Annotated in this window: 105 protein-coding genes, 25 tRNA genes, 1 rRNA gene and 2 other annotated features (2 of these 133 running past the window's edge); of the genes, 27 read left to right on the top strand and 104 right to left on the bottom strand. The window is 38.3% G+C overall.

The annotated features are described in order from the left end of the window. The 4 genes in view from rhaM to rhaB are tightly spaced (at most 27 nt apart) and all read right to left on the bottom strand, a layout consistent with a single transcriptional unit that may run on beyond the window. On the bottom strand, nt 1–150 hold the start of the coding sequence (gene rhaM / locus IGI80_RS05340) for an L-rhamnose mutarotase (protein ID WP_002375840.1). The gene continues 162 nt to the left of window position 1, outside the view; 150 of the gene's 312 nt are visible here — the first part of the coding sequence; it begins with the start codon at nt 148–150; its stop codon lies off the left edge, out of view. Continuing rightward, nucleotides 147–995, bottom strand: a complete 849-nt coding sequence (gene rhaD / locus IGI80_RS05335; RefSeq protein WP_002363003.1) for a rhamnulose-1-phosphate aldolase — start codon at nt 993–995, stop codon at nt 147–149. Before rhaD ends, rhaM begins: the two co-directional genes overlap by 4 nt. Before the next feature lie 27 nt (nt 996–1022). Continuing rightward, nucleotides 1023–2309 carry an L-rhamnose isomerase gene (gene rhaA, locus IGI80_RS05330; RefSeq protein ID WP_438722763.1) on the bottom strand — a complete coding sequence of 429 codons (1287 nt, stop codon included), beginning with the start codon at nt 2307–2309 and terminating at the stop codon, nt 1023–1025. After that, nucleotides 2306–3817: a rhamnulokinase gene (rhaB, locus tag IGI80_RS05325; protein ID WP_002363001.1), complete on the bottom strand. Its 1512-nt coding sequence runs from the start codon at nt 3815–3817 to the stop codon at nt 2306–2308. The genes rhaA and rhaB overlap by 4 nt, the downstream gene beginning before the upstream one ends. Before the next feature lie 119 nt (nt 3818–3936). Between rhaB and IGI80_RS05320 the strand changes: the two genes are divergently transcribed. After that, the gene (locus IGI80_RS05320) at nt 3937–4809 is read left to right on the top strand and encodes a helix-turn-helix domain-containing protein (protein ID WP_002355307.1); all 873 of its coding nucleotides are present in this window, start codon (nt 3937–3939) and stop codon (nt 4807–4809) included. Nucleotides 4810–4956: 147 nt separating this feature from the next. On the opposite strand, the gene IGI80_RS05315 is transcribed toward IGI80_RS05320, so the two are convergent. The 10 genes from IGI80_RS05315 to IGI80_RS05270 form a co-directional block, all read right to left on the bottom strand. Then, nucleotides 4957–6252: a TRAP transporter large permease gene (locus IGI80_RS05315; RefSeq protein ID WP_002355306.1), complete on the bottom strand. Its 1296-nt coding sequence runs from the start codon at nt 6250–6252 to the stop codon at nt 4957–4959. A gap of 35 nt (nt 6253–6287) precedes the next feature. Beyond that, complete coding sequence (locus IGI80_RS05310; RefSeq protein ID WP_002355305.1) at nt 6288–6764, bottom strand: TRAP transporter small permease; 477 nt, start codon at nt 6762–6764, stop codon at nt 6288–6290. Nucleotides 6765–6778: 14 nt separating this feature from the next. Further along, the gene (locus tag IGI80_RS05305; RefSeq protein ID WP_438722762.1) at nt 6779–7786 is read right to left on the bottom strand and encodes a TRAP transporter substrate-binding protein; all 1008 of its coding nucleotides are present in this window, start codon (nt 7784–7786) and stop codon (nt 6779–6781) included. Nucleotides 7787–7806: 20 nt separating this feature from the next. Next, nucleotides 7807–8913, bottom strand: coding sequence for a beta-galactosidase BglB (gene bglB / locus IGI80_RS05300; RefSeq protein WP_002385348.1), 1107 nt, complete (start codon nt 8911–8913; stop codon nt 7807–7809). Between the two features lie 229 nt (nt 8914–9142). Then, nucleotides 9143–9931 carry a gluconate 5-dehydrogenase gene (locus tag IGI80_RS05295; protein ID WP_002362994.1) on the bottom strand — a complete coding sequence of 263 codons (789 nt, stop codon included), beginning with the start codon at nt 9929–9931 and terminating at the stop codon, nt 9143–9145. 21 nt (nt 9932–9952) lie between these two features. Then, complete coding sequence (gene kduI, locus IGI80_RS05290) at nt 9953–10792, bottom strand: 5-dehydro-4-deoxy-D-glucuronate isomerase (RefSeq protein ID WP_002355301.1); 840 nt, start codon at nt 10790–10792, stop codon at nt 9953–9955. Between the two features lie 12 nt (nt 10793–10804). Continuing rightward, a complete protein-coding gene (locus tag IGI80_RS05285) occupies nt 10805–11812 on the bottom strand; it encodes a sugar kinase (protein ID WP_002403812.1) in 1008 nt (335 codons plus the stop codon). 4 nt (nt 11813–11816) lie between these two features. Continuing rightward, the gene (locus IGI80_RS05280) at nt 11817–12464 is read right to left on the bottom strand and encodes a bifunctional 4-hydroxy-2-oxoglutarate aldolase/2-dehydro-3-deoxy-phosphogluconate aldolase (RefSeq protein WP_002367887.1); all 648 of its coding nucleotides are present in this window, start codon (nt 12462–12464) and stop codon (nt 11817–11819) included. 160 nt (nt 12465–12624) lie between these two features. Then, nucleotides 12625–13377 carry an IclR family transcriptional regulator gene (locus tag IGI80_RS05275; RefSeq protein WP_002355294.1) on the bottom strand — a complete coding sequence of 251 codons (753 nt, stop codon included), beginning with the start codon at nt 13375–13377 and terminating at the stop codon, nt 12625–12627. 130 nt (nt 13378–13507) lie between these two features. Then, nucleotides 13508–13975 (bottom strand): MerR family transcriptional regulator, encoded by a 468-nt coding sequence (locus tag IGI80_RS05270; protein ID WP_002383688.1) that lies wholly within the window; start codon nt 13973–13975, stop codon nt 13508–13510. Between the two features lie 100 nt (nt 13976–14075). Between IGI80_RS05270 and IGI80_RS05265 the strand changes: the two genes are divergently transcribed. Together IGI80_RS05265 and IGI80_RS05260 are read left to right on the top strand one after the other, a co-directional pair. Then, on the top strand, nt 14076–15593 hold the full coding sequence (locus IGI80_RS05265) for an MDR family MFS transporter (protein WP_002385351.1): 1518 nt from the start codon (nt 14076–14078) through the stop codon (nt 15591–15593). Next, nucleotides 15593–16297 carry a DUF4811 domain-containing protein gene (locus IGI80_RS05260; RefSeq protein ID WP_002385352.1) on the top strand — a complete coding sequence of 235 codons (705 nt, stop codon included), beginning with the start codon at nt 15593–15595 and terminating at the stop codon, nt 16295–16297. Before IGI80_RS05265 ends, IGI80_RS05260 begins: the two co-directional genes overlap by 1 nt. 54 nt (nt 16298–16351) lie before the next feature. Here IGI80_RS05260 and IGI80_RS05255 read toward each other — a convergent pair whose 3' ends face one another. The 3 genes from IGI80_RS05255 to IGI80_RS05245 are packed head-to-tail and all read right to left on the bottom strand — an operon-like array spanning nt 16352 to nt 19476. Beyond that, nucleotides 16352–17581 (bottom strand): ABC transporter permease, encoded by a 1230-nt coding sequence (locus tag IGI80_RS05255; RefSeq protein ID WP_002355288.1) that lies wholly within the window; start codon nt 17579–17581, stop codon nt 16352–16354. Next, entirely contained in the window at nt 17578–18288 is a 711-nt protein-coding gene (locus IGI80_RS05250) for an ABC transporter ATP-binding protein (protein ID WP_002383683.1), read from the bottom strand. The genes IGI80_RS05255 and IGI80_RS05250 overlap by 4 nt, the downstream gene beginning before the upstream one ends. Before the next feature lie 9 nt (nt 18289–18297). After that, entirely contained in the window at nt 18298–19476 is a 1179-nt protein-coding gene (locus tag IGI80_RS05245) for an efflux RND transporter periplasmic adaptor subunit (RefSeq protein ID WP_438722760.1), read from the bottom strand. Nucleotides 19477–19796: 320 nt separating this feature from the next. Here IGI80_RS05245 and IGI80_RS05240 point away from each other — a divergent pair, with 320 nt between their 5' ends. Together IGI80_RS05240 and IGI80_RS05235 are read left to right on the top strand one after the other, a co-directional pair. Then, nucleotides 19797–20435 (top strand): NAD(P)H-binding protein, encoded by a 639-nt coding sequence (locus IGI80_RS05240; protein WP_002366098.1) that lies wholly within the window; start codon nt 19797–19799, stop codon nt 20433–20435. 78 nt (nt 20436–20513) lie between these two features. Then, entirely contained in the window at nt 20514–21629 is a 1116-nt protein-coding gene (locus IGI80_RS05235) for an NAD(P)/FAD-dependent oxidoreductase (protein WP_002355281.1), read from the top strand. 68 nt (nt 21630–21697) lie between these two features. Here the strand turns inward: IGI80_RS05235 and IGI80_RS05230 are convergent, their stop codons facing one another. From IGI80_RS05230 to IGI80_RS05220, 3 genes are read right to left on the bottom strand one after another with little or no spacing between them, the layout of a single operon-like run. Continuing rightward, nucleotides 21698–22852, bottom strand: coding sequence for a mannitol-1-phosphate 5-dehydrogenase (locus IGI80_RS05230; protein ID WP_002355280.1), 1155 nt, complete (start codon nt 22850–22852; stop codon nt 21698–21700). A gap of 14 nt (nt 22853–22866) precedes the next feature. Continuing rightward, nucleotides 22867–23304, bottom strand: coding sequence for a PTS sugar transporter subunit IIA (locus IGI80_RS05225; protein WP_002355279.1), 438 nt, complete (start codon nt 23302–23304; stop codon nt 22867–22869). A 14-nt stretch (nt 23305–23318) separates the two neighbouring features. Then, complete coding sequence (locus IGI80_RS05220; protein ID WP_002380023.1) at nt 23319–25091, bottom strand: PTS mannitol-specific transporter subunit IIBC; 1773 nt, start codon at nt 25089–25091, stop codon at nt 23319–23321. 245 nt (nt 25092–25336) lie between these two features. On the opposite strand from IGI80_RS05220, the gene IGI80_RS05215 reads away from it, so the two are divergent. Beyond that, a complete protein-coding gene (locus tag IGI80_RS05215) occupies nt 25337–25432 on the top strand; it encodes a type I toxin-antitoxin system Fst family toxin (RefSeq protein ID WP_015543884.1) in 96 nt (31 codons plus the stop codon). Between the two features lie 255 nt (nt 25433–25687). Here the strand turns inward: IGI80_RS05215 and IGI80_RS05210 are convergent, their stop codons facing one another. Genes IGI80_RS05210 through IGI80_RS05200 form a run of 3 tightly spaced genes read right to left on the bottom strand, consistent with a single transcriptional unit; the run spans nt 25688 to nt 29905 of the window. After that, entirely contained in the window at nt 25688–26122 is a 435-nt protein-coding gene (locus IGI80_RS05210; RefSeq protein ID WP_033598702.1) for a PTS sugar transporter subunit IIA, read from the bottom strand. Between the two features lie 10 nt (nt 26123–26132). After that, the gene (locus IGI80_RS05205; RefSeq protein ID WP_438722757.1) at nt 26133–28166 is read right to left on the bottom strand and encodes a BglG family transcription antiterminator; all 2034 of its coding nucleotides are present in this window, start codon (nt 28164–28166) and stop codon (nt 26133–26135) included. Then, nucleotides 28157–29905 (bottom strand): PTS transporter subunit EIIC, encoded by a 1749-nt coding sequence (locus IGI80_RS05200; protein WP_438722755.1) that lies wholly within the window; start codon nt 29903–29905, stop codon nt 28157–28159. Before IGI80_RS05200 ends, IGI80_RS05205 begins: the two co-directional genes overlap by 10 nt. Nucleotides 29906–30088: 183 nt before the next feature. Here IGI80_RS05200 and IGI80_RS05195 point away from each other — a divergent pair, with 183 nt between their 5' ends. After that, the gene (locus IGI80_RS05195) at nt 30089–30922 is read left to right on the top strand and encodes a Cof-type HAD-IIB family hydrolase (RefSeq protein WP_033592724.1); all 834 of its coding nucleotides are present in this window, start codon (nt 30089–30091) and stop codon (nt 30920–30922) included. Nucleotides 30923–30964: 42 nt separating this feature from the next. Here the strand turns inward: IGI80_RS05195 and IGI80_RS05190 are convergent, their stop codons facing one another. The 6 genes from IGI80_RS05190 to IGI80_RS05165 form a co-directional block, all read right to left on the bottom strand. Further along, nucleotides 30965–31600: a nitroreductase family protein gene (locus tag IGI80_RS05190; RefSeq protein ID WP_002358386.1), complete on the bottom strand. Its 636-nt coding sequence runs from the start codon at nt 31598–31600 to the stop codon at nt 30965–30967. A 4-nt stretch (nt 31601–31604) separates the two neighbouring features. Beyond that, nucleotides 31605–32039, bottom strand: coding sequence for a MarR family winged helix-turn-helix transcriptional regulator (locus IGI80_RS05185; RefSeq protein WP_002362972.1), 435 nt, complete (start codon nt 32037–32039; stop codon nt 31605–31607). 151 nt (nt 32040–32190) lie between these two features. Further along, nucleotides 32191–33636, bottom strand: coding sequence for a Na+/H+ antiporter NhaC (nhaC, locus tag IGI80_RS05180; protein WP_002383673.1), 1446 nt, complete (start codon nt 33634–33636; stop codon nt 32191–32193). 89 nt (nt 33637–33725) lie between these two features. Continuing rightward, nucleotides 33726–33901: a binding site (T-box leader), on the bottom strand. A gap of 136 nt (nt 33902–34037) precedes the next feature. Further along, nucleotides 34038–34679 (bottom strand): pyroglutamyl-peptidase I, encoded by a 642-nt coding sequence (gene pcp, locus IGI80_RS05175; protein WP_002355269.1) that lies wholly within the window; start codon nt 34677–34679, stop codon nt 34038–34040. A 15-nt stretch (nt 34680–34694) separates the two neighbouring features. Beyond that, on the bottom strand, nt 34695–35639 hold the full coding sequence (locus IGI80_RS05170; RefSeq protein ID WP_002355267.1) for a DUF979 domain-containing protein: 945 nt from the start codon (nt 35637–35639) through the stop codon (nt 34695–34697). Further along, the gene (locus IGI80_RS05165; protein ID WP_002355265.1) at nt 35636–36322 is read right to left on the bottom strand and encodes a DUF969 domain-containing protein; all 687 of its coding nucleotides are present in this window, start codon (nt 36320–36322) and stop codon (nt 35636–35638) included. Before IGI80_RS05165 ends, IGI80_RS05170 begins: the two co-directional genes overlap by 4 nt. Before the next feature lie 192 nt (nt 36323–36514). Here IGI80_RS05165 and IGI80_RS05160 point away from each other — a divergent pair, with 192 nt between their 5' ends. Next, the gene (locus tag IGI80_RS05160) at nt 36515–37030 is read left to right on the top strand and encodes an HdeD family acid-resistance protein (RefSeq protein ID WP_002381189.1); all 516 of its coding nucleotides are present in this window, start codon (nt 36515–36517) and stop codon (nt 37028–37030) included. 15 nt (nt 37031–37045) lie between these two features. Beyond that, a complete protein-coding gene (locus tag IGI80_RS05155; RefSeq protein ID WP_002355262.1) occupies nt 37046–38230 on the top strand; it encodes an AI-2E family transporter in 1185 nt (394 codons plus the stop codon). A gap of 50 nt (nt 38231–38280) precedes the next feature. Here IGI80_RS05155 and IGI80_RS05150 read toward each other — a convergent pair whose 3' ends face one another. After that, a complete protein-coding gene (locus tag IGI80_RS05150) occupies nt 38281–39408 on the bottom strand; it encodes a 5-methyltetrahydropteroyltriglutamate--homocysteine S-methyltransferase (RefSeq protein ID WP_086317607.1) in 1128 nt (375 codons plus the stop codon). Between the two features lie 60 nt (nt 39409–39468). Beyond that, nucleotides 39469–39698, bottom strand: a binding site (T-box leader). A gap of 117 nt (nt 39699–39815) precedes the next feature. Continuing rightward, nucleotides 39816–41171 carry a PcsB-like coiled-coil domain-containing protein gene (locus IGI80_RS05145; RefSeq protein ID WP_033593733.1) on the bottom strand — a complete coding sequence of 452 codons (1356 nt, stop codon included), beginning with the start codon at nt 41169–41171 and terminating at the stop codon, nt 39816–39818. A gap of 185 nt (nt 41172–41356) precedes the next feature. Here IGI80_RS05145 and IGI80_RS05140 point away from each other — a divergent pair, with 185 nt between their 5' ends. Then, the gene (locus tag IGI80_RS05140; protein ID WP_002386074.1) at nt 41357–41536 is read left to right on the top strand and encodes a hypothetical protein; all 180 of its coding nucleotides are present in this window, start codon (nt 41357–41359) and stop codon (nt 41534–41536) included. 91 nt (nt 41537–41627) lie between these two features. Here the strand turns inward: IGI80_RS05140 and IGI80_RS05135 are convergent, their stop codons facing one another. From IGI80_RS05135 to fdrA, 9 genes are all read right to left on the bottom strand, one after another. After that, complete coding sequence (locus tag IGI80_RS05135) at nt 41628–43922, bottom strand: WxL domain-containing protein (protein ID WP_438722753.1); 2295 nt, start codon at nt 43920–43922, stop codon at nt 41628–41630. A 447-nt stretch (nt 43923–44369) separates the two neighbouring features. Beyond that, complete coding sequence (locus tag IGI80_RS05130) at nt 44370–45593, bottom strand: amidohydrolase family protein (protein ID WP_002389547.1); 1224 nt, start codon at nt 45591–45593, stop codon at nt 44370–44372. A 24-nt stretch (nt 45594–45617) separates the two neighbouring features. Continuing rightward, entirely contained in the window at nt 45618–47039 is a 1422-nt protein-coding gene (locus IGI80_RS05125; RefSeq protein WP_438722752.1) for a citrate transporter, read from the bottom strand. Next, the gene (gene allD, locus IGI80_RS05120) at nt 47039–48100 is read right to left on the bottom strand and encodes an ureidoglycolate dehydrogenase (protein WP_438722750.1); all 1062 of its coding nucleotides are present in this window, start codon (nt 48098–48100) and stop codon (nt 47039–47041) included. The genes IGI80_RS05125 and allD overlap by 1 nt, the downstream gene beginning before the upstream one ends. A gap of 89 nt (nt 48101–48189) precedes the next feature. Continuing rightward, nucleotides 48190–49410, bottom strand: a complete 1221-nt coding sequence (locus IGI80_RS05115) for a dicarboxylate/amino acid:cation symporter (RefSeq protein ID WP_002355253.1) — start codon at nt 49408–49410, stop codon at nt 48190–48192. Nucleotides 49411–49416: 6 nt separating this feature from the next. After that, a complete protein-coding gene (arcC, locus tag IGI80_RS05110) occupies nt 49417–50355 on the bottom strand; it encodes a carbamate kinase (protein WP_002355252.1) in 939 nt (312 codons plus the stop codon). Between the two features lie 134 nt (nt 50356–50489). Continuing rightward, nucleotides 50490–51743 (bottom strand): MFS transporter, encoded by a 1254-nt coding sequence (locus IGI80_RS05105; protein WP_002355251.1) that lies wholly within the window; start codon nt 51741–51743, stop codon nt 50490–50492. Between the two features lie 9 nt (nt 51744–51752). Next, the gene (locus tag IGI80_RS05100; protein WP_002355250.1) at nt 51753–52586 is read right to left on the bottom strand and encodes a DUF2877 domain-containing protein; all 834 of its coding nucleotides are present in this window, start codon (nt 52584–52586) and stop codon (nt 51753–51755) included. Further along, the gene (fdrA, locus tag IGI80_RS05095) at nt 52579–55590 is read right to left on the bottom strand and encodes a DUF1116 domain-containing protein (RefSeq protein WP_002355249.1); all 3012 of its coding nucleotides are present in this window, start codon (nt 55588–55590) and stop codon (nt 52579–52581) included. Before fdrA ends, IGI80_RS05100 begins: the two co-directional genes overlap by 8 nt. Before the next feature lie 122 nt (nt 55591–55712). Here fdrA and IGI80_RS05090 point away from each other — a divergent pair, with 122 nt between their 5' ends. Both IGI80_RS05090 and IGI80_RS05085 read left to right on the top strand, forming a co-directional pair. Further along, nucleotides 55713–57305 carry a PucR family transcriptional regulator gene (locus tag IGI80_RS05090; RefSeq protein ID WP_002355248.1) on the top strand — a complete coding sequence of 531 codons (1593 nt, stop codon included), beginning with the start codon at nt 55713–55715 and terminating at the stop codon, nt 57303–57305. Beyond that, nucleotides 57280–58092, top strand: coding sequence for an alpha/beta hydrolase (locus IGI80_RS05085; protein ID WP_002389610.1), 813 nt, complete (start codon nt 57280–57282; stop codon nt 58090–58092). The genes IGI80_RS05090 and IGI80_RS05085 overlap by 26 nt, the downstream gene beginning before the upstream one ends. A 39-nt stretch (nt 58093–58131) precedes the next feature. Here the strand turns inward: IGI80_RS05085 and IGI80_RS05080 are convergent, their stop codons facing one another. The 5 genes from IGI80_RS05080 to IGI80_RS05060 all read right to left on the bottom strand — a co-directional run bounded on the left by IGI80_RS05080 (nt 58132) and on the right by IGI80_RS05060 (nt 63761). Continuing rightward, nucleotides 58132–59343, bottom strand: a complete 1212-nt coding sequence (locus IGI80_RS05080) for an amidohydrolase family protein (RefSeq protein ID WP_438722749.1) — start codon at nt 59341–59343, stop codon at nt 58132–58134. A 51-nt stretch (nt 59344–59394) separates the two neighbouring features. Then, entirely contained in the window at nt 59395–60198 is an 804-nt protein-coding gene (locus IGI80_RS05075; protein WP_002379049.1) for an ankyrin repeat domain-containing protein, read from the bottom strand. Between the two features lie 173 nt (nt 60199–60371). Further along, nucleotides 60372–61415 (bottom strand): DUF4822 domain-containing protein, encoded by a 1044-nt coding sequence (locus IGI80_RS05070; protein ID WP_002387660.1) that lies wholly within the window; start codon nt 61413–61415, stop codon nt 60372–60374. A 218-nt stretch (nt 61416–61633) separates the two neighbouring features. Continuing rightward, entirely contained in the window at nt 61634–62599 is a 966-nt protein-coding gene (locus IGI80_RS05065) for a DUF4822 domain-containing protein (RefSeq protein WP_438722748.1), read from the bottom strand. Nucleotides 62600–62783: 184 nt separating this feature from the next. Then, entirely contained in the window at nt 62784–63761 is a 978-nt protein-coding gene (locus IGI80_RS05060; RefSeq protein WP_002358366.1) for a DUF4822 domain-containing protein, read from the bottom strand. Nucleotides 63762–64084: 323 nt separating this feature from the next. Between IGI80_RS05060 and IGI80_RS05055 the strand changes: the two genes are divergently transcribed. Both IGI80_RS05055 and IGI80_RS05050 read left to right on the top strand, forming a co-directional pair. Then, nucleotides 64085–65428: a sensor histidine kinase gene (locus IGI80_RS05055; protein ID WP_002385380.1), complete on the top strand. Its 1344-nt coding sequence runs from the start codon at nt 64085–64087 to the stop codon at nt 65426–65428. Then, nucleotides 65425–66117 carry a response regulator transcription factor gene (locus tag IGI80_RS05050; RefSeq protein ID WP_002358364.1) on the top strand — a complete coding sequence of 231 codons (693 nt, stop codon included), beginning with the start codon at nt 65425–65427 and terminating at the stop codon, nt 66115–66117. Before IGI80_RS05055 ends, IGI80_RS05050 begins: the two co-directional genes overlap by 4 nt. A 52-nt stretch (nt 66118–66169) precedes the next feature. On the opposite strand, the gene IGI80_RS05045 is transcribed toward IGI80_RS05050, so the two are convergent. The 3 genes from IGI80_RS05045 to IGI80_RS05035 all read right to left on the bottom strand — a co-directional run bounded on the left by IGI80_RS05045 (nt 66170) and on the right by IGI80_RS05035 (nt 70049). After that, nucleotides 66170–67315, bottom strand: a complete 1146-nt coding sequence (locus IGI80_RS05045; protein ID WP_002358363.1) for a cysteine desulfurase family protein — start codon at nt 67313–67315, stop codon at nt 66170–66172. A 125-nt stretch (nt 67316–67440) separates the two neighbouring features. After that, entirely contained in the window at nt 67441–69177 is a 1737-nt protein-coding gene (ezrA, locus tag IGI80_RS05040) for a septation ring formation regulator EzrA (protein WP_438722746.1), read from the bottom strand. Between the two features lie 185 nt (nt 69178–69362). Beyond that, nucleotides 69363–70049, bottom strand: coding sequence for an HAD family hydrolase (locus tag IGI80_RS05035; RefSeq protein ID WP_002407443.1), 687 nt, complete (start codon nt 70047–70049; stop codon nt 69363–69365). Between the two features lie 186 nt (nt 70050–70235). Here IGI80_RS05035 and IGI80_RS05030 point away from each other — a divergent pair, with 186 nt between their 5' ends. Then, a complete protein-coding gene (locus tag IGI80_RS05030) occupies nt 70236–71588 on the top strand; it encodes an aspartate kinase (RefSeq protein WP_010713599.1) in 1353 nt (450 codons plus the stop codon). 22 nt (nt 71589–71610) lie between these two features. Here the strand turns inward: IGI80_RS05030 and IGI80_RS05025 are convergent, their stop codons facing one another. The 3 genes from IGI80_RS05025 to IGI80_RS05015 are packed head-to-tail and all read right to left on the bottom strand — an operon-like array spanning nt 71611 to nt 73782. Continuing rightward, complete coding sequence (locus tag IGI80_RS05025; protein WP_002355230.1) at nt 71611–72147, bottom strand: haloacid dehalogenase; 537 nt, start codon at nt 72145–72147, stop codon at nt 71611–71613. Between the two features lie 16 nt (nt 72148–72163). Further along, nucleotides 72164–72997, bottom strand: coding sequence for a DUF72 domain-containing protein (locus tag IGI80_RS05020; RefSeq protein WP_002358361.1), 834 nt, complete (start codon nt 72995–72997; stop codon nt 72164–72166). Between the two features lie 50 nt (nt 72998–73047). Further along, entirely contained in the window at nt 73048–73782 is a 735-nt protein-coding gene (locus IGI80_RS05015; protein WP_002355227.1) for an acyl-ACP thioesterase domain-containing protein, read from the bottom strand. Between the two features lie 274 nt (nt 73783–74056). Between IGI80_RS05015 and IGI80_RS05010 the strand changes: the two genes are divergently transcribed. Beyond that, a complete protein-coding gene (locus tag IGI80_RS05010; protein WP_002355225.1) occupies nt 74057–74641 on the top strand; it encodes a lytic polysaccharide monooxygenase in 585 nt (194 codons plus the stop codon). A gap of 42 nt (nt 74642–74683) precedes the next feature. Then, the gene (locus IGI80_RS05005) at nt 74684–75730 is read left to right on the top strand and encodes a chitinase (RefSeq protein WP_002364979.1); all 1047 of its coding nucleotides are present in this window, start codon (nt 74684–74686) and stop codon (nt 75728–75730) included. Between the two features lie 95 nt (nt 75731–75825). Here the strand turns inward: IGI80_RS05005 and IGI80_RS05000 are convergent, their stop codons facing one another. Together IGI80_RS05000 and IGI80_RS04995 are read right to left on the bottom strand one after the other, a co-directional pair. Continuing rightward, nucleotides 75826–76137, bottom strand: a complete 312-nt coding sequence (locus tag IGI80_RS05000; protein WP_002355223.1) for a DMT family transporter — start codon at nt 76135–76137, stop codon at nt 75826–75828. After that, on the bottom strand, nt 76134–76490 hold the full coding sequence (locus IGI80_RS04995; protein ID WP_002386054.1) for a DMT family transporter: 357 nt from the start codon (nt 76488–76490) through the stop codon (nt 76134–76136). The genes IGI80_RS05000 and IGI80_RS04995 overlap by 4 nt, the downstream gene beginning before the upstream one ends. Nucleotides 76491–76755: 265 nt before the next feature. Between IGI80_RS04995 and IGI80_RS04990 the strand changes: the two genes are divergently transcribed. Next, entirely contained in the window at nt 76756–77730 is a 975-nt protein-coding gene (locus tag IGI80_RS04990; protein WP_016615908.1) for a ring-cleaving dioxygenase, read from the top strand. Between the two features lie 20 nt (nt 77731–77750). Beyond that, a complete protein-coding gene (locus tag IGI80_RS04985) occupies nt 77751–78371 on the top strand; it encodes a flavin reductase family protein (protein ID WP_033598101.1) in 621 nt (206 codons plus the stop codon). 43 nt (nt 78372–78414) lie between these two features. Here IGI80_RS04985 and IGI80_RS04980 read toward each other — a convergent pair whose 3' ends face one another. After that, complete coding sequence (locus IGI80_RS04980) at nt 78415–79743, bottom strand: aminopeptidase C (protein WP_002358357.1); 1329 nt, start codon at nt 79741–79743, stop codon at nt 78415–78417. 149 nt (nt 79744–79892) lie between these two features. Here IGI80_RS04980 and IGI80_RS04975 point away from each other — a divergent pair, with 149 nt between their 5' ends. Together IGI80_RS04975 and IGI80_RS04970 are read left to right on the top strand one after the other, a co-directional pair. Further along, nucleotides 79893–80282 (top strand): GntR family transcriptional regulator, encoded by a 390-nt coding sequence (locus tag IGI80_RS04975; protein WP_002358356.1) that lies wholly within the window; start codon nt 79893–79895, stop codon nt 80280–80282. Then, a complete protein-coding gene (locus tag IGI80_RS04970) occupies nt 80282–81652 on the top strand; it encodes a DUF5808 domain-containing protein (protein WP_002358355.1) in 1371 nt (456 codons plus the stop codon). The genes IGI80_RS04975 and IGI80_RS04970 overlap by 1 nt, the downstream gene beginning before the upstream one ends. Before the next feature lie 44 nt (nt 81653–81696). On the opposite strand, the gene IGI80_RS04965 is transcribed toward IGI80_RS04970, so the two are convergent. The 6 genes from IGI80_RS04965 to IGI80_RS04940 form a co-directional block, all read right to left on the bottom strand. After that, the gene (locus IGI80_RS04965) at nt 81697–81903 is read right to left on the bottom strand and encodes a heavy-metal-associated domain-containing protein (protein WP_002355215.1); all 207 of its coding nucleotides are present in this window, start codon (nt 81901–81903) and stop codon (nt 81697–81699) included. 21 nt (nt 81904–81924) lie between these two features. Next, nucleotides 81925–84411, bottom strand: coding sequence for a heavy metal translocating P-type ATPase (locus tag IGI80_RS04960; protein ID WP_438722743.1), 2487 nt, complete (start codon nt 84409–84411; stop codon nt 81925–81927). A gap of 15 nt (nt 84412–84426) precedes the next feature. Next, the gene (locus tag IGI80_RS04955; protein WP_002358353.1) at nt 84427–84867 is read right to left on the bottom strand and encodes a CopY/TcrY family copper transport repressor; all 441 of its coding nucleotides are present in this window, start codon (nt 84865–84867) and stop codon (nt 84427–84429) included. Nucleotides 84868–84994: 127 nt separating this feature from the next. Next, on the bottom strand, nt 84995–86158 hold the full coding sequence (locus IGI80_RS04950) for a cation:proton antiporter (protein ID WP_002355211.1): 1164 nt from the start codon (nt 86156–86158) through the stop codon (nt 84995–84997). Nucleotides 86159–86178: 20 nt separating this feature from the next. After that, nucleotides 86179–87546 carry a TrkH family potassium uptake protein gene (locus tag IGI80_RS04945; protein WP_002379039.1) on the bottom strand — a complete coding sequence of 456 codons (1368 nt, stop codon included), beginning with the start codon at nt 87544–87546 and terminating at the stop codon, nt 86179–86181. A gap of 131 nt (nt 87547–87677) precedes the next feature. After that, the gene (locus tag IGI80_RS04940; protein ID WP_002386047.1) at nt 87678–88268 is read right to left on the bottom strand and encodes a dihydrofolate reductase family protein; all 591 of its coding nucleotides are present in this window, start codon (nt 88266–88268) and stop codon (nt 87678–87680) included. Between the two features lie 198 nt (nt 88269–88466). Between IGI80_RS04940 and genR the strand changes: the two genes are divergently transcribed. From genR to genA, 3 genes are all read left to right on the top strand, one after another. After that, complete coding sequence (gene genR / locus IGI80_RS04935; RefSeq protein ID WP_002355208.1) at nt 88467–89228, top strand: MurR/RpiR family transcriptional regulator; 762 nt, start codon at nt 88467–88469, stop codon at nt 89226–89228. 173 nt (nt 89229–89401) lie between these two features. Continuing rightward, a complete protein-coding gene (gene genB, locus IGI80_RS04930; RefSeq protein WP_002355207.1) occupies nt 89402–90736 on the top strand; it encodes a PTS sugar transporter subunit IIC in 1335 nt (444 codons plus the stop codon). A 26-nt stretch (nt 90737–90762) separates the two neighbouring features. Then, nucleotides 90763–92193, top strand: coding sequence for a 6-phospho-beta-glucosidase GenA (genA, locus tag IGI80_RS04925; RefSeq protein ID WP_202569430.1), 1431 nt, complete (start codon nt 90763–90765; stop codon nt 92191–92193). 36 nt (nt 92194–92229) lie between these two features. Here genA and IGI80_RS04920 read toward each other — a convergent pair whose 3' ends face one another. The 4 genes from IGI80_RS04920 to efp form a co-directional block, all read right to left on the bottom strand. Then, nucleotides 92230–93366, bottom strand: a complete 1137-nt coding sequence (locus IGI80_RS04920; protein ID WP_002358342.1) for a cystathionine gamma-synthase — start codon at nt 93364–93366, stop codon at nt 92230–92232. A gap of 13 nt (nt 93367–93379) precedes the next feature. Then, nucleotides 93380–94297 (bottom strand): PLP-dependent cysteine synthase family protein, encoded by a 918-nt coding sequence (locus tag IGI80_RS04915; protein ID WP_002361143.1) that lies wholly within the window; start codon nt 94295–94297, stop codon nt 93380–93382. A gap of 89 nt (nt 94298–94386) precedes the next feature. Beyond that, the gene (locus IGI80_RS04910) at nt 94387–94524 is read right to left on the bottom strand and encodes a hypothetical protein (RefSeq protein WP_002355203.1); all 138 of its coding nucleotides are present in this window, start codon (nt 94522–94524) and stop codon (nt 94387–94389) included. 168 nt (nt 94525–94692) lie between these two features. After that, entirely contained in the window at nt 94693–95253 is a 561-nt protein-coding gene (gene efp, locus IGI80_RS04905; RefSeq protein ID WP_002355202.1) for an elongation factor P, read from the bottom strand. Nucleotides 95254–95607: 354 nt separating this feature from the next. Here efp and IGI80_RS04900 point away from each other — a divergent pair, with 354 nt between their 5' ends. Then, a complete protein-coding gene (locus IGI80_RS04900; protein WP_438722741.1) occupies nt 95608–96255 on the top strand; it encodes a FusB/FusC family EF-G-binding protein in 648 nt (215 codons plus the stop codon). A 38-nt stretch (nt 96256–96293) separates the two neighbouring features. On the opposite strand, the gene IGI80_RS04895 is transcribed toward IGI80_RS04900, so the two are convergent. The 3 genes from IGI80_RS04895 to fabF all read right to left on the bottom strand — a co-directional run bounded on the left by IGI80_RS04895 (nt 96294) and on the right by fabF (nt 99081). Next, a complete protein-coding gene (locus IGI80_RS04895; RefSeq protein ID WP_002386045.1) occupies nt 96294–97262 on the bottom strand; it encodes a dihydroorotate oxidase in 969 nt (322 codons plus the stop codon). Between the two features lie 144 nt (nt 97263–97406). Next, nucleotides 97407–97841 (bottom strand): 3-hydroxyacyl-ACP dehydratase FabZ, encoded by a 435-nt coding sequence (gene fabZ / locus IGI80_RS04890; RefSeq protein ID WP_002355197.1) that lies wholly within the window; start codon nt 97839–97841, stop codon nt 97407–97409. Between the two features lies 1 nt (nt 97842). Further along, entirely contained in the window at nt 97843–99081 is a 1239-nt protein-coding gene (gene fabF / locus IGI80_RS04885) for a beta-ketoacyl-ACP synthase II (RefSeq protein ID WP_002358339.1), read from the bottom strand. A gap of 297 nt (nt 99082–99378) precedes the next feature. Between fabF and fabI the strand changes: the two genes are divergently transcribed. Continuing rightward, nucleotides 99379–100131, top strand: a complete 753-nt coding sequence (gene fabI, locus IGI80_RS04880) for an enoyl-ACP reductase FabI (RefSeq protein ID WP_002358338.1) — start codon at nt 99379–99381, stop codon at nt 100129–100131. 98 nt (nt 100132–100229) lie between these two features. Here fabI and IGI80_RS04875 read toward each other — a convergent pair whose 3' ends face one another. The 5 genes from IGI80_RS04875 to IGI80_RS04855 form a co-directional block, all read right to left on the bottom strand. Continuing rightward, nucleotides 100230–100643, bottom strand: a complete 414-nt coding sequence (locus IGI80_RS04875) for a DUF4809 family protein (RefSeq protein ID WP_002355192.1) — start codon at nt 100641–100643, stop codon at nt 100230–100232. 29 nt (nt 100644–100672) lie between these two features. Beyond that, nucleotides 100673–101608 (bottom strand): cation diffusion facilitator family transporter, encoded by a 936-nt coding sequence (locus IGI80_RS04870; RefSeq protein WP_438722739.1) that lies wholly within the window; start codon nt 101606–101608, stop codon nt 100673–100675. A gap of 142 nt (nt 101609–101750) precedes the next feature. Next, nucleotides 101751–102425, bottom strand: coding sequence for an HD domain-containing protein (locus IGI80_RS04865; RefSeq protein ID WP_002355190.1), 675 nt, complete (start codon nt 102423–102425; stop codon nt 101751–101753). Nucleotides 102426–102437: 12 nt separating this feature from the next. Beyond that, nucleotides 102438–102950, bottom strand: a complete 513-nt coding sequence (locus IGI80_RS04860; protein WP_002355189.1) for a DNA-3-methyladenine glycosylase I — start codon at nt 102948–102950, stop codon at nt 102438–102440. Between the two features lie 12 nt (nt 102951–102962). Beyond that, the gene (locus tag IGI80_RS04855) at nt 102963–103454 is read right to left on the bottom strand and encodes a methylated-DNA--[protein]-cysteine S-methyltransferase (protein ID WP_002362939.1); all 492 of its coding nucleotides are present in this window, start codon (nt 103452–103454) and stop codon (nt 102963–102965) included. Between the two features lie 111 nt (nt 103455–103565). Here IGI80_RS04855 and IGI80_RS04850 point away from each other — a divergent pair, with 111 nt between their 5' ends. Beyond that, nucleotides 103566–104159 carry a bifunctional transcriptional activator/DNA repair enzyme AdaA gene (locus tag IGI80_RS04850; protein WP_002379037.1) on the top strand — a complete coding sequence of 198 codons (594 nt, stop codon included), beginning with the start codon at nt 103566–103568 and terminating at the stop codon, nt 104157–104159. Between the two features lie 17 nt (nt 104160–104176). Here IGI80_RS04850 and IGI80_RS04845 read toward each other — a convergent pair whose 3' ends face one another. The 32 genes from IGI80_RS04845 to rrf all read right to left on the bottom strand — a co-directional run. Further along, nucleotides 104177–104920 (bottom strand): alpha/beta hydrolase, encoded by a 744-nt coding sequence (locus tag IGI80_RS04845; RefSeq protein ID WP_002385408.1) that lies wholly within the window; start codon nt 104918–104920, stop codon nt 104177–104179. Nucleotides 104921–106001: 1081 nt separating this feature from the next. Then, entirely contained in the window at nt 106002–106820 is an 819-nt protein-coding gene (locus tag IGI80_RS04840) for a histidine phosphatase family protein (RefSeq protein ID WP_002358330.1), read from the bottom strand. Nucleotides 106821–106840: 20 nt separating this feature from the next. Continuing rightward, on the bottom strand, nt 106841–108307 hold the full coding sequence (locus IGI80_RS04835; protein ID WP_002361133.1) for a glycoside hydrolase family 1 protein: 1467 nt from the start codon (nt 108305–108307) through the stop codon (nt 106841–106843). Nucleotides 108308–108429: 122 nt separating this feature from the next. Next, nucleotides 108430–109860, bottom strand: a complete 1431-nt coding sequence (locus tag IGI80_RS04830; RefSeq protein WP_002375743.1) for a 6-phospho-beta-glucosidase — start codon at nt 109858–109860, stop codon at nt 108430–108432. Between the two features lie 23 nt (nt 109861–109883). Next, nucleotides 109884–111782 carry a beta-glucoside-specific PTS transporter subunit IIABC gene (locus IGI80_RS04825; protein ID WP_002387875.1) on the bottom strand — a complete coding sequence of 633 codons (1899 nt, stop codon included), beginning with the start codon at nt 111780–111782 and terminating at the stop codon, nt 109884–109886. A gap of 73 nt (nt 111783–111855) precedes the next feature. Next, nucleotides 111856–112698, bottom strand: coding sequence for a BglG family transcription antiterminator LicT (gene licT, locus IGI80_RS04820; protein WP_002355181.1), 843 nt, complete (start codon nt 112696–112698; stop codon nt 111856–111858). Nucleotides 112699–112940: 242 nt separating this feature from the next. Further along, nucleotides 112941–113012: transfer RNA gene (locus IGI80_RS04815), tRNA-Glu, on the bottom strand. Nucleotides 113013–113027: 15 nt separating this feature from the next. After that, a tRNA-Ser gene (locus IGI80_RS04810) sits at nt 113028–113115 on the bottom strand. A 10-nt stretch (nt 113116–113125) separates the two neighbouring features. Then, nucleotides 113126–113199: transfer RNA gene (locus IGI80_RS04805), tRNA-Ile, on the bottom strand. A gap of 13 nt (nt 113200–113212) precedes the next feature. Further along, nucleotides 113213–113283, bottom strand: a tRNA-Gly gene (locus IGI80_RS04800). Between the two features lie 14 nt (nt 113284–113297). Continuing rightward, nucleotides 113298–113370: transfer RNA gene (locus IGI80_RS04795), tRNA-Phe, on the bottom strand. A gap of 5 nt (nt 113371–113375) precedes the next feature. Then, nucleotides 113376–113449, bottom strand: a tRNA-Asp gene (locus IGI80_RS04790). Nucleotides 113450–113497: 48 nt separating this feature from the next. Beyond that, nucleotides 113498–113571 (bottom strand) — tRNA-Met (locus IGI80_RS04785). 33 nt (nt 113572–113604) lie between these two features. Then, nucleotides 113605–113694: transfer RNA gene (locus IGI80_RS04780), tRNA-Ser, on the bottom strand. A 12-nt stretch (nt 113695–113706) separates the two neighbouring features. Continuing rightward, nucleotides 113707–113778 (bottom strand) — tRNA-Glu (locus IGI80_RS04775). A 14-nt stretch (nt 113779–113792) separates the two neighbouring features. Further along, nucleotides 113793–113866 (bottom strand) — tRNA-Ile (locus IGI80_RS04770). Nucleotides 113867–113875: 9 nt separating this feature from the next. Beyond that, a tRNA-Gly gene (locus tag IGI80_RS04765) sits at nt 113876–113946 on the bottom strand. Nucleotide 113947: 1 nt separating this feature from the next. Then, nucleotides 113948–114024: transfer RNA gene (locus IGI80_RS04760), tRNA-Asp, on the bottom strand. Nucleotides 114025–114062: 38 nt separating this feature from the next. After that, nucleotides 114063–114136 (bottom strand) — tRNA-Met (locus tag IGI80_RS04755). Between the two features lie 33 nt (nt 114137–114169). Then, nucleotides 114170–114259 (bottom strand) — tRNA-Ser (locus IGI80_RS04750). Between the two features lie 33 nt (nt 114260–114292). Then, a tRNA-Ile gene (locus tag IGI80_RS04745) sits at nt 114293–114366 on the bottom strand. 20 nt (nt 114367–114386) lie between these two features. After that, nucleotides 114387–114460 (bottom strand) — tRNA-Met (locus IGI80_RS04740). Between the two features lie 23 nt (nt 114461–114483). After that, nucleotides 114484–114556: transfer RNA gene (locus tag IGI80_RS04735), tRNA-Ala, on the bottom strand. 13 nt (nt 114557–114569) lie between these two features. Further along, nucleotides 114570–114643: transfer RNA gene (locus IGI80_RS04730), tRNA-Pro, on the bottom strand. Between the two features lie 11 nt (nt 114644–114654). Beyond that, nucleotides 114655–114728, bottom strand: a tRNA-Arg gene (locus IGI80_RS04725). A gap of 14 nt (nt 114729–114742) precedes the next feature. Further along, nucleotides 114743–114828, bottom strand: a tRNA-Leu gene (locus tag IGI80_RS04720). A 15-nt stretch (nt 114829–114843) separates the two neighbouring features. Then, a tRNA-Gly gene (locus IGI80_RS04715) sits at nt 114844–114915 on the bottom strand. A 4-nt stretch (nt 114916–114919) separates the two neighbouring features. Continuing rightward, nucleotides 114920–114995, bottom strand: a tRNA-Thr gene (locus IGI80_RS04710). Nucleotides 114996–115001: 6 nt separating this feature from the next. Next, a tRNA-Leu gene (locus IGI80_RS04705) sits at nt 115002–115083 on the bottom strand. A 16-nt stretch (nt 115084–115099) separates the two neighbouring features. Beyond that, nucleotides 115100–115172: transfer RNA gene (locus tag IGI80_RS04700), tRNA-Lys, on the bottom strand. Between the two features lie 6 nt (nt 115173–115178). Further along, nucleotides 115179–115251, bottom strand: a tRNA-Val gene (locus IGI80_RS04695). A gap of 14 nt (nt 115252–115265) precedes the next feature. Further along, nucleotides 115266–115343: ribosomal RNA gene (rrf, locus tag IGI80_RS04690) — 5S ribosomal RNA — on the bottom strand; it runs 38 nt beyond the window's last position.

The raw sequence follows: 115343 nt of genomic DNA, 5'->3' as shown, positions 1-115343 counted from the left end.
ACTGGTTTCAGTATTTAAAAAAATTTGATACTTAATTACCCCATGTTCTTTCAGCATTTGACGCATTTCTGGCCATAACTTCTCATGACGTCGTTGATATTCGGCATGTTGATCAGGATATACTTGCATACAAAAGGCTTTTTTTATCATAGCTTTCTCCGTTTTGATACTTTCTCTTCCAAATAGCCAACTTTCGGTGTCACACCAAACGCTTCTGCTAAGCGCCATAAATCTGCATCTGAAATTGTTTGGCGAACGCCTCCTTGCGCACAAACATAAGTGTACACTTCAGCAGCTTTTTCGGCAGTTTCAATTAAACCAAATACTTCATCCATATCACGGCCAGTACCATAAATACCATGTTGCGGCCATAAAACTAAACGAGATTCTTTCATTTTTTCAGCCGTTGCTACACCAATTTCATTCGTTCCAGGAACCAACCACGGAATAATACCAACACCGTCTGGAAATACTACTAAACATTCGGTACACATTTGCCATAATGTTCTAGTAAAGACTTTTTCATCTAATTCGTGAGTAAAACTCATTGCTAATAAATGACTCGCATGATTATGCATGACAATGCGATTTTCTGGATCAACAGCTAAACGAGCAATATGGCTCATAAAATGGCTAGGTAATTCACTCGTTGGCACAGCTTCATCTTCTAAGCCCCACAATAGTTCTAATTCCTGGCCATTTTCACTAACTCGTAAAATCCCTAAGTTTTCGCTTGGTGCATCACAGACATTTTTAAAATATTTTCCTGAGCCTGTCACGATAAAATATTTTCCTGCTAATTTCGTTGCATCAAATTTCATTGGAATCTTTCGGAGCACTTGTGTTGGATTTAGAAAAGGTAAAATCTCCTCCTCTTTTAATAAATACGAAATATTTCCGCCATTTCGTTCATCCCAACCTAAACGATATAAATTTTTGGTCGTTTTGACCATTTCTTCCACAAATGGTGCTTGTAACACGTTCATTTTTTTCATTTTAGAAGTTCCTCTCGTTTGTTAATTTTATGAAAAACGACAACTATCTTTACCTGTTGGCAATTGACGAGTTGGTAAAATCACTTTTTCGTATTCTTGAACATCCGTTAACCAATCTAAGCCGATAGGTACGTGATTTTCTTGACAGTAGTAGTTCCAGATATCGGCAAATGGAAAGTCTTTTAACTCTTCCGTTAAGGCTAAACGTGTGGTAAAATCTCCCATCAATTCAGTTTCTTTTAAGACGTTTGTTGGCTCAAGCATCGCTTTCATTAACGCTTTTTGTGTATTGCGGGTGCCAATCACCCAAGCGGCAACACGATTGATTGTGGCATCAAAGAAATCTAAGCCCACGTGTGTTTTTCCTAATAAATCATTGCGAACTAACTCCTTGGCAATCTCTTGCAATTCATCATCCATAATGACAACGTGGTCACTATCCCAGCGAACTGGACGACTGACATGTAATAGCATTCCTTCGCCAAATAAGGATAATGAAGATAACTTATTAGAAATCACTTCTGTTGGATGAAAATGACCAGCATCTAAACAAATTAATTTATTCCGCGTTAAACCGTAGCCCATATAAAATTCATGAGACCCAACTGTATAGGCTTCTGACCCAATCCCAAAGAGCTTGCTTTCCACTGCATCGACTGTATAAGCTGGATCAAATTCCTCTGAAAAAATTTCATCTAGCGAAGCCATTAGCCGCTTTCTCGGCGTTAAACGATCAACCGGGTTATCTTTAAAGCCATCTGGCACCCAAAAGTTATTGACAGCTACTTGTCCTAATTCTCTTCCAAAATATTCAGCAATTCTTCGTGAACGTTTCCCATGCTCAATCCAAAAGTTTCGAACTTGCGGATTCGGATGAGCTAAAGTAAAGCCATCGCGGTACATTGGATGCGAGAAAAAGGTTGGATTAAAGTCCAATCCTAAGCCATTTTCTTTTGCCCAAGTCACCCATGGTTCAAAATGCTTTGGTTCCAGTTCGTTTAAATCCACCCTTTCCTCTGTGTCTAAATAAATAGCATGCAAATTCAATTTGTGTTTTCCTGGAATTAAAGAAAACGCTTTTTCTAAATCTTGACGTAGTTGCTGGGGACTTCGAGCAACGCCTGGATAATTCCCTGTAACTGAAATACCGCCAGAAAGTTCATCCTCACTTAAGAAGCCTCTCACATCATCTCCTTGCCACACATGCATTGAAATTTTGACATCAGCCATTTTTTCCAATACAGCTTCGGTATCTACGTCAATACTGGCATATTTTTCTTTCGCTTCTTCATATTTTTGTGTAATGGTTGTCATAATGAGCTCCTTTTCATAAATGCTTGATAGCGATTTTTTATTGTTGAATCAATTGGATTTGCTTGATAGATTTCCGTGGGAAAAGATGTTTGGATACAAGTACGAGCTGCTGGAATATCTTTAAGTTCACCTGTTGCAATCATCTGCATCAAAAGATTACCTAAAGCAGTTGCTTCCCCAGGTCCCGCTTTCACTGTAACATTAGCAACATCAGCAGTTAGCTGGTTCAATAAACGATTATTGGAACCACCACCGACAACATGTAAAGTTGTAATTTTCCGTTCGATTCCTGTTAATTGAGCTAATTTTTCTAGTTCTACGCTGTAACACAATGCTAAATTATCATAAATACAACGAGCGAGTTCACCAGGGCTTTCAGGAACTGTTTGTTGTGTTTCACGGCAATAGGCTTGTAATTCAGTAATCATATTTCCCGGATTTAAAAAACGAGGATCATTTACATCAATAAATTGTTGAAATGCTGGTTCTTTTTCAGCTAAGGCGGCCAATTCAGCATAGCTATATTGGTAGTTTTGGTGCCGTGCCACTTCTTGAATTAGCCACATACCCATAATATTTTTTAAGAAACGAATTGTGTTCTGGGCGCCCCATTCATTCGTGTAATTTTCTTGGAAAGCTTCAGCAGAAATTGTTGTAACAGTCGTTTCAATGCCTAATAAAGACCAAGTACCACTGCTAATGTACGCCCAGTCATCGCCAATGCCTGGCGTACCTAAAATTGCTGAAGCTGTATCATGACTAGCTATCGTAATCAACGTTGCATTTGGTAAATCATAGTCTGGAAAAGCCGCTGTTTGCAGGTCACCTAAAATCGTGCCCGGCTCTACTAATGTTGGAAATAGTGTTTCATCAATTCCTAGGAAATCCAGTAATTCACTTTCCCATTGTTTCATTCCAGCATTCAACAGTTGCGTGGTGGAGGCGTTGGTGGCTTCGATGACTGCTTTTCCAGTAAAGACATAACCTAAGTAATCAGGGATTAACAACAATTGGCTGGCTGCAGCCAAACGTTCCTTTTCCTCTACAAATAACTGAAAAATGGTATTAAAAGGTTGAACTTGAATCCCCGTTTGTTGGTACAATTTTTCTAATGAATAGCCTTTTGAAAAATTTGTTACAGCTGCTTCTGTCCGTCCATCTCGATAAGCAATCGGTTCGTCCAAAAGTTGTCCAGATTGATCCAGCAGACAATAGTCAACACCCCAAGTATCAATTCCAATAAAGCATTCCTTGATACCTAATTGTTTAACTTTTTGCAGACCAAGCAGTAACTCATGAACTAAACTAGCCATATCCCAACGCTGATACCCATCTTTTTGATGAAAACCATTTTTAAAACGATGAATTTCTTCTATTGTTATCTGACCATTCGCTAAGCGTTGACTTTTCATTATGCGACCGCTAGAAGCGCCAATATCAACCGCTAAATAGGTTCGTTTTTCAACTTGTTCTTTTTTCACTTTGTTGATAGTTGTCAATCCTTTCACTATTTTTATTTTTTGTACGTTAGACTAACTTTATGTATTCATCATAAACAAAAAATAGCGCTTTCACCTCTCACAATTTTGAGATATAATTGTACTATCTTGGTAATTAGGAGGTTCTTATGGATTATTGGGAAAAAGCCGACTACTCTTGGTCAGACGATTCTAAGCGACATATTTTGACACCTAGCAGCAAAAGTCGCACACTTTTTTATTACATACAGGAAATTGGACAGTTTAAAGCCTCGCGCCCTTATTATACGGAGCGGGCACATTTACCATCATACTTAATTAAATTCACGCTAAATGGTACTGGGGAATTACGCTATCGTTATCATACATACAGCTTACAGAGAGGTGATTTATTCTTTATTGACTGTCGGGATTATCAATACTATCAAGCAACCAGCGAAGATCCTTGGGAAATGGACTGGATTCATTTTGAAGGAGGAAATTCTGGTGCTTTTTTCCAAGAATTTATGAAAAATGGTTCACCAGTTTTCTCCACTAATCAGCTTCCAGAAGATAATCCTATTCATTTAATCATTCAGCAATTATTACAATTACAAGATTTACAACATGCGCAAACTGATTACCAATCTTCCGTCTTAATTCATCAATTACTGAACGAATTATTGTTGCAAAAGTATCGTCAAGACTTTACCTACGAAACGATTCCATCATTGGTTTTGGAAATGAAAGCTTACATTGATCAACATTTCAAAGAAACAATTTCTTTAGAAGACTTGGCTCAACTCTTTCATTTAAATAAATATCAATTGAACAAAGAGTTCTCCAAATACATTGGATTACCGCCAATTAAATATCAAATTAGTAAAAAAATTTCTTATTCAAAAGATTTACTACGCTATTCTAATCAAACAGTGAAAGAAATTGCTGTAGATGTTGGTTTAGAAAACTATGCCTACTTTAGTCGATTATTTAAAAAGCGAACTGGATTAACTCCTAGTCAATACCGTAAAAGTGGCTTCTAAAAAATCTCTCTATGACACATAATGTCATAGAGAGATTTTTTATTTCTATGCCTCCTAAACTCAATATTTTATAGTAAATTACCAAATCTAGTTGATTGAACAACTTATATTTCGCTCAATTGGGGTTGTTAGACAATTTGTATTGAATTAAGAAATTAGATTTGGTAACCACATGACAAGTTCAGGTACATATGTGATTAAAAGTAAAATTGCTAAGATTACCAGATAAAATGGAACTAGTGGTTTCAGCATTTGCTCAGCTTTAACACCCCCAACACTAGCACCAACATATAATCCTGTTCCAACAGGTGGTGTAATTGAACCAACACACAAGTTCATAATCGCAAATAAACCAAAATGAACTGGATCCACCCCAACATTCATAACAATTGGTAAAAAGATTGGCGTAAAAATCAAAATAGCTGGACCAACATCCATAAACATTCCCACAAACAATAGGACAACGTTTACTAATAGTAGAATTAAGTATTTATTGTCTGTGATTCCTAAAATAGCTGTACTGATTGCTTCTGGTATCCCTGTAAAAGCCATCGCAAAAGACATCATTGAAGAAGTTGCCAACAAGAACATAATGGTTCCACTCATCAAGACAGCCTCTTTTAACATTTTAGGTAAATCGTTTATTTTCACTGTTTTGTAGTAAAACATTGAAATCAATAATGAGTATGCAACAGCAATTGCTGATGCTTCAATCGCTGTAAATAACCCCGTCAAAATACCACCAATAATAATGACAATTAACAATACACTGGGAACCGCTTCTCGCAGAACCTTGCTGACTTCTCCTTTTTTTGCTTTTGCCACAGTAGGATAATTATGACGTTTTGCAATAACATAAGCTACCACCATAATTCCTAACGCCCACAAAGAACCTACCAAATAACCTCCTAAAAATAAAGAAGAAATAGAGGCCCCACCAGCCACCAATGAATACATAATAAACGCTGTACTTGGTGGAATAACCATTCCTGTAGGAGCAGAGGCAATATTTACAGCCGTTGCAAATTTCCGATCATAGCCCTCATTTACTTGTTGCGGAATTAGTACGCCACCAATAGCAGTCGATGCTGCAATTGCAGAGCTAGAAATCGAACCAAATAATGCGTTCCCTAACACATTAGTATGTGCTAGCGCGCCGGGAACACGACCAACAAATAACATAGAAAAATTTACCAACTTTTGGGCAATTCCCCCATTATTCATAATCACACCAGAAAAAATAAAAAACGGAATTGCTACGAGAGAGAAACTATTTAAACTAGAGACCATTTTTTGAGCTGAGGTAAATGCAGCTGCTTCAAAAGGAATTACTAATAACAATGTTGCAATTGAAGATGCCGCAATGCTCATACCAATTGGCATACCAACTACCAATAAGACTGCAAAAACTACAAATAAGATAATGCCTGCTTCTAAAGCCATATTTTTACTCCTATTCTTTTTCTTCTATAAACGCATTAAGAATCTTTTGATTGCGTGAATAACTCTAGCAAATTCATCAAACTATAAATAAACATCAAAACACCTGCTACTGGAACGGCTAAATAGACATAACCCATAGGAATTGCCAAAGATGGTGAAATTTGTCCTAACGTAATTACTACACCATTCCAACCACCAAATATCATAATCACTCCTGCAAAAAGTAGGAACAACAATTGAACAATAAATTCTAAAAAGCGTTTTTGTTTCCCTTGTAATTTTTCACTTAACAAAGTTACTGCTAAATGTCCCTTTTTTCCAACCACATAAGCAGAAGCTAACATCGCCAGCCAGACCAATGCAAAGCGAACAAATTCTTCTGTTAAGGTACTAGGATTTTTTAACACTGTCCGGGCAAACACTTGGTACAAAACGACCAAAACCATTGCAGCAAGAATGATTGATCCAAGTATTTCTAAAAGTCGATTTAAAAATTTTCTAAAACCTTTCATAATTACCTCCTTAATTAGTCCGCCAACTGGCGAATAGCCTGATACAGTTCGCCATGTTCTGAGCTATTTTTGAATGATTCATGCAACGGTTGAACAAGTTTTTGGAATGGTTCACTGTCTACTTGATTGAACACAACACCATATTCTGCTTGTGCTTTTTTCTTTTCTTCTTCAACCGCTTCTTTAAAGACCGGTTTTTCAAAAGCGGTCGATTCTTTTGCTGCTTCTTCAATCGCTTGTTCTTGTTTCGCTGTCAAACGTTCTTTTGTCCCCTCGTTCATAATCACAATATCTGGCACTCGAGTATGCTCATCATAAGAATAATACTTAGCCACACCGCCATGGCCAGCTGTATATAAAACGAACTCATTATTCTCTGCACCGTTGATTAGATTAGATTGTAGAGAAGTATATACTTCCGAACTACCCATAGGTACTGGCGAACCCCCTAAAAGTTCTACCATTTTGATGGCGGTTTCACTTTGCATGACCCGAATTTTTTTACCTTTCAAATCATCTGGAGATGTAACAGGCCCTTTGCTCATATAAAAACTTCGTTGACCAGAGTCATAATAAGTTAAACCAACAAATCCTAATTTTTTTGTAGAATCATATACTGGTTGCATTAGCGCTTGATTATCCATTACTTTAAAAAAATGTTTTTCATTATCAAAAATATACGGAATGGCAAATACAGAATAATCTTTAGAAAAACTTTCTAATGCTGATCCACTGACCTTTGCAAAATCAATTGCACCTGTTTGTGTTAATTCAATTAGTTCTGTTTCTCCCCCTAATTGACCATCTGGAAAGTATTCAATTTGAACTTTACCATCTGTTTTTTCCTCTACCAATTCACCGAATTTCTTCATAGAATCGATAACTGGTTGGCTATTACTAGCATACGCATAGCGCAAGACTACCGTATCACTTGCCGAAGCTTCTGTTTTGCCGCAACCACTTAGCAACTGTAATCCTGCCAATACCATAACTGCTGTAAATAAAACCTTTCTTTTTTTCATGAACTTTTCTCCTTACTTTTCTAGCAATAAGAAACAAGCAATTCAGTCAAACATAGGATTGTTAATGATTGACCATAAGGCATCGCTGTCATTCCAATTGTGCGATAAAAATCTAAATTATCACCCATTCCTGTACCAACTGACACATGTTGTACTTCTCCCGTTTCATCAATCTCATTTAGTAAGCCAGCAATTGCTTTGTTTGCCACTTCTTCATATTCAGAAGAAATATATTTTTTATGAACCGCTTTTAAAATCCCATAAGCGAATCCCGCTGTAGCAGAAGATTCTAAATACGAATTTGAATCATTAATTAATGTATGCCATAAACCAGATTCATCTTGGTATTTCGCTAAAGCTGCCACTTGCGCATTGAGGGTACTTAATAAAAATTCCCGTAAACTATCTCCTTTTGGCAACTCTAAGATTTCAATAATTTCTGGAATAGCAATCGTAATCCAGCAGTTCCCTCTTGCCCACAGTGCTTCCGCATAGTTATGATTTCCCTCAAAAGTCCAACCGTGATACCATAGACCACTTTTTTTATCTTGTAAATATTTAATATGGATTAAAAATTGATGCTTTGCTTCTTCCAAATAATCGAGTCGATTCAACAACTTACCAATTTTTGCCAAAGGTAAGACAGTCATCATTAACGTATCATCCCATAATTGATTTTTATTTTCTGGTCCATATGTCGCATGTTGCAAGCCCCCTTCATTCGTTCGGGGCATTTCTTCCATCACCCATTCCGCCCATTGCTCTAAGTAAGGTATATATTTAGAGTCTTTAGTGTCTTCATATAGATAAGCCATTGTTAAAAGCGGAGCCATCGTATTCACATTCTTAGGCGGCGCGCCTTCTTGCATCCGACCTTCAAACCAGTCGTTAACTACTTGTAAAGCTTTTTCACTTTTAGTATTTCGATAATTCTTATATATACCATACAACCCAACGCCTTGCGGCCAGTTCCAAATCGTCCAACTTTTGTCATCAACTTTTAAACCATCAAAATCTAACAGAAATTCACCTGTGTTATCTTTAATCGTTGTTAAATTTCTAATTAATAAGTCAATCGTTGTTTCTACTGTATCTTTTGGTATGAATTGTTCCTGTTTAATAATCATCGGCAATCAAAACTCCTTTTCCATCCCACCAGCGCAAATGAAACGCTTTCATTTTTTTGTAATTTTAGTTTAGCAAGGAATGTTAGCAAATTATATAGTTAATCTTGACGAATTACTGTCAAAAATTGACTTTTTTTAAAAATTAGATACGGTTTTTACCAATTCAATCAATGAGTAAATAACAAAAAACGGACATCCTTTTTAGGTATGTCCGCTTTTTGTTACTTATTTATGGTTGTTTTCCAATATAAGCTAAAATTCCACCATCGACATATAAGATATGTCCGTTAACAAAGTCAGAAGCGTTAGATGCTAAGAAAACTGCTGGGCCAGCTAAGTCTGCTGGTGTGCCCCAACGATTAGCAGGTGTTCGTCCCAAGATGAATTCGTTAAATGGATGCCCTGGTTCTCTTAATGGCGCCGTCTGTGGCGTTTCAATGTAGCCAGGTCCAATCCCATTACATTGAATATTATATTGTCCATATTCAGAAGCAATATTTTTCGTTAACATTTTTAGTCCGCCTTTTGCTGCCGCGTACGCACTAACTGTTTCACGACCTAGTTCACTCATCATTGAACAGATATTGATAATTTTGCCATGACCCTTTTCAATCATATCTGGAATAACCGCTTTTGCCATAATAAATGGCGCATTCAAGTCAACATCAATCACTTGACGGAACTCTTCTGCTGACATATCCACCATTGGAATTCGTTTAATAATTCCCGCATTATTGACTAAAATATCAATAGAGCCGACTTCTTCTTTAATCTGAGCGACCATCGCTTGAACTTGCTCTTCATCAGTGACATCACACACATAACCACGTGCTTCAATCCCTGCGGCCCGATAATTTTCCAATCCTTGTTCAACTGATTCAGGAGATAAGTTATTAAAAACAATTGTTGCTCCTGCTTCAGCTAGGGATTTCGCAATCTCAAAGCCAATCCCATAAACAGCACCTGTAATTAACGCTACTTTTCCATCTAATTGAAAATCATTCATTTTAAATTCCATGTTTTCTCCTCTTTCTTTGGTTTATTTTAATTGATCCATTGCAACCATATCCATGTCTGTGTACGTAATATTTTCTCCGCACATGGCCCAAATAAAGGAATAATTACTTGTACCAACCCCAGAATGAATTGACCAGCTTGGTGAAATAGCTGCTTGTTCATTACTCATTACTAAATGTTTCGTTTCGTCTGGTTTACCCATCATGTGGAAAATCCGCGTATCTTCTTCCATATCAAAATAAACATACGCTTCCATACGACGTTCATGTGTATGACAAGGCATTGTATTCCAAGCGCTACCTGGTTCTAAAATGGTGTAGCCCATTTGTAACTGGCAACTTTCACAAACGTTCGGATGAATGTATTGGTAAATTTTACGTTGGTTCAATGTTAATGGATCACCCGTTTCCATTGGGGTAATTTCATCAATACTAATTTTTACGTTGGGATATTTATGATGTGCTGGCACACAACTAATGTAAAATTTCGCTGGATTATCAGGGTTTTCTGAAGAAAAACGAACATGTTTTGTTTCTTTCCCAATATAATAGCCATCTTGTTTTTTCATTGTTTCTTTGGCGCCATCAATTTCAATAAAGCCTGGTCCCCCAATATTAATAACCCCTAGTTCACGGCGTTCTAAGAAATAGTCAACCCCTAATTCTTTGTCCAAAATAATTTCTAATTCTTCTGTGGTCGGTGTCACACCACCAAAAATCATCCGATCATTATGTGTGTAGGTTAAGCTGATTGCACCTGGAATAAAAACTTTCTCTACTAAAAATTCATCTCTCAATTGTTCTGTTGAATAGTGACGGATATCCGCCGGACTATGTGTATAACGTGTTTCCATATTTTGCATAACTAAAATCTCCTATCTATTTATTTTTCCTGAGCCCGTTGCCAAAAAAGCAAGGACTTCTTTTTGACTAAATTGATTACAATCACCATGGACAGTATGTTTTAACGCACTAGCCGCTGTCGCAAAATCAATGCAGGTTTGTGGATCATAGGCAGCTAATATGCCATGTAAAACCCCACCAGCAAACGCATCACCGGCACCGACACGGTCAACAATCGGTTGTAATCGATGACATTTGGACGTATAATACGCACCTTTGTACCATAGCGTTCCGATTAATTCATTATCTGTCGCTGAATGAACTTGACGTTTGGTTGAATAAAATACTTGAATGTTGGGATAACGTTCTTGCATTTTTCGGTAGTACCACGTTAATGCGTCTTCAAGTTCTTCCTCTGGTTCTGGAATCTCCAATAAATAACGAGCATCTAATACCCCAGCTGAACAAATATCAACAAATGGAAGAATGGACTTCAATGCCACGCTCGCTTCTTTCTGGGACCAAAGTTTCCCTCGATAATTAATGTCAAAACTTACTTGGCACCCTGCTTGCTTCGCTGCTTTAACTAGCGCAACCGTCATACTTTGCCACGTTTTTGATAACGCCGCTGTAATTCCTGAAATATGAAAGATCTCTACTCCTGAAAACAGCTCATGTAAGTCCCATTCCATTTCTTCGATTTGAGCAAAGCTTGAATAGGCGCGATCATAGACAACACTGGCTGCTCGTTCTCCTGTACCAGTTTCCAAGTAATACGTTCCTAGACGTGTTCCGCCAGTTCGTACAAATTCCGTTGAAACCCCATAACGACTTAAATGCTTTTTTGCGGCTTCTCCTAATGAATTATCGGGCACTTTACTAGCAAAAGTCACTTGGTGGCCATAGTTCGCTAACGAAATCGCTACATTCGCTTCACCACCGCCGTAATGTACAGCGAAATTTTCTGTTTGTGCTACGCGTATTCCGACAGGCGTAGACAAACGCAACATGATTTCTCCCAATGTTACGACTTTCCCCATGTGCCTACACCCCTTTGATTGCTTGGAATTTTTCCATATAGGCTTGGGCAACCTCACGAACTTTTTCAAAATCCCCAGTTGCTGCTGGCGCTAACAGATTGCCACCAACACCGACGGCCGTCACACCTGCAGCGAACCACTCGGCCATATTTTCCAAACTGACACCACCCGTTGGCATAATATTTAACTGAGGCAATGGCGCTTTAAATGCTGAAATAACACTCGGTCCATAAACACTTCCCGGAAATAGTTTAATAATATCTGCTCCGCTTTTCAGTGCTTCTTTCATTTCTGTGATGGTCATACAGCCTGGCAAGTAAGGAACTTGATATAAATTGCAAATTTTAGCGGTTTCTTCATCGAAGCTTGGACTCACAATATATTCAGCCCCTGCTACAATAGCTAAACGAGCAGTCGTAGCATCCAAAACTGTCCCCGCACCAATGACTACGTCAGGATTCTCTTGGTATAACGCAACTAATTCCTGAATCACTTCTGTTGCTTGAGGAACAGTAAAGGTTAACTCAATCCCCCGCATACCGCCTGCTACAATGGCTTGACTAGCTTTTAGCGCTTCCTCTTTTGTCTTTCCGCGAACCACAGCAATCACGCCAGCATTTTCTAATTTTTGTAAAATTGATACTCGCTTCAACAGACTCCCTCATTTCTTATTTAGAAATATATATTTATTATAAAGAAATTCACAACTTCATTATACAGATAAAAAAAGAAAATGCAAACGTTTTTACAAAAATAAAAAAAGAAAGACAAACAAAAATCCCAATCGACTTTTGTTTGTCTTTCTTTTTCTACTATAATTTCGCTTCAATCGCTGCTTTTGTTGCCAAAAGGGCTTGATTAATCGTCGTTTTATTTTCCTCTGTCAAACGATATTTCGGCATGCTTACACTAAAAGCACCCGCAATTTCGCCATCTTTCATTAAAGATACTCCGCTACAGAAAATATCTTGTTCAATTTCTTCATCATCGTAAGCAACCCCCGTTTGTTGCACTTGTTTTAATTCTTTTTTCAAACGCAAGGGATTGGTAATCGTATTTTCGGTATAGGGAATTAATGTCTGCGTGTCTAAATATTGTTGCACTTGTTCTTCCGAAAATTCTGCTAAAACGGCTTTACCCATGGCCGAATTATACAAAGGTCGAGTAATTCCCACTTTCGAGGACATGCGAATCGTTTGATTTTTCGGTTCTAATTTATTGATATACAGAATTTCATTATTATTTAAAATCCCTAAATGAATGGTTTCATCGACCGTATTTTGAAGGTTTTCTAAATAAGGTACCGCAATTTCAGCTAAATCGATTTGCTCCACACTTTGATTCGCATAGCGAATCAATTTTGTTCCTAAGCGGTACGTCTTGTTCGTGTCTTTTTGAACATAGCCAATTAATGTTAAGGTTTCTAAAATTTTGATTGCCGTTGATGCCGTCATTTCGGTATTCTTTGCAATTTCCTGTAAGGTTTGATCGGGTTGTAAACTTAGACAGTCCATGATTTTAGCCGCTTTTAACAAGACTGTTCCGTAAGGTTTTGTTTCTTTCATCGAAACCCTCCTTTTCCATATAAGAAATTATATAGAAAAATAAAGAAATTGCAAGAAAAAAAGAACTCGAAGATTCATTCAGTAACGTTTTACTTTCACTTCAGGTCTTTCTCCCAGTCCTATTTCATTCTTATTTTCTTTTCTTTAACTCATCAGAAACATCTGCATCCTTAGGAATTAAAAGATACTCACTGACTTCTGTGGTTTCATTAAATACAACATATAATTTTTGTTCTTCATCGAAATCGCCCAAATCAATCGCTACGTAATTGGGACAAACTTCTGAGATACCATGAAACATTTGACTAAAGATTTTTTTCGTCATCCCCACATTACGATGCTGCTCTTCTGCTTTTTCCACCGCACTTTGTAACGTATATCCTTCATCTAAAAAACGCTTGATCCAATGCACTTTGACGACTGTATGTAACCGATATTTCCGTGGACCGTTTGCGTCTTTCGCAATAGAAGAAATATACCCTTTTTCTTCCCAATAACGAAGTTGACGTGGCGAAACTTCAGCAATTTCACTTAGTTCACTAATTCCTATCAACAAATTTTCTTCATTTAACAAACGCTGAATCATTTTTGACCACATTAGTTTAACTTCCTTTCCCTTATCCTTTCCTTAATTGTAGTTTTTTTTACACCTTTGTCAAGTAAGTTGACAAAGATTCTAATTAGTTGTAAAGTAGTTAATGCAATTTAATTTGAAACTTACAGAAAAAGGAGCGATATATGTGACTTCACAACAACCTGTGGATATTCACGGAAAACCTTATAACCGGTCGTTACTAGTCGGTGTTTTACTAATCGGAACATTTTGTACAATTTTAAACCAAACACTTTTAACGACGGCCTTACCTACATTAATGAAAGAATTTGATATCTCAGCTTCAAGTGTACAGTGGCTAACCACTGGATTCCTACTTGTGAACGGCATTATGATTCCCATCAGTGCTTGGTTGATTAACAAATTCAGTTCAAAAAAATTATACATAACAGCGATGTCAACGTTCTTAATCGGAACCATCATCTGTTTTGTAGCGCAAGACTTCGGCATGTTATTGACTGGACGTCTTGTTCAAGCCGCAGGGGTCGGCGTATCTATGCCTCTTTTACAAACAATTATGCTTTCAATTTTCCCGCCTGAAAAACGTGGCGCTGCCATGGGCACAACGGGAATTGTTATCGGATTAGCACCCGCTTTAGGTCCAACATTATCTGGTTGGATTATTGATTCTTATACATGGCGTGACCTTTTTGGGATGGTCATTCCAATTGTCGTTTTAGTCCTAATTTTAGCTTCATTTTTAATGAAAAATGTCATTCAATTATCTAATCCAAGTATCGATGTCTTATCGGTCATTCTTTCTACTCTCGGCTTTGGTAGCTTACTTTACGGCTTCTCAAGCGTTGGTGATAAAGGTTGGGGTAGCCCACAAGTCTATGGATTCTTAATTGTTGGTGCGATTGTTTTATGTCTTTTTACATATCGACAATTGCATTTAGAACAACCTTTCTTAGAACTACGCGTTTTTAAATCAAAAGTCTTTACTGTTGCGGCCATTTTATCTGGCGTAACCAACATGGCAATGATTGGTGCCGAAATGGTTTTACCTTTGTATATCCAAAATATTCGTGGCGAATCTGCCTTCCATTCAGGGTTAATGCTTTTACCAGGAGCGTTAGTCATGGGACTTATGATGCCAGTAACGGGTCGCATTTTTGATAAAATTGGTGCCCGTCGTCTTGCGATTACCGGGATGTTTATTTTAACAGCTGCAACGTTACCGTTTGCTTTCTTAACAAAAGCAACACCTATTATTTATATCATTGTCCTATATGCGATTCGGATGTTTGGTATTTCGATGGTCATGATGCCTGTGACAACTTCTGGCATGAATGCTTTACCAATGAATTTATTAAGTCACGGAACTGCTGTAAACAACACCTTCCGACAAGTAGCCAGCTCAATTGGAACAGCTGTTTTGATTAGTGTTTTAACAAATGTTACCAAAGACGGCTTACCTGCATCGGACTTATTAAAAACAGCCCCACTCACTTATCGCGACCAAGCAACAAACGCAACACTAAACGGTTATCACGCAGCCTTCTTCGTGGCAACAATCTTTGGCGTTCTCGGCTTGGCGATTACTTTCTTCTTAAATAAAAAAGAAGCGATGCCTGTTAAGGAAGTAGGTGCAATGAAATAATGATTATTTTCCTTTTAATCCTTTGCGTGTTAGGCTTTGCCTATACGAATGTATTTGGCCGAAAAGTTTGGCATAAATGCTGTATGGTTATTTTTGGTTTAGGGTTCTTAGCTTCGTTAAGTCTTATCGTTTTAAACGATAAAGATCATTTTGGTATGACCGAAGTTACTCAGGACAAAACGTTTGAACTAAAAAGCAGTAGTTCAAGCAAAGATGGCCCCAACATGTTATTGTACCAGCCGTTGGGCGATGGTTCCGAAAAAGTTTATTTATATAACACACCAGATAAAAAGAAACTACAAAAAACAGGAACGGAAAACGTCACAAACACAGTTCAAAAAGATGCTCAAAAATCCACATTAGTCCAAAAAACGACGAAATGGTCCTATCAAGAGTCCTGGGCCAAAACACTATTTGGCCTTGCTGACAACGATAACCAATTTGCAAAACAAGAAAACACCTTCAACGTTGCTAGTGACTGGCTAGTTTTAAGTGCTGATCAAGCAAAAAAATTAGGCGAATATATGGAACAACATGCCGCTGATATCAAAAAAGAAGGGACTGAAACAGTTGGCAAAAAAATGATGGCTGCTATGATGGCGAATCCATCAATGTCCCAAGAAGAACAAGCGAAACTCACCGAACAATATACCAAAGAGTTTCAACAAGAATTGATTCAGAAAATTCTTAGTGACATGAAATAAAAAAGCGAGCTTGATAGGATCATCAAAAAAGATGTGACTACCAAGCTCTTCTTTTTAATTATAAATCGCTTTAATCGGATCCATCCTCGAGGCACCAATTGCTGGAATAATCCCGAAAAAGATACCTGTGAAGACAGAAACCAATGTTGAAATAGCAAAGATGGACGGCGTAATAATTGGCGTAATCGAAATATACCCACCGACCACAGTTGCCAATAAATAGCCGCAGCCGACACCAATCAAACCACCAATCAATGTGATAAACGCTGCTTCCATTAAAAATTGGAATAAAATGACTCGTGGTTTAGCACCAATGGCCCGACGAATCCCGATTTCTCGTTTCCGTTCCGTGACAGACACGTACATGATGTTCATGACGCCAATTCCCCCGACTAATAGGGAGATTGCAGTAATTGCCATCAGAAACATTGTCATACCCGTGACCATTTCTTCCATTTGTTGTTGGAGTTGTTGGTCTTGGTCGTTTTCTTTAAACGTTCCTTTCACTTCAGGATGATTTTCACTTAAAATGGTGATTGCCTGTCCTAAAATTGCTTCACGGTCCGCTCCCTCACGAACCTTAATATTGATGCCACTAATTGCTTTTGTTTTTGCTAATTTATTGTATGATTCTCGAGAAACAAAACTGCTCATAGCAGTTGCCCAATCATCGTTCATACCCAAACTATCTAAATCTTTTGGTGCTAAAATACCAATCACCTTGTACATATAACCACCAATTGAAACAGCTTTTCCAATGAGTTGGCTAGGATCATCAAGCCGAATTTGCGCTTCAAAGATATCATGATTTAAGACAATCGCATCTGTATTTGCATCGCTCGGTTGAAAATCACGACCATATAAAATATCATTCTGCCCTTTAGTCGACGTAATGGATAAATTCGCTTGTGCCCCAAAATAATCCATTGGTACAAACAAATTGTCTCCGCCCCCCATCATTGATTCACCATATTGAGGATAAATACTTTCAATTCCTTGAATGTCTTGTAATTTTTTCAAGTCCACTCGGCTAAACGTATAATCTGGCTCTTCATAGGACATAAAATTGTCACTGCTACCATCCGACATTGTATAATGAATCTTCAAAACATCCGCGTTCACTGCACTGGATGCCTTCACAACTTGACGCTTCATCCCTTCACCTAGCGCAGAAATCGTTACGACTGATGTAATCCCAATAATAATCCCGACCATCGTTAAAAATACCCGCAACTTATGCGCCTTTAAGCTTAAAAAAGTACTAACAAATAAATTAGCAATCATCTAATCACCTCTTCTTCCAAAAAGCGACCATCTTTCATATGAATCACTCGTGAGGCATATTTTTTCATATCTTCATCATGTGTCACCATGACAATTGTTTTGCCCTGTTCATTCAATTCTTTCAATAATTCCATGATTTCTGTACCCGTTTCACTATCCAATGCCCCAGTCGGTTCATCAGCCATAATCAATAATGGATCATTCACCAAGGAACGAGCAATGGCTACTCTTTGTTGCTGTCCTCCAGAAAGTTCAGTAACTTTTGATTTGGCTTTTGTTTCCAAACCGACAATTTTTAGGTATTTTTCAGCAATCGCTTTTTTCTCAGCGCGGCTTTTTTTCCCTTCATAAACACAGGGCAATTGAACATTTTGACTAACATTTAAGGAATTAATCAAGAAAAATTGTTGAAAAATAAACCCTAGATATTCATTGCGAAAGGCTGATTTTTTATTTTCAGACAATTTTGAAACATCTGTTCCTGAGAAATGATAGCTTCCGTCTGTTAAGCGATCCAAGAAACCAATAATGTTCATCAGCGTTGTCTTACCGCTGCCGGACTTCCCCATGATTAAAATGAACTCTCCTTGATGGATGGTCAAGTTCAATTCTTTTAAAACATGTAGTTTTTCCTTACCTACTGGATAGAACTTGTTAATGTCCCGCAATTCAATGAGGGGTTGATTTGTATTGTTTGCTTCCACCATCAAGCCCTCCTATTTCGACGCATCTGTCATTGATTCGTTGGTTGCTGATTCATCAGAAGCAATCGCTGCATCTGATTCCACAATGTCACCGACTTTTACTGGTTTTTTTGAAGAAATAACCACTCGGTCGGCTGATTCTAAGCCAGATTCAATCGCCATTTTGTCGCCATTTTCTTGCCCGACTTGGACATCACGACGAATGATGGTTCCAAAATCATTCACTAAAACGTAGGCCTGTTCACCCTCTTTTTGAATCGCTTTTTTCGGTAACTCAATCGCCCCTAAATCGCCTAAATCAATGGTTGCTTGCATATGGTAGCCATTTTTAACTTTGTCTAAATTGGCCAACGCAATTTTGACGCTATAACTAGACATCGTCGTGCCGCCCTCTGGATTGCCACTCGCGGCATCGCTGTTGCCTTCAGGAGGATTATCATCGATGTAAGAAATTGAGCCATCCACAACCACATCGTTGGAAACAGAAGTTAGTTTAGCTTTTTGCCCAACACTAATTTTAGTCAAGTCCTTTTCATTCACTTTTCCAGCTAAATAAAGATCTTCTGAAGTTAACCGTAAAATCGGTGAATTGGCATCTTTTACTTCTGGAATTGATACGCGACCTTTGAAATTAGCCTTTGTGGAAATATATTGCTTCGCTCCTAAATCCGCTAAGGTTTCATTGGTGAAGGTAATCTCTTCATCTACCGCATCGACTTCTGTTTGATATTGTTCATTTAAATCATCACCAGACATCGTGCGGTCTTCTTCTTTAGTTTTATTAAATTTATCAATGGCCCGATTCCACTTATTATAGATATTCACCCGCTTCGTTTCTAATTTGGCTAAGCTATTTTGTTGTGCCTCAATTTCTTTTGTGACCGCCTCATCTTCATAAGTAAATAATTCTGTGCCTGCATCTACGACATCGCCGTTTTTCACCTTAATCTCTGGATCCTTTGTTATTTTTTGATCACGCGCAAAGGCTTCCATTTGTTCCGGTTGGATGACACCGTTAATATAAATTTGTTGCAAGTCGGGAACGTCAAAATAGTCAATTCCCCAGTCATCTTTAGGCGCTTGCTTGACAGCTACTTGTTGTGCATTTTTATTTAACGCATTCACAGTTACGATGCCCCCAACCGCAATTACCGCAACTGCCCCCAATATAATTATCGTTTTCTTCTTCATTTTCTTCGTTTCATCTCCTCATTCTGTCTATTTTCCCCAACAAACTAAATTGCTCGGTCGTTCACTTATAACTATTTAACCATGCTTGAATTCAAGAAACAAGGGCATTTCTCTAGGCCTTTAGTCTGATTTATTTCATTTTTGTTCATTTTTTTATTTATTTCACGACAATAAATAACCATTGTTGGGTCTTTGTATTTCAACAATCTAAAAAGGTTATTTTTATGTTATTTATAACTAAACTATACGCAATCGAGATTTTTTGCTTCTTTTTTTATTTAAGGTACACTAGAAGAAACAATTGAAAGTGAGGGCTTGCCATGAAAGTCATTATTTTTGGCGGTAGCGGTTTTTTAGGTCAACAAATCGCGAAAATTTTAGTCCAACGCCAACATCAAGTCATCAGTGTTTCACGTCATGGAAAGCCTGCCACGCTCTCCGCATCTTGGAGCCACCAAGTGCAGTGGGTATGCTCCGATGTTACTCGTGACACGAATTGGCAAGAACAAGTCCAGCGTGCTGACTGGGTCATTGATACAGTAGGTATTTTATTTGAAAATCCACGAAAAAAGAAAACCTATCAACGGCTAATTCTGACGCCAGTGAAAAAAATCAGCTCTTTTTTAGCACAACAAAAAAAGCCAGCTAAGTTTTTATTTATTTCAGCCAATACTGTTCCTTTCCCTTTGAGAAAATATATGGATGCCAAATTGGCAGCGGAGGAACTAATCCACCAAGAAGTCGTCGAAGCAGTGATTTTTTATCCTAGTTTACTTGTAGGTCAAGAACGTACCGGCACCATACTTTTTAGTAAATGTATTTATTTTTTTAAGAAAATCCCCTTTTTAAAGAACTTATTTATTGGCTATGATCCTGTGCCTGTGGCAGAAATGGCACAAGAAATTGTTCACGTTTTAGAAGGCGGCAATTCTATTTACACACACAGAAGGACCCGTTAACAAGTTATCTCCCAATCGTCTCTGTCTAGAGGCGGTTTTTTTGTGTTACAATACAACTGTTCGAAGGAGAGAAGAAGCATGAAAAAAATTGCCATTATTGGCGGCGGCATTATCGGAATGACGTTAGCTAATTATTTAGATCCACAAAAATTTGATATTACCGTTTATGATGAAGGGCTCGGCCAAGCGACTAAAGCGAGCGCCGGGATTATTTCCCCTTGGCTATCCAAACGTCGGAATAAGAAATGGTACCAATTAGCGCGAGAGGGCGCTGCCCTATTTCCAAAGCTAGTCAAAGATTTTCAGCTGACGGAGGATATTTATCGTCAATCAGGGACAGTCATTTTGCGTCCGGCAGCTGCTTTGGCAGACTTAGCCCATTTGGCAGAAGAGCGTAAGCAAACTGCACCTGAAATTGGAGAAATCACGATGTTGTCAGCGGTTCAAACAGCGAAGTTCTTACCGCTACTTAAGGAAACTCCCTCACTTTTTATTTCTGGCGGCGGTCGCCTAGATGGACCAGCTTATCTAAACCATCTTCAGAAACGCGCCGAAACCAAAGGGGTCACTTTTTGTTCACAACGGGCGCACTTTCGACAACTGAATCAAGGGTGGGAAATTGTCACAAATTCAGAAAAAAAGAGCGTTGATTTTCTCGCTTTAACACCTGGTCCTCATTTAAAGGAATTACTAGCTACTTTAAATTTATCTGTGGACATTCGTCCCCAAAAAGGACAATTATTAGTTTTCGAGACCCCTTTTACAAACAGTCAGCAATGGCCTGTTGCTATGTTAGATGGCGAAGCCGATTTAATTCCTTTTAATCAAGGAAAAATTTTATTAGGTGCCACCCACGAAAATGAACAAGCCTGGGATTTAGAAGAGACTGTTAGCGCTTTTCAACAACTAACTTCTGGGACTGCACCATTTCTAAAAGAAGCAGAGCAGCTTTTTAAGCAACCCATGCATTACCGCGTCGGTACACGTGCTTATACATCTGATTTCGCTCCGTTTTTTGGCCCTTTGCCAGAAATGCCCCACCTTGTGGTTGCTAGCGGACTTGGTTCATCAGGACTCACTACTGGCCCATTCATTGGTTACCAATTAGCTGAATACTTCAATACAGGTGCCTTCAAAGGAGAGCTTTATCAAAAACCACTTAGTCAATATGTTAAAAACAACCCCTCACTTTAATCAGCGAGCGGTTGTTTTTTTCCTTTAAATTAAGAAATGTGAAGTATCTTGGTAGAAGGATTTTGTTATTATGCTACTTGTGGTCGCGCATAGCGTTCTACGTTTTGTTTAATATTTTTAACCGTTTCTGGATCTTCAATGCCCGTTACTTCAGCGATCACTGTATCAACACTTTCTTGGTCAAGCATTTCCTGTAATTGACGGCTTTGTTCATCTTCTGGATCATGATAATTAAAGACAATACCAATCATTGCTAATAAATGCGGCGACACTAGATTGCGTTCCTGTAATTCACGGATTGGTCGAATAAACCGTTCTTGCGCACCTAATTTTCTGATTGGTGTCCGTGCTACACGTGTAATAGCATCTGAAATATATTTATTTTGGAAACGTTGAATAATTTTTTCAATATAGGCTGCATGTTCTTGTTCATCAAAATTCCATTTAGCCACTAAAAGTTTACCGGTTTCCTGCAAAACTGATTTGAGTTGTGCTACCACTAAGGCGTCCTGCATCGCTTCGTCAATGGTTTGATAGCCTAACAACGCCCCTGTATAGGCAACTGTAGCATGGCCAGTGTTTACACTAAATAATTTTCGTTCAATATACGGCTCTAAATCAGCAACGTAATGAACACCTTCTAACTGAATCTCTTTGGCTTTTCGGTTGGTATCATCAATGACCCATTCACAAAAAGGCTCAACTTGAACAAAAAGTGGGTCTTCATGTTTTTGTAATGGAACAATCCGATCAACCGCCGCATCAGGAAAACCAATCCATTGTTCAGCATAAGCTGGGTTTTTCAAATATTTGGCCACTTCTTCTGCTAAAAAGGTTGAACCACCAATCATATTTTCACAAGCGATAATATCCAGCGGCTTTTGACAATTTGCTTCGGCACGTGCATCAATTCCTTGAGCAATTAATTCAGCAATTCTTGGTAAAATATTAGGACCAATTGCCGTCGTGACTAAATCGGCTTCCGCAATTGCTTCTACTACTTTTTCTGGTTCTGTCATGTTATTTAACCCGGTCACATTTTCAACGTTAATTTGTTGATGTGAGGCATCGGCCAATTCAATTGTATAACTTTTACGTTCTTTTAACGCTTGAATGATGGTTTCATTAACATCCACAAACGTAATATGAAACCCGTTTTTAGCTAAAATTTCGCCGATAAAGCCGCGTCCAATATTTCCTGCTCCAAAATGTACTGCGTTCATTCTTATTCTCTCCTTTAAGCAATGGCTAAATTTTCTGTTATTTCTTCTTTACTTAATGCATCGGCAAGTTGCACCACGTTATCCATATCACTACAATAAAGTGCAATTTGTTGGACTAATTGCAAATGTTCTTCACCGACTCCGGCAATCCCAAATAATACGGTAGCAATTTTTTCATCTTCTTCGGTGCCAAAATTAACACCCTCTGGAACTTGCACTACACAGATTCCTGATTTTTTCACTAATTTTTTGGCTTCTTCTGTTCCATGAGGAATGGCAATAAAATTCCCCATATAAACAGATAGCAATTGGTCTCTTTCAATCATTGCTTCAATATAAGCGGGCTCAACACAGCCTGCCTCGACTAGTTTTTCGCCGCAAAAGCGAATAGCTTCTTCTTTTGTATTAAACTGTTGATTTAATTCAATTGAAATATTCGTAAGATTTTCCATTGTTTTCTTCCTCTCTAGGCACTTTCTTTTAAGAGCGAAACCACTGTTTCATATTTTTGGGGATTAACCATACTTTTTACTGATAAGTGTGTCGCTTTCGGTGCTTTTTTACGGGCTTGTTCCGTTAGTTCAGCTTTTGTGACAATTAAAGCCTGTGTTTGTTGAGTTAATTCATTAATATTAATTTTTCGAATCGGCATTGAAATTTTCTCTTTATCTAAAATTTCTTCTAAGACTTTCATTCCCATCGTTGCTGACCCGACACGGTCATCGTGAACCAAAAGAATTTCATTGACATTTGCTAAATCTCCCTCAATTTCAGAAGCAGGTGTTGCTTTGAAGGCTGTTGGTTGTGCGTCGTTTTTTTCTTTGGTACCTGATAGTTCAGCCACAATTTCATCATAACGTGGTGAGTTCAAGAAGTTTTCAACTGCTACAAAGGTTGCATTAGGTGCTTTCTGTTTGGCCCGTTCTTGCAATTCCGCTTGTGTGACAATCAATGTATTTCCCTCATCGGTCAAATTATTAATGGCCCGATTCGTCACAGTTTGTACTAAACCAGCCTCTTGGACCTTTTTCCGTAAGATAGACGCACCCATTGCACTAGAGCCCATCCCAGCATCACAAGCAAAAATAATTTGTTGAATTCCTGACAATGAAGCACTACCATTTGTGACAGTTAATCCTTTTGATGCTGCTTTAGCAGCTTGGGTTTCTTTCACTTTTTGGGCAAATTCATCACTTTCTTCTTTCGCATCTGCTTTTAAAATGACTGCGGATACTGCAAAGGAAACAGCAGTTGCTGCCAAAACACCTAAAATAACTGGTAAGTAAGAACCCATTGGTGTCATCGCTAAAATAGCTATAATGGAGCCTGGGGAAGCGGGCGCACGTAAACCAGCATCTAACGTTTGGAAAACCAAACTACCTGTCGCGCCACCTGCAATAACCGATAAGAATAATAACGGTTTCATCATTACATATGGGAAGTAAATTTCGTGGATACCACCAAGGAAATGAATAATTATTGCTCCCGGCGCAGAAGATTTTGCCGCACCTTTTCCAAAAAACATAAATGCTAATAAGACACCTAACCCAGGACCAGGGTTTGCTTCTAATAGGAAAAGAATTGATTTGCCAGCCGATAAGACTTGTTCTGTCCCTAAGGGTGTTAAAATGCCATGATTAATCGCATTGTTTAAAAAGAGCACTTTTGCCGGTTCAATAAAAATACTCGTTAATGGAATCAAATGAGCATTTAAAATGATTTCCACACCACGTGCCATTGCAGCAGTCAGCGCATCGACAATTGGGCCAATCGCTGAAAAACCAAGTAAAGCTAACGCAAAACCAATTAATCCAGCTGAAAAATTGTTTACTAACATTTCAAAACCAGCTTTAATCCGATGTTGGAAATACTGATCAAATTTCTTAATTGTAAAGCCACCAAGTGGACCCATAATCATGGCACCTAGCATCATCGGAATATCGGTTCCCACAATCACGCCCATTGTCGCAATTGCGCCAACTACGGCACCGCGATCACCTGCTATTACTTTCCCACCAGTGTAGCCAATTAATAATGGAATTAAATAGGTCAACATTGGGCCAACCATCGTGGCAAAGGCTTTATTTGGCAGATATCCATCTGGGATAAATAGCGCTGTCAAAACGCCCCACGCAATCAACGCCCCGATATTGGGCATCACCATGCTAGATAAGGTACTGCCAAGTCTTTGGACTTTTGCTTTAATTGATACTTTATTTTTTTCTGGTACTTGTTCCATTTTTATTCCCCTTCTCTCAAGTAACTTTTCTTGTTGACTAAATTGTATCCGCTTTCCGAATCTGGAAAAAGTCGTACTTTGGCACAAACCATTGTGCCAAAAGTTGAAAGAAAAAAGCACGTGTTCTCTAGTTACGAAAACCAGAAAACACGTGCTTATTTCATTTATAATAATTTCAATAATAAATGAACAACTTTTTATGCTATACTCAAATTGGCGACTTGCCTCGAAAGGAGGTGCATCACATGTACGAGATTGTCACAAAAATTCTTGTGCCGATTTTTGTCGGGATTGTCCTGAAACTTGTAACCATTTGGTTGGAAAAACAGAACGAGGAATAAACAAGTTGCTTCCAGCCGCTGCTGTCTAAACAGCAAAAAAAGACACCCTACTACTGATAGGGTGTCTTTTTAGTGCATCCATGCACGACTTTGTCACAAGTTACCTTAAATTTATCATAGGGCCTATTTTTTGTCAAGGAATCTTCTTATCTTTTTTGTTTAATCTCTTAAATTAAAATATTTTATTTTTTAATATAAAATTATTTCAATAATTATTGAAAATTTCAAATTGAATTGATTTTTTCAGACGTAACTTTAGGCTTGAGTCAGAATTTTTTGCGCTTCATCTATTGTTTGACAATCACTGAGCCGCTGAATGTTTTCGAAATCTGAACAGAAAAAAGCTAATTCTTGAAGCATGCTTAATTGCCGTTGACTTTTTAAAGCAACGACAAATAACAAAGTAGCTATTTTTCGATCTGCTTCCGTACCAAAGTTGACCCCATCAGGCACTTGAATAAAGCAAATCCCTTCTTTTAAAACTTGTTCATCTTGTCCTTCCGCATGAGGCAATGCCACGAAGTTACCGATATACACGCTGACTTTTTGTTGACGTTGATACATTGCTTTGACATAGTCAGGCGTGACCAACTGATTTTTTAGCAGTAATTCACCAGAAGCTGCAAGTGCTTCCTCCCAACTAGCATATGATTGATTCAACATTATTTGCTCCGCTGTAATTTCAAACATCTCTCAACACCTAGCCTTTCATTTCTTCAATTAATAATGACGAAAGCAACTGATAAACAATGGCTTCATTTCCTGAATGAAAAATTTCTGTATTTAAATCATTCATAATAATCGCACCACTGATTTTTCCTAAAATTTTCCCGATTGTTTCATCAATCGGCATCGGCGCTAGCATGAGTAACATACGTTGTAACTGCATCGGCTTTTTATCCATACCTTCAATCATAAGTGGCTGGGCCAGATTAAAAATACAAAAAACAGGCTGTGTCACTGCTGTACTTGAGGTATGGAATAAGGCCATTTCCGTCTGAGGAATCCCAATAGGCGCTTGCTCGTAACGTTTCATCAATTGCTGACAGACGATTGCACTATCGGTGATTAAATCTGCGGAAAGTTGCGCAAGAGCTTGTTGAACGGTTTCTGCTAAATCCGCTTGATTATTTAAATCTGCTATGAAAAATGTTTCTAATAGTTTACTAATTTCTTCCATGAAAGCGACCACCGTTTCGTAGCTTTCTTCGCCACCTATTTTTTTCACAGGCGCTTTCCTAAGCGAGCGTTTTTCGTGACTAATCCGCTTAAACTCTTCTTTCAATTGGCGGATTTCATCGTCTAAAAGTAACGGTGAGATCAATTTATATTTACCATTGTATCCTGGTAATAACGAAGTGGAAATCACTAAGTCATAGTTTTCCTCAACATTCACCTTACCTAAATCCGCAATCCGAAAAAAATGAATCTGGTTGATAAAAGGAAAGTAGCGCCGTAATCGCATTTCCAGCATACTTGTCGAAGCCAAACCGCTAGGAGAAAAACCAGCAATATCAACTTCCATAATTTTGGGACTCCGCTCTAAAGAATTGGCAAAATGAAGTACCATGTAGGCAATTTCCTCTTCCGATAGATTCTTTTGCGGAAAAATTTGCGGCAACGCTTGGCGTAAAGCCGCAGCTATTTCTTGATATTGATTCATGATCCGTTCTAAAATGGGATTCGTTAAATCTTCTTCTTGTAAAACCGCCCGAGAAAAAACACCTGATAAATGCGTCAACAACATTTTATACAAATTGGTATCTTCGAAAAAATTAACTTCCGTTTCTTGACTTACTGCTTCAATCAGTTGTTTCACTTCATAAGCCAGCTGAGTGTCAAAATGTTCATCAAAAAAATCTTCATCAAAAGAATTAGAAAAATCACTTAATAAGCTAGCAAAAAAAACAATCTCACTGACAGCGTATAGTTGTTTCGTTTCAGCAGCGACTTTTGAAAAAAGTCGTTTAGAACAATTTAGAAAGGCCTTATTCATCTGCCCAGTATAGGTCTCATCAGCTAAATAAAAACCTGCAGTGACCCGATCCATCGCAATTGTTAACATTAAAATCAAATGTTGTAATTTACGATCACTTAATGCTGGAAATAAAGTTTCTACTTCTGGCTGAACAATTTTTTGTGCAAATGCTAAATGTTCTGCATGAATAAACTGAAAGAAAAAATGGTCGTTTGTCGTTAATTCGGTAAAATGAAAAAATTGGTACTCATTAATTTCCATACTTAGAATATTCGCCATTAGAAGACGGCGATATTTTTCAGAACCAGTCACTTCATAACCTTGATTCCGAGAAATCGTTAACGGAATCCGAGCAATCCGTGTTTCTAATTGTTTAATATCGGCATAAAAAGTCGTATTACTAATACAATACGTTTCCAGAAAATAATGCATAGAGACTGGCTCTTTTGTTTGAAGTAATGTCAATAAAATCGCATGTTGCCGCGCCAAAGTAGAAAGTTCCTGTGTCTCTTCTCCTAAAATAGCAGCCTGAATTTCCGTCATCGCTGCTTCATCTGCTTGAATCGTAAAGCGCCCACGAGCTACTTTTTCCAACGTCGCGCCCATCGATGCTAGCGAGGTTTCTAAATTTTCTAATTCACGATATACCGTCCGGCGGCTAACCTTTAACAAATTCATCATGCGGTTTACTGAAACGGGGGTAGGACTATTCACTAATTCCGTTAATAGAACAGTTTCTCTTGTCGTTAAAAACATCTATCAGCTCCTCCTTCCAGCCATTCTTGATACTCTTTCTTATTCAAAAAACTAGTAACTACGTATAAATTTTGTTGCGTTAGATCTAAATGATAGGCTTGCGCCAGTTCACGAGTCACTACGTAGGTTGTCTCCTTGGTAAAAAAGACTGTTTCCAGTGGTTCTTTAGATACTTCAATCGCGACTCCTTGTTTCGCTGCTTGTTGCCGCAATAATTCCATTCCCATTGTTTGCGATCCTCGAACATTCTCGGCATATAAAAAAACAAGCTTCTGTATTTGTTTTGTCGGGTTCGTTTCAGTAGACTCTGAACCAAGTGAAGATTGCTCTTGAGAAGAAGCAGTCAGTTTGGCTAAAACTTGCGGGTAATAGGATTTAATTTCTAAAAAATTTTGAACACTCACCATATCCTTTTCTGGGACGTACTTTTGTGCTAACTGTTTCAATTCTGCTTGAATGACCACTAATGTCTTAGGCTGCCACTTCATCTGATGAACGGACTGGTAAGTCACAGGTATCTCCAAGTCCACAGCTTTTAATTGTCGGCTCAGCAAACTAGCCCCCATGGCACTTGAGCCCATTCCTGCATCACAAACAAATAAAATTTGCTGATAGTTAGGTGTGACTGTTTCCACTTGGTCTTCCTCCTTCTCCTTCATCTTTATCATTGAAACTGGTTCAATTCCTCGTTGACGTTTTAATAACAAGCTTGCTATTGCAAAAGAGCACAGAAAGCTAACAAAAATTCCGCTAAAAACCGCCAGCCTCGCATCAGTCGGGGCATTGGCTAAAATCGCAACCAATGAACCTGGCGAAGCTGGAGCACTTAGCCCCACATTAAATATTTGAAAAACAAGCGTACCACTCATTCCTCCAGCAATTACTGCTAAAAATAAGCGCGGGTCCATCAAAACAAACGGAAAATAAATTTCATGAATGCCCCCAATCAGTTGAATCATGGTGGCACCTCCTGCTGTTTTTCGTTGTCCTACAGACCCAAACAGCAGAAAAGCAACCAAAACGCCCACGCCTGGTCCAGGGTTTGTTTCCAATAGAAATAAAATGGACTGACCTGTTTGACTAGCACCTTCTAAACCTAGAGGCGTTAATAAGCCATGGTTAATCGCATTATTAAAAAATAACACTTTTAAGGGCTCTAAGAAAACGTGAACCAATGGTAAAAGATTGGCTTCAATTAACCAAGAAGAAAATTGATACAGCCAAAAACTAGCACTTTCAACAGCCGGAGCTACAACCAGAATACCAAAACAGCAAAGCAGTCCTCCCACAATTCCTGCTAAAAAGTTTTTAGTCAGCATCTCATAGCCTTCTTTAACTTTCGGTAAGAGAATTTGTTCAATTTTGGCGAAAGTATATCCTGCTAAAGGACCAATAAACATAGCACCAAACAACTGTGGAACATCTGTGGAAACAATCACGCCCACTGTCGCAATAGCAGCAACAACGCCGCCACGTTGTTCCTCGAACATTTTTCCGCCTGTAAAACCAATTAGAATCGGTAAAACAACTCGAATCATTATCGTTTCGATTTCAGAAAGAGCTAGCCGTAGATTCCCTGTCGTATAGCCAGCCACCAAAGACAATAAGCTCCACGCAATAAAAATACTCAAATTTGGCATAATCATCCCACTCAAACGATGACCAAAACGACGTAAATAGGGAGTTACTTTCACAAACTTATGTTTAAAAAAGAGCGAATGCATTTCTTTTTCCTTCATATTCCTTGTCCCTCGCTCTCTATGTAGATAATTAGAATACTTCTATTATATGAAATTTCACAAAAAAATAGTATAGATTTTTGTAAAATAATTCTTTTATACACCTCACAAGAGAATCCGTTTACATTAATAGAAAAAACTTTTATACTAAAAGAAAGAAACTCTTCGGATTGGAGGCCAATTATGGCAATCAAAGCAATTGTAATGGATATTGATGGCACCTTATTAACTTCAGAAAAAAAGATTTCACCAAAAACGCGACAAGCATTAGTAGCTGCACAAAAACAAGGCCTCTCACTGATTTTGGCTTCTGGCCGCCCGACTAACGGTATGCGGCCCTTAGCAGATGAATTGGAGATGGCTCATTATAATGGACACTTACTTTCCTATAACGGCGCTTGTGTCACCCATCATGGCAGTCAGCAACAACTATTTAACCAGACAATTTCAAAATCATTGAGTCAACAAATTTTAGAACATTTGAAACAATTTGACGTAATTCCAATGATTAATGATGAAACATTTATGTATGTCAATGATGTTTTTCATAACACCTTACATTTAGAGACTGGTGATTTTAATATTATTGAATATGAATCACGGGGCGGCAACTTTCAATTATGTGAGTGGCATGATTTAGCCGCCAGACTAAACTTTCCCTTGAACAAAATTTTAATTGCTGGTGAACCCGCCTATTTACAAAAATATCATGAGGCCATCTACGCGCCTTTCAAAGAAACCGTCACCGCTGCTTTTTCCGCTCCTTTCTATTTTGAATTTACCGCAAAAAATATTGATAAAGCGCGTTCTTTAGAAAAACTAACCCTACAGTTAGGTATAGCTGCTGAAGAAGTAATTGCTTTTGGTGATGGTCACAACGATTATACAATGTTGGAATGGGCCGGCACGGGGATTGCTATGGAAAACGCCGTTGACGAGCTTAAAAGCATCGCAACGGAAGTCACTTTATCCAACGACAATGACGGCATCGCTGTTGCATTAACCAACTTTCTTTAAGAAAGTTGGTTAATGCAAGCGTACGCCGTCATTTTTTATTGCCTATTCAAATGTCGTGATTTTTTCTGGTGCTAAACGAACAGATTCATAGCCAGTTTCCATGCCCTTACCCACAGATAAAATCATTACTGGGACATAGCGCTCTTGATCTAAACCAAATGTTTCGGCTAATTTTTCCGCTTCAAAACCACCGATTGGATTTGTTTCATATCCGTGAGCTCGTGCCACTAACATAAATTGCATAGCTGCTAAACTCGCATCAATTTTTACGATGTCATTCATTTGTTCTCTGCTTAAACTTTCATAATGGGGAATAATGGCTGCTAATTGTTGGTCCCGTACTTCTTTAGGCATTTTACCACTAGCATAGGCTTGATTGTAAATTTCCTCTCCTCGCTCATGGCAGTTTAGATCACCAAAAATTAAGAGCATTGCAGAAGATGTTTCATTTTGACGCGTATTAAAGCGAATTAAGGGTTTTAATTTTTCTTTGCCTGCTTCACTTTCCACTACGACAAAACGCCATGGTTGCATGTTAACAGAAGAAGGGGCAGTGGTCGCTTCTTGAATCATTGTTAACATTTCTTCATGAGAAATTTTATGGGTTTCATCGTACACCCGAACCGATTTGCGGCCAAAAACAATCTCTGAAAAATCATTCGTTGTATATGTTGTCATTCTATCATACCTCTTTCGTTGTAATGCTTTGATCTAGTTTTGTCAAAAGTTCTTTTAATTGGCGACAGTCGTCCTTTGTAAATGTACTGGGAATAATTTCTGTTACCGTTTGTTGCTTGGCTGTACATTGCTGTAGTTCTTGTTGTGCTTTTTCTGTTAAATGCACTAGCACTTCCCGATTATTTTCTGGATTTCGCTGTCGTGTCACATACTGTTTCTCTTCTAAAATTTTCAAATGGCGAGTGACCGCACCACTATCGATTTTTAAGTGTTCTTGAATCTCCGTTTGAAGACACGGCTGACGTTCTTTTAAAATCATCAGCAACTCATAACGAGTCAAACTCAAGCCAACTTGCTCTTCAAAAACTTTGGTAATTTTTTGATCTAATACCTTTAACTGACATAATAATTGGCTGACTTCCCGTAATGATAACGACATAGTTTCCTCCTTAAAAAGATGACTCGTCAACAATTGACTAGTCAACTATAACTGTTTCTTTCTAAAAATGCAACCTTTTTTACAAGAAAAATAGAACAATTGACAGGGAGAAACTACAGTATTCCCCATCAACTGTTCTATTTTAATCAATCTATTTTTCGGTAACAGGTTCTGCTGATAACCGCTTAATTCCTAAACCAGTAAATGCACTGACCATTGAGAAGACAGGCGATAATAAGCTAAAGAAAACAAATGGTAAGTAAGTCAACGTTGGTACGCCAAAGGTCCCCGCTACGAAGCTACCTGCAATCCCCCAAGGAATGAGGTAGTTAATAACCGTCCCACCATCCTCCAAGGTTCTGCCTAAAACAGTCGGATCCAAACCTTCTTTTTTGTAAACTTCTTTAAAGGCATTCCCTGGTAAAATAACCGATAGGAATTGTTCACCAATAAAAATATTTACGCCAATTCCTGTTAATAACGTTGATAAAATCAATTTCGGTGTACTGCTCATTTTCTGCGAAACAACTTCCATGACCGCAGAAATCAATCCTAATTCCATTAATAAGCCACCTAGAGACAACGTTAGAATAATAAGTGCCACAGTCGGCATCATACTCATAATCCCGCCACGACTTAATAATTGATCAATTTGTGCGTTCCCCGTTTGAGAAACAAACCCATTTTCCAACGTGTTTCCTAATGCCTGCAACGATACTTTCGGATTTTGAATAATAATCATAATTACTGCCACAATAATGTTTAACAAAATCGTGATAATCGCTGGAATTTTGCGCCAGGCACAGATTAACATTAAGGCTAATGGTAACAATGACCAAATTGAAATGGTAAAGTGGTCTTCCAATACTTGAATAACTTGAACTACTTCTGTCAGACTTGTATTCGCGTACGTTTGTCCTAAAATCATAAACAAGATTAAAGAGACGATAAATGCTGGTACAGTCGACCACATCAAGTTTTTTATATGTTTAAACAAATCCGCTTCAACAATCGCTGCGGCTAAGTTTGTTGATTCTGATAAAGGTGACATTTTATCACCAAAAACTGAACCAGAAACAATCGCCCCCACAACTAAAGCAGGATTTAACCCTAAGGTACTGCCAATACCGAAAAAGGCAATTCCAATTGTTGACATCACTGTAAAAGCACTACCTACTGCACTGCCGACAATCGCACAGACAATAAAAACTGACGGCACAAACCATTTAACACTAATCATTTTAAAACCAAAAACCATAATCGTTGGAATAATTCCAGCTTGAATCCAAACGGCAATCAATGCCCCCACTAAAATAAAAATAAAAATTGGAATAATCCCTGGCTTCAAGCCATCAACAATCCCTTTATGCATTTGATCAAATGGTACTTTACGAAACATTGCGTAGCCTAAAATCAATGCAATCACAAACAAAATAGTAATATTTGGCGATATCTTTAAGCCAATTACTCCTGTTGCAATAGCTGCCACAATAATTAATAAAACGATACTTGCTTCTCGAACACTCACGGTCTTCTTTTTCTGTTTTTCTTTCATTTCGTTACTCTCCTCTAATCTTTTTTCTGAATACTCTGACATTAAAGGATCTTATGATAACGAATAACCCCTCCACAACTCATTGAAAACGCCTCCTAAAGCTACATAAAAAGAGAGATTCATCCTTAAAGAATAAGGACGAATCTCTCCGCGGTACCACCTTAATTAGAAGCTTACTTGCTTCTCGCTTATGTATTATGTAATTGTTACTACTTATTAGTGTAATTCACAAATAGACTTGATCGATTCGCAGCAACCATCGACTTTCTGAACAAAACATCTATTTCCTACTGGGCTAATAATTTATGAATCTCAATATACCAAGAAGAAACCGACTTGTCAACGAAAATAGTATAAAAAATTTTTTCACACGCCAACAAAAATTACTTTTTCTTTTTGTAAAAATAGAAAAGCGCCTCCGTTCTCACGAAAGCGCCTGTTAATTAATGGGTTGTGCCACCTTGTAGTTGAATATCTTCTTGCGTTTTTACTGCTGCTTCAATCATATAGAACAAAGAATCTGTGATTGCTTCTAATGACATAGAAGCAAACGTTGGTTTATCAATTGTTTGTTCTGGTAGGAACGGAACATGAATAAATCCGCCACGAATAGTTGGATATTTAGTGTTAATTAAGTGTAGTAAGTGATACATAATATCATTACATACAAAGGTTCCTGCTGTATAAGAAATCGCTGCAGGTAATTGATGGTCATGACAATTTTTTACCATCGCTTTAATCGGTAAATTTGTAAAATAGGCTGTTGCTCCATCTTCAACCAACGGCACATCGCTTGGTTGTTGTCCTGCATTATCCGGGATACGCGCTTCCGCTAAATTAATCGCCACTTTTTCAACAGTGACTGTTTGACGGCCGCCTGCTTGTCCAACACAAATCACCATATCTGGTTGATGGGTTTCAATTGCTTCAGCCACTTTTTCACCACTAGTGCCAAAAACAGTTGGCACCTCAACTTTAATAATTTCAGCTCCTGCAATTTCAGCAGGTAATTTTTTGACTGCTTCAAAGGCAGGATTGATTGCTTCTCCTCCAAATGGATCAAAGCCAGTAACGACAACTTTCATTTCGATCATCCTTTCTTATTTGAATAGAATCATATAAACAATTTGGAAAATTAACATGAAAAGTGCAATCGGCAATTGATTTTTAATGACGCCGTACTTATCTTTCATTTCCAACATGGCTACAGGTACGATATTAAAGTTCGCAGCCATCGGTGTTAACAGTGTACCACAAAAACCACATGTTAAGGCAACCATCCCAACTAATGCGGGATCTGCACCTAAAGAAAAGACAAACGGCACACCAATTCCGACTGTCATCACGGTTATTGCTGCAAAGGCATTGCCCATGATAGCCGTAAAAATAACCATTCCCACAGCATAAATAATAATCCCTACATTGACATTTCCTGCTGGTACTACGGCACTAACCCCTTTTGAAATAATCTCACCAACACCAGCGCTAGTAAAAACAGCACCTAAACAAGCTAATAGCATTGGCAACGTACTAAGAGGACCGACTGTTTCTAACATTTCCGCCGCATCATCAAAAAATACTTTCGGCGTATTATTTTTAGAAAAGAACATCATGATGAAAATCGCTACAAAGACACCAACACCGACACCGACTAAAGCTCCTAAAGTAGTCAATGTGGCAAAAAGAATTGCAAAAACCCCGATACTTAGTGCGGGAATAAAAATCTTCATTCCTAATTTTTGAGACATTTTTTCCATGTATTCTTTCGAAGGTAAGCGACTTTCTCCTTTTGTCACTTTTTGAAGAATTGCCGGAATTGTCATCACAAAAATAAGTACGCCACAGGCAACTGGTGGAATAAACCGACCAAAACCGATTAAGATTCCTAAAATTCCCCAGAATAAACTAGTCCCATACGCATGTTGATTGGTTTTATCACGAAAACTACGAAAACTTGTATATAACAAGATAATCCCCATAAAAATGTAAAGGACTTCCAATAACTTTGCACTCAAATCAATACTTGGATCTGTGAAAAAACTCATTTCAGTCCCTCCTGTCCATAATATTTTTTACGTAATCTTTTTTCTTTTAAAGTAAAGTAAATACTTGCCGAAATTAAGGCAACTAAGGCGACTGGTACTTCCACTAAAGCCAGTTTACCTAATGTCACTTCATAGCCTAAATCTTTCAATGTTGATTGAACAAGCAATGCCCCAGCCCCACCAACAAACAAAACTTGACCAAAGAACCAACAGATATTTTCCATGGCTGAAGCCATCCCTTTTAGTTCTTCTTCATACTCTGGCACCATTGGTAAATTTTTTGATTCAATTGTTCCTAACGCCATTGGCAAAATAATCGGACGCACAAAACCTGCTACCCCACCGAAACTTACGTTAAAAGCGGCGAAGATAATCCGAAAGACACCATAAATGTCAATAATCACACCAGCAGATACCTTTTTGAATCGTTTAATCAACGTAGCTGCTGACTCTTTCAAGCCATTTCTTTCTAAAGTTCCTGTTGCTAACATAATAATAATAAAGATAGCCATTCCTCGATTATTCACAAAGGTTGTTCCTAGTGTTTCTAGCATCGATGTCAAACCAAGCCCGCCAGTAAAAGCCGTCACTATTAAAGCAACCATCACAATCAAGATAGCATCAAATTTCAATGCGAAGCCGACAATGACGATCAATACGCCTAATAAAGGTAATAAATCCATCAAATCTCTCCTTCTTAAAATAAAATTTCACTTTCCATTATATGCCAATTTTCGCTCATTTGTAAGACTTTTTTAATTTTTAATGTTATTTTTTCTAAAGATACAGTTTCCAACACTTTTTAGAGCTACCACTCGCACTTTTTTCTTTTTTCCGCTAGAATAAAAGAAACAATAACATTGAGGAGGATTTTTATGTTCCAAACTTTTAGAGAAAATTTTCGGCGCCATACCCTATTGCGCGACGCCGTCTTTATCGTTATCGGAAGTGCCATTGTCTTTAATCCCGGTGCTTTCTTCCAGTTCGTCGGTTATTTAATTGCTGGTTATTTGATGCTTTTAGGGTTAATTAATATTTATGATGACTACAAAATAAAAAAACAAACGGGTAGCTGGGGACTTGGTTTCGTAACAGGTTTAATCTTTGTCGTCTTAGCAGTAGCCTTTTTATTTTTTGCACCGGTGATTGTTTCGATTCTGCCGTTTTTATTAGGGATTAGTATCGTTATAAACGGCCTCGTTCAATTGACTTTTGCTTTAAATACTCGTCAAACAGGTGCGCTTATCTACAGTATTCTGGTTTTAATCGCTGGAGCTGTTTTAGTTTTCAACCCCTTCAAAAGTCTCTTAGTTTTGATGCAAGTCTTTGGATTTATCCTGATTTTCATGGGAGTCATTGAAATTATTGGTCATTTTAGAAATAAAGCTTAACGAAAGGAGCAACTTATGGATAAAGAAAGTACCAAGTGGATCCGCTTTTTAGGTGGGAAAAATTTACTTTACACATTAACTATCCTTTGTCTAATTGCTGTAACTATCTTTTTATTCAACACTGTTTCATTTATCTTTAAACCAATTTTTGTTATTTTTAGTGCCGTCTTAGGCCCGGTACTTTTTGGTATTATTCTATTTTATTTGCTTAATCCAATGGTGAAACGCCTTGAGAAAAAAATTCCCCGTGTTTGGGCGATTGCGATTCTCTATGTCTTAATTATTGCATTACTAGTGTTAGCTGGACTGCAACTTTTCCCAATTATCCAAGACCAAACGGAAGAATTAATCAAACAATTCCCAAGTTTTTGGAAAAGCACGCTCCAAACAGTACAAGAATTTATGGCTAAAACACCTTTTGCAAAAGATTTAGAATCTGCTAATGAGTCGATTAATCAGCTCTGGGGCAAACTTGCAAACTCCTTTAAAGACTTTGCAGGGGATTACCTACAAACAGGCGCACAAGGTCTGGGAAGCGTCTTTTCTGCAGTCTCTTCTACTTTCCTAACCTTGTTTACAGGACCTATCATCGCCTTTTTCCTTTTAAAAGACAAAGAAAAGTTTTATCGCTTTGTAAAAGGCATCATTCCCCCAGCTTTTCGTCCTGATTTTGATGAATATAGCCAAATTGCCAACATTCAAATTGGCGATTATCTAAAAGGTCAAGTCATTGCTTCGTTGGTTTTAGGGATTATGTATTGGCCAGCTTTTCTATTAATTGGTTTACAATTTGGTAGCATTTTAGCTTTAGCTGCGGGTATTTTATGTATTATTCCTTATATCGGGCCATTTATTGCCTTTATTCCTGGATTGATTATTGCCTTTCAGGATTCCACATTTATGGTAGTTAAATTTGTTATCGTCTGGTTTGCCATCCAATTGATTCATGGTGATTTTGTTATTCCTCGTGTGATGGGCGATAAATTAAAAGTCCATCCGATTACTATTTTACTTGTCTTGTTAGTTATGGGTGAACTGTTTGGTTTAATGGGCGTTATTTTTGGGATTCCAATGTATTGCCTAGTTAAAGTGACAGTCATTTATTTATTCCGCAAATTCAAACAACGCTATAACCGCTTTTATGGTGACAACGGCGAGTATGAACACACGAATTTTACTAAAGATCAATATTTAAAATAATACAATGAAAAAACTGGGACATAAGCCGTTTAGACTTATGTCCCAGTTTTTTACCATACTTCTCTAGCAATTTCTTGAAGTAATTGAACTTTGCGCCATTGTTCTTTCTCCGTCAAACGATTTCCTTCTTCTGTCGAAGCAAAACCACATTGCGGACTAATACTTAAGTTTTCTAAAGGAATAAACTGTTGAGCTTCTTCAATTCGTGCTTTCACTTGTTCAGTCTCTTCTAATTCAGGAAACTTAGAAGTAACTAAACCTAAAACGACTTTGCTGCCATTATTTTGCCAATGTCTTAATGGTGAAAAGTCCCCTGCACGATCTGAGTCATATTCCAAGAAGAAACCATCATAATTCGTAGCAAATAATTCTTTTGCTATCGGTTCATAACCACCTGAAAATAACCAAGACGAAGCATGGTTCCCACGGCAAATGTGCGTGGTTACAGTTAAATCTTCTGGCTTACCAGCTAAGGCTTCATTAATAATCGTGGTACACACTTGTGCAATTTCTTCTGGCTGTATTCCTTTTGCTCGTAATTCTTCTTGTTTTGTCTGATCCGCTAGAAACGCCCAATTTGTATCATCAAATTGCAAATAACGGCAACCTCTCTCGTAAAAGGCCGCAATTGCATCTTTATATGTTTGTGCTAAATCCTTATAAAAAGCACCAATCTCTGGATAAATTGTTTGAATGTGCGAGGTGCCATCGTTAGATAAAATTTCTTGACGTAAAATCATGGTCGGACTAGGGATCGTTGCTTTGGCTACCGTGCCATCACCAACTTCCACCACCTCTTTTAAAAATGAAAAGTCCTCTAAAAATGGATGTTGCGCAGGAAAAGATATTTTATCCACTACGCGGATATTATAGGCCGGAGCTGCTTTTCCATGAAAGGTTTGGTTATACCCCGTTTCTGGGATATAGCCTGTCACACCATTTAATCCTTCTAAGAAATCAATATGCCAAAAACCGCGACGAAATTCACCATCTGTGATTCCCCGTAAACCGCCAGCTTTTTGTTTTGCTACTAATGCTTTGATTTCCTCATCTTCAATAAGACGTAGCTCTGCTTGAGATAAAGCACCTGCTTGGACCTTTTTCCGTGCTTTCTTAATTGTTTCCGGACGTAAAAAACTTCCCACATGATCAACTGTAAAAGGAATCTGACTACTCATTTGCCTCACTCTTTCCTATTTTTATTTATAAAAAAACGCCCTTTTACTAGCCGTAACTAGTAAAAGGGCGATTATTATCGCGGTACCACCTTTTTTCGGAAAGATGACTCTTTCCCTTCAACTGACAATCATAATCAGCGGTCTTGTTAACGAAAGACATTACGTTTTTGCCTACGTTTCGACAAAAATTCCTCCTAGGCCATTTTTCGATACAGACATCTAACTTTTTTCACCAACCAAAGTCTCTCTACCAGCTGTCTTGTATTTACTTTCCTATTCAACGGAAATTATTAGATTATAATTAGAATACCACGTTTAGCAAATTTGTCAACGGAGATGGATGAAATAGTAATGAAAAAAGCAGCTTCTTTTCAGAAGCTGCTTACGTCTATTTTTATCATTGCTGATTAGGCTGAGTGTCCTACGATTGTGCTACCTGAGTAACCAAAACCGACACGCGTAATACCTGGGTTAATTTCCCAATCACGGTGACCGCTTCCTGAAGCTGTTACCATGTTTGTTTCATTGTACCACGCCATGATTACTGAGTTACCTGGCGCCCACATAATTGCGATAACTTCATCTCCACGAGACCAGTGATCATTTGGAATGCCACCTGCTTCAACTTGTGCTGCACGAGCAGTTGCAGAAGCTGCCAAACCTGCATCCCATACTACTGGACGTAAACCTAATGATTGACGTAGAACGTTCAATGCATTGATTGTTGGATCAGCAGAAGGTGCTGGTGTTGGTTCTGGTGTTGGTGTTGGTGTAACTGTTCCACCACCAGTTTGGCCACCATTATTTCCATTATCGCTTGGTGTTGTAGGTTGTACTGGTTGTTCTGATGAAGAAGAGCCAGTATTTTCTGTTGCACTATTATCTGTACTTGGTGTAGTTGTTTCAGTTGTTTGTTGCGTGCTTGATTCAGTTGCTGAGCTTGAGCTTGCTGGTGCTTGTGCTTCTGTTGTTGATGAAGAGGCAACTGGTGCTTCTGCTTTCACTTCAGCTTTAGCTGGTTTTGCAGCAGCTTGTTTGGCTTTTTCAGCTGCAGCTTTTTGTTCAGCAGCTAAGCGTGCTTGCTCTGCTTCAGCAGCTGCTTTTTGTTTTTCTAAGCCAGCTTTAGAACTTTCAGCTGATGATTGTTCTAATGCTAATGAAGCTTTCATTACGTTTAATTCAGATTGTTTAGAAAGTAAATCTTGACGTTTTGTTTCTAATTCAGCTTCTGTTGCTTCAAGTTGTTTCATTTTTTTCTCGTTTTCAGCTTTTTTATCAACAACGGCTTGTTTATCTTCTTTTTGTTGTTGCATTAAGTCGTTGTTGGCACTTACGATTGTTGAAACAGCTTGAACACGGCTGATTGCATCTGCAACTGAGTCCGCATCTAAAACTGCATCTAGCATTGTTGTGCTTTGTCCATTAACTTGAACATCACGTGCTTGATTTTTGATTGCTTCGTTACGTTTTTCAATACGTTGATTCAAGTTTGTAATTTCTTGTTGTAATTGTTCTGATTTTGCTTTTAGTGTTTGCTTTTGTTCACGTAAAGCCATGCTTTCATCAAATACTGAAGATACTTCTGCTTCTAAAGAAGATACTTGTGAAGCTAAATCCCCTTGTTTTGCTTTTAATGATGAAATTTCTTGATTTTTTTCTTCAATTTTTTTATCAACATTGTCCGCCAAAGCGATGCTTGGGGTAGCAATTGCTGATAGCGTTAATGAACATAGTAATACTGATGCAAATAGACGTTTCTTCACTTGTCATTCCTCCGAATTAATTTCTAAAGTTTATTTAAAATATCTTAATCTTTTCTTACGACAAAAACATTCTACCACACCCATATTTCAATTAAGCAATAGAAATGTTACAAAAACATTTCAGATCACTCGTTCTTTCTCCATAATAGGTAAACTTACCTTTTGTAAGGCTTTTGCGCCTTGTCATGACTGGTTTTCACGTGTTTTCAATTGTTAAACAATTCTTCGATTTTTTTTCATATTTTTTCTTTTTTTATTCAAATTTTGCTTCTTTTTTGTCGATATATGCTTTTTTTCGTAAAATTAATCATTTTTCCTTCTTTTTATTAAACGTTTTTGTTACAAAATTCGTTATATTTTGGTAACGAATCAAGAAAAAGGCCGCTTCGTTGAGCCGCCTTTTATTATTTCTATGCAATGTTTTTGATCAAACTATTCAACTTATTTTTTATGGACTTATGGGCCTGTCACTAAATTCCAAGTCACCATTGCTTGATAAGTTTGATCTTTTCTACCTTGATTTGCTGGAATTTCTAATTTGATTTGATCAAAAGAAAAATCAAATTGATAAACATCACTTTCGTCAAACTGACCATTGGCAACAATATGGCTAGCTACACCGTTGGCAACTAATTGAATAGCGGTTGTTTTGCCAAGAGCAACTTTAGTTTCCGTTGGTTGATTGTACTGAATAAAACCTGAAACATTGGTTGTTCCTAACAATAACTTTGTCATTGATGATAGTTGATCCACTCTTCCTTCAAAGGGGGATAGTTCTGCAGTTAGTGCCCAATTGGGTTGTGATTTTTTCAAACGTAAATATGGATTTTCCTGACCATTTTCATAATAATCTGCTGCCTGCTTTAAACCATGTTGCTGCGTGTTGCTAGAAATGGCGACTTTACCAAAATCAAAAGTTGGTGTGCTGATAAAACCTTCCTCATCTGGTGCCACAATTTCTTGATTTTTAGGTTGGATTCTGACAGTATCAGCTGCGTGAACAGCAGAAAAATTTCCATTCATTTCAACAGCCGCTTGTAACACTTGATCTGGTTCACCTGTAGCAATTGTTGTCATCATAATAGTTGCTGTCTGACCAATAGGCACTTCCGTATTTAAAGCAATGCCAACTCGCCAATTTTCATCAGTAATAGGAACAATTTTGTTTGGTTCAGATCCAACACGAATCGTGACTTGGATTGGCCGAGCTAGACCTGGTGACCAACCACTTGCTGGCTTTAAGTTTATTTTTTTTAACGGTACTTCTCCCACATTTGTAAGCATAATCTGCCAAATTTGTATATAACCACTTGGCATGACTTTGACTAGTCCTTCTATTTGCATTTCAGCTTTTGCAGTTATTTCCTTATACACTGCTGTAATAGCGTTCATTTCATTAAAAACAGGGGAGTTTATGGGGCGCTTCGTTTTTTCTAAGCTCTCTTGTTTTGTTTTATCTTGATACCAACCTTGATATAAATAAGTTTTACCGTTAACGCTGTATTGTTGTGGCAGTTTTTTTCCAGCTAAATAGCGAAAGCCATCCGTAGTTATTGGTTGTTGGTGATCCTGAATAAAATCAGATGGTGGTGCAATTTCAACACCATTGACATCCTCAAATGTATAATTTTTTTGAGGTACCTCCTTATAGACAACAGTTAAATCATCATTGTCGTCATAGGTAATATCATAACTGGGCGTTACGCTTTTTTCTAAATTTTCAGGTTTCGTTTTCCCTTTATACCATCCTTGAAATTGATATGTTTTTGAGTCGATTTCATAGCTACTTGGCAAAAGGCCGTTCTGTTTAAAGGCGTAAGGGTCACGCTCAATAAGCGTTTGCTTTCCTTGTCTAAACCCCGGTGGTGGAGGGATTGGTTTCCCTTGAGTATCCACAAAATGTTCTGTCACTATGCGATTGGTAACATGATAATAAACCGGCCCTGAAAATTTAAAGTAATTCAATAGCCCAGATTGATTCGATGAATCAACCTTCACTTGGTTGTACAAAGGAACGATTAGTTTTTGACTCTCGCTAATGTTAAACGTTACTCCTGTTTTCTGACTATATTGTTGTGCAGACATTTTTTCCAATTCAAATTGCGAAATTGTTGTTGGATATTGGTTTCCTGATGCGTCGGAAATAGTTGGCAGCGGAAAATTGGGATCAATTTCCCCTTTCTTATTGTATAAGCTTAAAGAAGTATAATATCTTGGTAAAAAAAATGTTTGATTACTCGCTGCAAGCACCGTTGACATGTCGGAATAGACGGCTACTTTCTCACTTGGAATTACCACTTCTTTTAAATTAGCCACTGTAGATGCTGTCACTGGTTGACTTTCACCTTCCCACACATTTATGCCATTTGGGGAATTGCCTTGCCAACTATGATACTGTAGAAGGATCTCATTGGCGTTTACTGGCTGCCCCTCTTCATTAATAAATCCATAACGATAAGTTAGGTTAGGCGTCTCAATTCTTTCTCTAATCGTTTGACTTGTAACATTAGCCTCATTATCGATTAACTCACTTTTTGGCAATGCTAGTGGTTCTTCATCATGTAGTTTATCCTTTGTCTGTGGTTGTTCACTTTTGGCTTTTTCTGCTGTTAATGAATGATTGGTTCCTTCTCTTACTTGTTTTGTACTTGGTAATGTTTCTGCAAAAACAGTTGTCTGTATTAGTATGGGGAATACTAATATATGGCAGATGCCCGTTACTATCAATTCTTTCCATTTACTTCGCTTCATATTGTCCCTTCTTTCTAAAGAACAATCCAACAATTCTTAGTTAACTAAACATTAAGACACTAAACTTAGCAGAATGATCACTTACCATTTTCAGCAACAGTCTTGTCTTGTGGTATCGGTTTCATTTTTCTTTATACTTTGGATCATTCACTTGTTTCAGCGCTATTCGTCCAATACTTCTTTTTACTAACCAGTTATAACTAGTTTAGCAAAAAAGAATAATTTCTGAAATTCCGAATTTTAAACAGATAGGAGCATTTCCTGAAGATTCTATATATATCAAGGAAAATCGACCAAAAATAAACTGAAAATAAACTTTTCAATAGAGAATCATAGCTAAAACAGGATAAATTAATCATATTTTCACCTTCCTAGCTTTACCTTTATCAAAAAAAGCTCAAAATGTTAGTTTTGACAACTAACATTTTGAGCTTTTTGTTTTTTTTCTTAACGAATGATTTCGACTTTTTTGTCTGTCTTGACTGTAACACGGCCGTTTTTAATAACATATAACCGTTCTGGAATATCAATAATCGCATGTTCAACCACTTTTGTGTCTAATAAGACTAAATCTGCTTTATTCCCAACTGCGACACCGTATCCTTCTAGTCCCATCGCACGAGCAGGACTTGTTGTTACCATTGGTAGCACTGTTTTTAAGTCATCCGCTCCACCTAGGTGCCCAACAGGAATGGCTAACATCGCTGTTTGAACAATATCCCCTGTGCCATATGGTGTAAAAGCATTGCGAATATTATTCGTAGCAATACAGACATTCACGCCACCATCGCGTAATTTACGAATTGGCGTAACCGCACGTCGAACATTGTACTGATCACCACGAGCCCCTAAATGTAAATCCGTTGCTGGTAAAGCCATCACGCTAATATTTGCTTCCGCCATTTTTGCAATAATAGGCGCCAATTCTGCTTCAGGTAAGGCATGCAATGCCGTTAAGTGGCCCACTGAAACACGGCCTTGGTAGCCTTCAGCGATGGTTTTTTCACATAAATATTCAATACTCATATCATCAGCTTCATCGGCAAAATCTTGGTGTAAATCTACATCTTTATCATATTTTTTAGCAATTTCAAACACTAAATCAATATGTTCTTTCGCTGGTGCATCATTATAAGGAATACCGCCGACAACGTCTGCGCCCATATCCATTGCTTCATACATCATTTGTTCTGTTCCAGGGGCTTTAAAAATTCCTTCTTGCGGAAACGCAACTACTTGCATGTCAATTAACTCTTTGTATTCTTCTTTCAAACGCATAATTGTTTTGAAGCCAGTAAAACCTTGCGCTGGGTCAAATTCTGCATGCGTTCTTAACGCCGTGGTCCCATGAACGATTAACATTTCTAAAGCACGTTTAGCACGGTCGTAAATGTCTTCTTCAGTAAATGTTGGTTTTAATTCTGCGGTTACTTCAATCGCTTCTTTCAACGTACCTGATTTATTTGGTTTACGATCAGCGATTAATGCCTTGTCCAAATGTAAATGGCTTTCTACAAAACCTGGGATTAAAACACGACCATCTGCTTCGATGACTTCTTTGGCATCGCCAGTAATAACTGGGGCGATTTCAATGATTTTTCCTTCTTTAATAGCTACATCTTGTAATGCTTCACCGTCTTGAAGACGAACTTGTTTAATTAATAAATCCATGTTTTCCACTCCCTAAATTGTTTTTTATCCAAAGATTAAACCGATAACTAATAATAGTACAGAGGCAATACTTAACCATTTCAGGTTTCCTTTAACAACATCCAAAATTGGAATTTGGAAGCCTGAAGATAAAGCTTGCATAGTAATATTAACGAAACTCATTTGACTACCTAAACCAACACCCATTGCTACAAAACCTAATGCTAACGGCGGGAAGTTCAACGATACAGCAACTGGTAGCACTAAAGTTAAAACAGAACCTACGTAGGCCCCAGCTGGAATCCCAATTAAAATCCCTGTTAAAATAGCAACTGGCACGACAATAAAGGCTGGTGCATTTTCAGCAACACCTGCGATTACAGCAAACGTTCCTGTTTGTGCAATAACATTAATAAAGGCTAAGAAAATCCCTACTTGGAATAAACGAGTCAAAATATATGTAGACCCATCTACCATCGCTTCGACAGATTTGTTCATTGAGAAATCTGTACATAAGAAAATTAAAACTAATGTTAAAATCATGTATACAAGTGGCGTAAAGAAGGCAAAACCAATTAAATCATTCACAATTGGTCCAAAAATTACAGCAAACAATAAGAAAATGGCTGGCAAGGTAATTTTAAATAATTCACCATTGCTCTTTTTATCAAATTCATCATCTGCCGACTCTTTAAAGCCAACATTCCTATGTTTCGTTCCCCAAAAGGCTAAAACAATCGCTAATGCTACGAAGAATAACCAGTAAGGTCGCATGGTTGAAACATATGAACCGACACTGATATCGCCTAATTTTGAAACAATACTTGATTCTAATGAAGCGGGTGATGTTGTAAATGATACCGCAGCAGCTAAAGACATTGCTGCAATTAATTCAGGAACAACGCCAACTGCAGCAAAGGCCAATGGCGCAATAACCATCGCACTTCCGCCACCAATTCCTGACATATATGTGGCTGCGGCTAATAAGATAACAATAAAAGCTGAAACATACTCGACTTTTCCTTTTGTGCCTCGTTTGGCTAAAGTTAATGCAGCTGAATAACTACCTGCTTTAAAGACCGCCATCGCAACAGCTGAATTAATGATGGGAACGGTAATTCCTAACATCATTGGGATAGCTTCCAACATCTGTTTATTCGCTTCTTCTAGTCCAATGCCACCAATCAGCATCGCTAAGACGCCACCAATTAAACCAGCGATAATCATATCGACTTTCATAAACAATAGAACCAAAACAACAATCAATGGAATAATCACAACTAATGCCATGATTCCTGTCGGGGCAACTACATCCCCAATCTCATCAGCAAAGGCCGCAACTGGCACAAAAATACTAACTAAGAATGCAAAAATAAGTGCTACTTTTGACGATTTTTTCATTTTACTTTCCTCCAATAGAAAGAAGGCGAGAGCAACGCAGTAGCGAATACTCTCTGCGCTCCTCATTATTTGGCAAAGGCACCTTGCCCGCCATATTTATCGTAATGTACAATCTCACTAACTAAATAATCATAAATACTTTGTGGAATTTCAATGCCTTCTGACATGGCTTTTTGATAGTTTAGCTGACCAATTTCTCCTGGATAGTAAACTTGTTGGAACCCTTCTGCTGTAGGCACACTATGAAGTTCTTCCACCATTTGATTAATATTTTCTTTAAATCGTTCAGAATCTGTAAAGCGGCTTGGATCAATGACTAAAAACATCTGACCCAGATTCCGTTTCTCCGTTAAATCCGCATACATGGAGCTGACATGTTTGCCAAAAGGTAAGCCTAACAACGAACCAGCTAAGACATCGACCATCATCATTAGTCCATATCCTTTTGGTCCTGAAATCGGCAATAAACCTCGTACTTCATAAGGATCAGTCGTTGGCTGGCCTTTTTCGTCTACTGCCCATGTGTCGGGAATTTCAACATCTCTTGAACGTGCATCTAAAATTTTCCCCCACGCCTGTACTGTCGTAGCCATATCAAACACGACTGGTTCATGACCTGCTCTAGGTGCTGCAAAAGCGATTGGATTTGTCCCAAAATAATTGCTTGTACCACCAAACGGTACCACCATTGGATCAGATTGACACATCGAAAGAGCAACCATGCCTTGTTCCGCTGCTTTTTTAACATAATACGATAACGTCCCGCTATGACTCGTTTGAGAAACGCCAACATATGCTAACCCTGAATCTTTGGCTAGGTCAACTGCAGCAGCTAATGCTTCGTTACAAACAAATTGACCCACGCCATTATCGCCATGAAAAATGGCAGTGGACGGTCCAGTTTTTTCAAATGATAATTCGGGGTCAATCGTGATCCCGCCTTTTGCAATCCGTTCCGCATAATAATCCATACGAACCGCCCCGTGTGAATGAATACCGCTAGCATCTGCAAAAGTTAAATGTTGAGCAACTTCTTCGGCATGTTCAGAATGTAAACCAGCAGCTTCTAATTTTTGCTTCATCAGCTTTTCTAATTTTTCCGGTGTAACGACAACCATTTCTTCCATTGCGCTTGCTCCTTTATCATTAATCTTAAAAAAGGGAAAGAAAACAAGTGATTTTCTTCTTCGTCCTTGCATTTCCTCCCCTTTTTTCACTACTTATTGCTACTGTTAAAGACAGTATAGTCAATTTCATCCACTGATTTTGCAACTAGAATAGCAGAGTAAACATCTGAATTGACATTTAAAATTGTTCGTAACATGCCAACAAACCATTCGACGCCTGCAAAAATTGCAATACTCTCAATGGGTAAACCCATTTGCGGAACAATCACTGCCAGTGAGACTAAGCCCGCACCGGGAACAACTGCGTTTGCTAGTGAGACAAACGTTGCTGTAATTGCTAAGTAAATCATTTTCGTAATATCAAAATCTAGCTGATACATCTGAGCGATAGTCATTACAGTAAAAGCCATATGCATCGCTGAACCGTTACTGTTTAATGACATACCTAACGGCAACACTAAGTTAGTAATTCGCTTACTTAAACCTAATTTTGTTTCTGTTTCTTCCAAAGCTACTGGTAAAGTAATTGCTGAAGAAGTTGTCGCCAAGGCCATCACAGACATATTTTTCATGTTTGTAATTAAACGTAGTGGACTTACTTTACAGTACAATGTGATAACCAAAATCCAGATGCCCAAAAATAAAATAGTGCCTAATCCATAGACCAATAGATACTTCACTAACGGTAAAATAATTTGAAGGCCTAAGTGACTAATTGTTGAAGCAATTAAAGCAAAAATCCCCAGAGGTGCTAGATACATGACGTATCGAATGACTGTAATGATAACTTCATTAAAGTCCACAATTATTTGGAAGAGTTGTGTCTCTGGATGGCTTTGTAAGTATTTATTCAGTGCTAAACCAAAAAATAATGCAAAGACAATAATTTGAATAATCGATCCTTGAGTCAGTGAATCAAAAATATTTTTCGGAACGAAATTTAAAATCGTATCAGTAATTGAGATTTCTTGCGCTTTAATAGAAGCATCTTGGAAGCCAGTCATTTTAACACCATATCCTGGATTAAAAATGACTGCCATTAGGACGCCCCATAAAGCGGCAGCTAAGGAGGAAATCCCGAAAACAGCGATTGTTCTACCCCCAAGGCTCGTTAATTCTTTTGGATTAATACTGCCAACTGCTTGGACAATTTGCCCTAAGATCAAGATAGGAATAGCCATTTGCATCAGTCGCAAAAAGACATCTCCAACTATTTTCAAGTAATTGCCGCTAGCAGGAATCAAGAGTCCTACGAGGATTCCTACGACAACAGCAATTGCAATTTGGGTGATCATGGACGGTTTTTTCATGGTAAACTACCCCTTTTGACTGATCACAGTTCCTGCTTCTTTATCGATGTTTTCTAAGTTTTCGATAGAAGTAATGATTGCTTTCCGTTTGTCATCACCTTTTACGAAGTCTAAGGCAGCTTCGATTTTTGGTAGCATACTACCAGCAGCAAAGTGACCTTCTTTAATGTATTCTTCTGCTTCGGCTACACTGATTTGTTCTAATGCTTTTTGATCTGGTTGATTGTAATTAATGTAGATGTTATCAACGCCTGTCAAAATAATCAAACGGTCTGCATCAACGTTTTCAGCTAAAACACGTGCAGAGAAATCTTTGTCGTTAACCGCTTCCACGCCTACGTATTGTCCGTCTTCTGCTACGACCGGAATGCCCCCGCCACCAGAACAGATAGTTAAAACGTCCGCCTCTACTAAAGCACGAACCGCCTCTTTTTCAACAATTTCTTTAGGCATTGGTGATGGAACAACTTTTCGGTAGCCACGGCCAGCATCTTCCACATACGTAGAGCCATCTTTGGCTGCTTCCGCGTCAGCTTCTTCTTTTGTATAGAATGGACCAATTGGTTTGGATGGTTTTTTAAACGAAGGATCTTCTTTGTCCACACGCACTTGCGTAACTACAGAGATAACTGGTTTAGCAATGTTACGTTTTTCAAACTCATTAGTTAAAGCATTTTGTAACCAGTAACCGATGCTTCCTTGTGTCATCGCAACACAAGTATCCAATTTCAACGCTGGATTTTTTTCACTTTCGCCTGCTTTTTGTTGTAAAAGCAAATTCCCTACTTGTGGTCCGTTTCCGTGACAGACAATGACTTGTTCCCCTTTAGCAACAAATTCTGCAATATATTTGGCCGCGTGATTAACGACGGCTTTTTGGCCTTCATCTGTTGGATCCGTATCTAAAATAGCATTCCCACCTAGGGCAATTACGTTTAAACTCATTGATTGATTCGCTCCTTTTTAGTAAAGCAAAGACAAAATCTTTTCAGTATCGACGGATAAGAAATAATTTGTTTACGAAATGAAAGATTTTGTCTTGCTCATTTTGATTGTTTCAGTCATTATCGAAGGGATAATTAACCTAATTTCGGTTTACTCTCATCTTTAGCTAAGAAAGCAAAAGCTAGTAAACCAATAACTAATAGTACACAAGAAAGATAGAAGCCAACTTGCATTGAGCCTGCTGTATCTGCTAAATATCCTGTGACATACGGTGCTAGGATTGACCCTGACATCCCGATAAAATTATAGGCACTTAACGTTGTTCCTAAGGCCGCTTTTGGTGCATGTTTGGTAACAAAAGTCACCATAATTGGATCTAACGCTAATTTCCCTGTTAACCCATAAAGAATTAAAACAGAAATTAACAATGTCCGATTTGTTACAAAAGCAATCGCAAAGACAGATAGGATTGCTAAAGGTACTAATGTAAAGACTAATTTTTTCGTCGCACCTGTTTTATCATTCAAACGAGCGAAGATTAAGGCTCCTGGAATAGAGGCCCATGGTACAAGTGATGAAATGAAACCAACGCTCGCTCCTGTAAAGCCACGTTCAGCAATTAAAAATTGTGGCAACCAAGTAATAATGACAAAGTTTGCATAAATACTTGTGAAACATAAAATAAATGCGGCTAATAAATTACGATTTGAGAAAATTTCTTTTAATGAGATCTTTTCTTGTGGTCCTTCTTCAGCAGCTGCTCGTGCAGCTTCTTCACCAGGACGAATCACTTTTTCTTTCAAAATTGTATAGAAAAGAATTCCTACGATAAACGTTGGAATCGCCATGATAAAGAATGGTTTGCTCCAATGTTCACCATTTTCTAAAACCAACTTACTTGAAAGTAGGTACCCACCTGATGTACCGAAGGCCATCCCACTATTGATGATGGCATTACCGATGGTCCGTTTACTTGCTGGAATCGCTTCTGTCGATAGCGCATATTGCGGGCCATAGTAAGCTCCTTGACCAATACCAGCAATTGCACGAATGACTAAAAACATAACAAAGGTTGTCGCTAATCCACTAAAATAAGTAGAAATAGCAAGAACGATAAACCCAACAGCAATGACTAATTTCCGCCCAATTTTATCGCCAATCATCCCAAAAGGAATCTGTGCAACAGCATAGGTTAGAAAGAAGATACTATTGGCTAAACCAAGTTGTGTGTTACTTAGACCAAATTGTTCTCCAATGACCCCCATCACTGGATTAAAAATAGTTCGTGTTGCGTACATTAAAATCCAGCCTACGAAGAAAATGGCTACGACTTTAATCCAGTAACTATTGCTCACTTGCACTGCTTGATTTTTTTTACTATTCTCCATGTCTTCTCCTCACTTCTCATCTAACTCTACAGATTGTAAAGCTAGTAACATTCCAAATGACATATCTTTACCAGAGGAATGTCCGATTTGTATAATTCTGTCAATATTTTCGTCAACTCTATTATCCCGATGGTTCTCCAAATCCAAGAGTAACTGATACAACAATGAATTTACATATCCTTTAGCCGAGCTTGCAATATAGCCTTTACTAACATCTGTTGTGGATAAATTTGCTGCCGAAAGAGTAGCGGCTAACGCCGCAGCTCTTTCATCAGCAAGTATGAACAGAATTGTTTGATACGCCACTAAAATGTCATCACCACTCGGGGTTAACCCTTTGCCCCGACCAATCAGATAATTCGTTACTTCTTGCCATTCCGATAGTGTCCAAACTTTTTGTTTTTGGCTCATTTTTTTGAAAATATGCTTTGCTCGTTCGTCTAAAGGCAGGCCAATTCTACGTTCTAAGTTTCTCGCTAATAAGCGGTCTCGCAACAAGCGTAATTGGTCTTTTTCTAACTTGAAATGAGTAATGTTTAAAGAAACGACCTCGGCAGGTGTGAGTTGGATCGTTTTCACGCCGACTGTACTGTAAAAGGTCAACTGATTTTCTGTGATTTTGACTTTATTACCTTGTTGTACATACGGAAAGATTTCTTGAAACAATTGATCTGGCAAAAACATACCAAAGCTTGATAAATAATTATGGAAGTTTGCAACATTGATTAATTGATCCTGGACTTTCAGATTAAATGAACGTTCAAAAACACTGTGAATGGTTCCCATCTTGCCATATTGGTGGATAGGAAAAATGTAGTCACTAATGACTAGTTGGTTATTCAACCGTAATGCCTAGTTTCTCAGCATACGCTTCTAGGGCTTTTTCAAAACAGCCTAGAGGTGCTCTAACTGTCCCTGCACCAATTTGACCAACACCGGCATTTTTGTGTGCAATCCCTGTATTGATGATTGGTGTAATTCCTAATTCCACCACTTTACGGATATCAATTCCTAAACAAGTTCCTTGGAAATCCCAAGTTGGAATTGAGAATGTTGGGTTGTGTCCTTCACAGATTTTTGCCATTTCATTTGAGGTTGCTAACGCATCTTCAAAGCCACCTGCACCAACAAACCGTGTTACGCCAGGTGCAGCTACCATAGCCATTGCTCCAACGCCTACTGTTTCAGTAATTGCACTATCCCCGACATCAGGATTTCCGTCTTCTTCGCTGAAACCAGTGAAGTAAAGACCTTTTGGTGTATTTACTGGTGCGGTATGCCATTGATCGCCTGTTTCTGCAATCCGGACCCCAAAGTTCACGCCGTTACGAGTCATCGTTGTGACAATCGTTCCGTTGGTATCTTTACGGGCACCATCAACAATTGCTTTTCCAGTTGCCATCATGACATTTAAGAAGAATTGATCTGTGTCAGCTAAGAATTTGATTACTTCGTATTTTTGATCTTCTGGAATATCTGTTTTGATAATTAATGGAGACAATTCTTTTAAGAAGTTCAATGATGCGGCAATATTTCTTTGGTGGAACTCGTCACCCATTGTAATAGAGCGCGCAATCAATACGTTTAAGTTCAAGCCTTCTTCAGAAAGTTTCAAGGCTTTCGCAATAGTTGGTCCTAAAACATCTTTAATCCAATCTAAACGATCAACCACTTCTTGTGAATAAGCACCAAAACGCAATACTTTACCGATACCTTCATTCAAGATACAGTATGCTTCGTTACCTTCTAAGCGATTTTCCACAACAAAGACTGGCATATTACCAGAAGTAATACCGCCCATTGGTCCTACTGCTTTTACATGGTGACAAGGAATGAAACGTACTTCGCCAGCTTCAAAAATCTTCAAAGCATCTTCTTCATTGTCTGCCCAACGTTCGAATAATGCAGCTCCGATACAAGCACCTTTCATTGGTCCAGTCATTTCAGACCATTGGATTGGTGGTCCAGCATGAAGTAATGTTTTTTGTGCGTCATCATTTAATTCTGGAATCACTGATTTCGCAGGTACCACATCTACTAAGAATGGTTGTGCATTTTTAATTTTGTCTGTTACTTTGTGATTTTCAGCTTCGATTTGTTCACTGTAATCTTCCAAAGCATCCAAAATTTTAATCATTTTTTTATTGCCGTTAGCACGTGGACGCCAGTTAAATTGAACTGTTTCGCCACCGTAATCAACGATTGATTCTGTAAAGCTTTGCAACCCAACGTTAATAATTCTTGGTTTGGTTGTTAATAGTTCCATTACTTTTTCGCCTGGTTTTGGTACATCGACAGTTGGTCCGTTGTAAGCAACCACTTCTTTATCGTCTTCTGAAATTTCGATTCCTTTTAGCAATAGAGCTAATTGAACAGCTTTAGCATTGCTTTCTGCTACTAAAACGCCGCCTTCTTTCAAACGATCAACAGACGATTGGTAATTTTGCGGATCTTTCGTCGTCCCACAAACAGTTGCAACAAAGTAAAGATCACGTCCTGCTTCTTTGGCTGTGGCACGCGCTTCTTCAATTGCTGGTAACAATGCACCAACCATGTCTTCATGAGCACCATAGCCTAACACCACATCGAATAAGATAATCCCCGTTTTTTCATCTTGTGCGTATTCACGAATTTTTTCGATACGAACATCTGGGTCAATCATTGGGTGCGGACGACCTTGTGTATACATATCATCGCCTAAGTCAATGACTTCATAACCGTGAGATTTCAAGACATAACCTTCTGCTTTCACTAAACCGCCAAGATCTAAAGCTTCTGAAATTAACATACCTGCTTCAGAAGCCAATGTACCACCTGAATATAAGCCTTTTACAACTTTATCTTCTGGTAATGTTGGTACAGCTGGTTTTGCTAATGCTTCAAAGTAATTTTTCTTCACGGCCACATCATTTGCTAAATCAACAGCAATTTTAGCTGTTTCTTCTAATGTATGAGCTAGATAAACTTTGCCTTCGTGACTTGTTGGTTTTTCTCCTAAGAAAATCGCAACGACTGGTTTTGAAATACTTTGTAATAATTCAACCACTTCATCACGAACTTCTTTTGCAGGTGGTTTAGAGATGACTGTAATCACATCGGTTGGTTCGTGATTTTCTAAGGCCACAATAGCATCTTTCACTGTGATAGCGCCTACTTTGTCGCTTAGGTCACGACCACCAGTACCAATGGCGTGAACAACTCCGCCACCTAAGCGGTCAATAATCGTTGTAACTTCTTGAATCCCTGTTCCTGAAGCACCAACAACGCCAATGTTTCCTGGAGAAACAACATTTGTAAAGGCGATTGGAATACTTGAGATAATACCAGTTCCACAGTCAGGCCCCATCATTAGTAAGCCTTTTTCATGCGCTAATTTTTTCAAACGTACTTCATCTTCAATTGACACATTATCCGTGAAAGAGAACACGTGTAAATCATTTTTTAAGGCACGTTCCATTTCTGGTGCACCATATTCACCAGGAATACTGAATAGCGCTACATTCGCCTCTGGTAAAAGATCAAACGCTTCTGACCAAGAAGTCGCTGCTTGTGCTTCTTCACTAGTTCCCTTTGCTGATAAATCATCTAAGAATTCATCAATCGCTGGCATAACTTCTTCCATGATGTTTTCTTTTTCACTGTCAACCACAATCATCATGTCGTTTGCAGATGCACTATTGGCCTCATCCGTTAACAAGTTCGTGTTGTTAAGGATGTCTTTGTTGGCATCTGTTCCCATCATGATTTGACTCATGGTTACACCATCTAATGCATTGATTTTATTGGTCAATAACATTAAGTTGATGGAGTCTTGGTAATTGTTTTTCAAAATTACTGTGTGTAACATTGTTCATCCTCCTATCTATTCCTTACAATGCTATTGTATCGAAACGAGAAAGTGTTTTCATCGGACATAATTCTAAAAAAATGGTATAATTTTTATCCATAAGAGGAAAAAAGGAGAAAACGATGAAATTAAGAGAGTTATTATCGATAGGTGACTTAAAAAAAGGTAAAATTTTGACGAAAGAGATTGGTTTAGACAATGAAGTTGACTCGGCAATGGTCTTAGAAGCGATTGATATCGAGAACTGGAGTAGAAAGAATCAGTTAATTTTGACTTCTTTCTACGCATTGCATGATCTACCCGAAAAAGAGTTGGAAAATTTTTTCGTAAAGATGCGCCGAATTGGCATCAGCGGCTTAATTTTGAAAACAGATCGATTCATTAAAATGATTCCAGAGTGGTTTATCGAATTATGTTTCAATTATGAAATTCCTTTAATTAAAATCACACAAGACATTAGCTATGAAAAAATTCTATTTACGATTTACGAGCCTTTGTTGAATTATCAGTCGCATGTCTTACGTACGTATTACGATGTGCGCCAACGTTTCACCAAATTAGAGCGCCACTACCCAACTGTTGAGACGATTATGCAAGAATTTTATGACATCATTAAATTACCCTTCGCTTTAAAAATGTTGGATAAACATCTGGAAATTAGCGATGGCGACTTACCCCATGATGCGATTGTGCTCTCAAGAGAAAAACTAAAAAACAGTGAATTCACTAAAAACGATTACTCTCTTTTAACACTTTACTCTCATGCCAACCCCAAAAAACAGTTGGCACTAGAAGTTTCTATTTTCAATAGTTATTCCACTAATTGTTTACTTCTGGTTTATTTACAAGATGAAAAGGTTAAAGAAACGGATTTAGTGATTATCGAAAATGCGATTGATGTCTTACAAGAAAAATTCAATACCGAAAATTTGTTAAAAAAAGAACGGTATACTCGTTTGAACAACTTAGCGGATGCTATTTTACAAAATACACCGCAAAATCCTGACGAGCTAAACAGTTTGCTTCGTGAAGTGCAAATGCAAGAGCTAGATTCTTACCAAGCGATTGCTTTTTCTACCAAAGACACCAATACACAACTCATGAAAGAACGAATTATTGCCTTACTTCGTACCCTGCGTGTGAAATCCATCTTCTTCGATCAGCTAAATTATTCGGCGGTCCTTTTTAACTTCAATGAAAGTGATGGAAAAATTACAAAGCTGCAATTAAGTCGTTTATTAGCTGAACTTTTAGAAGAAAACGACACGCTTACCGTTGCCGTCAGCAGTTTAAAATCACGAGAAGGGATTAAAGAGCTACTGATTGAATGCCTGGACATTCTGCGCTTTAATGAAACTTTTTATAACGGACCAATTGTCACCTTAGCCGATATCGGGGTATTTAAAAATTTTATCCGCGAAGACCAATTGGAAAATTTAGACGAATTAATTCCTCGCGCACTTTATCAATTAGCCGAAAACAACTACGATTTATTTGAAACTTTGTACAGTTTTTTCCAAAATAATCGCAACTATAAACAGACCTCTGAAGCGATGTTCCTTCATTCAAAAACGATTCGTTATCGTTTAAACAAAGTGGAACAACTTCTTGATATTGACTTAGCCAATCCCTTGCAATTGTTAAATTATGAAATTGCCACATACATTATAAAGATGAGGAGACGTGCACTTGAAAAACAATCAAACACTCGCTAATGGCGCAAGAGTTACTATCTACCCCACTACGACTGAACCAACGAACTATGTCGTCTATTTACACGGTGGCGGGATGATTTATGGAACCAAAAGTGATTTACCAGAAGAACTGAAGGAGCTGTTTACAAGCAATGGCTATACCGTTTTAGCGCTGGACTATTTGTTGGCTCCAAATACAAAAATCGATCACATCTTAGGGACGCTAACAGAAACCTTCCAATTGTTAAACGAAGAGATTATTCAAAACCAGCCATTTGGTTTGTGCGGGCGTTCCGCTGGCGGTTATTTAATGTTACAGTTAACCAAACAATTACAAACACTAAATTTGACGCCACAATTTTTAGTCAATTTTTACGGCTATACAGATTTAGAATTTATTAAAGAGCCACGAAAATTATTAAAGCAAGCCATTTCCGCTAAAGAAATAGCTACCATCGACCAAACAAAGCCTGTTTGGGATGATCCTTTTCTTTCTCGCTATCTGCTGTATCATTACAGTATTCAGCAAGCGCTATTGCCGCACTTTTACGGATTACCAGAAAATGGGGACTGGTCTGCTTACGCACTGTCAGACGAAACATTAAAAACGTTTCCCCCTTGTTTCAGTACAGCTAGTAGCTCAGACGAAGAAGTGCCGTTCCGCTATAGCAAAAAAATCGGACGGACCATTCCTGAGAGTACCTTTAAAGCGGTTTACTATTTAGAACATGATTTTTTAAAACAAACCAAAGATCCTTCGGTCATCACTTTATTTGAGCAATTGGATAGCTGGTTGAAGAAGCAATAAGCATAACAAAAAAAGAAGCGAGAAATCTCGCTTCTTTTTTTATTTTTGATAAAGTGTGGTTCCTTTTACCACACTGATTTCCACCGGTATCTGACGAGCGACAAAAGCCGCCGCACATTCTGCTTCAGTGAGTAAGTAAGTTGCTTCAGCACCAACTTGCGGCCAATTTGCTTGCCCTTGTTCGTCTAAAGTTGTGACACCATCTGTCACTAAGCCCAATAATTGGGTTAAAGCATCTTGATCTTTCACATTAAAAAGTTCACCTAAACGAGCCAATTTTTCTTGTAATGAACCATCACCATAGGGAGACCAGCAATCGTAGATATTGTCACAACCAAGATGGACATTGACTCCATGACGTAACAATTCCATAATTGGCGGAATCGTATTAGGTGTGATTGGCACGCTGGAATTAATATGAATTTTTTCTGCTGCTAAAGCATCATAAACTTCGGCACGTTCTTCACCAATGAAATCATTTAACCCGAAGGCATGGCTGATAAATACTTTGTCTTGTAGGCCATATTCTTTCGTTAAACGGATAATTTCTTTAATCGTTGTTGTCCCAGCTTCGTGACGGTCATGTAAATGAATATCCACACCGACACCATGTTTATCTGCTAAGCGGAATGTTTCAGCCAATGATTTTTTGTAATCACCATCTAGTGAATAAGGATCCACGCCACCAATAAAATCGGCGCCTTTTGCCAATGCTTGATCAACTAATTCAACGGAATCTGAACGTAGTAAGCCGTGCTGTGGAAAGACGACAATTTCTACCGCAAATGGTTTCGTTTGGGCCAATGCTTGGACTTCATCAAAATAACGTAAGTCTGTCATCGGTTCCACGTCGACATGTGTTCTGAAGGCTGTCGCGCCATGTGGTAATTCTAAGTCAATTAAATGGTTGGCGCGTTCTGTTAAAGAAAGTTCTAAACTATCTAAATAAGGGATTTCTGCTTCGACACGTTCCACAATTGACTTCGCTGGCGTCACCGGATACCACGGAACACCTAGTTTACTTTTATCAAAGTGACAATGTTTTTCAATCAAACCTGTTAAAATCAATTGATGGTGACCATCAATAATTGTCATCCCAGATTCTTCTACCAATTCTTCATTGGGGATGATTTTTGTAAATACTCCATCTGTTACTTCAATTGCCACTTCTTTGGTTACTGTCCCAGATAACCAGTCACCTTCTTTTTGATACCCTGTTTCAATTCGAACATTTTTTAACCAATAATTCATGCTTTCCTTCACTCCTACCTGTATTTATTCCTTCCCGAAAGGACACAATACTTAGTTGTACTGTGCTAAAATTTTACTAATTTCCGTATAACCTTTTTGATTGGCATAGTCCATTGCTGTTCGACCAGAATTGTCTTTAATGGATTGATCCGCACCATTTTCCATTAACAATTTTACAATATCTTGGTAAAGTTGGTTCCCTTCACGTAACCCCACTGCCTCAATCAATGCTGTATAGCCAAAGTCATTTTGGAAATCTATGTCTTCTCGTCCATCTTCTAACAAGAGCTTCACATTGTCAATATGTCCTTTTTCAGCTGCCGGAATTAACGCATTGCCACCGTAACGATTATGCTTATTTAAATCTGGGGTCGCATGTTTTAACATATACGCTAAAATCTCCGTACGTCCTTGCGCTCCCGCATAAAGATAGGGACTATCACTAATGCTATTTTGCAGATTAATATCGGCACCCCGATCAATCAACGCTTTTGCAATCTCAATGTCATTATTGTGAACAGCGATATTGAGCGGTGTGTTGCCTTCTGTGTCGACTTCATCCACTTGATAAGTAGTATCTTGTAAAATTTCCTTGACCTTCTTCGTATCTCGTTGATTGGCTGCTTCTAAAAGCGCACCCACTTCATAGGTCTTCATCGGTTCTTTCACTTCCTCTTTTGATGTTGTTTGAGCCACCGAACGGGTTGTACTGGTGCTTTCAGTTTTTGCACTACTTTGAGTAGTCACCGTTTGACTATTTTTTGACGCTGCGGAGGGTGTTTCTCCTCCTTGACACGCAGCAAGTAATGGAATGGTCACGACACTTAATAGCCCCATTAAAATTTTTTTGTTCATTGTGCTCAACTTCCTTTCCTCGAGAGAAATATGAGATTTTTCTCCAGTGGTTCTAATCTAACGAATCTTTTTTTATTTGTCGATTAAAACGCTTTCTCTGTTTTTCTATTTTAAAAAGAGAGAAACCAAAAGAAGTCGAAACTTTTTTTGGTTTCCATTCGTATGTTTTGTTCTTAAAAGGTAAATTCAGGATTAAAAGTTCCTTGGTATGGTTCATGTTCCACATAGACTTGGATATCGTTTCCTTCGTTATCTTTACCCATTCGTGTGTACGTAAAACGATTATCATTCAATTCTGTTAACTCTAAGACAGCGCCATAGCGATTGGTTCCAATGGAAACATGGGCACGGAATTTATTTTGATTTCCTACTTTAAAGTAGCCATAGTCGCCACGAGTTTCACCAGTTTGTAAATTGAAAAATTCATATTTGCTGCTGTCTTGGTCAAATTTCGCTAAGCTGATAAAGTTTTGGTTGGCCGAAGTTACGTCATTGCCATCTTTATCCACTACTTTTGTGCCATTCCAAAGAAGTTGCGGTGTCCCATCAAAGGAAGTTTTACCAATAATTTCATCCCCTTGTCGATTTACATCAATCTGGCCTGTTTGTTCTGTCATGGCACGGCGTCCATTCGTGAATTCTAGTGTTCTGGGACGATTATTGGGGTATGGCTGCGGACGACCATAAACTGGTCCTGAGGTTGCTTTGTTTTCTACGAAAACTTCAATATCATTTCCGTTTTTATCTTTCCCCATCTGTCTATACGTAAAAGTATCTTGGTATAAAGTTCTAAGTGGGTATACACCTTGATAATTTTTGGTTTCAGAAATAATTACAAGACGGGAAACATCTGTAATACCAGCGGTCATAAAGAAGGTTCCTTCATCTCCTGTTGATTCTCCAGTCTCTTTATCAAAAAATTCATAGAAACTAGTGGTTGCATCAAATTTGATTGCATGTAATAGGTTTTGATTTTCATCTGTTAAGTCATTCCCGTTTCGATCATAAACGCGTGTTCCAGCCCAATCTTTTTCTGATAATCCTTCATCTTGTCTAATACCAACTGAACGTAAATACTCAGGTAAATCCCCTAAATTATTGGGATTGTCTACGCTTTGAGGAACGTATGCTTCTGCCGTCAAAGCCCCTCCTGCTCCACCAACTAATAACGCACTTAAAGCCAACAACGTAATTGTACCAACGATTTTTTTCTTCATAAACGACTACTCCCTTTCCTTTTGATAATTTAAGGATAGCAAGTAGTTATTAACTCCACCTGTCCATAATATGAACAAATTATTAAATAATAATCATTATAATTATCTTAATAATAATATTTAATTATAACTAATAACAATTTATTTATAGAAGAAGAGAAAACAAAAGAACGTTGGGGGACGTTCTTTTGTTAAATAAGAGAGAAGACAAGAGACTTTTAGAAAGTAAAGGCTGGGTGATATGTGCCTTGGTAAGGTTCATGTTCCACGAACACTTGAATATCATTCCCAGCATTATCTTTACCCATTCGAGTATACGTAAATCGATCATTGTTTAGTTCCGTTAATTCTAGCGCCGCGCCGTAACGATTCGTACCAATAGATACATGGGCCCGAATCTTGTTATTGTCCACCACTTGGAAGTACCCAAAGTCGCCGCGGGTTTCACCCGTTTGTAAATTGAAAAATTCATATTTACTTGTGTTTGGATCAAATTTCGCTAAACTAATGAAATTTTGATTGGCCGCTGTCACATCATTACCGTTTTTATCTACGACTTTTGTGCCATTCCACAAGGTTGTTCCTAAAATTTTATCCCCTGATTTATTTGTCACAATTTTGCCAGTTTGATTGGTTAATGCTTCACGTCCATTTGTAAAAGCTAATTTTTTCCCGTGATAAGGGATGTGTTCCACGTAAACTTCAACATCATTCCCCAGTTTATCTTTCCCTAAACGCTTGTAAGTAAATTTGTCTTTACTCACTTCGGTTAAATCCACTACGGCTTGATAATTTTGTGTTCGCGAAATTAAAATTCGTTTTGTGCCATCACCTGTCACAAAAAATGTTCCTTCGTCACCACGGGTTTCCCCAGTATTTTTGTCGAAAAACTCGTAAAAACCGGGTTCACCATCATATTTTGCTAAACCAATAAAATTAGCATTTTCTGCCGTTAAATCATTACCAGCAGTATCATAAACACGGGTTCCTTGCCAGTCCGTGCCAGATAAAATCTTAGTCGCCTTGTCGCCTCTTGTTTGGCCATTGTTTTGATGTTTGCCTAAATTTGCTGTAGCACTATTTGGATTGGCTGCATGACCTGCAAATGCTGGACTTGCATAACCTGCTATAAGTAACGTACTTAATGTTACTAAAGTAATCGAACTTAATACTTTCTTTTTCATAAAGCATCGCTCCTTTTCTTTGATAAACCTATCTTAACAAACAATTCTAAACTACCACGGTCAGAAAAATGAACAATTTATAAACGATTAAAAACAACTATAAACTATTTTTTTGTTAAAAATGAAGCGGTCAAAAGAATCCTTTACTTCCTTTTGACCGCTTCATCCACTCGTGATTGACTAATTAGAACGTGAAGTCTGGCGTAAAGTCTCCTTCATATGGTTCATGTTCTACAAAGACTTTAATTTCTTTGCCATTGTTGTCTTTACCCATTCGTGTATACGTAAAACGTTTATCATTTAATTCTGTTAATTCTAACGCAGCTCCATATTTATTGTCACCAATTGAAACGTGGGCCCGGATTTTGTTATTATCAATTACTTGGAAGTAACCAAAATCTCCACGGGTTTTACCCGTTTCTAAATCAAAGAATTCATATTTACTTGTTTTATTATCAAATTTCGCTAAACTAATAAACATTTTATTTGCTTCAGTAACATCGTTACCGTCTTCATCTAAAACTTTCGTGCCATTCCATAATGTAGCCCCTAAAATGTCATCCCCAGGTTCACTGGTAACAATCTTGCCAGTTTCTGTTTCTAAATCTTTACGGCCATTCGTAAAAGTTAATTTCTCGTCAGAATAAGGGATATGTTCTACAAAGACTTCTACATCTTTCCCGTCTTTATCTTTACCCATTCGCTTATAGGTAAATTTATCTTTCGTTACTTCCGTTAAATCAACCACCGCTTGATAGTTTTGTGTATCCGAAATTAAGATACGCTTTTCGCCATCGTCTGTCACAAAGAATGTGCCTTCATCGCCACGGGTTTCACCTGTTTCTTTGTCGAAAAATTCATAAAAACCTGTTTCACCATCATATTTTGCTAAACCAATAAAATTAGCATTTTCTGCTGTTAAATCATTATTATTTTTGTCGTAAACTTTTGTGCCTTGCCAATCAGTACTGGATAAAATTTCTGTTAATTCTTGTCCTTTTGATTGCTCTTTAGCTGCTTCTGCTGAACTAGAGACTGCAGTGCTTGAGCTAGCTGCACTTGATTTATCTGTTGCAGAGTTGGCTCCGCCAGCACAGCCTGCAATCAACAACGTACTAAAGGTTAATAAGGTAAGCGCACTAAAAACTTTTTTCTTTTTCATGGTTGGTAATCCCCTTTTTCTTTTTGATATATTTAGAATAGCAAAGCCTTATAAACTCCTACTTGCCGAAAAATGAACAAATTATAAACAAATGAAAAAAAGTTAATAACAATACTAGCTTTTTTTTGTTCACTTGTAATACACTATAAGTAAGAAATAGATTAAAACCACTAGGAGGGACGCTTTTGACCATTAAACGCCGCTTTTTTATTTCTTATATTAGTGCCATCATTATTACTTTAGCCTCTGTTTTAGCTGTTTTATCCTTAGCTTCTTACATCACGTTAGGGACTGTTCCCAGTTTGCCCCAAGCTTACCGAATGATGAATAAGCAACGACCATTGACCGCTAACGAAGAAGAAAGTTATTTGGCCTTAGATCAATTGTTAAAAAAGTCACCGAAATTACTAGATACGCCTTTAAGTAAAGAATTAAAGGAAACGATTCAAACAATTGAGGCAAAAGGATTAAGTGTGATTATTCGAAAGAATGCACGGTTTCCTTATTATTCGGATAATTTAGTAGAAAAATCTTTGTCTGTACATATTCCAAACTACGAAATGAATAATATTATGCCAACTGGCACACTGGATAATGCAGGGCGTCTATATCATTATGTCAAATCCGATTTTCATTATTTAGATGGTTCTAACGGGAGCTTTATTGTCTTGAAACGCGAAAGCAGCCTTTTTGAGTTCTTCACACGCTGGATTATCTGGATGATTTTGTTAATTATCCTTGTAGCAATTGCGGCAGCTTGGCTCATTAATAAGCGCTTAACCAAAACTACTATCGAGCCATTAGAAGCATTAGAAAAAGCGACTAAAACATTGGGTAAGGATGCCCAAAAAGAAAATCCATTTACACCAACTAGCCACCAAACCGTCTCAACAGAAGTCAAACAGCTCCAACTTAGTTTTGAACAAATGTGGCAAGATTTAGAAGAAGCCAATGCGGAACGCGAAAAATATGAAGCTAATCGGAAAGAATTAATTGCAAATATTTCTCATGACTTAAAAACACCAATTACTTCTATTATTGGTTACGTTGAAGGTTTGATGGATGGCGTTGCCAATACTGAAGAAAAAAAACAGCGCTATTTAACGGTCATTCATGAAAAAAGTTTAGGCCTCAATGATTTAATTGAAGAATTATTTTTGTATTCTAAATTAGACCTAGATCGTGCTGTCTTTACAATGGAAAAGACCAATTTCACTCGTTTTATTGCACATATTCTTGAAGAATACCGTTTGGAACAAGAACTCGTGATCACTTCTGTACTTCCCACCGAAGCTTTATACGTTCAAATGGATCCCACGCAGATGAATCGCGTGATTACCAATCTAATTCAAAATAGCATTAAATTTGCGGATCCCACTAAAGAACAACTAGCCTTTACGATTTCTTTAACGCATAATCAAACAGACTTAGTTTTAACCATTACAGATAACGGCATTGGTATCGATAAAAAAGAATTACCTTATTTATTCGAACGCTTCTATCGTGTAGACAAATCTCGAACCCCAACAGTTAAAGGAAGCGGCTTGGGATTAAGTATTGTCAAACAAATTATTGACTATCATCAGGGAACAATCACTGTCACAAGTAAAAAAGGAGACGGCACCAACGTGATAATTACGCTGCCGTTGTTGGAGGATGAAAAATGAAACCACATGTATTAATTATTGAAGATGATCCAAGCATTGCTGATTTGCAAAAAGATTATTTAGAAATTAACGATATGACTGTCACAATTGAACATGATGGAAAAAAAGGATTGGAAGCAGCTTTAAATGAGCCCTTTGATTTAATTATTTTAGATGTGATGCTGCCAACTATGGATGGTTTTGAAATCTGTCGTGCAATTCGGAAAAAAAAGCAAACGCCGATCATGATTGTTTCGGCTAAAAAAGAAGATATTGATAAAATTCGTGGGCTTGGCTTAGGTGCGGATGATTATATAATCAAGCCGTTTAGTCCCAATGAATTAGTCGCTCGAGCAAAAGCCCATATGAACCGTTATCAATTGTTAAGCAACGCAGAACAACCACCACAATTACTAAAAATCAATGAAATCGCTGTCGACACTGCCGCCCACAAAGTGTTTGTTTTAGAAAATGAAGTTATTTTTACAAGCAAAGAATACAAATTGCTGGTTTTCTTGATGGAACATCCTAACCGTGTGTGGAATAAAGAAGAACTTTTTGAAAGTGTCTGGGGGTTTGATGCCTTAGATACTGAGGTTTCGACTGTCGTTGTTCACATTAAACGGATTCGGGAAAAATTAAAAAAAGCCAATCTTTCTGACTCTCCAATTGAAACACTCTGGGGAAGTGGCTACCGCTTCAATCGATAAAGAGAGCAAAAATAAGTCGGAGCCTATTTCTAGGCTCCGACTTATTTTTTTATTAATTTACACGAGAAAATTTTTGATAAAGTTGGTTGAAAACAATCATAAACTGTTCAATTTCTGCCATTGTATTGCTTTCATCTAAACTAATGCGCACAGCGGAGGTCGCCAATTCCCCAGGCACATGCATGGCATACAAGGTGCTGCTAGCCATTTTTTTTCGGCTAGAACAAGCACTCGTGGTCGAAATATAAATCTGTTTTTCTTCCAATGCATGGACCAGCACTTCGCCACGAATCCCTTTCAAAGCAAAACATAAAATGTGTGGCGCAAAATGTTCATTATCTTGTGAAAAAACAGTCACATTTTGAAATTCTTCTAGCGCCTTTAATAAATAACTCCGTAATGTCGCCACATGTTGCGGCCGTTGTTGTTCGTTCTCTAAATGCAAGCGTAACGCTTTGGCCATTGCCACAATTGCTGGTACGTTTTCTGTCCCACTGCGTTGGTTGTTTTCTTGCCCACCTCCTGTTAAAAGCGGCGCTAAACGTTTCCCTTGTTTCCAATACATAAAACCAATGCCTCGTGGTCCATGAAATTTATGTGCAGAAAACGTTGCAAAATCCACCCGATCCGTTAACCACTCTGAGTAATTAACTTTCCCAATTGCTTGAACCGCGTCTACATGAAAATGAATTTTAGGAAACTCCGCTAAAACCTCGCTGATTTCTTTAATTGGTTGAATCGTTCCCACTTCATTGTTCACTGCCATAACAGAAACCAAAATCGTTTCTTTTCTAATTAATTTCTGTAGTTCCTCGACTTTTACACGACCTTCTTTATCCACTGGCGCATAAGAAAGTTCAAAACCTAGTTCGACTAATTGTTCCGCTGTTTCTGTAACTGCTGGATGTTCCACTGCAGAAATAATAATATGATTACCAAATTCTCGTTTTTCGATTGCCGTTCCTTTTAAAACCCAGTTATCTCCTTCAGTTCCGCCACTTGTAAAATAGATTTCATTTGCTGAAACATTGATTAGCTCCGCAATCTGCTTCCGTGCTTGTTGTAAGAGCCGATTCGCTTGGCTGCCTAAGTCATGCAGACTAGACGGATTGCCAATAATCCGCTGACTGGTTTTTACATATGTATCTAAAGCCTGGGGGTAAATCGGTGTAGTTGCACTATTATCAAAATAAATCATTTGTCACCCTTCTTTTTTAAAATTCTTTCCCATTATATACTTTCTAAAGTATCACTTCAAGTCACCACCACGCCATAAAAACAGAGGCTTGTCTGTCGACAAACCTCTGTTTAGTGATTGTTTAATTAAATTGCTGTTAAATTAGGGTTATTGATATTTTTAAAATAAAAATCTTCGATTCGTTTGAACGCCCCTGGCTCAACAGCTTCCAATGCCGTTCCAATTTCATCTAATGCATCTTGATAACGGAATTCTGTCGAGAATAAATACATGCTTTTATCTAAAGCCGCTCGGATGTTCTCGTGAGTATGACGATAGCGGTTTGCATATTGCATCATTTGTTCTGTCAGAGCTGCTGCATTGACTAAATCTTTTGTTTTCTTATCTAATAACTCTAAATCATCTTCGCATAAGTCACACAAACGATTGATTTCATCCATGTTAATGCGCATTTTATTTAAGGCTCGGCTTAAATCTTCAATTCGATCCGTTGCCACATAGAAAAATTCTAAGTAATCAGCAGACAAACCTGGTAATCGTTGCTTTTCAACATACCGCTTGATACTCCGTAAACGGAATTCGTATTCGTCGACTTTTTCTTGGGCGACTTTTTCGCCTTTTCTTAGTTCTTTCAATGAAGCATCAATTTCTAATTGTTGATTTTCAATATCATCTAAAATCTTATAGCATTCTTTATAGAACGCTTGAATTTCAGAGTAAGGAACGGTATGTTCTTTCATTCGAGGTTCCAATTCTTTTTGACGGCGGATAATTTCTTCAATTTCCGTTTGGAAACCACGACTACGTCCTAGCTCGTTGTTGTTTAAGGTATAGCTTTGTGATACATGGTCCAATTCAATCATTAATTGACGGTTATTTTTTAAGGAATGAGAAATATAATCGTCAATAATTTTTTGATTGGTTACGACATATTTCTTCGCTTCAATTTCACGTTCCATCACTTCATATAATGCATCAATCGCCGTTGCTGTGTCGCGATTTGCGACCTCTACTGCAGCAATCTCTGTTTTCTCTAAATCAGCCATTGAATTCTCGACACGTTTTTTCGCATGTTGAATTTCTTCAGCAAAGTTTTGTTCAGGGAACACATAATCGTCAGCTAATAATTGGTTGTAGCCTTCTTCGATTTCTTTTAATTGATCTGGGAAAGTTTCATTTAATTCTTCATACATTGGTGGAATCCGTTTCATTAAGTCTTCCAATTCATACGTATGACGTTCCGCATCTTCTAGGACTTCTCGAGCCTCGATTGGGTCCCCCGATGTATTTAGTGTGACAAATTGTGTGAATTCAATTTCGACGTTTCTTAATTGTTTTTGGATTTCGGAGTAAGCTGGACCAAAGCTAGCTTTATCATCTTTTAGTGATTTACTTAATTCTTCATAGACATCCAAAGCTTTTTGAACTTCTAATGAATTGCGCTCTTCACTTTCACGTAATTCTTTCAAGCCATTACGAATGACTTCCACTTCGGCTTCCATTTCGGTCATCGTTTCATTCGCTTCCACGACTGCTTTCTTCGCTTTCATGAAACGGAAAATTTCATTTTGATTTTCGACTTCATAAATTTGACTCTCTAGTTCGGCGAAAGAACGCGTCGATAGTTCTACCCAGCGTTGATTCCATTCACGGAAACTATTTTGACTCTGTCCAACTAGATGCATTTTTTTAATGTCATCGATTTCTTCAAAGACTGGCAAGTCAAACAGGGCTTCTTTACGAACTTCTAATTCATCTAATTGTTCTTGATTTTTTTTGCGCATAAAATAACCAATTAAGTATAGCACCGCAGCAATAATAACGATTACTAGTACTAAAATGATAATCCAATTATTCTTCATCTTGGCTCCTCCGATAATTTTTCTATAATAAAAGAAAGGTTGTTTGTTCTCTTCACACGGTTATCTATTGTTCCTGACCCTTGAAAAAGGGCATTCTTGCAGAAATACCTATAGAAAATTATAGCACAAACTGTATATTCATTCACTAGTTATAACAAACTTTTTTAAGAAAACCCGCGATCTTCTTACGAAGGGGTTGATTCACTGCTTTCATCGATCCGATTTTCACTAATTTTTTTACAAATATCACTTAGTTGTGTTAAGAAGGCATCCGCTTGACTTTGATCCATCCCAAAGTGTTCATCGCGCATCGCCCAAACTTCTAGCCCAGCTTCTTTGGCAGAGGCAATGCCTTTTTCTGAATCTTCAATGGCTATACATTCCTGTGGCGCAACAGCTAATTCTTGTAACGTGTGCAGATAAATATCCGGCGCCGGTTTACTTTCTTCGAAATCTTCCCCACTCACGACCGCATCAAAATAACTACTTAATTGCCCCACTGTCAAAACCTCTTCAATTGCGTCTTTTGTGGAAGAAGAAGCTAATCCGATTTTATAGCCTTGTCTTTTTAAAAATTGTAAAACACGTTTCGCATTTTCATCAAGCACAGCTAAATAATCTATCGGATGCGCTTTTTTATAGGCTATGTATTGTTCATTTAAAAAAGCAATATCTAGCTCTTTTTTGTTGACTTGTTCAATCTTTTGCCATAATGAACGCATATCCGCACCGACTAATTCTGGCAAGGTTAGGTCCTCAATGGTCAAATCAAATTCCGCTAAAAATGCTTTACGTCGCTCATAATAATAAGCTTCGCTATCTACTAGGACACCGTCCATATCAAAAATAATGGCAGTTTTGGATTCTGTCATACTATTTAACTCCTTCGTTACGACTCATATCTTTACAGTTTAACAAAATTTTAAGGAAAAATGAAGAACAAATATTTTCATGATTTCCTAACTTTCTGAAAATAAGTGGTTGCTTTTCTAAATGTTTTTCGGTATCCTTTTACTAATCTACAAATGAGAAAATAATTAAAAACAGGAGTGATAAACGTGAACGTAGTTAAATTCGGCGGTAGCTCGCTAGCATCAGCACCACAGTTACAGAAAGTCTTACAAATCGTCAAGGAAGAGCCGCGCCGAACGTTTGTCGTTGTATCTGCTCCTGGAAAGCGAACCCCGCAAGATATTAAAGTGACTGATTTATTGATTCAATACTATCAGCGCTACTTAAATAATGAGGAAATTGAATCGACAATCTCTGCCATCATTCGTCGTTATGAAGATCTTTTTGATGAATTACACTTGGATAAAGCAGTTTTAGCTGATATTGCTATTTCGATTCGCCAATTAGCCACTTTACCAAAAGAAAACAATGCTTTTTTATTTGACTATTTTTTAGCTAGCGGCGAGGACAATAATGCAAAAGTTGTTGCCAGTTTTTTCAATCAGAATGGCTTAGATGCTCGCTACATTAGTCCAAAAGAATTAGGTCTCCTAGTGACACCTGAGCCAGGCAATGCCCGCATTTTACCAAAAGCTTTAGAGAAAATTAGTGCCTATCGTGAGACTCAACAAATCTTGGTTATTCCAGGTTTCTTTGGTTATACAGAAGCCGGCGAAATTTGTACTTTTTCTCGTGGCGGTTCCGATATCACAGGGTCCATTGTTGCCGCAGGTGTTCAAGCAGATTTGTATGAAAACTTTACCGATGTGGACGGAATTTATGTCGCCCATCCTGGAATTATTGAACAGCCTCAAACGATTCAAGAATTGACCTACAGAGAAATGCGGGAGTTAGCTTATGCAGGATTTGCCGTCCTCCACGACGAAGCCTTAATGCCTGCCTATCGCGCAAATATTCCAGTCGTTATCAAAAATACCAACAACCCACATCATCCTGGCACCCTAATTACCACCTCTCGCAAAGTGAAGCATGCTCCTGTTGTAGGAATTGCTAGTGATCAAGGGTTCGCAAGTATTTACATTAGTAAGTATTTAATGAATAGAGAATTAGGTTTTGGGCGACGGCTCTTAGAAGTACTAGAAAAATTAGCCTTGAGCTATGAGCATATGCCCTCAGGAATTGATGACATCACGATTGTTTTAAGAGAAGACCAGTTAACAACTGAAATTGAAAATCAACTGATGGCCCAACTCCAAGAAGTTTTAGCGCCTGATGAGTTACGCATCACGCATCACCTTTCCATGATTATGATTGTCGGGGAAGGCATGCGCCAACGAATTGGGGTTACTGCTGAAAGTACAATGGCGTTAGCCAAAGAAAAAATCAACTTAGAAATGATTAACCAAGGATCTTCGGAAGTAAGTATTATGTTTGGTATCAAAAAAGAACAAGAGGAAAAAGCCATCAAAGCCTTATATCGGACGTTCTTCCATGATTAATGAAAAAGACGAATGAGTTTTCTCATTCGTCTTTTTCATTGGTTTCAGTAATTTTCAATTGGCGTTGAATTTCCGCTTTAATTTTAGCTTCTGGCGCAAAATCTTGTTCCCAATTTTCAGGTTTTAATACTTTATTTGTTTCTGGATCATAATGTGGCTGCCCATCTGGAAATAATTTCCCCATATTGGCTTGATGAACGATTTCAATAATTTTTGTTGGATTGACGCCCATTAAGCAAAACGAACCATAAGTAAAATACAATAAATCAACTAGTGCATCCACTTCCTCCACTAAAGGATCAGATACTGGTTTGCCTTTCGCCAAGACTTTCTGCTCTGCTTTATCGACAGATTTTTTTAATCCGTTGACCAATTGTTGAAAAAGTACTTGGTCATTATCAGCAGCACTATATAAAAATTCTACAAGTTCTTCAACTTTAAACTCTGCTCGTCGACTGGCTAACTCTGGCGAAAAAGCAGTTGGTTGCTCTGGTTGTTGTGGATTAAAAACCTCGTGGAATGCACAAGCCATTTCATAAGGGGATTGCTTTTCAGACATTCAGCTACCTTCTTTCTCAAAATAAATCTAATTGTTTTGGATTCAAATCATCGTAACTCAAATTCAAGACTTTTTGCATCTGTAGAGCGTTTTCTGCGGCATCGCCGCCAGAATTATTATTAAAAATTACGCCCACTTCTTTAGCTTCTTGCGACATTTTTAAAACAGCTTCGCTTAAATCAGCGATTTCCTGCGTATTATAATGATAAAGGGTTCTTTTTTTTCGCCACTCTGCATCATTGGCTAACCAGCCAGCCGCATTACGTCCGTGAAACCGGAAGAGCACGAGATTAGGATTCGTTACATAAGGATAAAAGGGCACTGGATTCGTAGGAATCTGCGGTTCATCTACAATCACAAGTGAAAATTGATTTTCTTTCATAAATTGCAACATTTGTTTTACAAAGTTTGGTTGATACCATGAATTATTTCGTAATTCAATGGCGATGGGTAGGTCTTTAAACCAGTGACGAATTTTTTGCAAGTAAGCGACATTTTCTTTCGTACAACCAAATGTTCCTGAAAATTGTACCAGAAAGGCAAATAATTTTTTACTTTCAATTAATGGGGCCATACTTTCTAAAAAGGCGGTGATCATTTCTTCTTCACTTGCATAATAGGTCTGCCACTCACCTTGACAACTGATTCCACTATAAACTTTCATGACAAAGCGAAAGTTTTCGGGAACTGCTTTGACCCATTCAGCTACTCGTTCTTTGGGAGGAATCCCGTAATACGCCGTGTCCATTTCAACTAGTGGTAAATGACTGGCATATTCATAAAGCGTGGCCCGTTTTTTTCCAGTTAAATAGTCGTGTTCACTAAAAGATGTTAATCCTAAGCGAATCATGTCCTTCCTCCTCTGCGTAACTTTTTATTTTTCTAAACCGTCATCTCAACTTAGTTGGTCCAATCGATATTCGCTTCACAATAGGTTTGACCATCAATCCGAATCTCATGGCGCGTTTTCAACTGATTTTCTTGTTCGACAATTTCGTAATGACTTTCGACTTCTTGGCCATATTCTACTTCTTTATCAAATTTCACAAGAATTTTTTTCGGTTGATGCGTTGTTAAAAAGTCATACCCTAACACATCCAATAACCAATTAAAGTAAATCGCATTATTAACATGTTGATTGCCATCAATATCAAAAAAACGCACACGATAAGGTAAAAAGTTCCCCTCTGTGACCTTTTCAATTTTTTCATGGCGATAAATTTTAGTGATTTTTTCAGAATCAAAAGGTGCAATAATTTCTGGTAACACACTACTGATTTTCCGATTTTTTTGATCCATTAAGACAAAGGTTGATTTCACAAAGACACATTCATTGCCTTCTTCATCATGAACCCAAAAGTTACGATAACAAAAATATTTGTTATAACTCATAGCTTGCGTTGTAATTGCTACTTTTTCACCAACTTTTGGTAAGCGGTGAATCTCTATTTCATAATTGGTGATGACCCAGCCTAGACCAAATTGAGCGACATAAGCCGCATCTCTTCCTAGTAATTCTGTTTGTTCTTCTGATACTTTAATGACAACCGCTAACAAAGCCGGTATCTTCATTGCACCAGTAAAATCGCCGTCATAGTAGGCAACTTCATAAGAGGATGTATGTTTTTTTCCCACGAAATAATCTCCTTTTTCCAATGGCTACTTTCGTGTCATTGTTTCTTCTTAAAAGTATACCACGTGATTTCTTCAATTGCGATTCCGAATGAAAAATTAACAAAACTTTGAAAAACACTATTATTTATATTATTTAAAAACATTCTTAATATTACTTAAAAAATATTGTTTTATTTTTAAAAATAACATTTCTTATTATTTGTATCCGAAAGATTATTATGTTATATTCCTATCTGTAAGCGCATACAAAATAATTTTTTAGGAGGTTTTTTTCGTGAAAAAGAGTTTATTAACAATCGTCCTGGCTTTTAGTTTTGTTTTAGGTGGCGCTGCATTGGCCCCTACTGTTTCGGAGGCTCATGGTTACGTAGCAAGTCCTGGAAGTCGTGCTTTCTTTGGTAGTTCTGCTGGTGGTAACTTAAATACAAATGTTGGTCGTGCACAATGGGAACCTCAAAGTATCGAAGCGCCCAAAAATACGTTTATTACTGGTAAATTAGCCAGTGCAGGTGTCTCAGGTTTTGAACCTTTGGATGAACAAACAGCTACTCGTTGGCACAAAACAAACATTACAACAGGTCCCCTTGACATCACTTGGAACTTAACTGCCCAACATAGAACTGCTTCTTGGGATTACTATATTACTAAAAATGGCTGGAATCCCAATCAACCATTAGACATTAAAAACTTCGACAAAATTGCTTCAATTGACGGTAAACAAGAAGTTCCTAATAAAGTTGTTAAACAAACAATTAATATTCCGACAGACCGCAAAGGTTATCATGTCATTTACGCTGTCTGGGGCATTGGTGATACGGTGAACGCCTTTTACCAAGCGATTGATGTGAACATTCAGTAAAAATACTCACATCTTAAACTACATTAAAGGAGTTCTCAAAAAATGAAGCTAAAAAAAATAATTCCTGCTTTTCTCCTTCTTTCAACCGTTGCAGTTGGCTTGTGGTTAACGCCTACTCAAGCTTCTGCAGATGCTGCGGATACGATGGTAGATATCTCTGGCAAAAAAGTGTTGGTTGGATATTGGCATAACTGGGCCTCAAAAGGACGCGATGGTTACAAACAAGGAACATCAGCATCGCTGAACCTTTCAGAAGTAAATCAAGCCTACAATGTCGTACCGGTTTCCTTCATGAAAAGCGATGGCACGACACGGATTCCTACGTTCAAGCCTTATAACCAAACAGACACTGCCTTCCGACAAGAAGTCGCACAATTAAATAGTCAAGGTCGCGCAGTTTTATTGGCACTTGGTGGAGCAGATGCACATATCCAATTAGTCAAAGGCGATGAACAAGCCTTTGCGAATGAAATCATTCGTCAAGTGGAAACATACGGCTTTGATGGTTTAGACATTGACTTAGAGCAATTGGCGATTACTGCTGGCGACAACCAAACCGTCATCCCTGCTGCATTGAAAATAGTCAAAGACCATTATCGAGCACAAGGAAAAAATTTCATCATTACGATGGCGCCAGAATTCCCTTATTTAAAACCTGGTGCCGCTTATGAAACATACATTACTTCCCTAAATGGTTATTATGATTACATTGCCCCACAATTATATAACCAAGGCGGCGACGGTGTCTGGGTCGATGAAATTATGACTTGGGTTGCTCAAAGCAACGATGCTCTAAAATACGAATTCCTCTATTATATGTCTGATTCATTAATCCATGGCACGCGCGGCTATCTACAGATACCAAACGATAAATTAGTCCTTGGTCTACCAGCAAATCGGGATGCTGCTGGTAGCGGCTATGTCGTTGAGGCTACCCCTGTAGCCAAAACTTTTGATCAGTTAGCAAAAGACGGTAATCCTATCCGTGGCTTAATGACTTGGTCTGCAAATTGGGACGTTGGTCAAGATGTCAACGGCAAGTCCTACAACAATGAATTTGCGACACGTTATAGTAACCTTGTAAAATAAAAGCTATTTTGAGACAGAACACCGCATTTGGTTCTGTCTCTTTTTAAATTTTACTCACCGGTCTTTCAATAATCCAAACAATGTTCTCTTGCTTTCTAACCAATTAATTTTAAACCAATCACAGAAACAATGATTAAAAAAATAAAAAATATCCGGCGTAGGTCTTTTGATTCACCTAAGAGCATTCCTAAAATAGCGCCTCCTGCTGTACCAATTCCTGTCCAAACCGCATAAGAAACGCCCATCGGTAATTGTCTCATCCCTAAATATAAAAATAAGAAACTACCACTAAACGCTAGAATTAAAATTAACAATGAACGTAAGTCTTTTTTTGTTGTAAATAATTTAATTGAACCTACGCCAAAGATTTCAAAACAGCCTGCAATAACTAAGTATAACCAACTCATCTTGTTTCCTCCTCTTTATTTCCAGTTACCATTTTTAAGCCAATCACACCTATTAATAACAGCAACAGAAAAAGAACTTTTCCTATGCCCAATGGTGTGTGGAATAAAAAATGATCTGTTACAATAGTTCCAGCACTACCTAAGCCGACAAATACAGCATAGGCTGTGCCAACTGGCAATTCCTCTCCTGCTTTAATCAGCGCATAGAAACTGATAAAGATTGCGATTACTGTCCCTAAAATCTCCCACCATGTTGTACTATGCTTCATGCCAATGACCCAAATCACTTCACAAAAAGCGCCAAAAATAACTTTTAACCAAGCTTTACTCATCTTGTTTTCCTTCCCTTCCAAACAAAAAAAGTGCCAACAAACAGTTCAGCTATGGCCTAAGAACTGTTCATTAACACTTTAGTCGCAAGCATCCGGCGATGTTTACGAAAGTTTATGTATTAAAATATCTCAGGCTATTATATTCTTATTTTTTTAAAAAATCAACTAAAAAATAATAGTTCGAATTCGAGACATTTATTTTGCATTTTTAGGACTAATCATTTAAACTTACTTTTAGTAAGTTAATTAATTAAAAAATTATTTTTCTTTTAGGAGGATTTTTATTATGAATACACAAATTTTAGGTTTACACCACGTCACTGCCATGACTTCAAGTGCTGAAAAAATTTATCACTTTTTCACCGATATTTTAGGTCTACGTTTAATTAAGAAGACTGTTAACCAAGACGATATTGAAACATATCATTTATTTTTTGCTGATGATGCCGGCTCTCCCGGAACAGATATGACTTTCTTTGACTTTCCAGGCTTACCTAAAGGAGCCAAAGGAACCAATACAATTTCTCGTACTTCCTTCCGTGTAAAAGATGATGCTGCTTTGGATTACTGGGTATCACGCTTTAATGAATATGCAATTGATCATGGAGAAATTCAAGAACGTTTTGGTAAAAAGTATTTAGAATTTGAAGACTTTGACAATCAACGTTACCAACTTATTTCTGATGAAAAGAACCAAGGTGTTGCAGCCGGCACGCCTTGGAAAAAATCTAACGTCCCTAGTGAACATGCTTTAATCGGCTTAGGACCAGCCTTTGTAACTGTCGAAAATTACGAACATCTGCAACTAGTTTTAACTGAAGTTTTAGGGTTCAAATTGATTGATGCTGAAGGTAGTTTCCATTTATTTGAAGTTGGCGAAGGTGGGAATGGTGCCAGCATCATTGTAGAGCATCGGGAAGATTTGCCAGCGGCTCAAGAAGGCTACGGCAATGTCCATCACTTAGCCTTGCGCGTTGCCGATGAGGAAGCACTACGTTTCTGGATTGAAAAAATTAATCGTTTGGAATTTCCTAATTCTGGCTTTGTGGAACGTTTTTACTTTAAATCTGAATATTTCTTGGCAGCAACACATGTTTTATTTGAACTGGCAACCGATGGTCCTGGATTTTTAGAGGATGAAACCTATGAACACGCTGGTGAAAAATTATCATTACCGCCATTTTTAGAACCAAAACGGGCAGGGATTGAAGAATTTGTGCGTCCTTTCGATACTTCAGATGCGAATGTTCAACGAAATTAGTATTTTTCTAGGAGGCTCCTATGATTCATTACAATAGTAACGAGTTATCTGCAAAAACAGCGTATAAATTTTTATCAGGAAGTATTATTCCTCGGCCAATCGCTTGGGTTACGACACAAGATACAGCCACAGGTATCGTCAACGCTGCCCCCTTTAGTTTCTTTAATGCAGCGGCAGCTGAAATTCCTTTAGCAACGTTGTCCATTTTACGACCAGACAAAGCGCCTAAAGATACGGCACGAAACATCTTGGCTACTAAAGAACTTGTCATCCATTTCGTTAACGAAGACGTTCTTACTCAAATGAATCAGACTTCGGCGTCTTTAGCAGCAGAGATCAGTGAAATTGACACATTCGGTATTGAAACCATTGCCAGCCAGACTGTTGCTGTTCCAGCAATCAAAGCCGCGCCGATTCGGATGGAAGCTCGCTTGCATCAATATGTACCTATTGCTAACCATGAAGGTCAAATTATTACGGATTTATTCATTGTAGAAATTACCGATTTCTATTTTGATTCAGCCGTTTTCGATGAAGAACATCAGTACATTTTACCTGAAAAACTCCAACCGATTGCTCGTTTAGCAGGCAATGATTATACAACATTGGGCGAAATCCGTGAAGTTCGCCGCCCAACGTAAAAAGAAGGCCCCGCCATGACGGCGGGGGCCTTCTTTTTCTGTTTTATGCTAATGCTCCCATTGGATCCCAAGGTGCCAAAACAGTTGGCGCTTGTTCCCAAGCTTTTTTCTGTTCATCAGTTAATAAATCTTTGTGCACAACGATTTGATAAGTGTATTCGTCCATCCACGCATCGCTCATAACGAAGAAGCCATTTTCACCGACTTTTTCGCCCCAGCTATTTTCCACTTTCCATTTTGTTGTTTGACCATCAACGATATCAACACCTGTTAAAACCATGGCGTGTGTCATTAAGCTTTCACCAAAGTCTAAACGTTCTGCTTTAGTCATCGTAAAATCAATATCAAAAAGATCGTTCATATCGTAAACGTCTAATGCCATAATTCCTGTGTCACGTGTTGAAGATTGTCCGACATCACAACCAAACCAAACAGATTCGCCTTGTTCCAATTGTGCAGCAGCTAATTTTTTGAAAGCAGCCATTTCTACATTTAAATATTTAACTTCTTTGCCGCCAACAACATTCCCTAACATTTCAACAGTGTATGTTTTGTTGAAGGGTTTATCTTCTGTAGGAGCATTAATAATACTTACATAATCATGTAAATTAACGCCAACGTATTTTTCAAAGAATGTTTGCGGTGTTAGATTTTGATCCAAATGATAATTTTTTTCTTCGTCACGGTATTCAAAATCAAAGGTTTCTGGCGGCGTTCCTAAAGAGATTGCTAAGAAATTATAAATTTCTTGTAACATTGCTTCTTTGTTTTTTTGGACTTCTTCAGCAGAAGCGCCTTTTTCAATTAAACTACGTAAAATTGTTGCATCTTTGCGTAATTTTTTATTTAAATAGTTGTTTAAATCACGTGAATTGGAACTGTTGCTGCTTTCAGGCATTGCCGTTTTAGGCACTACGCCATATTTATCAAAAATTGAAACGATCATATCCCATTGCCCACCATCTTGTTGTGGTGTAGCTAATAAAAAGGCCACTTTACGACTAGTCAACGGTTGATCGGCTGTTGCAATAATATTTTCATAGAAATAATTTGATTTTTCATATTTATCCCAGAAAAATGTATAGTTTTGTGATAATTCAAAATCTTTTAATTGAAACGCATTTAACATTCTATGTCTAAATGTATTTAATGCCGCAAACATCCAGCAGCGACCGCTTTGTTTTTGATTGGCCACTTTTCCAGTAGCTAAGTCGACTGAAAAGACGGGTACGTTATTCACGGCTCCTTGTACAGATTCACCTGAAGCGCTGATACCATTTTTTACTACACTACGTTGTAAGGCATTTTGTTTATTATTGTTCAAGAAATCTTGATGGAATTTCTCTGTTAATTTTGGTTCAATTGCTGTCATATTTTCATCGTCCTTTCATTTTACGTTCTTCTTCATTATATGCTTCTCTTTAAACAGAAACAACCATTTACTCTAAATTCCTTGCTTTCCAACTCTTTTTGTATTAGGATATATAATACAGATAACACAAATAAGACAGGAGTGATTCGATGCTTTTAGAAATAGATGAACAAAGCGAACAGCCCATCTATCAGCAACTCATTGATCAAATCATTGTAGGCATTGCCAAAGGTGAACTGGTTCCCAATGAAAGTTTGCCTTCTATCCGACAATTGGCGGACGAAATCGGGGTCAATATGATGACTGTTTCAAAAGCTTATAATAAGTTAAAGCAATCAGGTTATATTGTGACTGACCGTCGTAACGGCACCAAAATTGCCGCAAAGTTACCTGCTACCGCTGTTTGGCAACAGCAATTGCATGAGCGTTTAGAACTTCTGTTGGCTGAAAGTTTTTTACATCAGCAATCCGAAGCAGAAATCCAAGCACTTATTCAGAAAATTTATCAAAATTTTGATTCGAAAGGGCGTGCATTATAATGGCGGTATTCTTTTATTTCATCCTAGTTTCTGTCGCTTTTTTTATGGCATTTACTATGGGGATTTATGCAAATCCTCACAAAAATATTATTTTGGAAAACACTTTACCAGAAGATAAACTACAAGATCCCAGCGTTCAAGCAATCCGAAAACGTTATAAAAAACGCTTGGTTCAACTAGCAGCCGTTTTTAGTGTTCTTAGTTTACCTTTGTTATTTATTCCTTATGATTCGATTTTATTGTTCCTTTTTCTGTTACTTTTATTTAGTTTTATTGGCAGTGGCTACTATCTGCAAATCGTTTATATTCGCAAAATGGCCGCTTTAAAAATGCAAAACGGCTGGTTGCTACCTAAGCGTCCTCTCTTAATCGATACGCAATTAGTTTTAAATAAAAACCAGAAACTTATTTCATTTTGGTGGTTTTTACCTGCAATTATTCTTACTTTTGCTGGGGGCTTTTATTCCTTGCAAACGGCGATTGGTTCCTGGATTCTTTTCTTAATTACTGTTTTGATGTTAAGTTTGTTCATTGGCGGCTATTATTTTATTGCGCGCTTACCTGTCAAACCGCTAACTAGTGACTCAAAAATTAATCAGCAAATCAATGATTTATTTCGTCATCATTGGTCTGTTTTAATGGTTTTATCAGCCTTAGTTTTTGCACCGCTAACCATTTTACCAACTTTCACAATTGTAATTGATTATACGGTTGCGATGGCTCTTACTTTTTGTTATTTTATTCTTTTGTTTGTTTATGTAGGCTTTCTCTTCTACTACCTATTTTCAATGCGCAAAAAACAAGATCAATTCGTTTTACAGGCTGGCGATTATCGCTATGGGGATGATGATCAATATTGGCGGTATGGGATTTATATCAATCCAAAGGACCCCAAAATCATGGTTCCTGATCGCATTGGTATGAATTTATCCATTAACCTAGGACGGCCTGCTGGGAAAATTATTCTAGCCGCTACTGGTATTTTAACGATTGCGGTGCTGTTCTTTGCCACAGTGCCGATGTTTATAAATGATTTTTCTAGTCATGCCTTTCAAGCAACTATTGAAAATAAACAAATTGAGTTATCTGCCCCATTAGCAAAAACAAGGTCAATTCCTTTTAACCAAATCACTGCTGTTTCTTTGATTGATGACTTACCTCAAGAACGCATCCGCACAATGGGTGCTGCGACAGATAGTTACTTAACAGGAGAATTTAAAGTCGCTGGAAAACCTGCTTATTTACTAATTTATACAAAAAGTCATCCGATTCTGAAAATAGAAACGCGGAAGAAAGTTTATTATTATACTGCGCGTGAGGGTCAAGAAACAACTAAGATTTATCAGGAAATCAAAGCAAAACTTCCATAACAAAAAAACAGGGTCTACTCATGATGGTAGGCCCTGTTTTTTTGTTATTCGCTGACAACCTTGAATTTTGTATCTGCCAACGTGGTATTCAGTTCATCCTGGCTTACTTCACGATCTGCTGTCACAACGGCTGTTTGATCTGCCAAGTGAACCGCAACATTCGTTACGCCGTCAATTCCACTAAATTTTTCAGTGACCGCTTGAACACAGCCATCACATTTCATCCCATCAATTTTTACTGTTTTTTCCATTTCACTTCATCCTTTTCAATTTTATTTTTGACTTCCACTAGTTTTTTTCACCGTCGAAGGTTTAAATCCTTTTAAGCGTAAGGCGTTTAGTAAGACAGAGACTGAACTAAAACTCATAGCTGCTGCTGCAATCATCGGACTTAACAAAGGTCCACCAAATAAGTGTAACACACCCATAGCCACTGGAATACCTAATGTATTATAGGCAAATGCCCAGAAAAGATTTTCTTTGATGTTTTTGATGGTCGCTTTACTTAATTCAACTGCTGTAGGCACATCCATTAAATCACTACGCATTAGCACAATGTCGGCCGATTCCATTGCAACATCTGTGCCTGAACCAATAGCAATCCCCACATCTGCTTGGGCAAGTGCTGGTGCATCATTAATACCGTCACCCACCATCGCAACTTTTTTGCCTTCTGCTTGTAGTTTTTTCACTTCTAACGCTTTATCTTCTGGTAAAACTTCACTTAAGACACGATCGATACCTACTTGTTTTGCAATCGCCTCGGCAGTACGTTTGTTGTCTCCCGTAATCATCACGGCTTCGATCCCCATTTTATGCAAACGTGCAATGGCTGTTTGACTGCTATCCTTCACAGTATCTGCTACCGCAATGATACCCGCAAACGAACCATCTTTTGCCACAAACATTGGGGTTTTCCCTTCTTCTGCCAAACGATCCGCTTGTTGAACAAACGTTGATAGCTCAATGCCTTCTTCTTTCATTAATTTTATATTGCCCAAAAGTAGGACTCGTTCGTTGATTGTCACACGGATGCCGTGACCTGGAATCGCTGAAAAATCGCTTCCTTCTACTAATGGCAATTGACGTTCTTTAGCCGCTCCCACAATTGCTTCACCTAGAGGATGTTCTGATCCTTGTTCTGCAGAAGCTGCTAATGTTAGTAACTCAGCTTCTGAAAGTGCTGAATCAGCAACTAAAATATCTGTAACCACCGGTTTGCCTTCTGTAATAGTCCCTGTTTTATCAAACACGATTGTTTGAATTTTGTGAGTGGTTTCTAAAGCATCCCCACTTTTAATTAAAACGCCATTTTCAGCGCCCTTACCTGTCCCCACCATAATCGCAGTCGGCGTTGCCAAGCCGAGCGCACAAGGACAAGCAATCACTAACACAGAAATAGTAATTGTCAAAGCGAAAATCCATGACTCTTGTCCTAAAAAGAACCAAGCCAAGCCAGAAAGAACAGCCAAACCAATGACGATTGGGACAAAAACACCCGAAATTTTATCAGCTAATTGTGCAATCGGCGCTTTTGAGCCTTGCGCATCTTCCACTAATTGAATGATTTGGGCAAGGGCCGTCTCTTTTCCCACTTTTGTCGCCTTGAATTGAAAGCTGCCATTTTTATTGATGCTAGCACCAATTACTGCATCACCGACTTTCTTTTCAACAGGCAAACTTTCGCCCGTTAACATGGCTTCATCCACAGAACTACTGCCTGAAACAATCACTCCATCAACAGGGATTTTATCTCCTGGGCGAACAATCACAATGTCATCCAACTGAACAGCATCAACTGGCACTTCAATTTCTGCCCCATCACGTAAAATATGAGCAGTTTTCGGCGCCAAACCCATTAATTTTTTTATCGCATCTGAGGTTTTCCCTTTTGAAACAGCTTCGAAATATTTTCCTAATGTAATTAAAGTTAAAATAACACCCGCTGATTCATAATAAAGAGCCATTGTAAAACTTGTGTCTCCTAAAAATATCATGACTGTGCCATATAAACTATACACAAAAGCAGCACTGGTTCCTAAAGCTACCAAAGAAAACATATTCGGATGCCCTTTAAATAATGCTTTAAAACCAACTGTGAAAAATTCTCTGCCGACATATAGGACGGGTAACGTCAAAATCAATTGAACCATTGCAAAGGTCGTCGCATGTGTCATTGGATTCAAAAAATCCGGCAATGGTAAGCCTACCATATGTCCCATCGCAATATAAAGAAGGGGTACTGTAAACACCGCTGAGATCCAAAAACGTTGCCACATCTCAGCAATATGTTTTTGTTTCTTTTCACGATCTTGGTCCGCTGTTGCACCTGCAGCGACTTCTTCTGTCGCTTGATAACCTGCATCCGTAACTGCTTTGATAATTTCAGCACTCGTTACTTGATGGTCGTCATAACTAACCACCAGTTTTTCCGTGGCTAAATTAACAATCGCTTGTTGAACACCAGATAATTGGTTCACAGCTTTTTCAATCGTTTGGGCACAGGAAGCACAACTCATTCCTTCAATCGCAAACGTTCGTTGCTGGGCTGGGCTAATCGCCTTGTAGCCAGCATCTGACACAGCTTCCTTAATTTCTTCTTCTGTGACTGCCGTCTGATCATACGTGACACTTAATTTTTCCGTAGCTAAATTGACACTTGCCTTTGCCATCCCAGGTAACTTCGCCGTAGCCTTTTCAATCGTTTGGGCACAGGAAGCACAGCTCATCCCTTCAATATCAAACGTTTTACTTTCCATTTTTTTCACTCCTTTTTAAATTAAATGACATTGGCATTGACCAGGAATACAGTTGCAAGGGACGGATTCAACCGCCGTCTTGCGCTTCTCTTTCAAGAGTTCCTCTAATCGATCCAAATCGTCATAACTCAACTGACTCTCTGTTAAAATTGTTTCTACCACGGAACCAACTTTACGGCTGCACACCTTGGCTAAAAGTTCATCTGCCACCGTTTCAACGCTCCGACGTTCTTCTACTAGCGGATAATAAATATATTTATTGCCTGCTTTCTCCGTCCCAACTAACCCTTTATCTGTTAAACGACTTAGTAACGTCTTGACGGTCGTTGATTTCCATTCTTTCTTCTCATTTAAAAGTGTATGCACTTCACGACTCGTGGTTTTGCCTTGGGTCCAAATAACCCGCATGACTTCCCACTCTGCATCAGTAATTGTCGCTAATTTATCTTTTGCCATACTCGTTAAATTCCTCCTTCATCAATAAAAAAGAGTTCAAGATTATCGACTACAAATGTAGTCGTTTATCTTGAACTCATCATATAGCTATTTTATTTTTTTGTCAACAACTTCTGCTCATCTTTTTTTATTGCAACGCAGATTCTTGTTTTTTAACAAAGTATTTCAATAAGAACGGTGCAACTAAGGTCGTTAAGATAATTACCACAATCATGCTCGTATAATACGCTTCTGAAAGTAATTTAGATTGGTAACCAATTTGCGCAATGATTAATGCCATTTCCCCACGCGAAACCATCCCAGCACCGACCATTAAAGAACTTGTATTGGAGAAACCAACCATTTTCGCTCCCCAGGCGCCGCCCAGTAATTTCGTTAAAATCGCCATAATCGTCATTACCAAAATAAAAGGTAAATCCTTTCCTAACGTGTTAAATGTCACTGATAAGCCAATGCTGGCAAAGAAGACGGGAATAAACACGGCATAGCCAATAGCTTCAATATTGAAATCAATTTCTGTTTTTGCATCCGTTTGTCCCACAGCAATCCCTGCAAAAAAGGCACCTACGACAGAACTTAAACCAACTAAATCAGCCAAATAAGCCATGCCCAAACAGATAATCAATGACATGATAATCACAGACGACCCAATGTTCATTTTTTGACTTAAACGTAGTAAATAGGGAGCGATAAAGCGGACCAAAAAGAAAATCCCAATAAAGAATAAGCCTTGTTCAATTAACTTAACAATAAAGCTGACTTCTGTATTGCCGCCTGTACTTGCACCAATCATGCCGACAGCGACACTTAAAATAATCACGACCACGATATCGTCAACGACGGAAGCCCCAAGAATCGTTGCACCTTCTTTACTACTTAAAACATTCAACTCTCTTAATACTTCTACTGAAATGCTGACCGACGTTGCTGCTAAAACTAACCCAAGGAAAAAAGCTTCTTTCCAAGAAAAAGCAAACAGCTGACCAATCAACATAGTAAAACCAACCGGTAAAACGATCCCCAAAATAGCGACCATGACACTAGGTTTCGCATATTTTTTCAATAATTCCAATTCACATTCCATTCCAGCAATAAACATCAGCATAATGACACCAATTTCTGAAAAGTCATGCACAAACACATCTTGATGCACAATATTTAACATCGCTGGACCTAACACAATCCCTACTAGCAATTGCCCAATTACTGCAGGAATTCCTACTCTTTTACAAGCAACACCTGCTAAAGTCGTTGTAATTAAAATCAAACATAAAATACCTAAAAATTCCATTCTATTTCCCTCTTTCTCTATTAACCAATCATCACTGATTCTTTTGGATATTGAACTTTCGACTGACTTTCCAAGCCTTTCTTAATTAATGACAATAACACCGTGTACACACCCACACGACCGACGAACATTAGAAAAATAATCACCAGTTTACCAAAAACAGTTAAATCTGGTGTTAACCCCATTGTTAAACCGACCGTTCCAAATGCAGAAATCACTTCAAAAACGATATACTCAATCCCGTTTTTTAAAGGTAATGTTTCTGTAAACGAGAGAATAACCGAAGCAGTTACACATAAAAAAGTTGCCAAGAAGAACAAAGTAAACGCTTGGAGCACTACTCGCTCAGGAATTGTGCGTTCATGGAATTCCACTCGCTGTTTCCCTTTAAAAATTGCACGAAATTGTAAAAATAACACACCAAACGTAGTGGTTTTCAAGCCGCCAGCGGTTGATCCTGAAGTGCCACCAATAAACATCCACAAAATCGTGACAATCAGGCCTGGATTACTCATTTTCAAATAATCAACTGAATAAAAGCCAGCCGTTCTTGGTGTAACCGACAAGAACCAACTGTTGACAAGACGCTGCCAAAAAGACATGTCAGCTGGAAAATGGCGATATTCTGAAATGTAAAAAATAACGGTCCCTAAGACTAAAAAGGTGGCGGTCACCGTTAAAGCAAGGCGTGTATGAATACTAACACGGTGCTTAATTTTATTTTTATAGCCTTTAATCATTGCAAAAATATCGCGCCACACAATAAATCCTAAGCCGCCAGCTATAATTAAAAAGCTAATAACTAGTAAAAGATAAGGCGAATTTTGATAAGGAACCATACTATCCCCTAGCAAATCAAAGCCAGCATTACAAAATGCCGAAACGGCATGGAAGAGACTAAAAAACAACCCTTTTTTCCACCCAAATGTTGGCACAAATTGAAAGGACAACAAGAAGGCTCCAAGTAATTGAATAATGGCCGCAAACTTCATAATATATTTCATTAAACGAAAAACTCCGGAAACTTCACTAACATTTAAAGCTTCTTGATACAACATCCGTACACTTAGTGACGCTTTTTTCCGCAGCAAACTAAAGAAAATCGTGGCAACGGTTAAAAAGCCTAAGCCGCCTAATTCAATCAAAATCATAATAATAACTTGCCCGATAGGACTCCAATGTTCCGCCGTATTCAAAGGCGAAAGCCCTGTAACACAGACGGCGGAAGTTGCCACGAAAAAAGCATCAATCCATTGCGTTTTTTGTCCAGCTTGTGCAGAAAAAGGCATCATTAATAAGATTGTGCCTACAACAATTAATAGAAAAAAGCCTAAGACAATTGTTTGAACAGGTGAAATATACAACCTTCTTTTGATCTGATGTTTCATTTTTTTCTCCTCTACCATTTCTTTGTCAATCAAAAACAACACAAACGGCTAGACAACTGTTGCTTTGTTCCTCTCGCCCTATGAGAAACTCAAAACCTTGAAAGCAACTTGCCCAACCGAATAATTATTTTTTAATTTTTGTTTTCACGTTGATAAATCGAATAAACCAACTCATTTTTTTGATAAACCTGTTTTAAACGAACTGGGATTGATTGAGCCATTGTCTCGTATAGAGCAATGCCCTCACCCAGAAACAGTGGTATTGTCGTCAAAATGAAGGTATCAATTAAATCAGCTGCCAAAAGCGGTTGAACCACTTTTGGGCCTCCAACAATCCAAATTCCCGCGCCGTCTTCTTCTTTGAGACGACGAATTAATGTGACTGGATCTTCCTTGGTAAAAGTTCTTGAAGCAGTTGATGGTTCTGGATGAGAGGTAATGATATAAGAATGCTTGTCTTCATAAAAATACACATCTGGGGACAATTCTTGTGTCACTTGATCATAAGTAGTCCGCCCCATTACCACAGTGTCTATTTTTTCATACATTTCATCGTAACTACGATCTTCTTCATCGCCACGAATATTCTCTTCTAACCAAGCAACACCGCCCGCTTTGTCCGCAATGAAACCATCAATACTCGCTGCAATAAATAAAATTACTTCCCGTGCCACATCAACGCCTCCTTTTCTCTTCTTATCTATTTTAGCTTGTTTTCTCAAAAAACTCTAGGGGTGCGCATTGTTATTTTTAAAAGAAAAAAGAGAAAAACTAGGATAATTGGGCTACTTTTTGTAAAATAGGAAATAAGAAACTTTTTATTGAGTTATTTTACATTTTTTTCAAGAAAAATAAGAATTGGTTTATTTGATTTACACAAAAAAATAACATATTCAGTTTTTATATAAAGGAGGATTACTTTGTTTGATTTAGAGAAGGTTCAGACCTTGAATGAATTAGAAATGCTCGTTTACCATTATGTATTGGAACACCTGCACCAAATCCCTCAACAGACCATTCGCCAACTGGCTACTTCCTGTCATGTCTCCACCTCAACGATTCTACGATTTTGTAACAAAATGGGCTATGCTGGTTTTTCCGAATTAAAATATGCAGTGAAAGAAGAAGCCAAACAAACACAAACGTTTGAAAATTTTTATGATGCCACGGTTCACGTCGATGCTTTTTTAAAAAAATTAAACCAAGAAACCTATTACGAAATGCTTCGTCCAGCAATTCAAATGATTGTTCAAGCACGTCACGTTGCCTTTACTGGCATTGGTACTAGCGGAATTTTAGGTAGTTATGGCAGTCGTTATTTTGCCAACTTAAATATCAATTCTTACAGTATTGCTGATCCCTTTACGCCTATCCCCAAGCGCGGATTTGAAAATACATTAGCCTTGATTCTGTCTGTATCTGGGGAAACCAATGAAATGATTAAACAAATGACCGATTTTAAAACAGCTGGCGCCAAAGTGCTAAGCATTACCAACAATCAACATTCAACTATTGCCCGCTTGGCTGACTACAACATCTCCTATTATATGCCCGACGAACGTTCTCCATTTGCAGATAAATCAGTCAATACAACCACTCAAATCCCTGTCATTGCTTTAATTGAACTCCTAGCTCATCAAGCAAGTCAACTTTTAAAGGAACTAGATGAAACACCTTTCTAGTTGTTTTTCACAAAAGCTCATGCTGTCTAAAACAGCATGAGTTTTTTTGTTTTTTTTCTTGGTACATGTTTCTCATTCAGGCAAAAGTCTATTTTTTCTTCAAATAACCTTATATAGTAAATGTGTAAACGGATACATTTGCATTTATATTATTCTTCAAAGGAGAGATTTTTATGAACGAATGGATTAACGAGAAATTATTACCTCCAGTACTAAAATTCGTCAATACCAAAGCAATTACTGCCTTACGGAACGGGATGCTTTACACGATGCCTTTTACCATTGTTGGTTCCGTGTTTCTTCTATTAGCGAATTTCCCAGTTACAGCTATTTCTGAATGGGTTAACGCAAGCGGTCTGGCTGTTTATTTCAATCAAGCATATGGGGCATCTTTTGCGATTATGTCGTTATTTGCGGTCATCGGTATTGCCTACTCGTATGTAAAAAGCGAGGGATTTGAAGGCCTCCCAGCGGGCATGATTGCCATGGTGGTTTTCATTTTGTTTATGTCATCTGAAGTCAAAGATGCGGTTTCTGGCGCAGTAGTTGGCAATGTCATCAACAAAGATTGGACAGCTGGCAAAGGGATGATTACAGCTATTATTGTTGGTTTGTTAGTCGGCGTTGTATATAGTTGGTTTTTACGTCATGATATTCGTATCAAATTACCAGAAGCTGTACCAGAAAATGTGGCCAATTCCTTTACTGCGTTAATTCCTGCCAGCGTCATTGTAACTGGTGCAATGCTAATTTTCATTCTTCTAGATAAAGTCTTCAATACGACATTCTTTGACTTTATTTACGAAGTGCTACAATCACCACTTCAAGGAGTCACAGATTCACTAGGTGGCGCATTACTATTAGGTTTTGTCATTCCGCTCTTTTGGTTTTTCGGTGTTCACGGGTCAACAATCGTTGGCGGCATCATGGGTCCTATTTTACAAGCAAACTCTTTAGAAAACACCGAAATTTTGAAATCTGGAAAAGACTTAACACTGGCTAATGGTGGCCATATTGTTACACAACAATTTTTAGATCAATTTTTAACGGTCACTGGTGCGGGCATGACAATCGGGTTAGTCGTGTTCATGGTTTTCTTTGCCAAATCAGCTCAGTTTAAGCAATTAGGTCGGCTTTCAATTGGGCCAGCTGTTTTCAATATTAACGAGCCAATTGTCTTTGCTACACCTATCGTGATGAACCCAATCATGGCTGTGCCATTCATTATCACACCGATTGTTTCTTCTGTTGTGACATATTTTGCCTTGTACACAGGACTGGTTCCTCTCTTTACTGCGGTACAAGTTCCCTGGACTACTCCTCCAATCATTTCTGGACTTTTAGTTGGTGGTTGGCAAGCAGCGTTGCTTCAAGTAGTGGTACTGACGATGAGTTTCTTTATCTATTTACCGTTTGCTAAAAAAATGGATGCACTTAACTACGCAGAAGAAACCAATCAACCGATTACTGAAGAAACCCTTGAAAAAGTCGAAGCACAAAACGTATAAAAATTTGAACAAAGGACTGAAACGATATGTCAATTTTGAAAAATGATTTTCTTTGGGGCGGCGCTGTCGCTGCTCATCAATTAGAAGGAGGCTGGGACCAAGGCGGTAAAGGGGTGAGCGTGGCGGATGTAATGACTGCCGGTGCACATGGCGTCCCTCGTAAAATTACCGCAGGCGTTTTACCAGATGAACACTATCCTAACCATGAAGCGATTGATTTTTACCATCGCTATCAAGAAGATATTCAACTATTCAAAGAACTTGGTTTAAATTGTTTCCGAACCTCTATTGCTTGGACACGAATTTTTCCTAACGGAGATGAAGAAACGCCCAATGAAGAAGGCCTTCGTTTTTATGATGCACTTTTTGACGAGTGTTTGAAAAATGGCATTGAGCCAGTCGTGACACTGTCTCACTTTGAAATGCCTTATCATTTAGTCACAAAATATGGCGGCTTTCGCAATCGCCAGGTCATTGATTTTTTTGTCAAATTTGCTGAAGTCTGTTTCACTCGTTACCAGAAAAAAGTCAAATATTGGATGACCTTTAACGAAATTAACAACCAAGCCAATTATGAAGAAGATTTTGCACCTTTTACTAACTCTGGTATTGCTTACCAGGAAGGAGAAGACCGCGAAGCAATTATGTATCAGGCTGCTCATTATGAACTAGTCGCTAGCGCACGTGCAGTGAAAATTGGCCACGCTATCAATCCCGACTTCCAAATTGGCTGTATGATTGCGATGGTGCCTATTTATCCTTATTCTTGTAATCCTGAGGATATGATGATGAGTGTTAGCGCAATGCAAAAACGTTATTGGTTTACCGATGTTCATGTCCGCGGTCATTATCCAAGTGCAATTCAATGCTATTTGAAACGAAAAAACATTTCATTAGATGTCACAGAAGAAGATTTAACTGATTTAGCTAATGGCTGTGTTGATTATATTGGCTTTAGCTATTACATGTCATTTGCTGTGAAAGGTGCAGAAAAGGCCCCTACTTTTGACTACAATGAAGCAAAAGACTTGGTGCGAAATCCTTATGTAGCAACATCTGATTGGGGCTGGCAAATCGATCCTATGGGCTTACGCTATGCAATGAATTGGTTCAATGATCGGTATGAATTACCACTTTTTATTGTCGAAAATGGCTTTGGTGCTATTGATGAGCTAGAATCAGACGGAACGATTAACGACACTTACCGAATCGCTTATTTACGTGAACATATTGAGATGATGAAAGAAGCCGTTGCGTATGACGGCATTGATTTGATGGGCTACACACCTTGGGGATTCATCGATTTAGTGAGCGCTAGTACAGGCGAAATGAAGAAACGGTATGGCTTCATTTATGTAGATAAAGACAACGATGGTCACGGAACGTTGGAGCGGCGAAAGAAAAAATCGTTTGCTTGGTATCAACAAGTGATTGCTACGAATGGGGAAGAATTATAAACAAAAGGCCTTCGTCTAAAGACGAGGGCCTTTTGTTTATGCTTGTAATCCCTTTTCTAAATCAGCCAATAAATCTTCGACTGCTTCAATTCCTACAGATAAACGAATGAGTCCATCTTTAATTCCCACAGCTTCACGATTTTCTTTGGGAATAGATGCGTGAGTCATAATGGCAGGTACTTCAATTAAACTTTCTACGCCACCTAAACTTTCCGCTAAAGTAAAAATTTCCAACGCTTCTACGAAAGGAACGACTTGCTCATCCTTGGCTAATTCAAAAGAAATCATGCCACTAAATCCCGACATCTGTTTTTGCGCAATTTCGTGACCAGGATGACTCGCTAGTCCTGGATAATACACCGTTGCTACCGCTGGATGCGCTTCTAAAAATTCTGCGATTTTTTGAGCATTTTGGGCATGCGCTGCCATCCGGACGCCTAATGTTTTTAAACTACGTTGGACCAGCCAACTATCATGTGGTCCTAAAACAGCACCAATCGCATTTTGTAAAAAGGCAATCTTTTCTGCGCTTTCTGGATGATTCGTTACGACTAAACCAGAGACTACATCACTATGGCCCCCTAAATATTTTGTCCCGCTGTGAACGACAATATCAGCACCTAACGCTAACGGCCGTTGAAAATAAGGCGTCGCAAATGTATTATCGACAATAGTTAACAACTGATGTTTTTTAGCAAGCTTAGCCGCCGCTTCAATATCTGTAATTTTTAACAGTGGATTACTTGGTGTTTCCAAAAACAAGGCTTTTGTATTTGGCTGAATTGCGGCTTCAATTGTTGATAAGTCGCTGGCGTTTACAATCGTGTAGCTTAACCCATTTGCTACAAATACTTTATCCAATAAACGGAAACTCCCCCCATAGACATCGTCACCTAATAAAATATGATCTTCGGGTCCAAACATAGAAATGATTGCATGAATACCAGCTAAGCCTGAGCTAAACGCAAAGCCATGGCTCCCACCTTCTAACTCAGCGATTAAGGTTTCTAACGCGTGACGTGTGGGATTACCTGAACGAGAATATTCATATTCTTTTGGCTGGCCCACGCCATTTTGTTCAAAGGTTGATGTTTGATAAATAGGAACACTCACTGCACCTGTTGTTGTATCTTTACTAATGCCGCCATGAATTAATTTGGTATTGAATTTCATAAAAGTTTTCCTCCTAAGAATAAATATTTTTTGATAAATAACGGTCACTACCGTCAGGAAAAATAGTTACAATTGTGCTGCCTGCTGGTAAGCGGCGCGCCTCTCTTAATGCCGCCGCAAATGCTGCGCCGCTGGAGCTTCCCACCAGCAAAGCGCTTTTCTTGGCTAATTGTTTGACCCAGAAAAAACCATCCTCGTCTGAAATGGTATAAAAGCCGTCCACAGGAATCTGTTTAAGAAAAGGCGGCACGAACTCCACGCCAATGCCTTCGATTTCATGTCCGTGTGCAGGTCCGCCATTTAAAATTGAACCTTCTGGCTCCACGCCCCATAATTGCGTCTTACTATTTTGTTCTTTGAGATATCTGCCAACACCTGCAAACGTTCCACCACTGCCTAAACCTGCGACAAAGCTAGTAATCTTCCCGCCTAGGTCTTGAACAATTTCAGGTCCTAATCCTTCGTAGTAAGCAGCAGGATTATCCGGATTTTCAAATTGTAACGGCACGTAACTATTAGGAATTTCCTTGGCTAAGTCTTGGGCACTAGTTATCGCTCCGACAATCCCTTGCTCTGTTGGCGAAGGGACAATTTTAGCACCTAACGCTTGCATCAGCTGTTGTTTTTCCTGACTAAATTTTTCTGGCACAACAAAGATTGTCTTGAGGCCCAGTTGACTGGCAGCTAATGCAAGTCCAATCCCTGTATTCCCAGCTGTCGGTTCAATAATTGTTGTGGCTTGATTTATCTTTCCCGTTTTCATTGCCTCTTTGAGAAGATGCACACCAAGCCGATCTTTGACACTGCCACCTGGATTCAAATATTCTAGTTTCGCATAAATTTTAGTGCCTTCTGGCATAGGATATTGTTCACTTGTAAATTCAAATAATGGTGTTGCTCCGATTGTGTCTAAAATTGACTGAACAATCATAGCGAATTCCTCCTTCTAATACATGTACATAAAACAAAAAGGTGCTGATCGCATCAGCACCTTTTTTGTTTATTTCTGGTTGTCTAGATTCAGAGAGGAATCGTGTTAGGCAATTTTTCAGAAATAACGGAGGTTTTCCCCATCACAAAAGAGTATGCTGCACTATTTTGCACCATACAACAACAGCTTTCCGTTTCTAAAAAAGGGCTAGCTTGTTTTTTCGTCATGGTTGATTTCCTCCTTCGTCATGTGTTGACCAAACTATACCATTTCCCATTTTCTAGTGTCAACGATTCTAACGATTGCTATTTCCTATCACACCAATGGTTTTCTTATAGGCAAAAGAATTAATAGACCAAAAAAAACAGAAGGCTAGCCTTCTGTTTTTCTGCTACTTATTTAGCACGTTTTAAATACGTACCTTCCGCAGTATTGATTTCTAATAATTCGTCTGCTTCAACAAAATCTGGAACGTTAACAACTAATCCTGTTTCCATTGTAGCGGGTTTACCAGAACCAGTTACTGTTGCGCCTTTGATTGAAGGTTGTGTTTCAGCAACACGTAAGATTACCGTTGTTGGTAAAGTTAAACCAATGACTTCTTCACCATAAAATTGAATTTTTACTTCCATATTTTCTAATAAATATTTTAGTTCTTCTTCAATTAAAGCAGTTGGTACTTCATATTGTTCATATGTTTCTAAATCCATGAAAATAGCCATATCATCTTGGCTGTATAAATATTGAACCGGTTTTGTATCGATGTGCGCTTTTTTCACTTTTTCATCTGGGCGCATTGTTGTATCTGTTGTTGAACCCGTACGAACATCTTTTAATTTCATACGCATAACCGTGTTACCTTTACCTGGTTTGTGGTGGCTAGCTTCCATTACTTTAATTAATTTGCCGTCTTGCTCAAAAGTCATACCGGCTTTTAAATCGCTTGCTGCAATCATTGTAATTTCTCCTTTTCTCTGGTTAATTCTTCATTATTGTAGCAAATAACCTAGGATTAATCTAGGAAATCACGTATCTTTTTTAGAAGTTTATCACTCCCCAGACATTGAATTGGGAAATAAAACGAGTTTAACTTGCCTTTTTTCTTGAATTGCGTTAGAATTACCAAGCTTTCATCAATTATTTTCACTTTTTACATAGAAAAAATCAATCATTAAAGGGGGTGATGATATGATACGTCAAACGCTATCTTTATCAAAAACACATGAGGTTGTCTGTCACTAAACATACGTTGGTGAGACAAATTGCCTTTCAGCGTATGTACTCGGTCTATTTGAAAGGAATTTAAAATCATGAACCCAACTATTCAACCTTACCAATTTAACATAATTAAAGAACAAGTCGCTGTGTTACTAAACACCTATACGTCTGTTAACGATGCTACGACTGTCAAAACTGTCCAGGCCCTATGTGCCGAAAAAATCAATGGGTTATTTCCAGAAGAACACCCTGCTGTTACGATTTTGTTGGACAAAGTGATGGATCGTCGTTTAACACGCGCGCGTGCTGAAAAATATTTAGACGAATTAAAAGAAACCGTGCTGCCCTTTAAGGAACCTTCAACACCACAAGTCACGAAAGTCTTTCGCAAAGTGAAAAAGTTAAAGATTCCTGAGTGGGAAAACATGGATTTACGGAACAATACCTATGTCGGTTGGAACGACGCTGGGACTCAGAAAAAATTTATCTTAGCTTATCGAGAAAATAAATTAATCGGCGTCCACGGCACCCTTTCACCCACCATTGTTAAAGGTGTTTGCTCCATCTGTCAAACAATCACGAATGTGTCTATGTTCCTAGCTACCACCAAATCAGGCGGTGACGGAACCTACACGAAAAAAGGCAATTACATTTGCCATGATAGCGACACCTATAACCAACAATTAACACAACCTGAATATTTGGAAGCCTTTATGGAAAATGTTAAGGCTGTGAAATAACAAAAAACCGTCAAGAAAATTTCTTGACGTTTTTTTTGTTACATCTCTTTCAATTTCCCACGAAATTCTTCAATACTTTCATAACCTTTTGCTGCCATGATTTCTTGTAATTCTTTGGCTAGACGCTCAAAAACTTGTGGACCTTCTTGATGCAATTGTGTACCGACTTGTACTAATGTCGCACCACATAAAAGATGCTCAAAAACATCTTTTCCACATGTAATACCGCCCGTTCCAATAATTTTGATTTCTGGTTTCAAACGTTGCGCAAACGCACGAACATTGGCTAACGCTGTTGGTTTGACATATTCGCCGCCCAGTCCACCGAAGCCTCCTTTTGGTTTAATGACCACTTCTTCCTTGTCACTGTCAATATATAAACCATTACCGATGCTATTAATACTATTCACGTAAACTAAAGGGAATTTATTTAAAATTTCAGCCATTGCGTCAAAATGTGCAATATCAAAAAATGGGGGTAATTTTACACCTAATGGTTTAGTAAAAAATTGGAAAACTTCTGTTAAAAGCTTTTCTGTTAATTCAAAATCATAAGCAATTTGCGGTTTACCAGGCAAATTGGGACAAGACAAATTAAATTCTGTCACTCCTGTGTATTCACTTTCTTGCACTTTTTTTAAAATAGCGATATTTTCCTCATAATTCATACCAGATACAGATAAAAAGCGTAACTCCTCAGGAAATTCCTTTTGACGTGCAATCTGATAATCTAAATAATAATCAATCCCTAAATTAGGCAAGCCCATTGAGTTAATACTTCCTAATGGTGTATCAAAATACCGTGGTTCCTCATTGCCCTGACGAGGATTAGGTGTTGCCGTCTTAGCGACAAAAGCACCTGCTTGAGAAGCCGCTAACTCGTCCATTTCCTTAATTGTCATACAATGAATACCTGATGCGTTCATTAACACATTCGCCAATTTATGTCCCGAAAACTCTACTGAAATATCCAAAAGAAAAACCCTCCTGTAAATTGTTTTACTCATAAGCTTACCACCTTCACATAAGCTTTTTATGATTATAGCATGTTTTTTTGCGTTAGTGTTATTTATATAAATTTAAAAAGGAATAAGCCATTGTGACTTATTCCTTTTCTTAGGGAAACTAACGTATCCAAAATTGATTGATTCTTATCGTCCCACAATAAACGTCAATTCACATTCGCAGACCTTTTTATCTTCCACGTAAGCAGTCGCTTTGCCGATGCCGACAAAGTCACGTAATTTGACGATTTCAAAATGTAATTTCAAGACATCACCAGGGACCACTTTTTGACGGAATTTGGCTTTGTTGATACCGCCAATATAGGCTGTTTCACCTTCAAATTGATCCATTTTTAAGATTAAAATCGAACCTACTTGTGCCAATGCTTCAATAATCAAAACGCCTGGCATTGTTGGATTTCCAGGGAAATGTCCTTGGAAAAATTCTTCGTTAATTGTTACATTTTTTGTTGCAATAATCTTTTCATTTGGAATAATTTCATCCACATAATCAATATAACAAATCGGATAGCGATTAGGAATCATTTCCATAATTTCTGTTGCAGTCATTACTTTTTTCATACTAGTTTTCCTCCCATTTCTTCAAGCAAATTACACCATTATGGCCACCAAAGCCAAACGAATTACTAATTGTATAGTCCGCTGTAATGTCACGTGCACCTTCTGTGACATAATCTAAATCACAATCTGGATCAGCAACTTGGTAGCCTACTGTCGGATGAGCTTTTCCTTCTTGCAATGTTTGTACACAAGCAATCGCTTCGATACCGCCAGCCGCGCCCAATAAATGTCCAGTCATACTCTTTGTACTTGAAATTGGAATTTGCGATGCTCGCTCACCAAAGACACGTTTGATGGCCGTTGTTTCCGCAGCGTCATTCGCCGGGGTTGACGTACCATGAGCATTGATATACCCAATTTGTTCCGGTGTAATCCCTGCTTCTGCAATCGCCATTTCCATCGCAGCCGCCGCGCCACTACCGTCTTTTAAAGGAGCGGTCATGTGGCTAGCATCACAGTTGCTGCCATAGCCAACAATTTCGCCGTAGATAGTTGCGCCACGTTTCTGTGCATGCTCGAGTTCTTCTAAAACCAGCATTCCTGCGCCTTCACCCATCACAAAACCTTTTCGTTCTTTATCAAAAGGAATCGAAGCCCGAGTCGCATCTTCTGTTGTATTTAAAGCATTCAATGCTGCAAAGCCTGCAATCCCAATTTCACATACTGTGGCTTCTGTCCCCCCAGTTACCATCATGTCCGCTAAACCATATTTAATCGTGCGAAAAGCTTCACCAATCGCATTCGTCGCAGAAGCACAAGCAGTCACGATAGTTTGAGAAGGTCCTTTTGCACCTAGACGAATCGAAATATTTCCCGCTGCCATATTAGCAATTACCATGGGCACGAAAAATGGTGTTACGCGTTTTGCGCCTTTTTTATCCATTACCCGTACTTGGTCTTGTAAGGTAGTCATCCCGCCAATCCCACTACCGACAATCACACCTAAACGAGTCGGGTCAATCGTTGCTTCTGTTAAACCACTCATTTCCCACGCTTCTAAAGCAGCGACCAAGCCATATTGAGAAAATAAGTCCATTCTTTTTTGCTCTTTGCGTTCTAAAACAGCACTTGGGTCAAACTCTTTCACTTCGCCAGCCAAAGCTACCCCAGTATCTTCAGAATCAAATTTAGTAATTTTGCCAATTCCTAGTTTGCCATCCACTAGATTATGCCAAAATTCTTTTACGGTATTGCCTAATGGTGTTACGGCACCCATGCCGGTTATGACCACTCTTTTCATACTGTACCTCCGAGTTTATTTTGATTATCAAACTATTATTTCATGCGGTTTCCAGCACTTTTTATTAAAAAATAAGAAAAATAGTTTGACTTTCAAAGTATTTTGGTTAATAATTCAGACATCAGGAAAAATGTCTGTTTTTTTCAAGATTAGAAAATTGAGAAGATTTTGTTATCATTCTCACACAGATAATACCAGTTGAAATTTTATTCGTCAACTCAATAAATGTAACTTTTACATTTTGATGAAGAAAAGCCTATTCTATCAACAAAAATTTTTTATTAAAGGAGATTTTATATGTTTTTACAAAATAAGAATGTCGTCGTAATGGGTGTTGCCAACAAAAAAAGTATTGCTTGGGGCTGTGCAAAAGCATTAAAAGATCAAGGGGCCAATGTTATTTATACGTATCAAAACGAACGCATGAAAAAGCAAGTGGTTAAATTAGCAGATGAAAATGATTTGTTGGTGGAGTGCGATGTTGCTTCTGATGCGTCCATTCAAGCAGCCTTTGAAACAATTAAAAATGAAGTGGGCACGATCGATGGACTAGTCCATGCGATTGCTTTTGCCAAAAAAGAAGAATTGTCTGGAAATGTTAGTGACATCACTCGTGATGGTTTCCTATTAGCACAAGATATTAGTAGCTACTCTCTTTTAGCAGTCACTCATTATGCGAAACCTTTGTTAAATCCTGGTTCAGGAATTGTCACATTGACGTATTTAGGTTCCGAACGTGCGATTCCTAACTATAATATGATGGGGATTGCTAAAGCATCTTTAGAAACTGCCGTGAAATATTTAGCTTTTGAATTAGCTGCAGATAAAATTCGTGTCAACGGAATCTCCGCAGGAGCGATTAAAACATTGGCTGTGACTGGTGTAAAAGACTACGATCAATTGATTAGTATTTCTAATGAGCGGACACCAGATAAAACAGGTGTAACCATTGAAGAAGTCGGAAACACTTGTGCCTTTTTAGTCAGTGAACTAGCTAGTGGTGTGGTCGGTGACATCATTTATGTCGATAAAGGCGTTCACTTAACTTAATCATTTTTTGTCTTTATTTTCTATTTATACATTAAAAAACAGAGATTGGACAATCTCTTTCACTCATTGATTGTCCAATTTCTGTTCTATTTTTTACTTTATTCTATAATAAAATTGACAGTTTCAATTCCAAAAACAGTTGTTAGAATTTGATTGACTTGTTCAAAAAGTTCTGGTAAATCTTCCAGTTTATTTTTAGATTGGATTTTTTCAGAACCGTTATCGTAGCTTAAATGATTGTACGCTTCTTTAAAGGTTACTGCTGTGTCTTCTTTTCGATAAAGGATATATTCGTCATCTAGCATATCCATTTGTAGCTCCTGTTTAAATCCATTTCTGGCAACAACAGCAGAAACTAGATGAGCAACTGTCAAGCCATCTAACGGAATGTCCACTCCATTCATTGCTAATGTGTAGACGGTATCTTCCACTAAACCACAGGCGTTGCAACCACCACTGGTTAAATCTACTGTACTTGTTATAATTGCCTCTTGCATCGTTTCTTCCCCCATATTATTTTTTAAAATTATTCTTTCATTTGTTATTTACGAACGTAATTCACATCATAATCGTCAACTTCAATATAGATATAGATTTTTTTATCAGGCATTTTACTGCGAATGTCTCGTTCAATCGCATTCACAACATCAGGTGCATCTTCTTCCATTGGTTCTACCACATCAATTTTTGCCGCTACTAAAATTTCAGTTGGGCCTAAATGAACGGTTTTTACATCAATTAGTTTTTCAACATCCGCCCGATCAAATGCGGTTTTAATTTTTGCTAAATCTGTAGCGGTCACACTTTCTCCTATAATCAAACTATAAAATTCTTTCGCTAAGAAAATGGCTGCACACATTAATAGTAAACCAATCAGTAAACCACTGATAGCATCAAATGCAGCAATCCCAGTTACCATTGTTAAAAGGGTTCCCACCAAAGCTAAACACAAACCAATAACCGCACAAAAGTCTTCCGTAAAAATAATTAAAATTTCACTGTGACGACTTTCTCGCAAAAATTTTAAGAGCGATAACTTCTCTGTATTCAATTCTTTGATTTCTTTCATCGCTACACACAAAGAGCTACCTTCCACAAGCAAACCAAAAATTAAAATACCAATGACAATAGCCACATTTTCTACTTCATGAGAGGGATGCAGTAACTTCTGAATAGCCTCCATTACGCCTAACGCGCCCCCACCAAAAAAGAGCATCGTTGCAACAATTGTACTAAAAAAGTATTTTGCACGGCCTTCTCCAAATTGATGTAACGCACTTTGCCCACGAGAAGCGCGCTTATTCCCAAAAAGTAATAACACCTGATTACTACAGTCCACGACACTGTGGATACTTTCATTCATCATAGCGGTACTACCACTTAAAGCAAAACCAACAAATTTACTAATCGCTACTAAAATATTCGCAATCAGTGCGGCAATAACTGCAAACATGCCACTCGATTTTTTTGTCTCCATAATTACCTCCTATATGTAACGTAAAACTAAGATAAACCACCCGTTTATTCATCCATCATTTTACCACTTCTGAGGTATTTGTAAAAAAGAGTTCTCTTAAAATTCAAAAAGAAATGTACTGACTGTTTTAGTTGGCCCTCATTTATCGGTGTCCATCCCACTCTTGATAAAATTCCTCCAGATAAAGTTCCATAAATTGATGACGCTTTTCCGCCAATAAGCGACCATAATTTGTATTCATTTGTTCCTTTAACTTTAAAAGTTTCTCGTAAAAATGCATAATAGCAGTATCTTCCCCATTCCGGTATTCTTCTTGGGTTAACTGTTCACGAGGTTGTTTGTGAGGATCGTGAATTAAACGGCCTTTATTTCCCGAATAAGCCATCACCCGTGCAATTCCAATCGCACCGATGGCATCTAATCGATCCGCATCCTGGACCACTTTTCCTTCTAATGTAGTGACTGTTTTCCCAGTATTTCCTCCTTTAAAGGACATATTAGCAATAATGGAAAGGATGTGATTCGTTTGCTCTGTTGATACGTTATTTGCTTCCAACCATTGTTGCACCTTTAGTAAGCCAGCCTCTTCACTTTCGTTAAATTTTTCATCGCCAATATCATGTAACAATGCTGTTAATATACATAAAAATAAATTTGCTTGTTCTTTCTCTGCAATTGTTTTTGCTAATTGTGTCACCCGATAAATATGCCACCAGTCATGGCCACTTGCTTCGTTGGCTAATTCTTGTTGAACATAACGCTCTGCTGCTTGAATAATTGTTTGTTCTTCAAAACTAAGAGATTCATTTTCAAACATCCTAACACTCCTTTATTCTGGATTTAAAATTTCCACCTGGATAATCCCGCTAGCTTTCAGAAACATATTGGTGACAATCGGACCTACAAAAGAAAATCCTCTTTTTTTTAAGTCTTTTGCTACGTTATCTGACAAAAGCTGTGTGCGTGGGACTTGGTATGCTTCTTCATAAATAGATAAAACGGGGACGTTTTTTACAAATTGCCATAGATAATTGGCAAAACTGCCAAATTCTTCTTGTACTTTTAAAATTGCTTGCGCATTTTTAATGGTTGCTTCAATTTTGCGCCGATTACGAATCATATCTGGATCAGCTACTATTCGATCGACTTCGTCAGGCAACAGCGCGGCAACTTTTTCCGGCTTCATTTGGCAAAAATTTTTCATGAATGCTACTTTTTTCCCTGCTGCTGCTTTCCAACTTAAACCAACTTGAAAAACACCCACCGTCAACAATAAAAACAGCAAATCATCCTCTCTTGTAGGTTTTCCCCATTGTTCTGTATACCATTGATAGTTGTTCATCGCCGCCTCCTTTTAAGACTGTTCAAATGTTAATAATGCTTGTTTCATTGCTAAACCACCACGGTAACCGGTTAATTGTCCCTTGCTGCCGATGACTCGATGGCAAGGAATGACCATTAATAAAGGATTTTTCCCAATCGCTGTGCCAACTGCTCGAACCGCACGTGGACGCCCAATTTTTTCTGAAATTTCTTGATAGGTTATTGTCTCACCATAAGGTATTTCTTGCAACGCCTGCCAAACTTCTTTTTGAAAGGGCGTTCCTTCGATGTCTATGGGGCAAGCAAACGTTGTCGAATGTTGGTTAAGATAACTTATTAGTGCTTCTTTATAAGGCGCAGTTTTCTTTTCAGAAGCTTCTAATTGTGCTTGAGGATACCAGTTTTTCAGTTCTTCTATCGATTGATTGGCTGAACCTACAAAAGCTAGTCCAGCGTCTGTCACACCAAGATAATAGTGATCGTTCTGCCATTCTTGTTGCGCATAATAAATCTTTTTTGCCATATTTCTACACTTCTTTCTCGTGTTTTTCTTATCTTCATTATAATTCTTTTGGCTTTCAAAATCTTGCGCTCCTATCACTTTTTACTTGTTTTTATTAGGGATTCTTTTACAATGAAGAAAACGGGAGGTGTGCTTACAATGAAAACAACGTATCGACTTACTCAGAAACGTTGGGAAGCCATTCAAAATAATAATACGCAATTTGATGGTGATTTTTTTTATGGTGTGACCACAACTAAAATTTTTTGTCGTCCTTCGTGCCCTTCCCGTGTGCCCAACAAGAACCACGTTCTGATCTTCAAAACGGCTCAGGAAGCTTTAACACTTGGTTTTCGTCCATGTAAAAGATGTCAACCAACCGGGCAAGTCGTTCCTAACGAGGAATGGGTTGCTCAAATTAAGCAATTTATTGATCGGCATTCAGCGGAACCATTAAGTTTAGACTATTTAGCGCAAGCCTGCCACGGTAGTCCCTTTCATTTGCAGCGAACCTTTAAGGAACAGACAAAACAAACCCCATTAGCTTATTTAACAAGTATCCGAATTAGGCAAGCCCAAGAATTGCTTCTCCATTCACCCCTTACGATTCAACAAATCGCGAAAAAAGTTGGCTTCCAAACCGCAGCATATTTTGCCACCACTTTTAAAAAAGAAACAGGCGTAACCCCCTCTGTTTATCGCAGTAAAAATGAGCCGAAAAAATAACATTTCGGCTCATCGGATTATTTATTGGGGCGTGATTGTAGCCACGCTACAATCAATTGACTGATTTCTGTTTGCTGTTGCTCGTTAGAAATTGTCGCTTTGTTGTCTCCTTTTTGGACACCGTAATTACCAAACCCTGCATGATTCCCACCTTCGATAGATACATACTGCGTATCTTTTGGCAAAAACTGTTTGGCTTTTTGGTAGCTAGTCCAATTTAAAACACCATCGTTTGTGGCTGTTATTGACAGAACCGGCAGATCTTGCTTGTTTAGTGCACCTTTTTCGTCAGGATAGCTGGCTAAATAAATCATGCCTTTGATTCGTTGCTCATTTTCCGCTACAAAACGACTAGCCATCACACCACCCAGAGAATGCCCAGCCAAAACGAAGTTTTGTTGTGGATGATCCTTTATAATTTGTTCTGCAGCATTTGGTGCAAGAACCGCTAAATTCAAAGGAAAATGAACAACATAGACATCATAACCTTTCGTAGCAACTTCTTGCGCCCATTCACTATAACTAGCGGGCGCAACCAATGCACCTGGATAAAAAATCAGTGCTGTATCATTTTTTTGCCCGTTTGTGTAATAATCATAGTTTTTTTCTTGCGTGGCACTTTGACTTATTTTTAAGGCTGAATCGGTTGCTTGATACGTACTATTTTTAATAAAAATAGTCAAACCGATGACTAAGATTACTAAAAAAAGCCCAAGTCCTAGGACAATTTTTTTCCAGCGTGATTTTGTTCTATTTTTCATCTCATTTCCTCCCAATGAAAAAATTCTTCTTTCTGATTCTACCTTTAATAAAAAAAGAACACAACAATAGGAGTTGGTGAAGCAACCCTTTTCTTGCTCCACCAACTCCTAACTAGACCGTTTCTCGATGCCAGGGATTATTTTGTCTCTTTTTCGCCTGCTTCTAAGTAGCTGATAATAACCGTCTCAAATCATCATTTATTTTTCCTACACTTCCCTTATTAAAATAACAATGAAGCTGAAAGCAGAAATATCAACACCGAACAGATCAATAAAGCCCTGTTATTTGATAAAGTATAGTCTAAATAGATATACTCGCCAATGAAAAATACTATCAGAGCTAACGAAGCCCTCAATAAACCAACATTTTCAAAAATATATTCTTTGAAAATGAAGGAAAGGACTCCTAAAATAAGGAATGATAGTAACATTGACTTAACAATAAACCGTTGCTTCCTCGCCATTCTAACACTTCTCTCTAATGAAATTAATTATATCGCTTCACTTGAAACCATCAATACACTTTCTTAAACTTTTTCATTAATATATAAATTATTTTTCAACAAACAGTCTTACTTTCATAAATTTGTCTGTTGTAAAAAATAGTAGCATACACTATTTTAAATAGACATAGCTATTATTCTATTTTATAGGGACACATTACTAATATAAGCAAACATAGTAACAGCCTTATACAATTTAGATAATAAATAACAACCTATTTCATTAACTAAAACAACAACAGTCATAAAAGGACTGGTTTTTAACTGATACATGTCACAATGTTTTCATGCTATTTATTTAATAGTTGATTCACTAATTAAAAAAATAATTTCTAATTTTCACTTAATATAAATGTAAAAATACCCCATCAGAACATGCTTTTATTCAGTTAGTAAAAAAACGGTCCAAAATCTAGTCAGCATAGTTATGCGATAAATCATTTTTGAGCTCGAACCACTTCTATTTAAAAATGTGATGAGGTAAGCCTTCACTTTTAATAAAAAACAATAGGAGTTGGTGAAGCAACCCTTTTCTTGCTCCACCAACTCCTAACTAGACCGTTTCTCGATGCCTTAGATTATTTTGATTCTTTTTCGCCTGCTTCTAAGTAGCTGACATCATTGACTTTATCCAAAGTATATTCGCCATTTTTGTAATGAATTGTTGTGACACTAGCATTCTTCAAACCGCCTTCTGGGACTTTAAAATCATCAAATAAAGTTGCTAACAACGCTGAAATACTCAAGCCATGAGAGACCACTAAAACATTGCCATTCCCGGGATTGGCTGATTCTGTAGCAACAATTTTATCTAAGCCTTTTTTCAAACGTTTAGTAATTGTAGCATAGTCTTCTGCAGGCCAGTTATTCTTGCTTTCCTCGCGCTGTTGATCCAGTTTAGCTACACTATTGGCAAAGGATTCAGGGGTCATGTTTTTCATAAATTCTTCTAAGGAAACACCTTGATCATCAGCAATATCCTGCCACATTGTCTTATTTAAATCCCCTTCGTAGCTACCAAAATTAAATTCACGTAAATCTGGGTCACGCACGACTTCAAGGTCTTTGCCTGCTTTATTTTGGTCTAAAATAAGTTGAGCAGTTTGCAAGGCGCGGCCACTATCACTACTATATGCATTTTGAAAGGCAACATCTTTCAGGCCAATCCCAGTTGCTGTCACAACTTTTTCACCTTCTGGTGTTAAGACCGCATCTGACCATCCTTGTACGCGGTCCGTCGTATTTAACATGGTTTTTCCATGGCGCACAATGTAAAGAGTTAGTTCTTCAGGTTTTGTCTCTTTTTCTTTTGTCGTTGCTTGCTGATTTTTACCACAACCAACCATTACTAAAATGGCCAGAAAAAGCATCCCCACAATCGTCAATCGTTTTTTCATTTTTTATTTCCCCTCATTTTCTACTCAGTTGTTAAGTTTTCACCATTACTAGCGATAACTTGTTTGTACCAATTAAATGATTTTTTCTTAGTTCGTTTCAAGGTTCCCTGACCTTGGTCATCCATGTCTACATAGATAAAGCCGTAACGTTTTTTCATTTCGCCAGTCCCTGCTGAAACTAAGTCAATACAACCCCATGGCGTATAACCAATTAAGTTAACCCCGTCTTCTTCTACTGCGGTTCTCATGGCTTCAATATGTTGTTTAAAATAATCAATGCGGTAATCGTCGACAATCGAGCCATCCTCTTGCAATGTGTCCACCGCGCCAAACCCGTTTTCAACCACAAACAATGGCATATTGTAACGATCTGACAACTGACACAATGAAATTCTTAACCCTAAAGGATCGACAGCCCAGCCCCATTCAGATTCTTGCAAATAAGGATTTTTAACCGCAGGCATTTGGTTGCCTCCGACATATTTTACTTCTTCGGGATAAGCAGTCGAAACAGTCGACATATAATAACTAAACCCGATATAATCAACTGTTCCTTTTTGAATAATCGCTAAATCCTCTGACTCCATTTGAATTGTCATTCCTTCACGCTCAAATTCTTTGAGCTTATGCGCTGGATAATAGCCCTTAGCCTGGACATCCATATAAAATTCTTGCTCTCGGTTAAATTGAACAGCTGCCATCACGTCCTCAGGTTTGCAGGACAAAGGATAACTTGGAATATAAGCCACCATCATACCAATTTGGAAATCTGGATTGATGGAATGTCCTAATTCAACTGCTTTCGCACTTGCTACAAATAGATGATGCGCTGCTTGATATTTACTTTGTTTATCATTATTGTGAATCCCAATTTGCGTCCAACTTCTTAAAAAATTAATTTCATTAAAAGTCATCCAATACTTCACTTTATCCTGATAACGCGTAAAAATGGTTTCGCAAAAGAAAACAAAGAAATCAATCACTTCACGATTTTTCCAACCATCATATTCATCGGCCAAATACATCGGAATATCAAAATGGTTAATCGTCACAACGGGCTCAATTCCATTGCGCAGCAAAGCATCAAAAACTTTATCATAAAAGGCTAAGCCTTCTTCATTAATCTCTTTTGTTCCATTTGGGCAAATCCGGCTCCAGGCGATAGACAGCCGAAAACATTTGAAACCCATTTCTGCAAATAAGGCGATATCTTCTTCGTAATGATGGTAAAAGTCCGTCGCTACATGACTAGGGTAGTATAATTCTTCATCGATATAGCCAATCGCTCCCTCGGGTAATGCTTGATCGCGCGTACACGAAGCTTTTTGGCCTTCTTTAGTTAAATACGTAATCCGTCGCGGTTCTGTTTGACTACCACCAGTAATTGCATCTAATGTACTCAGACCTTTGCCTCCTGAAAGGTAGCCACCTTCATATTGGTTAGCAGCTGTTGCGCCGCCCCATAAAAAATTTTCTGGAAATCCCATAAAATCCCTCTTTCCCTCTGTTTTTAGGCATAACAAAGAAACCATCAAGGGAATTGACGCTGGCAGAAGAGTCCTTGTTTTTTCTACCAACGTCAAACGCCCTTTAATAGTTGCTAATTTTATTAATTACTTAAATCTTCACCATTTGTTGCGATTACTTTTTTGTACCAATCAAACGATTTCTTCTTGCTTCGTTTTAACGTACCATTTCCTTCGTTATCGCGATCCACATAGATAAAGCCATAGCGTTTTTTCATTTCACCTGTTCCAGCTGATACTAAATCAATACAGCCCCAAGTCGTATAGCCTAACAAGTCGACACCATCTTGTTCAACAGCATCTTTCATCGCTTGAATATGCGCCGCCAAATAATCGATACGATAATCATCGACTACATCACCATTTTCGTCTGGTGTGTCTACCGCTCCTAAGCCATTTTCAACAATGAATAGTGGTTTTTGATAACGATCATATAAGTCATTCATCGTAATTCTCAAACCAAGCGGATCAATTTGCCAACCCCATTCACTGGCTTTTAAATAAGGATTTTTCACAGAGGCAAAGATGTTACCAGCTGTTTGTTCATTAATTTCTGGATCTGTTGATGTGACACGAGAAGAATAATAAGAGAACGAAATGAAGTCCACCGTATGTTCTTTTAAAAGTTCTTCGTCGCCTTCTTCCATTTCAATTTGAATACCTTTACGGGCCATTTCTTTTAAAGCATACGCAGGGTATTCCCCGCGTGATTGGACATCAATAAAGAAATAATTTTCACGATCTGCTTGTCGAGCAGCGAAAACATCTTCTGGTTTACAAGTATAAGCGTAGTTGGAACCAGCCGCTAACATACAACCTACTTGGTTTTCAGGATCTACCTCATGAGCAATTTTTGTCGCAATTGCACTTGCTAGTAGTTCATGATGAGCCGCTTGGTATTTCACTTGTTCTTTGTTTTCGCCTTCTTCAAAGTATAGACCTGCTCCCATAAATGGTGCATGTAAAATCATATTAATTTCGTTAAATGTTAACCAATATTTGACTAATCCTTTATATCGGTTGAAAATTACACGGCAAAGATTTTCATAGAAACCTACTAACTTACGACTACGCCAAGCGCCATATTCTTCCACTAAGTGCATTGGGCAGTCAAAGTGTGTAATCGTTACTAGTGGCTCAATCCCATATTTATGACATTCTTTGAATAAGTCTTCATAGAACTTCAAGCCTTCTTCATTCGGCTCTGTTTCATCTCCCATTGGAAAAATTCGACTCCAAGCAATGGATAAACGGTATGTTTTAAAACCCATTTCACCAAATAAGGCGATATCTTCTTTATAGCGATGATACATATCAATCGCCTCTTGTGCAGGATAGAAATGTTCTTCATCAAAGTTAAACATTTTCTTTTCACCAGTGATTACTGGAAAACGATCTGGACCAGTTGGCGCTAAATCGACGTTTGCCAAACCGCGTCCACCTTCGTTATAGCCACCTTCACATTGATTGGCTGCTGTTGCGCCACCCCATAAAAAGTCTTTTCTAAATGCCATAAATTCTCTTCCTCCACATCTTTTTATATTAAAGCGGTCAGCAAATCATCACTTGTTGAAACTTCATTACTGCCGACTTCCAAAATATCTAAATAATCCGCTGTATTCGTCACAACGATTGGAATTTGTGTACTAAACCCAGCTTTTTTAATTCCTTCTAAATCAAAGGTTACTAATGTTTGACCTTTTTTCACGCGGTCACCTTGTTTTACAAAAGCTTCAAAGCCTTCGCCTTCTAATTGAACTGTATCAATCCCAATATGAATCAATAACTCTGTGCCGTTATCTGAAATCAAACCTAATGCATGTTTTGTTGGGAATAGTGTGACAATCGTTCCATCAAAGGGTGCAACCACTTTGCCTTCCGTTGGTTCAATCACGACCCCATTTCCTAATGCTCCATTTGCAAAAGCAGGATCCTCTGCATTTTTTAAAGATAACACTCGTCCTTTGACTGGACTTGTAATATTTTCTTTTTTAATCGTTGTTTTATCAATAATCACTTCTTCTTCCTCAACTGTATCGTCTTTCCAGAAGAAGAATGTTAGACCAAAACCAACGACCGCTGCAATGGCAATTGCAATAAAGGACTGAATCATCCCACTTGCATCATCACCATTGATAAAGTTTAGCACACCAAAAATTCCTAAACCACCCATTGTATAAGCTGTCACATTGTTGATCATCAAATATAAACCACCGACAGCGCCACCAATCATTGAATAAATAAATGGCCATTTTTTTGGTAAAGTGATTCCATAAATTGCTGGCTCTGTTACACCAAAAATACCAGAGATAATTGCTGGCGGACACAAAGCTTTTAACTTTTTATCTTTCAATTTGAAGAACATCGCTAAAACAACCGCTGTTTGCGCAAAACTAGCTGCAAATGATCCCGTTAATACTTGGCTTGAACCTTCTTGTGTCACTTGCATAATAGCTAATGGCACAACGCTCCAATGTAAACCAAAAATAACTAAGACTTGCCAGAAGAAACCAAGAATCAAACCATACAAAGCTGGTGAGAAACTCATTAATGCTGTAAAGCCAGCGCTTAATAAATCTGTTAGCATGCTAACGATTGGCCCAATTACTAAGAAACCAATTGGTAAGGCAATCAACAAGACGAAAAACGGTACTAAGAACGTTTGAACAACTTCTGGAATAATACGTTTAAACACTTTTTGAACTTGTGCCGCAAAAGCAATAATGAAGATGATTGGTACGACACTACTTGTATAGTTCGCACCGACCCAAGGAATCCCCATAAATGTATTATAGGCAGGTAAACCGAATAAATTATACGGTGCTGCGGCTCCGGCACCCGCTGTTGTTTCAAAGGCCGTTTGTAATGCACTTCCTTGAATCGTTGGGTAACATAAAGCTGCGCCAATCACGATCCCTACCATTGGATGCAACCGGAATTTTTTAGCTGCTGTATAACCTAAAATAACTGGCATAAAGTAGAAAATTGCATCGCCAATCCCATTTAACATGGTATAAGTCCCTGACGTAGCCGTATAGAGCTTTAAGAAAACCAATAAGGCATTTAACCCTTTGACCATCCCAGCCGCTGCTAACGCCCCTAAAAAGGGTTGGAAACAACCACTTAAAATATCTATTAAGCGATCAAATAAATTCCCACTGGAAGCTTCTTCTTCACGTTCTCCTGACAAGCCTGCAATACTAACTACTTCTTCGTAAACGGCTGGAACATGGTTCCCAATAACGACTTGGTATTGTCCACCGCTTTTCATAACAGTTACCACACCGTCCATATTTTTTAAGACATCATCATTCGCTTGACTCTCATCTTTTAATTTGAAGCGAAGACGTGTGATACAATGTGTCAAACTATTAATATTCTCTTGCCCACCGACATTTTTTACAATTTTTTCTGCTAGTTCATGATATTTTCCCATCTTTTTTTCCTCCAAAAATTTATTTTCATTTGAAGGTTTAGCCAACTGAATGTCACTATCCAAAGTGGTGCGTTTATTGTTCCGTTGTTTGTACAATTCGTGCAATGTGAATCGTTAGGTACAAGCGTTCTTCATTTGAAACTTGATAGTCATAGTTCTCATTTAAATACAAGCTGATCTTTTCCACGCAACGATAGGCGTTGAGATATTTCTTTTTAATTACCGCATACAGTTCTTCATCATCATTTTCGACAACTTCACGTTGGTGTAATAAGCGATAACAGAAAAATTTTAAATGTGTGCTAAATCGATAAAAGTAGACAGAGTCTTCATCAAAACTTACCTTAAAATAGTATTTGACGATATTTGTAATCTCTTGCATCAACTTTGTCAATTCGTAAATATTACCGACTTCTTCCTCCATCTCCGCATTTACCAAATGCAATGCGATAAAACCTGCCTCATCCGTTGACAATTCCATTCCTACGCGCTTTTGTACCATTTTTAAAGCATTTACTCCTACTTCGTACTCTTCAGGAAAAAAACGTTTAATATCCCATAATAATAAATTCTTAATTGCAATTCCTTGTTTTTTTCTTTCTAAAGCTGTGTACAAATGATCCGTCAGAGAAATATAAATGGTATCATTCAAACTCTTTTTCAACGTTGATTTTGCATAAACAATAATGTCATCCGAGAGTTTCATCATCTCTAAAGGAATATTTCCTAACAATTCTTGAAACTTAAGTGATGTTTCTTGATTGGCTAAATAAAAAACTTGATCGATACTTTCATCAGGAACCCAATCACCAATGCGTTTCTTAAAAGCAATTCCTTTGCCCATAACAATTTGCTCTCGTTTATCATCATCTAATGTAATAACCACATTATTGTTTAAAATTTTGTGAATAATCAATGCCCCACCTCCTTTGTGTTTCGTTGAAAAAAGAAAAACCCAATTTCTTCAAAGAGAACGACACACCTGTCGCTTCATGAAAAAATTAGGTTTAGCTTGTCTTTAAACAATCACTATCCATCTATTTACTTATCCCTACATCCAAAGAATAACATATTTACAAAAAATGTCAACGCTTTCAACGACATTTTTTTGTAATAAAAATAAAAAAAGCATACAAACAATGTTTGTATGCTTCACTATGACCCGTACGGGACTCGAACCCGTGTTACCGCCGTGAAAGGGCGGTGTCTTAACCGCTTGACCAACGGGCCATTAAAAAGAAAAAACGGAGAAGGAGGGATTTGAACCCTCGCGCCGGTTTCCCGACCTACACCCTTAGCAGGGGCGCCTCTTCAGCCACTTGAGTACTTCCCCAAGAAATAAATGGGCCTAAATGGACTCGAACCATCGACCTCACGCTTATCAGGCGTGCGCTCTAACCAGCTGAGCTATAGGCCCCAAATAAGAAAAAAGCGGGTGACGAGAATCGAACTCGCGACAACAGCTTGGAAGGCTGTGGTTTTACCACTAAACTACACCCGCAAATTTTTCTTGGATGGCGCGGGACAGAATCGAACTGCCGACACATGGAGCTTCAATCCATTGCTCTACCAACTGAGCTACCGAGCCAAAAACGGTCTGGACGGGACTCGAACCCGCGACCTCCTGCGTGACAGGCAGGCATTCTAACCAGCTGAACTACCAAACCAATTCGTTTTTGCTTTATGCAAATGTATGCTTTAAAAAATAAAAGCAATTGCGGGGGCAGGATTTGAACCTACGACCTTCGGGTTATGAGCCCGACGAGCTACCTGACTGCTCCACCCCGCGATAATTAGACCAAGGAAACTTAATTCCTAAGAAAGGAGGATAAGGGATTCGAACCCTTGCACGGTTTTACCCGCCTGACGGTTTTCAAGACCGTTCCCTTCAGCCGGACTTGGGTAATCCTCCGTAACAAAACTATGACCCGTACGGGACTCGAACCCGTGTTACCGCCGTGAAAGGGCGGTGTCTTAACCGCTTGACCAACGGGCCATTTTATAAAATTATGGGCCTAAATGGACTCGAACCATCGACCTCACGCTTATCAGGCGTGCGCTCTAACCAGCTGAGCTATAGGCCCAAAAAGAAAAGCGGGTGACGAGAATCGAACTCGCGACAACAGCTTGGAAGGCTGTGGTTTTACCACTAAACTACACCCGCATGGCGGTCTGGACGGGACTCGAACCCGCGACCTCCTGCGTGACAGGCAGGCATTCTAACCAGCTGAACTACCAAACCATACTTTTCTTTTTATGTGCTTTTGAAATCAAAAGCAATTGCGGGGGCAGGATTTGAACCTACGACCTTCGGGTTATGAGCCCGACGAGCTACCTGACTGCTCCACCCCGCGATAATTAGACCAAGGAAACTTAATTCCTAAGAAAGGAGGATAAGGGATTCGAACCCTTGCACGGTTTTACCCGCCTGACGGTTTTCAAGACCGTTCCCTTCAGCCGGACTTGGGTAATCCTCCATGATAAAAATAAAACTATAAACAACGTCACAATGGACCTTGTAGGACTCGAACCTACGACCGGACGGTTATGAGCCGTCTGCTCTAACCAACTGAGCTAAAGGTCCAGGCTCTTCCAAATGTATAATCGCGGCGGAGGGGATCGAACCCCCGACCTCCCGGGTATGAACCGGACGCTCTAGCCAGCTGAGCTACACCGCGAAACTCTTATATTAAAATAAGAATGGAGCCTAGCGGGATCGAACCGCTGACCTCCTGCGTGCAAAGCAGGCGCTCTCCCAGCTGAGCTAAGGCCCCATAAAAATTATTATCGGGAAGACAGGATTCGAACCTGCGACCCCTTGGTCCCAAACCAAGTGCTCTACCAAGCTGAGCTACTTCCCGTATATAACTAATGCACCCAAAGGGAGTCGAACCCCTAACCTTTTGATTCGTAGTCAAACACTCTATCCAGTTGAGCTATGGGTGCTAAATATAAAACAATGCCGAGGACCGGAATCGAACCGGTACGGTGATCACTCACCGCAGGATTTTAAGTCCTGTGCGTCTGCCAGTTCCGCCACCCCGGCGTAATGAATTGGCTAAGCGGAAAACGGGGTTCGAACCCGCGACCCCCACCTTGGCAAGGTGGTGCTCTACCACTGAGCTATTTCCGCAAAATGGTGCCGGCTAAAGGACTTGAACCCTCGACCCTCTGATTACAAATCAGATGCTCTACCAACTGAGCTAAGCCGGCTAAATATGCGGGTGAAGGGACTTGAACCCCCACGCCTTGCGGCGCTAGATCCTAAATCTAGTGCGTCTGCCAATTCCGCCACACCCGCAAATGAAATATGAATATGAGCCGTACAGGGCTCGAACCTGTGACCCTCTGATTAAAAGTCAGATGCTCTACCAACTGAGCTAACGGCTCAAAAAATGGAGGTTAACGGGATCGAACCGCTGACCCCCTGCTTGTAAGGCAGGTGCTCTCCCAGCTGAGCTAAACCTCCAAAAACAACAATTCGCGTGGCGACGTCCTACTCTCACAAAGGGAAACCCTTCACTACAATCGGCGCTAAGAAGCTTAACTTCTGTGTTCGGC

Origin of the sequence: Enterococcus sp. DIV1420a (assembly GCF_051712165.1) — a bacterium.
GTDB lineage: Bacteria > Bacillota > Bacilli > Lactobacillales > Enterococcaceae > Enterococcus > Enterococcus faecalis.
The sequence above is the reverse complement of the archived record's forward strand: the minus strand, read 5'-3'. Positions and strand labels throughout refer to the sequence as shown.

What these genes read in the sequence shown, in the direction of transcription:
- rhaD (WP_002363003.1), bottom strand. Translation starts at nt 995, where the DNA reads ATGAAAAAAATGAACGTGTTACAAGCACCATTTGTGGAAGAAATGGTC.
- rhaA (WP_438722763.1), bottom strand. Translation starts at nt 2,309, where the DNA reads ATGACAACCATTACACAAAAATATGAAGAAGCGAAAGAAAAATATGCC.
- IGI80_RS05320 (WP_002355307.1), top strand. Translation starts at nt 3,937, where the DNA reads ATGGATTATTGGGAAAAAGCCGACTACTCTTGGTCAGACGATTCTAAG.
- IGI80_RS05315 (WP_002355306.1), bottom strand. Translation starts at nt 6,252, where the DNA reads ATGGCTTTAGAAGCAGGCATTATCTTATTTGTAGTTTTTGCAGTCTTA.
- IGI80_RS05310 (WP_002355305.1), bottom strand. Translation starts at nt 6,764, where the DNA reads ATGAAAGGTTTTAGAAAATTTTTAAATCGACTTTTAGAAATACTTGGA.
- IGI80_RS05305 (WP_438722762.1), bottom strand. Translation starts at nt 7,786, where the DNA reads ATGAAAAAAAGAAAGGTTTTATTTACAGCAGTTATGGTATTGGCAGGA.
- bglB (WP_002385348.1), bottom strand. Translation starts at nt 8,913, where the DNA reads ATGATTATTAAACAGGAACAATTCATACCAAAAGATACAGTAGAAACA.
- IGI80_RS05295 (WP_002362994.1), bottom strand. Translation starts at nt 9,931, where the DNA reads ATGGAATTTAAAATGAATGATTTTCAATTAGATGGAAAAGTAGCGTTA.
- kduI (WP_002355301.1), bottom strand. Translation starts at nt 10,792, where the DNA reads ATGCAAAATATGGAAACACGTTATACACATAGTCCGGCGGATATCCGT.
- IGI80_RS05285 (WP_002403812.1), bottom strand. Translation starts at nt 11,812, where the DNA reads ATGGGGAAAGTCGTAACATTGGGAGAAATCATGTTGCGTTTGTCTACG.
- IGI80_RS05275 (WP_002355294.1), bottom strand. Translation starts at nt 13,377, where the DNA reads ATGAAAGAAACAAAACCTTACGGAACAGTCTTGTTAAAAGCGGCTAAA.
- IGI80_RS05270 (WP_002383688.1), bottom strand. Translation starts at nt 13,975, where the DNA reads ATGTGGTCAAAAATGATTCAGCGTTTGTTAAATGAAGAAAATTTGTTG.
- IGI80_RS05265 (WP_002385351.1), top strand. Translation starts at nt 14,076, where the DNA reads ATGCAATTTAATTTGAAACTTACAGAAAAAGGAGCGATATATGTGACT.
- IGI80_RS05260 (WP_002385352.1), top strand. Translation starts at nt 15,593, where the DNA reads ATGATTATTTTCCTTTTAATCCTTTGCGTGTTAGGCTTTGCCTATACG.
- IGI80_RS05255 (WP_002355288.1), bottom strand. Translation starts at nt 17,581, where the DNA reads ATGATTGCTAATTTATTTGTTAGTACTTTTTTAAGCTTAAAGGCGCAT.
- IGI80_RS05250 (WP_002383683.1), bottom strand. Translation starts at nt 18,288, where the DNA reads ATGGTGGAAGCAAACAATACAAATCAACCCCTCATTGAATTGCGGGAC.
- IGI80_RS05245 (WP_438722760.1), bottom strand. Translation starts at nt 19,476, where the DNA reads ATGAAGAAGAAAACGATAATTATATTGGGGGCAGTTGCGGTAATTGCG.
- IGI80_RS05240 (WP_002366098.1), top strand. Translation starts at nt 19,797, where the DNA reads ATGAAAGTCATTATTTTTGGCGGTAGCGGTTTTTTAGGTCAACAAATC.
- IGI80_RS05235 (WP_002355281.1), top strand. Translation starts at nt 20,514, where the DNA reads ATGAAAAAAATTGCCATTATTGGCGGCGGCATTATCGGAATGACGTTA.
- IGI80_RS05230 (WP_002355280.1), bottom strand. Translation starts at nt 22,852, where the DNA reads ATGAACGCAGTACATTTTGGAGCAGGAAATATTGGACGCGGCTTTATC.
- IGI80_RS05225 (WP_002355279.1), bottom strand. Translation starts at nt 23,304, where the DNA reads ATGGAAAATCTTACGAATATTTCAATTGAATTAAATCAACAGTTTAAT.
- IGI80_RS05220 (WP_002380023.1), bottom strand. Translation starts at nt 25,091, where the DNA reads ATGGAACAAGTACCAGAAAAAAATAAAGTATCAATTAAAGCAAAAGTC.
- IGI80_RS05215 (WP_015543884.1), top strand. Translation starts at nt 25,337, where the DNA reads ATGTACGAGATTGTCACAAAAATTCTTGTGCCGATTTTTGTCGGGATT.
- IGI80_RS05210 (WP_033598702.1), bottom strand. Translation starts at nt 26,122, where the DNA reads ATGTTTGAAATTACAGCGGAGCAAATAATGTTGAATCAATCATATGCT.
- IGI80_RS05205 (WP_438722757.1), bottom strand. Translation starts at nt 28,166, where the DNA reads ATGTTTTTAACGACAAGAGAAACTGTTCTATTAACGGAATTAGTGAAT.
- IGI80_RS05200 (WP_438722755.1), bottom strand. Translation starts at nt 29,905, where the DNA reads ATGAAGGAAAAAGAAATGCATTCGCTCTTTTTTAAACATAAGTTTGTG.
- IGI80_RS05195 (WP_033592724.1), top strand. Translation starts at nt 30,089, where the DNA reads ATGGCAATCAAAGCAATTGTAATGGATATTGATGGCACCTTATTAACT.
- IGI80_RS05190 (WP_002358386.1), bottom strand. Translation starts at nt 31,600, where the DNA reads ATGACAACATATACAACGAATGATTTTTCAGAGATTGTTTTTGGCCGC.
- IGI80_RS05185 (WP_002362972.1), bottom strand. Translation starts at nt 32,039, where the DNA reads ATGTCGTTATCATTACGGGAAGTCAGCCAATTATTATGTCAGTTAAAG.
- nhaC (WP_002383673.1), bottom strand. Translation starts at nt 33,636, where the DNA reads ATGTCAGAGTATTCAGAAAAAAGATTAGAGGAGAGTAACGAAATGAAA.
- pcp (WP_002355269.1), bottom strand. Translation starts at nt 34,679, where the DNA reads ATGAAAGTTGTCGTTACTGGCTTTGATCCATTTGGAGGAGAAGCAATC.
- IGI80_RS05170 (WP_002355267.1), bottom strand. Translation starts at nt 35,639, where the DNA reads ATGAGTTTTTTCACAGATCCAAGTATTGATTTGAGTGCAAAGTTATTG.
- IGI80_RS05165 (WP_002355265.1), bottom strand. Translation starts at nt 36,322, where the DNA reads ATGGATTTATTACCTTTATTAGGCGTATTGATCGTCATTGTCGGCTTC.
- IGI80_RS05160 (WP_002381189.1), top strand. Translation starts at nt 36,515, where the DNA reads ATGTTCCAAACTTTTAGAGAAAATTTTCGGCGCCATACCCTATTGCGC.
- IGI80_RS05155 (WP_002355262.1), top strand. Translation starts at nt 37,046, where the DNA reads ATGGATAAAGAAAGTACCAAGTGGATCCGCTTTTTAGGTGGGAAAAAT.
- IGI80_RS05150 (WP_086317607.1), bottom strand. Translation starts at nt 39,408, where the DNA reads ATGAGTAGTCAGATTCCTTTTACAGTTGATCATGTGGGAAGTTTTTTA.
- IGI80_RS05140 (WP_002386074.1), top strand. Translation starts at nt 41,357, where the DNA reads ATGACTGGTTTTCACGTGTTTTCAATTGTTAAACAATTCTTCGATTTT.
- IGI80_RS05135 (WP_438722753.1), bottom strand. Translation starts at nt 43,922, where the DNA reads ATGAAGCGAAGTAAATGGAAAGAATTGATAGTAACGGGCATCTGCCAT.
- IGI80_RS05130 (WP_002389547.1), bottom strand. Translation starts at nt 45,593, where the DNA reads ATGGATTTATTAATTAAACAAGTTCGTCTTCAAGACGGTGAAGCATTA.
- IGI80_RS05125 (WP_438722752.1), bottom strand. Translation starts at nt 47,039, where the DNA reads ATGAGGAGCGCAGAGAGTATTCGCTACTGCGTTGCTCTCGCCTTCTTT.
- allD (WP_438722750.1), bottom strand. Translation starts at nt 48,100, where the DNA reads ATGGAAGAAATGGTTGTCGTTACACCGGAAAAATTAGAAAAGCTGATG.
- IGI80_RS05115 (WP_002355253.1), bottom strand. Translation starts at nt 49,410, where the DNA reads ATGAAAAAACCGTCCATGATCACCCAAATTGCAATTGCTGTTGTCGTA.
- arcC (WP_002355252.1), bottom strand. Translation starts at nt 50,355, where the DNA reads ATGAGTTTAAACGTAATTGCCCTAGGTGGGAATGCTATTTTAGATACG.
- IGI80_RS05105 (WP_002355251.1), bottom strand. Translation starts at nt 51,743, where the DNA reads ATGGAGAATAGTAAAAAAAATCAAGCAGTGCAAGTGAGCAATAGTTAC.
- fdrA (WP_002355249.1), bottom strand. Translation starts at nt 55,590, where the DNA reads ATGTTACACACAGTAATTTTGAAAAACAATTACCAAGACTCCATCAAC.
- IGI80_RS05090 (WP_002355248.1), top strand. Translation starts at nt 55,713, where the DNA reads ATGAAATTAAGAGAGTTATTATCGATAGGTGACTTAAAAAAAGGTAAA.
- IGI80_RS05080 (WP_438722749.1), bottom strand. Translation starts at nt 59,343, where the DNA reads ATGAATTATTGGTTAAAAAATGTTCGAATTGAAACAGGGTATCAAAAA.
- IGI80_RS05075 (WP_002379049.1), bottom strand. Translation starts at nt 60,198, where the DNA reads ATGAACAAAAAAATTTTAATGGGGCTATTAAGTGTCGTGACCATTCCA.
- IGI80_RS05070 (WP_002387660.1), bottom strand. Translation starts at nt 61,415, where the DNA reads ATGAAGAAAAAAATCGTTGGTACAATTACGTTGTTGGCTTTAAGTGCG.
- IGI80_RS05065 (WP_438722748.1), bottom strand. Translation starts at nt 62,599, where the DNA reads ATGAAAAAGAAAGTATTAAGTTCGATTACTTTAGTAACATTAAGTACG.
- IGI80_RS05060 (WP_002358366.1), bottom strand. Translation starts at nt 63,761, where the DNA reads ATGAAAAAGAAAAAAGTTTTTAGTGCGCTTACCTTATTAACCTTTAGT.
- IGI80_RS05055 (WP_002385380.1), top strand. Translation starts at nt 64,085, where the DNA reads ATGAATAAGCAACGACCATTGACCGCTAACGAAGAAGAAAGTTATTTG.
- IGI80_RS05050 (WP_002358364.1), top strand. Translation starts at nt 65,425, where the DNA reads ATGAAACCACATGTATTAATTATTGAAGATGATCCAAGCATTGCTGAT.
- IGI80_RS05045 (WP_002358363.1), bottom strand. Translation starts at nt 67,315, where the DNA reads ATGATTTATTTTGATAATAGTGCAACTACACCGATTTACCCCCAGGCT.
- ezrA (WP_438722746.1), bottom strand. Translation starts at nt 69,177, where the DNA reads ATGAAGAATAATTGGATTATCATTTTAGTACTAGTAATCGTTATTATT.
- IGI80_RS05035 (WP_002407443.1), bottom strand. Translation starts at nt 70,049, where the DNA reads ATGACAGAATCCAAAACTGCCATTATTTTTGATATGGACGGTGTCCTA.
- IGI80_RS05025 (WP_002355230.1), bottom strand. Translation starts at nt 72,147, where the DNA reads ATGTCTGAAAAGCAATCCCCTTATGAAATGGCTTGTGCATTCCACGAG.
- IGI80_RS05020 (WP_002358361.1), bottom strand. Translation starts at nt 72,997, where the DNA reads ATGATTCGCTTAGGATTAACATCTTTTAGTGAACACGACTATTTAACT.
- IGI80_RS05005 (WP_002364979.1), top strand. Translation starts at nt 74,684, where the DNA reads ATGAAGCTAAAAAAAATAATTCCTGCTTTTCTCCTTCTTTCAACCGTT.
- IGI80_RS05000 (WP_002355223.1), bottom strand. Translation starts at nt 76,137, where the DNA reads ATGAGTTGGTTATACTTAGTTATTGCAGGCTGTTTTGAAATCTTTGGC.
- IGI80_RS04990 (WP_016615908.1), top strand. Translation starts at nt 76,756, where the DNA reads ATGAATACACAAATTTTAGGTTTACACCACGTCACTGCCATGACTTCA.
- IGI80_RS04985 (WP_033598101.1), top strand. Translation starts at nt 77,751, where the DNA reads ATGATTCATTACAATAGTAACGAGTTATCTGCAAAAACAGCGTATAAA.
- IGI80_RS04980 (WP_002358357.1), bottom strand. Translation starts at nt 79,743, where the DNA reads ATGACAGCAATTGAACCAAAATTAACAGAGAAATTCCATCAAGATTTC.
- IGI80_RS04975 (WP_002358356.1), top strand. Translation starts at nt 79,893, where the DNA reads ATGCTTTTAGAAATAGATGAACAAAGCGAACAGCCCATCTATCAGCAA.
- IGI80_RS04970 (WP_002358355.1), top strand. Translation starts at nt 80,282, where the DNA reads ATGGCGGTATTCTTTTATTTCATCCTAGTTTCTGTCGCTTTTTTTATG.
- IGI80_RS04965 (WP_002355215.1), bottom strand. Translation starts at nt 81,903, where the DNA reads ATGGAAAAAACAGTAAAAATTGATGGGATGAAATGTGATGGCTGTGTT.
- IGI80_RS04960 (WP_438722743.1), bottom strand. Translation starts at nt 84,411, where the DNA reads ATGGAAAGTAAAACGTTTGATATTGAAGGGATGAGCTGTGCTTCCTGT.
- IGI80_RS04955 (WP_002358353.1), bottom strand. Translation starts at nt 84,867, where the DNA reads ATGGCAAAAGATAAATTAGCGACAATTACTGATGCAGAGTGGGAAGTC.
- IGI80_RS04950 (WP_002355211.1), bottom strand. Translation starts at nt 86,158, where the DNA reads ATGGAATTTTTAGGTATTTTATGTTTGATTTTAATTACAACGACTTTA.
- IGI80_RS04945 (WP_002379039.1), bottom strand. Translation starts at nt 87,546, where the DNA reads ATGAAACATCAGATCAAAAGAAGGTTGTATATTTCACCTGTTCAAACA.
- genB (WP_002355207.1), top strand. Translation starts at nt 89,402, where the DNA reads ATGAACGAATGGATTAACGAGAAATTATTACCTCCAGTACTAAAATTC.
- genA (WP_202569430.1), top strand. Translation starts at nt 90,763, where the DNA reads ATGTCAATTTTGAAAAATGATTTTCTTTGGGGCGGCGCTGTCGCTGCT.
- IGI80_RS04920 (WP_002358342.1), bottom strand. Translation starts at nt 93,366, where the DNA reads ATGAAATTCAATACCAAATTAATTCATGGCGGCATTAGTAAAGATACA.
- IGI80_RS04915 (WP_002361143.1), bottom strand. Translation starts at nt 94,297, where the DNA reads ATGATTGTTCAGTCAATTTTAGACACAATCGGAGCAACACCATTATTT.
- IGI80_RS04910 (WP_002355203.1), bottom strand. Translation starts at nt 94,524, where the DNA reads ATGACGAAAAAACAAGCTAGCCCTTTTTTAGAAACGGAAAGCTGTTGT.
- efp (WP_002355202.1), bottom strand. Translation starts at nt 95,253, where the DNA reads ATGATTGCAGCAAGCGATTTAAAAGCCGGTATGACTTTTGAGCAAGAC.
- IGI80_RS04900 (WP_438722741.1), top strand. Translation starts at nt 95,608, where the DNA reads ATGAACCCAACTATTCAACCTTACCAATTTAACATAATTAAAGAACAA.
- IGI80_RS04895 (WP_002386045.1), bottom strand. Translation starts at nt 97,262, where the DNA reads ATGAGTAAAACAATTTACAGGAGGGTTTTTCTTTTGGATATTTCAGTA.
- fabZ (WP_002355197.1), bottom strand. Translation starts at nt 97,841, where the DNA reads ATGAAAAAAGTAATGACTGCAACAGAAATTATGGAAATGATTCCTAAT.
- fabF (WP_002358339.1), bottom strand. Translation starts at nt 99,081, where the DNA reads ATGAAAAGAGTGGTCATAACCGGCATGGGTGCCGTAACACCATTAGGC.
- fabI (WP_002358338.1), top strand. Translation starts at nt 99,379, where the DNA reads ATGTTTTTACAAAATAAGAATGTCGTCGTAATGGGTGTTGCCAACAAA.
- IGI80_RS04875 (WP_002355192.1), bottom strand. Translation starts at nt 100,643, where the DNA reads ATGGGGGAAGAAACGATGCAAGAGGCAATTATAACAAGTACAGTAGAT.
- IGI80_RS04870 (WP_438722739.1), bottom strand. Translation starts at nt 101,608, where the DNA reads ATGGAGACAAAAAAATCGAGTGGCATGTTTGCAGTTATTGCCGCACTG.
- IGI80_RS04865 (WP_002355190.1), bottom strand. Translation starts at nt 102,425, where the DNA reads ATGTTTGAAAATGAATCTCTTAGTTTTGAAGAACAAACAATTATTCAA.
- IGI80_RS04860 (WP_002355189.1), bottom strand. Translation starts at nt 102,950, where the DNA reads ATGAACAACTATCAATGGTATACAGAACAATGGGGAAAACCTACAAGA.
- IGI80_RS04855 (WP_002362939.1), bottom strand. Translation starts at nt 103,454, where the DNA reads ATGGCAAAAAAGATTTATTATGCGCAACAAGAATGGCAGAACGATCAC.
- IGI80_RS04850 (WP_002379037.1), top strand. Translation starts at nt 103,566, where the DNA reads ATGAAGAAAACGGGAGGTGTGCTTACAATGAAAACAACGTATCGACTT.
- IGI80_RS04845 (WP_002385408.1), bottom strand. Translation starts at nt 104,920, where the DNA reads ATGAAAAATAGAACAAAATCACGCTGGAAAAAAATTGTCCTAGGACTT.
- IGI80_RS04840 (WP_002358330.1), bottom strand. Translation starts at nt 106,820, where the DNA reads ATGAAAAAACGATTGACGATTGTGGGGATGCTTTTTCTGGCCATTTTA.
- IGI80_RS04835 (WP_002361133.1), bottom strand. Translation starts at nt 108,307, where the DNA reads ATGGGATTTCCAGAAAATTTTTTATGGGGCGGCGCAACAGCTGCTAAC.
- IGI80_RS04830 (WP_002375743.1), bottom strand. Translation starts at nt 109,860, where the DNA reads ATGGCATTTAGAAAAGACTTTTTATGGGGTGGCGCAACAGCAGCCAAT.
- IGI80_RS04825 (WP_002387875.1), bottom strand. Translation starts at nt 111,782, where the DNA reads ATGGGAAAATATCATGAACTAGCAGAAAAAATTGTAAAAAATGTCGGT.